General features: G+C 71.6%; 98 protein-coding genes, 1 tRNA gene and 1 riboswitch. Of the genes, 55 read left to right on the top strand and 44 right to left on the bottom strand.

Translation table 11 applies throughout. From position 1 onward, the window contains the following. The first annotated feature begins 117 nt into the window (after positions 1–117). Positions 118–627, top strand: coding sequence for an SSI family serine proteinase inhibitor (locus tag IG64_RS15825; protein ID WP_078884030.1), 510 nt, complete (start codon positions 118–120; stop codon positions 625–627). A 440-nt stretch (positions 628–1,067) separates the two neighbouring features. Beyond that, complete coding sequence (locus tag IG64_RS15820) at positions 1,068–5,702, top strand: hybrid sensor histidine kinase/response regulator (RefSeq protein WP_107474264.1); 4,635 nt, start codon at positions 1,068–1,070, stop codon at positions 5,700–5,702. A 312-nt stretch (positions 5,703–6,014) separates the two neighbouring features. Here the strand turns inward: IG64_RS15820 and IG64_RS15815 are convergent, their stop codons facing one another. Continuing rightward, complete coding sequence (locus tag IG64_RS15815; protein WP_037856381.1) at positions 6,015–6,599, bottom strand: TetR family transcriptional regulator; 585 nt, start codon at positions 6,597–6,599, stop codon at positions 6,015–6,017. Between the two features lie 127 nt (positions 6,600–6,726). Between IG64_RS15815 and IG64_RS15810 the strand changes: the two genes are divergently transcribed. After that, entirely contained in the window at positions 6,727–7,998 is a 1,272-nt protein-coding gene (locus IG64_RS15810; RefSeq protein ID WP_037856379.1) for an MFS transporter, read from the top strand. Positions 7,999–8,153: 155 nt separating this feature from the next. On the opposite strand, the gene IG64_RS15805 is transcribed toward IG64_RS15810, so the two are convergent. The 3 genes from IG64_RS15805 to IG64_RS15795 form a co-directional block, all read right to left on the bottom strand. After that, complete coding sequence (locus IG64_RS15805) at positions 8,154–9,809, bottom strand: long-chain fatty acid--CoA ligase (RefSeq protein WP_037856376.1); 1,656 nt, start codon at positions 9,807–9,809, stop codon at positions 8,154–8,156. A 230-nt stretch (positions 9,810–10,039) separates the two neighbouring features. Next, on the bottom strand, positions 10,040–10,597 hold the full coding sequence (locus IG64_RS15800; RefSeq protein WP_037856374.1) for a SigE family RNA polymerase sigma factor: 558 nt from the start codon (positions 10,595–10,597) through the stop codon (positions 10,040–10,042). Between the two features lie 312 nt (positions 10,598–10,909). Continuing rightward, positions 10,910–11,221, bottom strand: coding sequence for a hypothetical protein (locus IG64_RS15795; protein WP_037856369.1), 312 nt, complete (start codon positions 11,219–11,221; stop codon positions 10,910–10,912). A gap of 398 nt (positions 11,222–11,619) precedes the next feature. On the opposite strand from IG64_RS15795, the gene IG64_RS15790 reads away from it, so the two are divergent. Together IG64_RS15790 and IG64_RS15785 are read left to right on the top strand one after the other, a co-directional pair. After that, positions 11,620–12,495 carry a bifunctional DNA primase/polymerase gene (locus IG64_RS15790; RefSeq protein ID WP_037856366.1) on the top strand — a complete coding sequence of 292 codons (876 nt, stop codon included), beginning with the start codon at positions 11,620–11,622 and terminating at the stop codon, positions 12,493–12,495. Positions 12,496–12,710: 215 nt separating this feature from the next. After that, positions 12,711–13,289: a hypothetical protein gene (locus IG64_RS15785; protein ID WP_037856363.1), complete on the top strand. Its 579-nt coding sequence runs from the start codon at positions 12,711–12,713 to the stop codon at positions 13,287–13,289. A gap of 75 nt (positions 13,290–13,364) precedes the next feature. Here the strand turns inward: IG64_RS15785 and IG64_RS15780 are convergent. Together IG64_RS15780 and IG64_RS15775 are read right to left on the bottom strand one after the other, a co-directional pair. Continuing rightward, positions 13,365–13,451 (bottom strand) — tRNA-Ser (locus tag IG64_RS15780). An 86-nt stretch (positions 13,452–13,537) separates the two neighbouring features. Then, positions 13,538–15,175 carry a S1C family serine protease gene (locus tag IG64_RS15775; protein WP_037856360.1) on the bottom strand — a complete coding sequence of 546 codons (1,638 nt, stop codon included), beginning with the start codon at positions 15,173–15,175 and terminating at the stop codon, positions 13,538–13,540. A gap of 256 nt (positions 15,176–15,431) precedes the next feature. On the opposite strand from IG64_RS15775, the gene IG64_RS15770 reads away from it, so the two are divergent. From IG64_RS15770 to IG64_RS15760, 3 genes are all read left to right on the top strand, one after another. After that, a complete protein-coding gene (locus tag IG64_RS15770) occupies positions 15,432–16,259 on the top strand; it encodes a glycerophosphodiester phosphodiesterase (RefSeq protein ID WP_037856357.1) in 828 nt (275 codons plus the stop codon). A gap of 286 nt (positions 16,260–16,545) precedes the next feature. After that, a complete protein-coding gene (locus IG64_RS15765) occupies positions 16,546–17,097 on the top strand; it encodes an ATP-binding protein (RefSeq protein WP_037856354.1) in 552 nt (183 codons plus the stop codon). Between the two features lie 580 nt (positions 17,098–17,677). Then, on the top strand, positions 17,678–18,643 hold the full coding sequence (locus IG64_RS15760) for a DUF5926 family protein (protein WP_037856352.1): 966 nt from the start codon (positions 17,678–17,680) through the stop codon (positions 18,641–18,643). A 264-nt stretch (positions 18,644–18,907) separates the two neighbouring features. Here the strand turns inward: IG64_RS15760 and IG64_RS15755 are convergent, their stop codons facing one another. After that, the gene (locus IG64_RS15755) at positions 18,908–19,459 is read right to left on the bottom strand and encodes a hypothetical protein (protein ID WP_078884029.1); all 552 of its coding nucleotides are present in this window, start codon (positions 19,457–19,459) and stop codon (positions 18,908–18,910) included. 272 nt (positions 19,460–19,731) lie between these two features. Then, a complete protein-coding gene (locus tag IG64_RS15745) occupies positions 19,732–20,397 on the bottom strand; it encodes a bifunctional DNA primase/polymerase (protein ID WP_037856346.1) in 666 nt (221 codons plus the stop codon). 501 nt (positions 20,398–20,898) lie between these two features. On the opposite strand from IG64_RS15745, the gene IG64_RS15740 reads away from it, so the two are divergent. The 3 genes from IG64_RS15740 to IG64_RS15730 all read left to right on the top strand — a co-directional run bounded on the left by IG64_RS15740 (position 20,899) and on the right by IG64_RS15730 (position 25,488). Then, complete coding sequence (locus tag IG64_RS15740; RefSeq protein WP_199811600.1) at positions 20,899–22,446, top strand: PP2C family protein-serine/threonine phosphatase; 1,548 nt, start codon at positions 20,899–20,901, stop codon at positions 22,444–22,446. 113 nt (positions 22,447–22,559) lie between these two features. After that, positions 22,560–24,020, top strand: coding sequence for an aminopeptidase P family protein (locus tag IG64_RS15735; RefSeq protein ID WP_037856341.1), 1,461 nt, complete (start codon positions 22,560–22,562; stop codon positions 24,018–24,020). 67 nt (positions 24,021–24,087) lie between these two features. Continuing rightward, complete coding sequence (locus tag IG64_RS15730; RefSeq protein ID WP_234438523.1) at positions 24,088–25,488, top strand: PLP-dependent aminotransferase family protein; 1,401 nt, start codon at positions 24,088–24,090, stop codon at positions 25,486–25,488. A 52-nt stretch (positions 25,489–25,540) separates the two neighbouring features. Here IG64_RS15730 and IG64_RS15725 read toward each other — a convergent pair whose 3' ends face one another. After that, complete coding sequence (locus IG64_RS15725; protein WP_037856337.1) at positions 25,541–25,984, bottom strand: ATP-binding protein; 444 nt, start codon at positions 25,982–25,984, stop codon at positions 25,541–25,543. Between the two features lie 224 nt (positions 25,985–26,208). Between IG64_RS15725 and IG64_RS15720 the strand changes: the two genes are divergently transcribed. The 9 genes from IG64_RS15720 to IG64_RS15680 all read left to right on the top strand — a co-directional run bounded on the left by IG64_RS15720 (position 26,209) and on the right by IG64_RS15680 (position 36,236). Continuing rightward, positions 26,209–27,081 (top strand): hypothetical protein, encoded by an 873-nt coding sequence (locus tag IG64_RS15720; protein WP_037856336.1) that lies wholly within the window; start codon positions 26,209–26,211, stop codon positions 27,079–27,081. Between the two features lie 207 nt (positions 27,082–27,288). Further along, on the top strand, positions 27,289–28,029 hold the full coding sequence (locus IG64_RS15715; protein ID WP_037856409.1) for a YcnI family protein: 741 nt from the start codon (positions 27,289–27,291) through the stop codon (positions 28,027–28,029). A gap of 119 nt (positions 28,030–28,148) precedes the next feature. After that, the gene (locus tag IG64_RS15710) at positions 28,149–28,799 is read left to right on the top strand and encodes an SCO family protein (protein WP_037856335.1); all 651 of its coding nucleotides are present in this window, start codon (positions 28,149–28,151) and stop codon (positions 28,797–28,799) included. Further along, a complete protein-coding gene (locus tag IG64_RS15705) occupies positions 28,796–29,275 on the top strand; it encodes a copper chaperone PCu(A)C (RefSeq protein ID WP_037856334.1) in 480 nt (159 codons plus the stop codon). Before IG64_RS15710 ends, IG64_RS15705 begins: the two co-directional genes overlap by 4 nt. Before the next feature lie 13 nt (positions 29,276–29,288). Next, a complete protein-coding gene (locus IG64_RS15700; protein WP_037856333.1) occupies positions 29,289–31,241 on the top strand; it encodes a copper resistance CopC/CopD family protein in 1,953 nt (650 codons plus the stop codon). Between the two features lie 6 nt (positions 31,242–31,247). Next, a complete protein-coding gene (gene efeB / locus IG64_RS15695; RefSeq protein WP_037856332.1) occupies positions 31,248–32,546 on the top strand; it encodes an iron uptake transporter deferrochelatase/peroxidase subunit in 1,299 nt (432 codons plus the stop codon). A gap of 95 nt (positions 32,547–32,641) precedes the next feature. Further along, positions 32,642–33,574, top strand: a complete 933-nt coding sequence (gene pheA / locus IG64_RS15690) for a prephenate dehydratase (protein ID WP_037856331.1) — start codon at positions 32,642–32,644, stop codon at positions 33,572–33,574. A gap of 551 nt (positions 33,575–34,125) precedes the next feature. Next, positions 34,126–35,403, top strand: a complete 1,278-nt coding sequence (gene serS, locus IG64_RS15685) for a serine--tRNA ligase (protein ID WP_037856329.1) — start codon at positions 34,126–34,128, stop codon at positions 35,401–35,403. Further along, positions 35,400–36,236 carry an HAD family hydrolase gene (locus IG64_RS15680; RefSeq protein WP_051812953.1) on the top strand — a complete coding sequence of 279 codons (837 nt, stop codon included), beginning with the start codon at positions 35,400–35,402 and terminating at the stop codon, positions 36,234–36,236. The genes serS and IG64_RS15680 overlap by 4 nt, the downstream gene beginning before the upstream one ends. 393 nt (positions 36,237–36,629) lie before the next feature. On the opposite strand, the gene IG64_RS15675 is transcribed toward IG64_RS15680, so the two are convergent. From IG64_RS15675 to IG64_RS15655, 5 genes are all read right to left on the bottom strand, one after another. Further along, entirely contained in the window at positions 36,630–36,869 is a 240-nt protein-coding gene (locus IG64_RS15675; RefSeq protein ID WP_037856326.1) for a hypothetical protein, read from the bottom strand. A gap of 107 nt (positions 36,870–36,976) precedes the next feature. After that, positions 36,977–37,696: an ABC transporter permease gene (locus IG64_RS15670; RefSeq protein ID WP_037856324.1), complete on the bottom strand. Its 720-nt coding sequence runs from the start codon at positions 37,694–37,696 to the stop codon at positions 36,977–36,979. Between the two features lie 10 nt (positions 37,697–37,706). Next, positions 37,707–38,618, bottom strand: coding sequence for an ABC transporter ATP-binding protein (locus IG64_RS15665; RefSeq protein WP_037856321.1), 912 nt, complete (start codon positions 38,616–38,618; stop codon positions 37,707–37,709). Next, positions 38,615–39,532 carry an ABC transporter permease subunit gene (locus IG64_RS15660; RefSeq protein WP_037856319.1) on the bottom strand — a complete coding sequence of 306 codons (918 nt, stop codon included), beginning with the start codon at positions 39,530–39,532 and terminating at the stop codon, positions 38,615–38,617. Before IG64_RS15660 ends, IG64_RS15665 begins: the two co-directional genes overlap by 4 nt. Continuing rightward, positions 39,522–40,496, bottom strand: coding sequence for an ABC transporter ATP-binding protein (locus IG64_RS15655; RefSeq protein ID WP_037856407.1), 975 nt, complete (start codon positions 40,494–40,496; stop codon positions 39,522–39,524). The genes IG64_RS15660 and IG64_RS15655 overlap by 11 nt, the downstream gene beginning before the upstream one ends. 272 nt (positions 40,497–40,768) lie before the next feature. Between IG64_RS15655 and IG64_RS15650 the strand changes: the two genes are divergently transcribed. From IG64_RS15650 to IG64_RS15630, 5 genes are all read left to right on the top strand, one after another. After that, positions 40,769–42,532, top strand: a complete 1,764-nt coding sequence (locus IG64_RS15650) for an SDR family oxidoreductase (protein WP_037856405.1) — start codon at positions 40,769–40,771, stop codon at positions 42,530–42,532. 178 nt (positions 42,533–42,710) lie between these two features. Further along, positions 42,711–43,259: an RNA 2'-phosphotransferase gene (locus IG64_RS15645; protein WP_037856317.1), complete on the top strand. Its 549-nt coding sequence runs from the start codon at positions 42,711–42,713 to the stop codon at positions 43,257–43,259. Positions 43,260–43,269: 10 nt separating this feature from the next. Beyond that, entirely contained in the window at positions 43,270–43,731 is a 462-nt protein-coding gene (locus tag IG64_RS15640) for a hypothetical protein (protein ID WP_037856315.1), read from the top strand. Positions 43,732–43,773: 42 nt separating this feature from the next. Further along, complete coding sequence (locus IG64_RS15635; RefSeq protein WP_037856313.1) at positions 43,774–44,676, top strand: LLM class flavin-dependent oxidoreductase; 903 nt, start codon at positions 43,774–43,776, stop codon at positions 44,674–44,676. 49 nt (positions 44,677–44,725) lie between these two features. After that, the gene (locus tag IG64_RS15630; RefSeq protein WP_199811598.1) at positions 44,726–45,652 is read left to right on the top strand and encodes an HAD-IIB family hydrolase; all 927 of its coding nucleotides are present in this window, start codon (positions 44,726–44,728) and stop codon (positions 45,650–45,652) included. Positions 45,653–45,912: 260 nt separating this feature from the next. On the opposite strand, the gene cydD is transcribed toward IG64_RS15630, so the two are convergent. Genes cydD through IG64_RS15615 form a run of 3 tightly spaced genes read right to left on the bottom strand, consistent with a single transcriptional unit; the run spans position 45,913 to position 52,003 of the window. After that, positions 45,913–49,419, bottom strand: a complete 3,507-nt coding sequence (gene cydD, locus IG64_RS15625) for a thiol reductant ABC exporter subunit CydD (RefSeq protein WP_234438521.1) — start codon at positions 49,417–49,419, stop codon at positions 45,913–45,915. A 52-nt stretch (positions 49,420–49,471) separates the two neighbouring features. Continuing rightward, positions 49,472–50,476, bottom strand: a complete 1,005-nt coding sequence (gene cydB, locus IG64_RS15620) for a cytochrome d ubiquinol oxidase subunit II (protein WP_037856309.1) — start codon at positions 50,474–50,476, stop codon at positions 49,472–49,474. Positions 50,477–50,494: 18 nt separating this feature from the next. Then, complete coding sequence (locus tag IG64_RS15615; RefSeq protein ID WP_037856306.1) at positions 50,495–52,003, bottom strand: cytochrome ubiquinol oxidase subunit I; 1,509 nt, start codon at positions 52,001–52,003, stop codon at positions 50,495–50,497. 211 nt (positions 52,004–52,214) lie between these two features. Here IG64_RS15615 and IG64_RS15610 point away from each other — a divergent pair, with 211 nt between their 5' ends. After that, the gene (locus IG64_RS15610) at positions 52,215–52,589 is read left to right on the top strand and encodes a cyclophilin-like fold protein (protein ID WP_037856305.1); all 375 of its coding nucleotides are present in this window, start codon (positions 52,215–52,217) and stop codon (positions 52,587–52,589) included. A 192-nt stretch (positions 52,590–52,781) separates the two neighbouring features. Here the strand turns inward: IG64_RS15610 and hisC are convergent, their stop codons facing one another. Further along, positions 52,782–53,861 (bottom strand): histidinol-phosphate transaminase, encoded by a 1,080-nt coding sequence (gene hisC, locus IG64_RS15605; protein ID WP_037856303.1) that lies wholly within the window; start codon positions 53,859–53,861, stop codon positions 52,782–52,784. Between the two features lie 418 nt (positions 53,862–54,279). On the opposite strand from hisC, the gene IG64_RS15600 reads away from it, so the two are divergent. The 3 genes from IG64_RS15600 to IG64_RS15590 all read left to right on the top strand — a co-directional run bounded on the left by IG64_RS15600 (position 54,280) and on the right by IG64_RS15590 (position 57,734). Continuing rightward, positions 54,280–55,392, top strand: a complete 1,113-nt coding sequence (locus IG64_RS15600; protein ID WP_078884028.1) for a LacI family DNA-binding transcriptional regulator — start codon at positions 54,280–54,282, stop codon at positions 55,390–55,392. A 183-nt stretch (positions 55,393–55,575) separates the two neighbouring features. Next, positions 55,576–56,688: a metallophosphoesterase gene (locus tag IG64_RS15595; protein ID WP_267883407.1), complete on the top strand. Its 1,113-nt coding sequence runs from the start codon at positions 55,576–55,578 to the stop codon at positions 56,686–56,688. Positions 56,689–56,870: 182 nt separating this feature from the next. Beyond that, on the top strand, positions 56,871–57,734 hold the full coding sequence (locus IG64_RS15590; RefSeq protein ID WP_037856295.1) for a hypothetical protein: 864 nt from the start codon (positions 56,871–56,873) through the stop codon (positions 57,732–57,734). Between the two features lie 250 nt (positions 57,735–57,984). Here the strand turns inward: IG64_RS15590 and thiC are convergent, their stop codons facing one another. After that, a complete protein-coding gene (gene thiC, locus IG64_RS15585; RefSeq protein ID WP_037856290.1) occupies positions 57,985–59,790 on the bottom strand; it encodes a phosphomethylpyrimidine synthase ThiC in 1,806 nt (601 codons plus the stop codon). After that, positions 59,783–59,960: riboswitch (TPP riboswitch) on the bottom strand. It overlaps the preceding gene by 8 nt. 71 nt (positions 59,961–60,031) lie before the next feature. Here thiC and IG64_RS15580 point away from each other — a divergent pair. Then, positions 60,032–61,537, top strand: coding sequence for a YibE/F family protein (locus tag IG64_RS15580; RefSeq protein WP_037856287.1), 1,506 nt, complete (start codon positions 60,032–60,034; stop codon positions 61,535–61,537). Between the two features lie 82 nt (positions 61,538–61,619). Here IG64_RS15580 and IG64_RS15575 read toward each other — a convergent pair whose 3' ends face one another. The 4 genes from IG64_RS15575 to IG64_RS15560 all read right to left on the bottom strand — a co-directional run bounded on the left by IG64_RS15575 (position 61,620) and on the right by IG64_RS15560 (position 63,962). Further along, entirely contained in the window at positions 61,620–62,057 is a 438-nt protein-coding gene (locus tag IG64_RS15575) for an SsgA family sporulation/cell division regulator (protein ID WP_037856285.1), read from the bottom strand. 99 nt (positions 62,058–62,156) lie between these two features. Continuing rightward, positions 62,157–63,056 carry a helix-turn-helix domain-containing protein gene (locus tag IG64_RS15570; protein ID WP_078884027.1) on the bottom strand — a complete coding sequence of 300 codons (900 nt, stop codon included), beginning with the start codon at positions 63,054–63,056 and terminating at the stop codon, positions 62,157–62,159. A 197-nt stretch (positions 63,057–63,253) separates the two neighbouring features. Next, positions 63,254–63,466, bottom strand: coding sequence for a DUF5326 family protein (locus tag IG64_RS15565; protein ID WP_018566258.1), 213 nt, complete (start codon positions 63,464–63,466; stop codon positions 63,254–63,256). Positions 63,467–63,644: 178 nt separating this feature from the next. Further along, on the bottom strand, positions 63,645–63,962 hold the full coding sequence (locus IG64_RS15560) for a cupin domain-containing protein (RefSeq protein WP_037856281.1): 318 nt from the start codon (positions 63,960–63,962) through the stop codon (positions 63,645–63,647). Between the two features lie 47 nt (positions 63,963–64,009). On the opposite strand from IG64_RS15560, the gene IG64_RS15555 reads away from it, so the two are divergent. From IG64_RS15555 to IG64_RS15540, 4 genes are all read left to right on the top strand, one after another. Further along, positions 64,010–64,387: a phage holin family protein gene (locus tag IG64_RS15555; RefSeq protein ID WP_037856278.1), complete on the top strand. Its 378-nt coding sequence runs from the start codon at positions 64,010–64,012 to the stop codon at positions 64,385–64,387. A 120-nt stretch (positions 64,388–64,507) separates the two neighbouring features. Further along, complete coding sequence (locus IG64_RS15550) at positions 64,508–65,689, top strand: cystathionine gamma-lyase (protein WP_037856275.1); 1,182 nt, start codon at positions 64,508–64,510, stop codon at positions 65,687–65,689. Between the two features lie 597 nt (positions 65,690–66,286). Continuing rightward, positions 66,287–66,769: an NUDIX domain-containing protein gene (locus IG64_RS15545; protein WP_037856273.1), complete on the top strand. Its 483-nt coding sequence runs from the start codon at positions 66,287–66,289 to the stop codon at positions 66,767–66,769. A gap of 193 nt (positions 66,770–66,962) precedes the next feature. After that, complete coding sequence (locus IG64_RS15540; protein WP_037856272.1) at positions 66,963–67,829, top strand: GNAT family N-acetyltransferase; 867 nt, start codon at positions 66,963–66,965, stop codon at positions 67,827–67,829. 1 nt (position 67,830) lies between these two features. On the opposite strand, the gene IG64_RS15535 is transcribed toward IG64_RS15540, so the two are convergent. Then, positions 67,831–68,253: a GlcG/HbpS family heme-binding protein gene (locus IG64_RS15535; RefSeq protein WP_037856269.1), complete on the bottom strand. Its 423-nt coding sequence runs from the start codon at positions 68,251–68,253 to the stop codon at positions 67,831–67,833. A gap of 189 nt (positions 68,254–68,442) precedes the next feature. Further along, positions 68,443–69,651 (bottom strand): MFS transporter, encoded by a 1,209-nt coding sequence (locus IG64_RS15530; protein ID WP_037856266.1) that lies wholly within the window; start codon positions 69,649–69,651, stop codon positions 68,443–68,445. 137 nt (positions 69,652–69,788) lie between these two features. Here IG64_RS15530 and IG64_RS15525 point away from each other — a divergent pair, with 137 nt between their 5' ends. Next, complete coding sequence (locus IG64_RS15525) at positions 69,789–70,253, top strand: MarR family winged helix-turn-helix transcriptional regulator (protein ID WP_037856263.1); 465 nt, start codon at positions 69,789–69,791, stop codon at positions 70,251–70,253. 145 nt (positions 70,254–70,398) lie between these two features. Continuing rightward, positions 70,399–70,851 (top strand): GNAT family N-acetyltransferase, encoded by a 453-nt coding sequence (locus IG64_RS15520; protein ID WP_037856261.1) that lies wholly within the window; start codon positions 70,399–70,401, stop codon positions 70,849–70,851. 127 nt (positions 70,852–70,978) lie between these two features. Here IG64_RS15520 and IG64_RS15515 read toward each other — a convergent pair whose 3' ends face one another. Further along, positions 70,979–72,382 carry a serine hydrolase domain-containing protein gene (locus tag IG64_RS15515; protein WP_037856259.1) on the bottom strand — a complete coding sequence of 468 codons (1,404 nt, stop codon included), beginning with the start codon at positions 72,380–72,382 and terminating at the stop codon, positions 70,979–70,981. Positions 72,383–72,434: 52 nt separating this feature from the next. Beyond that, positions 72,435–73,013, bottom strand: coding sequence for a helix-turn-helix domain-containing protein (locus IG64_RS15510; RefSeq protein WP_234438520.1), 579 nt, complete (start codon positions 73,011–73,013; stop codon positions 72,435–72,437). 151 nt (positions 73,014–73,164) lie between these two features. Between IG64_RS15510 and def the strand changes: the two genes are divergently transcribed. Beyond that, a complete protein-coding gene (def, locus tag IG64_RS15505; protein ID WP_037856257.1) occupies positions 73,165–73,827 on the top strand; it encodes a peptide deformylase in 663 nt (220 codons plus the stop codon). Between the two features lie 108 nt (positions 73,828–73,935). Here def and dnaB read toward each other — a convergent pair whose 3' ends face one another. Beyond that, the gene (dnaB, locus tag IG64_RS15500) at positions 73,936–75,414 is read right to left on the bottom strand and encodes a replicative DNA helicase (protein ID WP_037856256.1); all 1,479 of its coding nucleotides are present in this window, start codon (positions 75,412–75,414) and stop codon (positions 73,936–73,938) included. A gap of 459 nt (positions 75,415–75,873) precedes the next feature. Here dnaB and IG64_RS15495 point away from each other — a divergent pair, with 459 nt between their 5' ends. Continuing rightward, entirely contained in the window at positions 75,874–77,211 is a 1,338-nt protein-coding gene (locus IG64_RS15495; protein WP_037856254.1) for an MATE family efflux transporter, read from the top strand. A 155-nt stretch (positions 77,212–77,366) separates the two neighbouring features. Here IG64_RS15495 and rplI read toward each other — a convergent pair whose 3' ends face one another. From rplI to rpsF, 4 genes are all read right to left on the bottom strand, one after another. After that, on the bottom strand, positions 77,367–77,813 hold the full coding sequence (rplI, locus tag IG64_RS15490) for a 50S ribosomal protein L9 (protein WP_037856252.1): 447 nt from the start codon (positions 77,811–77,813) through the stop codon (positions 77,367–77,369). An 18-nt stretch (positions 77,814–77,831) separates the two neighbouring features. Continuing rightward, a complete protein-coding gene (rpsR, locus tag IG64_RS15485) occupies positions 77,832–78,068 on the bottom strand; it encodes a 30S ribosomal protein S18 (protein ID WP_003949403.1) in 237 nt (78 codons plus the stop codon). Positions 78,069–78,148: 80 nt separating this feature from the next. Then, complete coding sequence (locus IG64_RS15480; protein ID WP_037856249.1) at positions 78,149–78,733, bottom strand: single-stranded DNA-binding protein; 585 nt, start codon at positions 78,731–78,733, stop codon at positions 78,149–78,151. A 77-nt stretch (positions 78,734–78,810) separates the two neighbouring features. Next, positions 78,811–79,101, bottom strand: coding sequence for a 30S ribosomal protein S6 (gene rpsF, locus IG64_RS15475; RefSeq protein WP_003991486.1), 291 nt, complete (start codon positions 79,099–79,101; stop codon positions 78,811–78,813). Positions 79,102–79,398: 297 nt separating this feature from the next. Between rpsF and IG64_RS15470 the strand changes: the two genes are divergently transcribed. The 3 genes from IG64_RS15470 to IG64_RS15460 all read left to right on the top strand — a co-directional run bounded on the left by IG64_RS15470 (position 79,399) and on the right by IG64_RS15460 (position 82,168). Then, complete coding sequence (locus IG64_RS15470) at positions 79,399–79,722, top strand: hypothetical protein (protein WP_037856245.1); 324 nt, start codon at positions 79,399–79,401, stop codon at positions 79,720–79,722. Between the two features lie 210 nt (positions 79,723–79,932). Next, positions 79,933–81,054, top strand: a complete 1,122-nt coding sequence (femX, locus tag IG64_RS15465) for a peptidoglycan bridge formation glycyltransferase FemX (protein ID WP_037856243.1) — start codon at positions 79,933–79,935, stop codon at positions 81,052–81,054. Between the two features lie 82 nt (positions 81,055–81,136). Beyond that, positions 81,137–82,168, top strand: coding sequence for an alanine racemase (locus IG64_RS15460; RefSeq protein ID WP_037856242.1), 1,032 nt, complete (start codon positions 81,137–81,139; stop codon positions 82,166–82,168). 91 nt (positions 82,169–82,259) lie between these two features. Here IG64_RS15460 and IG64_RS15455 read toward each other — a convergent pair whose 3' ends face one another. After that, a complete protein-coding gene (locus IG64_RS15455) occupies positions 82,260–83,768 on the bottom strand; it encodes a glycosyltransferase family 87 protein (protein WP_199811597.1) in 1,509 nt (502 codons plus the stop codon). Between the two features lie 150 nt (positions 83,769–83,918). Beyond that, a complete protein-coding gene (locus IG64_RS15450; protein WP_078884026.1) occupies positions 83,919–86,666 on the bottom strand; it encodes a transglycosylase domain-containing protein in 2,748 nt (915 codons plus the stop codon). A gap of 398 nt (positions 86,667–87,064) precedes the next feature. On the opposite strand from IG64_RS15450, the gene IG64_RS15445 reads away from it, so the two are divergent. The 4 genes from IG64_RS15445 (at position 87,065) to IG64_RS15430 (ending at position 90,888) form a co-directional block, all read left to right on the top strand. Next, entirely contained in the window at positions 87,065–87,748 is a 684-nt protein-coding gene (locus IG64_RS15445) for a PadR family transcriptional regulator (RefSeq protein ID WP_037856240.1), read from the top strand. 44 nt (positions 87,749–87,792) lie between these two features. Further along, positions 87,793–88,875 (top strand): inositol-3-phosphate synthase, encoded by a 1,083-nt coding sequence (locus tag IG64_RS15440; RefSeq protein WP_037856238.1) that lies wholly within the window; start codon positions 87,793–87,795, stop codon positions 88,873–88,875. An 87-nt stretch (positions 88,876–88,962) separates the two neighbouring features. Then, positions 88,963–90,228 carry an MFS transporter gene (locus IG64_RS15435; protein WP_037856237.1) on the top strand — a complete coding sequence of 422 codons (1,266 nt, stop codon included), beginning with the start codon at positions 88,963–88,965 and terminating at the stop codon, positions 90,226–90,228. Between the two features lie 126 nt (positions 90,229–90,354). Continuing rightward, positions 90,355–90,888: an LppU/SCO3897 family protein gene (locus tag IG64_RS15430; protein WP_037856234.1), complete on the top strand. Its 534-nt coding sequence runs from the start codon at positions 90,355–90,357 to the stop codon at positions 90,886–90,888. A gap of 160 nt (positions 90,889–91,048) precedes the next feature. On the opposite strand, the gene IG64_RS15425 is transcribed toward IG64_RS15430, so the two are convergent. Then, the gene (locus tag IG64_RS15425) at positions 91,049–92,491 is read right to left on the bottom strand and encodes a CCA tRNA nucleotidyltransferase (RefSeq protein WP_037856232.1); all 1,443 of its coding nucleotides are present in this window, start codon (positions 92,489–92,491) and stop codon (positions 91,049–91,051) included. A 304-nt stretch (positions 92,492–92,795) separates the two neighbouring features. Between IG64_RS15425 and IG64_RS15420 the strand changes: the two genes are divergently transcribed. From IG64_RS15420 to trxA, 7 genes are all read left to right on the top strand, one after another. Then, complete coding sequence (locus IG64_RS15420; protein WP_037856229.1) at positions 92,796–95,357, top strand: DUF6049 family protein; 2,562 nt, start codon at positions 92,796–92,798, stop codon at positions 95,355–95,357. 45 nt (positions 95,358–95,402) lie between these two features. Beyond that, complete coding sequence (murJ, locus tag IG64_RS15415; protein ID WP_037856225.1) at positions 95,403–97,874, top strand: murein biosynthesis integral membrane protein MurJ; 2,472 nt, start codon at positions 95,403–95,405, stop codon at positions 97,872–97,874. 119 nt (positions 97,875–97,993) lie between these two features. Next, positions 97,994–99,718, top strand: coding sequence for a protein kinase family protein (locus IG64_RS15410; protein ID WP_037856223.1), 1,725 nt, complete (start codon positions 97,994–97,996; stop codon positions 99,716–99,718). Between the two features lie 27 nt (positions 99,719–99,745). Beyond that, entirely contained in the window at positions 99,746–100,471 is a 726-nt protein-coding gene (sigM, locus tag IG64_RS15405; RefSeq protein WP_037856220.1) for an RNA polymerase sigma factor SigM, read from the top strand. Then, positions 100,468–101,421, top strand: a complete 954-nt coding sequence (locus tag IG64_RS15400; RefSeq protein ID WP_037856218.1) for a membrane protein — start codon at positions 100,468–100,470, stop codon at positions 101,419–101,421. The genes sigM and IG64_RS15400 overlap by 4 nt, the downstream gene beginning before the upstream one ends. 191 nt (positions 101,422–101,612) lie before the next feature. After that, a complete protein-coding gene (gene trxB, locus IG64_RS15395) occupies positions 101,613–102,584 on the top strand; it encodes a thioredoxin-disulfide reductase (RefSeq protein WP_037856217.1) in 972 nt (323 codons plus the stop codon). Positions 102,585–102,633: 49 nt separating this feature from the next. Beyond that, complete coding sequence (gene trxA, locus IG64_RS15390) at positions 102,634–102,966, top strand: thioredoxin (RefSeq protein ID WP_037856215.1); 333 nt, start codon at positions 102,634–102,636, stop codon at positions 102,964–102,966. Positions 102,967–103,078: 112 nt separating this feature from the next. Here trxA and IG64_RS15385 read toward each other — a convergent pair whose 3' ends face one another. From IG64_RS15385 to rpmH, 9 genes are all read right to left on the bottom strand, one after another. Then, positions 103,079–103,696, bottom strand: a complete 618-nt coding sequence (locus IG64_RS15385) for a GNAT family N-acetyltransferase (RefSeq protein ID WP_037856213.1) — start codon at positions 103,694–103,696, stop codon at positions 103,079–103,081. Between the two features lie 215 nt (positions 103,697–103,911). After that, positions 103,912–104,946, bottom strand: coding sequence for a ParB/RepB/Spo0J family partition protein (locus tag IG64_RS15380; protein WP_037856210.1), 1,035 nt, complete (start codon positions 104,944–104,946; stop codon positions 103,912–103,914). Beyond that, entirely contained in the window at positions 104,943–106,016 is a 1,074-nt protein-coding gene (locus IG64_RS15375) for a ParA family protein (protein ID WP_078884025.1), read from the bottom strand. The genes IG64_RS15380 and IG64_RS15375 overlap by 4 nt, the downstream gene beginning before the upstream one ends. 268 nt (positions 106,017–106,284) lie before the next feature. Then, complete coding sequence (rsmG, locus tag IG64_RS15370; RefSeq protein WP_037856203.1) at positions 106,285–107,001, bottom strand: 16S rRNA (guanine(527)-N(7))-methyltransferase RsmG; 717 nt, start codon at positions 106,999–107,001, stop codon at positions 106,285–106,287. 114 nt (positions 107,002–107,115) lie between these two features. Further along, the gene (locus IG64_RS15365) at positions 107,116–107,628 is read right to left on the bottom strand and encodes a protein jag (RefSeq protein WP_037856199.1); all 513 of its coding nucleotides are present in this window, start codon (positions 107,626–107,628) and stop codon (positions 107,116–107,118) included. 15 nt (positions 107,629–107,643) lie between these two features. Continuing rightward, positions 107,644–108,957 (bottom strand): membrane protein insertase YidC, encoded by a 1,314-nt coding sequence (gene yidC, locus IG64_RS15360; protein ID WP_037856196.1) that lies wholly within the window; start codon positions 108,955–108,957, stop codon positions 107,644–107,646. Positions 108,958–108,960: 3 nt separating this feature from the next. Beyond that, positions 108,961–109,314 (bottom strand): membrane protein insertion efficiency factor YidD, encoded by a 354-nt coding sequence (gene yidD, locus IG64_RS15355; RefSeq protein WP_037856193.1) that lies wholly within the window; start codon positions 109,312–109,314, stop codon positions 108,961–108,963. Beyond that, positions 109,311–109,682 (bottom strand): ribonuclease P protein component, encoded by a 372-nt coding sequence (rnpA, locus tag IG64_RS38830; protein ID WP_078884024.1) that lies wholly within the window; start codon positions 109,680–109,682, stop codon positions 109,311–109,313. Before rnpA ends, yidD begins: the two co-directional genes overlap by 4 nt. A gap of 21 nt (positions 109,683–109,703) precedes the next feature. Next, complete coding sequence (gene rpmH, locus IG64_RS38825; RefSeq protein WP_003956500.1) at positions 109,704–109,841, bottom strand: 50S ribosomal protein L34; 138 nt, start codon at positions 109,839–109,841, stop codon at positions 109,704–109,706. Positions 109,842–110,209: 368 nt separating this feature from the next. Here rpmH and dnaA point away from each other — a divergent pair, with 368 nt between their 5' ends. The 3 genes from dnaA to IG64_RS15340 form a co-directional block, all read left to right on the top strand. Further along, positions 110,210–112,309 (top strand): chromosomal replication initiator protein DnaA, encoded by a 2,100-nt coding sequence (gene dnaA, locus IG64_RS15350; protein ID WP_078884023.1) that lies wholly within the window; start codon positions 110,210–110,212, stop codon positions 112,307–112,309. A gap of 1,183 nt (positions 112,310–113,492) precedes the next feature. Beyond that, complete coding sequence (gene dnaN / locus IG64_RS15345; RefSeq protein ID WP_037856188.1) at positions 113,493–114,623, top strand: DNA polymerase III subunit beta; 1,131 nt, start codon at positions 113,493–113,495, stop codon at positions 114,621–114,623. A 165-nt stretch (positions 114,624–114,788) separates the two neighbouring features. Further along, positions 114,789–115,343: NADP-dependent phosphogluconate dehydrogenase (locus IG64_RS15340; RefSeq protein ID WP_037856187.1), on the top strand; the 555-nt coding region annotated here is incomplete at its 3' end.

Below are 115,343 nucleotides of genomic sequence, written 5' to 3'. Positions count from 1 at the left end.
TACGGTACTAGGCAGTCGGGGCCGAGGGCAAAGTGCTTGCCGGGGTGCCGCCACGGCCGGGGGGTGCGCGAGGCGGCCGGGGCGCAACGTCCCGGCGGGCGGCGCGTTAGTCCGGGCATGGTGCAGGTCAGCTCTTCTTCCCCGGGGCGCTCCCGACAGCGCTCACCGCGACGCTTCCTCCCCGGCGGCTCCGCCTCCGTCGTCACCGTCGCGGCCGCTCTCGCCTTCGCGGCCCTGTCCGCCGTGCCCGCCGGCGCCCTGCCCGGCGCGCCCCCGCCCGTCCGCGACGAGGACCGGGCCGGCGATCACCTCACCGTCACCGTGCGGCACGCGGGTGACGGCAGGGACGGGACGTACGAGCTGTACTGCCACCCCGGCGGCGGCAGCCACCCGCACGTGCGGAGCGCCTGCCGGGCGCTGGACCGGAACACGCGCTGGGGCCGGGACACCTTCGCGCCCGTGCCGGACGGCAGCACGTGCACCCTGCAGTACGGCGGCCCGGCCACCGCCCGCGTCACCGGGATCTGGGCGGGACGCCCGGTAGACACGACGTACGACCGCCGCGACGGCTGCGCGATCGAGCGGTGGAACCGGCTCGTGCCGGTGCTGCCCGACCTCGGTTCCTGACGTACGGCGGGTACGGCCCCCGCAGTACCGGGGACGGGTGTGCGGACGTCCGGCGTCGTAGGCGTCGGCCTCGCCGTGCCGTAGTCTCCGGCGTCCGGGGCCGGGGTCCCCGCCGCCTCGCGGCCTGCTCGCCGGAGATCCGGAGGGCGTGGTGCCCGGAGATCCGGAGGGCGTGGTGCCCGGAGATCCGGAGGGCGTGGTCCGGTGGCCTCCGGAGGTCGTAAAGGGGAGTTCGGGACTCCGTAAAGGTCGTGCGGAGGTCGTGCGAAGCGGAACCGTACGGTCACAGGTTCGACGTCACTTCCCCGTGCGACCTCCCTGGCATCCGGCGTCGCGAGCGCAACCTCAGCGCTTAGACTCGCTCGCGTGACACGCTGCGGGCCGGTTGGCAAGATGGCCCCCGCGGTGGGCAAGGTGCGGTGACAGGGAGGAAGCGTCTCGTGAGCAGCAGGCCATCCCGAGGCGCTGCTCGCCTCGCTGCCATACTCGACGCGCTGCCCGACGCGCTGCTGCTGGTCAACGCCAACGGCACCGTCGTGAACGCCAACACCATCGCGCTGGAGGCCTTCGAGACGCCGGGCACCGCCCTGGTGGGCCGTGGGCTGCTCGACCTGCTGCCGCAGTTCGACTCCAGGCTCATCCCCGGCTCCATGCGCCGCCCGGACCACATCGACCCGCGCGCGCGGACCAAGCCGACCCGGATGACCGCGCGGCGCACCGACGGGACCGAGTTCCCTGTCGAGGTCACGAGCGCGAACCTGCAGAACGGCCAGCAGGCCTACGACGGCTCCGGATACACCGCTGACGAACTGCTGATGCTGGTCGTCCGCGACCTGGCCGGCACGGTGGACACCGAGGCCGAACTCGCCCGTTCGCAGCGGCAGACCGAGATGATCCTGCGGGCCGCGTCCGAGGGTGTCGTCGGTACCGACACCGACGGGCGGATCGTGCTCGTCAACCCCGCCGCCGCCCAGATCCTCGGTTACCGCGCCGGTGAACTCGGCGGCCGGGAACTGCACACCCTCGTCCTGCACTCCCGCGCCGACGGCTCGCCGTTCCCGTACGAGGAGTCCCCGCTCGCCGACACGCTGCGCTCCGGGCGCAAGCACCGGGTGCGCGGCCAGGTGGTGTGGTCCAAGGCGGGTGACAAGCTGCCCGTCGACCTGACCACCGCGCCCGTCCGGGACGGCGACCAGTTGGTCGGCGCCGTGATGACCTTCACCGACCGCCGCCCCTACGACGCGCTCGCCGAGGAGATGGACGCCGCCGCGCAGCGGCACGCCGAGGAGCGGGAGCGGCTCGCCGAGGAGCACGCCGCCGCGCTCGAGGCGCTGCGCCGGCAGCACGCGGCCGAGATCGACGAGCTGACCGAGCGGCACGCGGAGGAACTGGCCGCCGGCGAGGACCGGTACGCGGCCCTGGGCGAGCGCGAGAAGGACCGCTACGAGGCGCTCGCCGCCCGCCACGAGCAACTGCTGACCCTGCTCGGCGGCTCCCTGCGCGGCCCCCTCGACGAACTGCGCCGCGAGCTGGCGGCCCTGGCCGCCGACGACGCCGGGCAGCTGTGGCCCGAGGCGAACCAGGTCCTGCACCACCTGTCCGCCGGCTACTCGCGCATCACCACCCTCATCGACAACGTCCTCGGCTACCAGCGCCTGGACATCGGCAGCGAGCAGATCACCCGGACGAAGGTGATGCTCGACGCCGTCGTCGCCGCCGGTGTCGACGGCGCCGTGGACCTCGTCGGACCCGGCCGGGTGCAGTTCGCCGTGCACGCGCCGCCCATCGAGGCCGAGGTCGACCCGCAGCGCCTCGCCACCGCGCTCGCACACCTCGTCGCGGACGTCGCGGGCGTGGACGCGACCGGCAACGCGCCCGTCTCGACGACCGGTTACATGGACAACACCGTCGTGGTCGCGGCGGCGCAGCGCGGCGCGGTCGTACGGATCGAGGTGCGCGGTCCGTACGCCGGGGGAGACCCGGTGCACGAGCCGATCGTGCGCGGGATCGTCCGGGCCCACGGGGGCGTGCTGCAGACGCACCAGGTGCCCGGGATGAGCGGCAGCGCGTACGTCCTGGAGGTGCCCATCGGGGGCGGTGCGGGAGCCATGGCCATGGGCCTTCCCGGCACCCTGGAACCGGCCGCCCCGCACACCGCCGCCCTGGGCCCGGCCGGCCCGGCGGCCGCCACGGGCGCACCGGGCACGGCGGACGCGCCGGGTGCGCCAGGAGCGCACGGCACCGGAGCGGGCACGGCGCAGACGGACCCGGCGGCGGACCCGGAAGCGGGCGCGGGCCCGCGGGGCGGGGACGGCACGGCCGTCGAGGTCACGCTGCCCGCGCAGGCGACGGGCGGCGGCGGGCGGCGCCGTGCCCGGCGGGCCTCCACGGACGCGTTCCTGGACGGTGACGGCGAGGGGGAGCCCTCCGCCGAGCCCGGCACCGGGTCGACGCCCACCGGACGGCGCCGCAGGCGCGCGGTCGAGGAACCGGCGCCGGAAGCGGTCCGGACCTCGCAGGGCCCGGACGGCTCCGGTGGCACGGGGCGCCGGCGCGGCCGGCCCGCCGACCCGGACGTGGCCGAGGGTGCCGTGGTGACGGCGGCCGAGCATGCTGCGGGTACGGCGGCGTCGGGGTCGGGCCTGGGCGGTACGGTGCCGCCGCAGGGCGTGCCGGTGCCCCTGCCCGGCGGGCCGCGGGATCGGTACGAGACCGGCGAGCCCCACGCCCTGCCCGCGGCGCCCGGGGCGCCGGGCGCCGCGCCGGACCGGCCGGCCGGCGCGGGCACGGATGCGGAGAGTCCTGCGGGACCCGGGGCGCCGGCTGCTCCTGCCTCCGCTGTTCCGGTTCCGGCCGGGCTTGCGCCCGGGGAATCCGGTGGCGCCGCGGCTCAGCCGACCGGTCGTCGCCGGCGCGCTCTCGCGGCGGCGACCGAGCGTGCCGCCGCTCAGGAAGCGGCGCCCCGTACGGTGTTCGCCCTGCCGCCGGCCGACGCGGACCGGCCCGCCGCCGGGGCCGAGGGCCCGCAGATGCCACAGACGCCGCATGTACCGCATGTGCCGCAGACGACTCAGCAGGCGCAGGAGCCCAAGCAGGCGCCGCGGCAGGCGCAGGTTCAGGCGCAACTCCCGCACCAGGGACCGGCTGTTCCCGTCCAGGACCCGGCTGCCGCCCCCGGCGCTGTCCCGGGTGCCGGTCCGGGCGCGGTCCCGGGCGTCGGCCCCGGTGCTGCCCCGGGCGTCGGCCCCGACGAGGGCCGGCACGACGCCGTGGGCCATGACCAGGCCGACGACCACACGCCTCCGCAGCCGCATCCCGCGAGCGTGCCGACCGGTCGGCGGCGGCGGGCGGTGGCCGAGCCGGCCGGGGCCGCCCCGGCGCCCTCCGCTCCCCCCGCTCCCCCCGCTCCCGCCGTGGACGGCTCCGGCACGGCCCCCGTCGCCCCGCCGCAGCCGTGGCCCGGTGGCGGCACGGACGACACGTCCGGCGCGGGCGTCCCCCTGCCGCCGGCCGGCGCCACGGGTCCCGTACCGTCCGTCCACCCCGGAGCACCGCTCGCCGTCCCGGGCACGCCCCTCGCGCCGGGCGCCCCGGCCGCCGCCCCCGGCGTCCCGCACCCCGCGCCCCGGCCCGGCGCCGGCACGCCCCCGCACGGCACCCCGTCGGCGCCCGGAACACCGGTCACCGCCACGCCGGCCACCGGAACCCCGTTGCCGCCCGAGCAGCCCGTCGGCCGGCCTGCGATGCCGGGCACCGGGCCCGCCGCCGGGGCCGCGCCGCGTGCGGCCCAGCCGCTGCCCGCCGAGTCCGCCGTGCCGGTCGACCCGAACTCGACACAGGGCCGGTCGATCAGCGTACGGACGCTGGGGCAGGGCGTGCCCTTCAGCCGTCAGGCCGCGCAGGTGCAGCAGCCGACGGCCACCCCACCGCCGCACGCGGCCGGTGGTTCCGGGCGCCGCCGCAAGCTCGGCACACCGCCGGACCCGGCCGCCGCGCGCCCGGAGCAGCAGCCGAGGCAGCAGCGCCCCGACCAGGCGGCGGCCCGGCCGCATCCGCCGGCGCCCGAGCGGCCCGCCCCGCAGCCCTCCCCGAACGGGTCCCCCGTGGCGCCCGCGGTTCCGGCGGCTCCTGCCGCCCCCGCGGCCCCGGCCCCCACGGCCCAGCAGTCCCAGCAGCCCCAGGCGCCCCTCACCGGGCAGCCGCGGCTCGCACAGGCGTCCGAGGGCGCCGGACGGTCGTACGCCATAGGGGCACCGGACGAGAACGCCGCCGAGGGCCCCGAACCGCTGGACGGACCGGGCGGTGCCGTCGAGGTCGCGGACCCGCCGCGCCCGCAGCCGATGGACGACGAACTGCCGCCGGAGCCGCTGGACAACCCGCGCCGGCTGCTCGTCTGGCCGGCCCCGGACGTCACCACGCAGCAGGCGCTCAGCGACCGCGGCTACCGTCCCGTGATCGTGCACTCGCGCGAAGAGGTCGACGCGCAGATCGCGGCCTTCCCGGCCGCCCTGTTCGTCGACCCGCTGACCGGGCCGATCACGCGCACCGCGCTGCAGTCGCTGCGTCAGGCGGCGGTCGCCGCGGAGGTGCCGGTGCTGGTCACGGCCGGGCTCGGGCAGGCGACCCGGGAGGCGGCGTACGGTGCCGACCCGGCGGTCCTGCTGAAGGCGCTCGCGCCGCGCGACAGCGAGCAGCACCCGCCGCGCGTCCTGCTGATCGAGGAGCACGCGGAGATCGCGCTGGCGCTGACCGCGACGCTGGAACGGCGCGGGATGCAGGTGGCGCGGGCCGCGAGCGACGCGGACGCGGTGGCGCTGGCGGGCCGGTTCCGGCCGAACCTGGTGGTGATGGACCTGATGCAGGTGCACCGCCGCCGGGCCGGGATCCTCGACTGGCTGCGGGCGAACGGGCAGCTCAACCGCACCCCGCTGGTCGTCTACACGGCCGCCGTCGACCAGGCGGACCTGCCGCGGCTGGCCTCCGGCGAGACGGTGCTGTTCCTGGCGGAGCGGTCCACGAGCACCGAGGTGCAGACACGGATCGTGGACCTGCTGGCCCGGATCGGAACCAACTGAGGCACGGCCGAGGCACCGGCCGCCCGCGGAACGCGGCGGCCCCTCTGCCCGGCCGGCCCGGCTGGTGCCGTGGCCGGGAAGGTCTGCCGGGAAGCCCGCGGTGTCCGGTGACGGGAGCACCTCCCGCGCCGTCCGGGCGGTGGGGGTGCATCGCGAGGCGGAGCATGACCGGCGTACCGGACGTACTCGGGTGCTGCGACGACGCGGGGTGATGCGACGACGCGGCGCGGTTCGGGAACGCGGCGAGGTTCGGGAACGCGGCGAGGTGCCGTGCCGGGTGTCGCGAGCCGGTGGACCTTCCCGGTCACGGCACTAGGTCCTGGGCGCCGCCAGGCGCCGGGCCGCCTCGCGGATCGACGACCGCAGGTGTTCGCCGTCGGAGTCCGCCGAGCCCACCAGGATCCGCCGCATCTGCGGAACGGCCGCGCCCCAGCCGGCCAGCGCGACCAGCAGGAACATCAGGTCCCGGGCCGGCATGGCGTCGGTGATGACGCCCCGCTCCTGGCCGTCCCGGAGCGCGGCGACCTTGCGGGCGTAGTGCGCCTGGCGCGCGGGTTCGTCGGGGAGTTCGTCGGTGCCGTACTCGACGCCCTCCCAGAAGAGCAGGCGCAGCAGTTCGGGATGGGCGGCGTGGTAGTCGAGGAGGCGGTCCATCCAGCCGTCGATGTCGTCCGGATCGATGGGCACGGCCGCGGCGAGGTCGACCATGCACCTGCCGAGGACGTGCGTGAACAGGTCGGACTTGTTGCCGTAGTAGGCGTAGATGAGCTGCTTGTTGGCCTTGGCCTGAGCGGCGATGCGGTCGATGCGGGCGCCCGCGATGCCGTGCCGGGCGAACTCGGCTACCGCCGCGTCGAAGATACGGGCCTTGGTGGCCTCGGGGTCCCTGACTGCCATGGGACCAGCGTACTCCGCTTAGCAACCAACTGTTTGGTTGACAGGGAATGGATCTCGGGCGCAGACTGTTCCACAGTCCAACCAACCAGTTGGTTGCGAATCCGTCCCGCCTCGGAGGCCCCGCACCATGTCGTCGTCCCCAGCCCCAGCGCCAGCCCCCGCCACCTCCCGGACCGCGCCCCGGGCCGACGCGCCGCACGCCACCGCGGGTGGTGCCCCCGAGGCCGCCCCCGTTCCCGCGGCCACCCGCCGCGGTCTCGGCCCCAACGCCTTCCTCGCCCTCATCGCCCTGTGCACCGCGATCACCGCGGGCAACATCTACCTCGCGGCGCCGCTGCTCCCCCTCATCGCCCGCGACTTCGGTACGGCGCCCTCGGGGGTGGCCTGGATCGCCTCCGTGGCCCAGTTCGGGTACGCGGCCGGGCTGCTCTTCTTCGCGCCGCTCGGCGACCGCGTCAACCGGCGCCCGCTGGTGGCCGTCCTGTCGGTGGCCACGACGGCCGCGCTGCTCGTCGCCGCGGCGGCCCCCGGCACCGGCGCGCTCGCCTCCGCCGTGTTCGTCGCGTCCGCCGCGACCGTCGTCCCGCAGCTCCTCGTCCCGCTGGTCGTCGAACGCGCCCCCGTCGACCGCCGCGCCCGGCACGTCGCCGCCGTCATAGCTGGCCTGTTCACCGGCATCGTCGCCGCACGGGTCATCGGCGCGCTGGCCGGCCAGGCGTTCGGCTGGCGGTGGGTGTTCGTCGGCGCGTCGGTGCTGACCCTGGCGCTCGGCCTGGCGACCGCCCTCGCCCTGCCGTCGGAGGGCCGCCGCGGCTCAGGACCGCTGCTGTCCGGCATCGCCGCCCTGCCCGGACTCGTCCGCCGCTCGCCCGACCTGTGGCGCGCGTGCCTGCGCCAGGCCGGCATGTTCGGCGCGTGGAGCGCCCTGTGGACCTCGCTCGCGCTGCTGCTCACCGGCCCGGCCTACGGCCTGTCGATCGCGACCGCCGGACTGTTCGGCCTCTTCGGACTGGCGGCGAGCGCGGTGGCGCCGCTCGCGGGCGGCCTCGTGGACCGGTTCGGCGCCGGCAAGGTCGTGCGCAACGCATACCTCCTGGCCGCCGTGTCCGTACCGCTGTTCTGGCTGGGCGGGCACACCATCGTCGCGCTGTTCGTCGCCGCGGTCGCGATCCACGCGGCCCTGGTCGCCTCCCACGTCGCCAACCAGACCCTGGCGCTGACCACCACCTCCGCCCCGGCGACCGCCAACACGGCCTACGTCGTCTCGGGCTTCGCGGGCGCCGCGCTGGCCTCCTCCGCGGCGGCCCCCGCCTTCGCCCACTGGGGCTGGACCGGCGTCTGCGCGGTGGCCGCGATCTGGCTGGTGATCGGCTGGGTCACGACGGCCGTACGCCGGTGAGGCACCGTGCCGCCACGGCGGGCGTCCCGGCACCGGGCCCCGTCACGACGCTCCCCGCCCAGGCCCCCCACCTCGACGCGCCCCACCCGCCGTGAGCCTCCCGGCGCCGGCCCCCGCGACGGCACGCCCCCGTCCACCGGGGGCTTCCGGCTCTCTCAGAGACTGGTCACGTCCAGTTCCCCGGCCGCGTACTGCCGGCGCAGCACCTTCTTGTCGAACTTGCCCACGCTGGTCTTCGGCACCGCGGTGACGACCGTCCAGCGCTCCGGGAGCTGCCACTTGGCGATCCGCCCCTCCCCGGCGAGGAAGGCGCGCAGCGTCTCGAAGTCGGCGGTGGCGCCCTCCTTGAGGACGACCGTGGCCAGCGGACGCTCACCCCACTTGTCGTCGGGGACGGCGACGACGGCGGCCTCGGTGACGTCCGGGTGGGACATCAGGGCGTTCTCCAGGTCGACCGAGGAGATCCACTCGCCGCCGGACTTGATGACGTCCTTGGCGCGGTCGGTGAGGGTGAGGTAGCCGTCGGGGCTGATGGTGCCGACGTCACCCGTCTTCAGCCAGCCGTCCTCGCTGAACTTGTCGGCGGGGCGCAGCGGTTCGGCGTCCGGGCCGTTGTAGTAGGCACCGGCGATCCACGGGCCGCGCACCTCCAGCTCGCCCGCCGACTCGCCGTCCCAGGGGAGGCGTTCGCCGCCGGGCCCGGTCAGCCGGGCCTCGACACCGGCCGGGAAGCGGCCCTGGGTGAGGCGGTAGGCGAACTCCTCGTCCGGGCCGGCCGCGTACGCCGGGGGACGGGCGACCGTGCCCAGCGGGGAGGTCTCCGTCATGCCCCAGGCGTGGCAGACCCGCATGCCGAGCCGGTCGAAGGCCTCCATGAGGGAGGGCGGGCAGGCCGAGCCGCCGATGGTGACCTGGGTGAGGGAGGAGACGTCGCGGGGGCGGGCGGTCAGCTCGCCGAGCAGGCCCTGCCAGATGGTGGGGACGGCGGCGGCGTGCGTCGGGCGCTCGCGCTCGATCATCTCGGCGAGCGGGGCGGGCTGCAGGAAGCGGTCCGGCATCAGCATGCCGACGCCGGTCATGAAGGTGGCGTGCGGCAGGCCCCAGGCGTTGACGTGGAACTGGGGGACCACGACCAGGGAGGTGTCCTGGTCGGTCAGGCCCATGGACTGGGCCATGTTGACCTGCATGGAGTGCAGGTAGATCGAGCGGTGGCTGTAGACCACGCCCTTGGGGTCGCCCGTGGTGCCGGAGGTGTAGCACAGGGCGGCGGCCCGGCGTTCGTCCAGCTCCGGCCAGTCGTAGGTGTCCGGCTTGCCGCTGATCAGTTCCTCGTAGTCGTGCACCCGAACGCGCGCGCCGTCCAGCGGGGTGCGGTCGCCGGGGCCCGCGACGACGACGTGCTCGACCGTCTTCAGGTGCGGCAGCAGGGGGGCGAGCAGCGGGACGAGGGACCCGTTGACGATGATCACGCGGTCGGCGGCGTGCTCGATGATCCAGGTCAGCTGCTCGGCGGGCAGCCGCAGGTTGAGCGTGTGCAGGACCGCGCCCATGGCGGGGACGGCGAGGTACGCCTCGACGTGCTCGCAGTTGTTCCACATGAGGGTGGCGATCCGGTCGTCCTCGCGGATGCCGAGGTCGTCCCGCAGGGCGTTCGCCAGCCGTACCGCGCGCGTGCCCGCCTCGGCGAAGCTGCGCCGCTGCGGTTCGCCCCGGCCGGTCCAGGTGGTGATCTGGGAGCGTCCGTGCACGAGCGTCCCGTGGAGCAGGATGCGGGTGACGGTCAGCGGTACGTCCTGCATGGTGCTCAGCACGGCGTCCTCCCGGGGCGCATGGCCTACGCGGTGGTAGGGGATGCGCTGATTCTGCGCACATACCGCGCGGTATGTCACTAGCCCGGGTGATCGATCACCGATCGTCCGGCCTGCGGGCGGACCGGCCGCGGAGCACTGGGGGGCGAATCGGCCGCGAAGCACAGTGGCGGGCGGACCGGCCGCGAAGCACTGCGGCGGGCGGACCGGCCGCGAAGCACTGCGGCGGGCGGTCAGCGCACGCGCACCAGTTCGGGGTCCTCGCGGAGCTTGCCGAGCGCGCGGGAGACCGCCGACTTCACGGTGCCCACGGACACGCCGAGCACCTCGGCCGTCTGCACCTCGGAGAGGTCCTCGTAATACCTGAGAACGACCATCGCCCGCTGCCGCGCGGGCAGCTTCGTGATCGCCCGCCACATGGCGTCGCGCAACGCCTGCTGCTCGGCGGGGTCGGCCGTGCCGGGCAGCGGCTCGGGTTCGGGCAGCTCGTCGCAGGCGAACTCGTCGACCTTGCGCTTGCGCCACTGCGAGGTGCGGGTGTTCAGCAGCGCACGGCGGACGTAGCCGTCGAGCGCCCGGTGGTCCTCGATCCGCTCCCAGGCGACGAACGTCTTGGTGAGCGCGGTCTGGAGCAGGTCCTCCGCGTCGCTCGGGTTCGCGGTCAGTGACCGGGCGGTGCGCAGCAGCACCGGCTGGCGGGCCCGCACGTACGAGGCGAACGACGGGTACGCCGGGCTCTGGGCGGCCGGTACGGCGGCGGTCGACGCGCTGGTGCAGACGGGTGTGGTCATGCCCTCCACGCTAGGAGCGCTCACCCCGGCGGCGGATCGCCCGCAGGTCCCGAAGCGGTGTCCGACTCAGGTTGTAGGGGTGGGGCCGGCCCCACCTCCTGAAGGTGGACGAGGAGGAGGAGCGGGGTACGGGTTCACCCCTGGGTGGTTGCGGTGTGACGACGGGGACGGATCCCCGGGGGAAGTACCGGGAACGCCTGCGCGGCGGCGCCGAGGCACCGCCGCGCAGTTGTGTGTTGCATCCCCACAAGCACACCCACAGGACCTCTCAGGGCCGGCGGCTCCCCAATGTGCGCGCCGGCCCGCGGGGGCTCACCAGAGGTGGGTGAAGTGGACGGCGACGTTCTCGTTGCCCTGCTGGATGGCCGTGAACGCGGAGCCGTTGACCTGCGCGGTGTTGCTCTGGTTCGAGGCCCCCGAGCCGACCGCCTGCTGGCCGGTGGTGGACGAGTTGCCGCTGTTGTTGTGGCCGACTCCGCTGCCGACGATACCGGCGACACCCGCGTTCGATCCGGTGCCCGCGAGGGCGCCGGTGTCCGCCGCCGCGATGCCGGCGAAGAGAGCCGCCGCGAGCGGGACGGCGGTGACGGCGGCGAGAACGCGGGCGGTACGGATGCTTGCCATATTGCTCCTCCAGTAAGAGGTACGCACCGGCTGCCTGCCGGAAGTACGTGAAGCTGCGTGAAGCTACCTGGACTACGGCTTTCACCAGGGAAGTCGGCCGACCACCCCGGCGGTTTCTCACGACGTCGCAAGATCAGAGTTGCCCATGGGCTCGCGGCGAACCACCCCGATAGACCCCATTCGCACGCAAGCGTGAGGACATGTCGATAAACCCCTTTCACCACCTTTGCCGCTGTCAACGCCCCGACCGGCGACGGTGCGCCCCCTGCCGGATCAAGCGCGCCAAGGGATGAAGCGTTTCGGCAAGCGCCCGGCGGAGACCGGCCGAATCGCGCGCCCCCAGCACGCCACACGACCGCCCCCTTCCTTTTGTCGAACCTCAGTACGAATATGAATGCATGGCCACCACCGACCGGCAGGCCACGGCACTGGCCCTCGCCCACGCCCTGTCAGCCGCCGAACGCGGCCTGGCCGTCCTCCCCCTGTCCCGGACGAAGCTCCCTGCCCTGCGCTCCCCGCACCGCGACGGCCCCGCCCCGGGCCGCCCGCCCTGCCACGGCGAGTGCGGCCGCTTCGGCCACGGCGTGTACGACGCCTCCACCGACCCCGCCCGCATCCGGGAACTGTTCGCCGCCGCACCCCGTGCCACCGGCTACGGCATCGCCTGCGGCCTGCCCCCGTACCACCTGATCGGTGTCGACCTCGACACCAAGGCCGGTACGAACGCCCCGGCGGCCCTGCGCGAGCTGGCCGTCCGCCACCGCTTCACCCTGCCCGCCACCGTCGTCGTCGTGACCCCCAGCGGGGGCCGCCACCTGTGGCTGAGCGGACCGCCGGACGCCGTCGTCCCCAACTCGGCCGGCCGGCTCGCCCCCGGCATCGACATCCGCGGCGCCGGCGGCTACCTGGTCGGCCCCGGCTCCCGCACCGCGCACGGCACCTACGCCACCGCGCCCGGCACCGCCCACCTGGCGCCCGCACCCTGCCCGCCGCCCCTGCTGCGCCTGCTCCTGCCACCGCCCCGCACGCCCCGCCGCGCCCTCCCCCAGGGCGCCGGACGGCACGGTCACGGCCTCGTCCAGTTCGTCCTCGGCGCACACGAGGGCCAGCGCAACACCCGCCTGTTCTGGGCAGCCTGCCGGGCCTACGAGAACGGCACCGGCCCGGCCCTGCACGGCCCCCTCCTCGACGCGGCCCTGACCACCGGCCTCCCCGAACACGAGGCCCGCGCCACCCTCACCTCAGCGGCCCGCCTGACGGGCCACCACCCCTGAACACCGGTCAAGGGCACGGCCCCTGACCGTCTGTCCCGGTCAGGGCCGTGCTCACCGCTCAACGCTGCGGAGGCGGTGGGACTCTGCTTCAGCTTCTCCGAAGCGTGTGCGAGCGTGCTGCCGTGACTGCGCCCACATCTGATCTGCTGCCCCGGCCTTTTCTGTCGTGCTGGCTTCATTGGATCGCGGTACCTACCGAAGATCAGCACGGAGTCATGGCCCTGATGGGGCTGACGGACGCTGTGCCCGTGTCCTTCAGTGGCGCTGAAGAGGCCGTGGACGAAGACAGCCATAACGGAGCCGGGGGGCTCGGTCGCGTGTACGTGAGTCCGGAACTCGACGGGTGGACCCTGGTCATCGGCCGTTGGTGTGATCCCTGCAGCCGCGAGCGCTCGGACGCTGTGCTGCGTATGTGCGAGGAACTGAGTGCCCACTACGGAAAGGCACAGGCTTATTACTACGGCGCACAGGGTGACGGGTCGGCCTGGTTGGTCGCAGAGCGAGGGGCAGTTGTGCGGCGCTACTGCGAGACCGGCGCGGGCGAGGACCACTATCTGACGCTGGGAGAGCCGCTGCCCTATGAGCGTTCCCGTCGAGAGGCCCTGGGCCTGGCCACGAACTGGGATGCGGCTACCGAGACGGAAGAGGACGAAGAGGCCTGGGCTCTGGAGACCATGGACATGGCACCCGAGATCGCCGCCGACCTCGGCACCAGCTCTCGCGACCTTACGGCCCGGACGCCGCTGTCCGGCACAGGAGTGCTGGCTCGCACGCCGCCCGGGGAGACGCGGTGACGGGCGGGCGACGGACAGCGCAACGGCCCCCGACCGTCCGTACCGGTCAGGGGCCGTTCCCACTGCTCAACGCTGCGGAGGCGGTGGGATTTGAACCCACGGTGACATCGCTGCCACGACGGTTTTCAAGACCGTTCCCTTCGGCCGCTCGGGCACGCCTCCCCGCCCCGCCGGTGACCCGGCGGCGCGGGGACAAGACTATCGGGTCACCGCGCGCGCGTGCGGGGCAGTCGGTGCGGGTGCGGGCGTCAGGCGGCGCTGTCGCCGACGCGGGAGCCGAGGACGAGGTCGACCGTGTGCTCCTTGCCGTCGCGCTTGTACGTGATCTTCACCTTGTCACCGGGCTTGTGCGTCCAGATCTCGCCGATGAGCGTGGGGCCGGAGTCGATCACGGTGTCGTCGAGCCGGGTGATGACGTCACCGGACTTCAGGCCGGCCTTGTCGGCCGGGCTGCCCGGTTCGACCGCGGCGCCGCCGCCCGCGCCCTGGTCGGTGATCTTCGCTCCGTCGGAGCCCTCCTCGACGGTGGCGACCGAGGCGCCGATCCTCGCGTAGACCGGCTTGCCGGTCTTGATCAGCTGCTGGGCGACGTACTTGGCCTGGTTGATCGGGATGGCGAAGCCCAGGCCGATCGAGCCGGACTGGCCGGAACCGCCCAGGCCTCCGCCGCTGCCGGAGGACTGGATCGCGGAGTTGATGCCGATCACCGCGCCGCGCGCGTCGAGCAGCGGACCACCGGAGTTGCCCGGGTTGATGGAGGCGTCCGTCTGCAGGGCGCTCATGTAGGAGGCCTTGCTGTCGCCGCTGCCGTCGCTGGAGGCGACCGGGCGGTTCTTGGCGCTGATGATGCCCGTCGTCACCGTGTTCGACAGGCCGAAGGGCGCGCCGATGGCGATCGTCTCGTCGCCCACGGCCACCTTGTCGGAGTCGCCGAGCGCGAGCGGCTTGAGGTCGGAGGGGGCGTTCTTCAGCTTGATGACCGCGACGTCGTACCCCTGGGCATGGCCGATGATCTCGGCGTCGTACTTCCTGCCGTCGGGGAAGGTGGCGGTGAGCTTGCCGCCGTCGACGGCGTCGGCCACCACGTGGTTGTTGGTGACGATGTGGCCCTGGGTGTCGAACACGAAACCGGTGCCGGTGCCGCCCTGGCCGTTGGTGCTCTCCGCCTCGATGGTGACGGTGCTCGGCAGCGCGTTGGCGGCCACCCCGGCGATCGAGTTCGGGTCCCGCTTGACCTGGGAGGCCCCGGAGTCGGAGGCGGCGACCGTGGTGGAACCGCCGTCGTCGTTCTTGGCCAGGGTGTAGCCGAGGCCGCCGCCCAGACCTCCCGCGACCAGTGCGGCCACCAGGACGGCGGCGATCAGACCACCGCGCCGGCCCCGGGGCTTCGGCGCGGGCTGCTGGTACGCCGCCCCCCACCCGGTCCCGGCACCCGCGCCGCCGTCCGCGTAGGCGGGCACGGCGGGGGGTGCGGGCGGCGGCCAGGAACCGTCGGCGGGCGCGCCGCCGGGGCCCTGCGGGGTCTGCTGCCCGTGCGGGAACCCCGACGGCGCGTGCCCGGCAGGGGCCTGCTCACCGAAGGCCTGTTCGGCCGGGGTGTACGGCTGTGCGGGCGCGGCGCCCGCCCCGTCCCCGGGGGCTGCCGGGTGTGCGCCCGCGGGGGCGGGCGCGGACTGCGGGCCGGCCGGTGCGCCCTCCTGCCGCGGGGCGCCGGGCGCCTGCGCGGGCGTACCGGGCACGTGCGGAGGCGTGCTGGGCGGCGGGGGCGTGGCGGCGCCGCCTCCCTGGGGAGCGGGGGGCTGCGGGGAAGCTGCGGGGGTCTCCACCGGCACGGGAGGTGCGGACGGGGCCGGGGGTACCTCGGTGCCCTCGTTCTCGGTGCTCACAGCTCTTCTCCTCGATCCACGGCTGTTGTTGTCGGTCGCACTCGGTCATGCTCGTCCTGGCCGCCGACGACCGGCGTGCTCCAGCTGTGCATGTGCATCTGTATGTCGTCAGCTTTTCCCACGAGCCGTCAGAGCACCATAAGCCGATGCTGTGGGTCGGACGCCATTCCTTATATAGGTCATCACGCCACAAACGGACACATTATCGACAGCCGTCCGCCACCACGCGGGCCCGCGGCGGTGGCACCATGACGCGGTGACCCACGCACGGCAGCATCACATCCAGGTCGTCGCACACCGCGGAGCCTCCGAGGCCGCGCCGGAACACACCCTGGCCGCCTACCGGACGGCGATCGAGGACGGCGCGGACGCCCTCGAGTGCGACGTACGCCTGACCGCGGACGGCCACCTCGTGTGCGTGCACGACCGCCGCGTCAACCGTACGTCCAACGGCCGCGGCGCGGTGTCCGCCCTGGAACTCGCCGACCTCGCCGCGCTGGACTTCGGCTCCTGGCGCTCCCGGGCCACCTGGCGGGGCCGCGACGAGGAACCCGACTGGGTCGTGCGGCCCGAGGACCCCGAGGACACCGCCGTCCTCACTCTGGAGCGGCTGCTGGAACTCGTCGCCGACGCGGGCCGGCGGGTGGAACTGGCCGTCGAGACGAAGCACCCCACCCGGTGGGCCGGGCAGGTCGAGGAGCGGCTGCTGACCCTGCTGAAGCGGTTCGGCCTGGACGCCCCCGCCTCCCCGGCCGAGTCGGCGGTGCGCGTGATGAGCTTCTCGGCGCGCTCCCTGCACCGGGTGCGGGCGGCCTCCCCGACGCTGCCGACGGTCTACCTGATGCAGTTCGTCTCCCCCCGGCTGCGCGACGGGCGGCTGCCGGCGGGCGTCCGGATCGCGGGCCCCTCGATCCGCATCGTGCGCAGTCATCCGGCGTACGTCCAGCGGCTGAAAAGCGCCGGTCACCAGGTGCACGTCTGGACGGTGAACGAGCCGGAGGACGTCGCCCTCTGCGTCGAGCTGGGCGTGGACGCCATCATCACCAACCGCCCGGGCGCGGTCCTGCACCAGCTCGGCCGCTGAGACCCGCAGGCCGGCCCTGCAGACCGGGCCGCGGCCGGGCCGGCCGCCGAGTCTTCGGCCGGACCGCGGACCGGGCCGCCTGGCGAGTCTTCGGCCGGCTGCCGGCCGACCCCGGACAGGTCCCGCCACACAGGCGAGATCCAGCCACGCAGTCACAGGGAGTGCTCCGGCGCGTTCGGTGCGTGTTCGATCATTGCGAATGCGTCGCCGGGCGGCGAATGGCCGGTTTCCGGTTCAGGCCAATGGGGCATCCACACCGTGGCGTGGGGCGAAGGAGGTCTCGGGGGTGGCGTTGGTGGTGGCACAGGAGGTGCCCACGTCGTCGAGCATGGCCGTACCCCATGGCCCTGCGGGCGTGGGAGAAGCAAGGCACCGGATGCGCGCACAGTTGCGCAGGGGTGGCGTGGCGGAATCGGTCATCGACGATGCCGTTCTGATCCTTTCCGAACTGTTGAGCAATGCCTGCAAACACGGCCGTCCGCTGGACGGCGCCCTGGCCGGCGACGGTGACGTCCGCGCCGCCTGGCGCGTCGACGCGAGGGGCCGGCTGCTGGTCGAGGTGACGGACGGCGGCGGCCCGACCCGCCCCGCCCCCGCCACCCCGTCGGTCACCGCGCACGGCGGCCGTGGGCTGAACATCATCACGGCGCTCTGCGACGACTGGGGAGTGCGGGACGACGTCCGCGGCGAGGTCACCGTGTGGGTGGTCGTCCACTCCGACGTCCACGACCCGGACGCCGGCCACCGCCGCGACGACTTCGCCACGCGCGTCGCCGCACCGGCGGTGGCGGCGCTGCCCGAACTGGACTTCGTGGACGCCTTCGACGATCTGGGCTGAAGCACAGGTGAACCGGGGGCGGGAGGGGCCCGCCCCTCACCCGTCCTCCCGCGCGCGGGGCGGCCGTACACGGGCAACGCGACACCTGCCTGTCCCTGCCCGCGCACCGGTACGTCCTCCCGCATGCTCAGCGTTCGTACGCGTCCGGTGCACGCACCCCTCGTACCCGCCCCCTCGTCACAGTCCGTTCGTCCGCGCCGCCCGTACGCGCGCCCTCGTACGGCCGTTCACCCGCACCGCCAGGACCCGCTCCTGCCGCGGCTCGCCCCGCTCGCCGGCACCGCTCGGTCCTGGCCCCGGTGCAGCCCGTTCGCACACCCGCTCCCACCACCCTCCGTACAACCCGTTCGCACACCCGCTCCCACCACCCTCCGTACAACCCGTCCGCACGCCCGCTCCCACCACCCTCCGTACGACCCGTCCGCGCGCCCCGTTCCGCGTGCGCCGCTCGTACACGCCGGCGAGCGCCCGGCCGCGAGTTGTCCACAACGCCCCTCTCGTCCACAGCTTCCCGCCGTCGAGGGTGTGAACGACTAGGCTCGCGCCCGTACAAGACGAGCCGTAACCGGGAGACACCCAGATGGCCAAGAAGCGACCCCAGACGAAGGCCAAGCGCCCGCAGCTCACGGACGGAGAGATCCCGGTGGTCGGCGCCCGCGAGCCGTGCCCGTGCGGCAGCGGCCGGCGCTACAAGGCCTGCCACGGCCGGGCCGCCGCGCACGCGGTGACCGAGTTGGTGCAGCGGCCGTTCGAGGGCCTGCCCGGTGAGTGCGACTGGGTCGCGCTGCGCGAGCTGGTCCCCGCGGCCACGGCCGAGCTGACGCTCAAGGAGGGCCTGCCCGAGGGCGTTCCCTCGGTGCGGCTCGCCACCGTGCTGCCGATGGCCTGGCCCGCGCTGCGCCGCGACGACGGCTCGGTGCTCATCGGCCTGCAGAACGACACGGCGTCCGGCGACATCAGCCGCGACCTCGCCGACACCCTGCTCCGCGCGCTGGAGGCCGAGCCCGGCAACCCGGTCCAGGGCCGCCGCGCCCCGGCGGACGGCCCCCGGCTGCAGGACCTGCTCGACCTGTCGGCCCCCTTCGAGCCGGTGGTGCACGAGGGCTTCGAGTTCTGGGTCCCGGACGCGCAGAACGCGACGGCGGAGGTCACGGCCTCCCTGGAGCGGGCCAACGCCGCGGCCATCCCGACCGTGCGCCTGCAGGGCGTGGAGGCGGCCTACTGGTGCCAGACCCCGGACAAGAACCACCTGCGGTGGGTCATGCCGCACCCCGAGGAGCAGCTTCTCGACGCTCTCGCGCGGCTGCACGCGGCGGGCGCCTCCAGCCTCGGCGAGGGCACCCGCCTGGTCGGCTCCTTCCGCGCCCACGGCCTCACGGTGCCCGTCTGGGACCTGCCCAGCGGCTTCGGCGCCCAGGACGCGGAGAAGCCGGCCGCCGAGTTCGCCGAGCGGCTGGCCGGCGCCCTGGCCGACGACACGCCGCTGACGGGTGACGAGCGGCGGGCCCGCGGCGGCCTGACCAACCGCCAGGTCACCCTCAGCTGAGCCGCCGGCCGACGGCCCGTGCTGACCGACCGGCCAGCCGGACGCCCCGCGCGGAACAGGCAGCTCCAGTTCCAACTCCCGGGCCGCGCGGGCGAGTCGGTGTGACCGGAAAGACGACCCACGAGGTGACTGGAAACCCGGGATCGAATTTGCGAACCGCCGATCTCTTGTTACCGTTCCAATAGCCCGGTTGCTGGTGCATCCCCCGTCGCCAGCAACCGGGTCTTTCCATGTGCGCCGCCGCTCACCGAGCGCAGCCGCCGGTCAACTCCCAGTTCCAGAAGGCGAGTTGCTTCCCGAGCGCAGCAGCAGCGGTCCGCTCCCGGTCCGCTCCGCACGCCCGGCGAACTCGGTGACGGCCGTGTAGGCGGCCGACGCGCCGCGGGTGCGTTCGCGAGGTGTCTCGCAGGTGTCCGGCTCGTCGTCGCCGTCCAGGGCGCACTGCGTGCGTACGGTGCGGTCGCCCGGCCCCATGAGGGTCAGGGCCGCGTCCAGGGGCCGGCCCGTGGCGTTGCGGTAGTAGGTGCGCGCCCAGGTGTCGGCGCCCTGGGTGAGCACGCACGTCTGGGCCTCGACCCCGTCGGGCGAGGAGACCTCCGGGCCGCAGCGGGCGGCGGTCGCCAGCCCGAGGCCGAGCAGGAAGGGTGTACGGGCGGGCGCGGCGGACGGCATCTTCTCGTCGCCCCGCGGCCGGGCGGGCGCGGTGGACGGCGCGCCGACGGCGCCGGTCCGGTCGCCCACCTGTCCCGCGGAGGCCACGGCCAGCGGCAGCGCGACGGCGCACGCCACGACCCCCATGAGGGCGAGCAGACGCATCCGCCGGGGATCGGCACCGCGCGACGGCCCGGGCCCGCTCCCCGGTCCGTCTCCGGACCCGTCGTGCCGGTGCGCGCGGCCGGTCTTGCGGCCGTCTTGGCCTCCGCGCGGATCTCCGTCCCGGTGCCCGTCCGGCCGTCCGCCCCGGTGTCCTTCTTCGTGGCCGCCTCGGCGTCCGCTCGGGTGTCCGCTTCCGTGTCCCTGGAGATCGCGCAGCATAAAGGGACGATAACGACCAGAACGGGCGTTTGACCCCGGCGCGCCCGACACCCTTACAACTCGGGCGCGCTCACACCCTTACGAGTGAGGGCGTCCACCACGGCGTCCACGACGGCCTCGACGTCGGGCACCCAGGGCGAGGCGGAACCGGGCAGCGGAGCACGCTCCCAGCGGATCGGCCCGGCCCCCGTCTCGGAGGGCGGCAGGGCGAGGTAGCCGCCCTCGCCGTGGAAGCGGAGCGAGCCGGGCACGAAGTCCTTGGCGTACAGGAGTTCGCCGAGCTGCTCCATGGAGTACGGCCTGACGAGGATCGACCAGCGCGCGGGCGAGGCGACGACCGGGCCGAGCCGCACCCCGGCGTGGTCGAGCGCGCGCAGGGCGCGGGCCGCGGCGAGGGCGGGCAGGCTCACCGCGCAGGGCGCCTTGCCGCCGGTGGCCAGGACGATCGGCGCGGTGGGCCGGTTGGTCCACCACCAGCGCACCATCCGGGCGTCGGTGGTGGCCGCGAGGAGGCCCGGGTCGAAGGGGTGCGCGCCGGGCACCGTGCATTCGGGGTCGGGACAGCCGCAGCGGGCGGGCCGCCCGGGGTCCCGTGCCACTCCGGGGAGCACGGGCCACTGCCACCGGGCGGCGAAGGTCAGGGCCGCGTCGATCGGCTCGGTCCTCCCGTCGCCGCGCCTGGACAGGAGCCTGCGTCGCCTTCCGGGGATCTCGCGCATGAGCGCTCGTTCCTTTCCGTTGCACCGCTGGCAACACCGTGGGCCACATCACACCATGTGTCGATCACTTCACTGGGCGTACCTGTTGGCGCATCACACCCCTGCCTTCGGCACGGGGAACCCCTTCGGGCCGGGCACCGGCTGCTTCCGCGACAGCCTGCCCATACGCGTCTCTCAAGAGCATGGGCGTGGCGCGGGGTGGCGGAGCATGGCGTTTTGCCGTCGCTCGTTCTGCTCTCCGCCGCCGTCACGCGAGGATGGGGCACGGCCGTCGGTGGATAGGACGCCCGGGTCCGTCACCAGGTTCCGGGCGGTTCCCAACCACCCCTGGTCTTCTCCGAGTACGTACCCATCACGACCGCTGTGACGCTCTGTGGAACGAAACCAGTCGACCGCAATAGGCCGTTACCCGAGGCAGTTTCAAGCCAACTTCGTTGATGCGCAAGAGTTCAGGAGCACAACCACGGCAGGCCCTCTGACACCAGGAATCCCAGCAGGACAATGCTGGACATCCCCTTACGAGTGCGTGTACATGTGGAGACACTGCCGGCGGCGCAGAATGACATGGGGGTTTGCGATGCTTTTGAGCAGTACGCACCGGTCGGAAAGCCGGACACCATGAACGCCCCTCACCCTCAGAAAGTGGCCGGAATCGATTCAACGGTTCCCGCACCCGCCCACACTGTCGCGCCCGCCTCCGCAGCCCCGGACGCCTCCCCGGACGCCGCCGCGCACAGCGCGCACTCCGCGCACACCGCCCACCCGGCGGGCGCCGTCCTCCAGGACCGGCTCGCGGGCTGGGTCTCGGACCTCACGACCCTGCACGAGCTGACCGAGCGGCTGGCCCGCACCGGCCGGCTCGACGCCGCCCTGGAGGAACTGCTGCACGCCGGAGCGGCCCTGGTGGGCGCCCGGCGCGGCCTCCTCGTCCTCGAACCGGACGACCGGCTGGGCCCGGACACCACCGTCGGTCTGGGCCTGGCCCGCGCCGACCTCGGCCACATCGAGACCGTCCCGCGCCACGCCATGCCCTACGGCGCCCTCCTCGACACCGCGGCCGGACTGCCCGGCGGCGACGGCGAGATCGTGCGCCCCGACCTGTTCGCGGAGGACAGCCTCGACCCCCGCCACCGCGAGGTGGCCGCCCGCCTCGGCTACGCCGCCGGGTACGCGCTGCCGCTGACCACCGAGGCCGCCGGCCGGCTCGGGGCCGCCCTGTGGCTCTACGACGAGCCTGCCGAACCGACCGACCGGCAGCGCCACCTCGCCGGCCTCTACGTCCGCTTCGCCACCGAACACCTCGCACGCCTGATCGAGTGCGAACGCACGCGCGCGTGCATGGCGGCGATGACCGAGGAACTGCTGCCGTCCCGGCTGCCGCGCACCCCCGGCGTCCGCCTCGCCGCCCGCCGCCGCACCGGCCCGCACGGCGGCGGCGACTGGTACGACGCGCTGCCCCTGCCCGACGCCGCCCTCGGTCTCGCGGTCGGCTCCGTCACGGGCACCGGCCCCGGCGCGGTCGCCGCGACGGGCCGGCTGCGCGCCTCCCTGCGGGCGTACGCGGTGATGGAGGGCGAGGACCCGGTCGCCGTCCTGTCCGACCTGGAACTGCTCCTGCGGCTGACCGAGCCCGCCCGCTGTGCGACCGCCCTGTTCGCCTACTGCGAGCCCGAGCTGCGCCGGATCACCGTCGCCGGCGCCGGACACTGCCCGCCGCTGCTGGTCGGCGACCGGCGCACCGAGTACGTCGAGACGACCGTGTCCGCGCCGCTGGGCATGCTCGCCTGCTGGGAGGCGCCCAGCGTGGAGTTCCAGGTCAGCGCAGGCGAAACGGTGCTGCTCTACACCGACGGGCTGCTGCACCGCACCGGCGACCCCGTCGACCGGGCCTTCGCGCGGCTGCACGCCGCCGCGGCCGGCGTCCCGCGCGCGGTGCGCCACGACCCGGACGCCGTCGTCGACCACGTGCTGCGCACCGTCCTGCCCGACGGCCTGGACGTGACCGGCGGCACGGAGGACGTGGTGCTGCTGGCGGCACGTTTCGAGTAGGCCCGCGGACACCGCAGGTGACGGCGCTCCCGTAACAGGCGCTCACCCCCCCGGGCCCCTTCCGTACGACCGTACGATGGGGGTGGTCCAGTGCCGTATCGAGGAGGAAGACCGTGGCGGACGAGCTCACCCCGGAGACCCCGGAGACCGAGAGCCAGGAGCCGATCGAGCAGCGCAAGAACGGCCTGTACCCGGGCGTGTCCGACGAGCTCGCCGAGAACATGAAGTCCGGCTGGGCCGACACCGAGCTGCGCGGCCTGGAGCCGGTCGGGCAGGCGGAGCACACCGCCCGCCGCCGCGCCGCGCTGTCCGCTCGCTTCCCCGGTGAGCGCCTGGTGATCCCGGCGGGCAACCTGAAGACCCGCTCCAACGACACCGAGTACGCCTTCCGCTCCTCGGTCGAGTACGCCTACCTCACCGGCAACCAGACCGAGGACGGCGTCCTGGTGCTGGAGCCCACCGCGGACGGCCACCGGGCGACCCTCTACCTCCTGCCCCGCTCCGACCGGGAGAACGGCGAGTTCTGGCTCGACGGGCAGGGCGAGCTGTGGGTCGGCCGCCGCCACTCCCTGACCGAGTCCGAGGCGCTGTACGGCATCCCGGCCGCCGACGTGCGCGAGCTGGCCGGGAAGCTGCGTGAGGCCACCGGTCCGGTCCGTGTCGTGCGCGGCCACGACGCCGGCGTCGAGGCGGCCCTGACCGACAAGGTCACCGCCGAGCGCGACGAGGAACTGCGCGTCTTCCTCTCCGAGGCCCGCCTGGTCAAGGACGACTTCGAGGTCGGCGAGCTGCAGAAGGCCGTGGACTCCACGGTGCGCGGCTTCGAGGACGTGGTGAAGGTCCTCGACAAGGCCGAGGCGACCAGCGAGCGCTACATCGAGGGCACGTTCTTCCTCCGCGCGCGCGTGGAGGGCAACGACGTCGGCTACGGCACCATCGCCGCCGCCGGCCCGCACGCCTGCACGCTGCACTGGGTGCGCAACGACGGCCCGGTCCGCTCCGGCGACCTGCTCCTGCTGGACGCGGGCGTGGAGACCCACACCCTGTACACCGCCGACGTCACCCGCACCCTGCCGGTCAGCGGCACGTACAGCGAGATCCAGAAGAAGATCTACGACGCCGTGTACGAGGCCCAGGAGGCGGGCATCGCGGCGGTGAAGCCGGGCGCCAAGTACCGCGACTTCCACGACGCCGCCCAGCGCGTGCTCGCCGAGAAGCTCGTCGCGTGGGGGCTGGTGGAGGGCCCCGTCGAGCGGGTCCTCGAGCTGGGCCTGCAGCGCCGCTGGACCCTGCACGGCACCGGGCACATGCTCGGCATGGACGTCCACGACTGCGCCGCCGCGCGCACGGAGACGTACGTGGACGGCACGCTGGAGCCGGGCATGGTCCTCACCGTCGAGCCCGGCCTGTACTTCCAGGCGGACGACCTGACGGTCCCCGAGGAGTACCGCGGCATCGGCGTCCGCATCGAGGACGACATCCTCGTCACCGAGGACGGCAACCGGAACCTGTCCGCCGCCCTGCCGCGCCGCTCGGACGAGGTCGAGACGTGGATGGCGGCCCTGAAGGGCTGACACCGGGGACAGCGGCCGGGCACCCGAGCGGTGCCCGGCCGTACACATGCCCAGGGGGAGGGTTTTCGTGGACATCGGGGACATCGGGGACTTCGGGGACGCGGACGGCTTCTGGTCCGCGGTCGGGGTGGACCTGCATCTGGAACCGGACGCGGCGGCGGGCCGCCGGGCGGGCCTGGAGAAGGCGCTCAGGGACGCCGTGCGGGACGGGCGGCTCACGCCCGGCTCGCGGCTGCCGGCGACCCGGCGGCTGGCAGCCGAGCTGGGCGTCTCCCGGGGCACCGCGAAGGCGGCCTACGACCAGTTGGTCGCCGAGGGGTACCTGACGGCGCGCCAGGGCTCCGGCACCCGCGTCGCCGCCCTGCCCGCCGTGGACCGGCAGGAGCCCGGAGCGGCGGCACGCGCGCGTGCACCCCGTTTCGACCTGCGGCCCGGCAGCCCCGACGTGGGCGCCTTCCCGGCGGCGGCCTGGCTGCGGGCGCTGCGCCGCGCCATAGCGACGGCGCCCTCCCTGGCGTACGACTACGGCGACCCGCGCGGCCGGATCGAGCTGCGCACCGCGCTGGCGGGCTACCTGGGGCGGGCCCGCGGGGTGATCGCGCCGCCGGAGCGGATCGTGATCACCGCCGGGTACGTGCAGGGGCTGGCCCTGCTGACACGCGTGCTGGACGGCGCCTCGGTCGCCATGGAGGACCCGGGACTGCCCTTCCACCGGGACGTGGTCCGGCACAACGGCGGCACCGTGGTGCCGGTACGCGTGGACGAGCGGGGGGTGCGGGCGCAGGACCTGGGCGAGCACGGCGCCGTCGTCGTCACCCCCGCGCACCAGTACCCGACCGGGGTGACCCTGCACCCCGAGCGGCGGCGGGCGCTGACCGACTGGGCACGCGCGCGTGGTGCCCTGATCGTCGAGGACGACTACGACGGTGAGTTCCGCTACGACCGCCAGCCCGTCGGCGCGCTCCAGGGCATGGCGCCCGGTCACGTCGCCTACCTCGGCACCGCCTCCAAGACCCTCGGCCCGGCGCTGCGGCTGGGCTGGATGGTCCTTCCGCCGCACCTGGTGGACGCGGTGGCCGACGCCAAGCTGCACAGCGACCACCACACCGAGACCATCGGGCAGCTGGCGCTCGCCGAACTGATCGACAGCCACGCCTACGACCGGCACGTGCGCGCGTGCCGGCTGCGTTACCGGCGCCGCCGGGACCAGCTCCTGGACCGGCTGGGCCCGCGCCGCCGGGTGCGCGGGATCGCCGCCGGGCTGCACGCCCTGGTCGACGTCGAGGACGAGGAGGCGGTGCTGGCCCGGGCGGAGGCGCAGTCACTGGCCCTCGGCCGCCTGGCCGACCACTGGCACACCCCCGGCGCGGGACGGCCGCAGGGCCTCGTCGTCGGCTACGGGACGCCGAGGGAGCGGATCTACCCCGAGGCGCTGGACGTCCTGGCGGAGATCCTGGACGAGGTCTGAGGCGCTGGGCGCCGGCCCGCGAGGACCGGGACCGTCCTGGGCCCGGTCCGTCCTAGACCGCCACCAGGGGTGCGTCCTCGCGCCACTTCAGGATCTTGTCGAAGCTCACCACCGCCCCGCCGAATCCCGGCTTGTTGCCGATGTGGACGTGGTCGGCGAGTTCCCGGATGAGGCACAGGCCGCGGCCGTGCTCGGCCTCCGCGTGCGGGGCGCGCAGCGGCACCCGGTGACCGCCGGCCGGGAAACCGGGGCCCGTGTCGGCCACCTCGATGCGGCACTTCTCCCCGTCGAGGTAGGCCGTCACGCGGTACGCGCCGCAGGCGGCGTCGCCGCCGTGCTCGACGGCGTTCGCGCAGGCCTCGCTCAACGCCACGGACAGGTCGTAGGAGATGTCGGGGTCGACGCCCGCCGTCTCCATGGTGCCGAGCAGGAGCCGGCGGGCGAGCGGCACGCTCGCGGCGTCACGCCGCAGGTGCAGTGACCACCAGATGCTCATGCTCCAGCCTCCCGGCCGCGGCTCGACATACCGTTACGTATTGCCCCGCGTGCCCGGCCGTAAGCACCGAGTTGACGCGGAAACGCCCGTCCGGCGGATGTGGTGCGGACGGAACCGGTGTATGCGTGGGACCATCCGCCGCAGAACGTGACCCACCCGGAGGTACCGCATCTTGTGGACCTGCCGTACGGCGCCCCGGCGCCCAGTGGGATGATGAGCGCGCCATGACTGCCCCCCACTCGCGCACGGCACCGGCCGGGCGCGGTCTCCGGCTGCTGCGGGCCGCGGTGTTCGCCGCGGTCTGCGTCGTGCTGGCCGCGGCCGGTCACACGCTGGGCTCGTGTGCGGCGGTCCCGCTGTGGACGCTGGGCGCGGGCTTCCTCGGGGCACTCGTGGTCGTCGTTCCGCTGGCCGGGCGCGCACGCTCGCTGCCCGGGATCGCGGCGCTGCTCGCACTCGGCCAGACCGTGCTGCACGCCCTCTTCGCCCTCGGCCAGCACGGCGCGACGGCCATGGGGCCGATGACGGCGACGGGCATGCCGGGACCGTCCGGTTCCGCGGCCCACGCGGGACACGTGCTGTCCGACGCCGCGCTGGTCGAGCGGGCCGCACGGTACATGTGCGGCACCACCACCGCCGGGATCACCCCGGCCCGCGCCTACCGGATCCTCGTCGACGCCCATCTCTACCCCGCGACGGCCCCGGACCCGGCCACCACGGCCCACCCGGCCGGCGCCCTGCCGACCGCGGGCCCCGTCGCCTCGCTGCTGGCGCTGCTGCCGTCCCTGCCCATGCTGCTCGGGCACGTGCTCGCCGCGCTGGCCGCGGGCTGGCTGCTGCGCCACGGCGACCTCGCCCTGCTCCGCCTCATGGCGCTGGAGGCGCACGGCGTCGCCGAGGGCGCGCTCGTACGGTCCCTGCGCGGGGCGCTCGCCCTGGCGTGCGCCCTGTGTGCCGGGCTGCCGACGGCACCGGGCACGGGACCGCGCTTCCCGCGCACCGCCGACTCCGTCCTGCCCCCTCCTTCCACCACCGCGCTCCAGCACACGGTGATCCGCCGCGGCCCGCCCGCCGCCCCCTTCGCCCTCGCTGCCTGACGCGACGCGACCAGCGCTCCACCGGACCCGGCCGACCGGGTCCCGCCGGAGGGAGTGGCCGCCGTCGTGCGGCACACGCGCGTGCCCTTCTCCCGGGTGGTCCGCACCGTCGGACACATCGGCGGACATCCGGCGCGCGCGCCTCTCCCGACCACCGGAACACCACCGGAACACACCGGACCCACTCGAAGTGGAGTGCTCTTCGTGATGAAGGCCATCAGCCGCAAGACCTCTCGTCTCGCCACCGTCGGCGCCCTCGCGGGCACGGCCGTCCTCGCCGTGTCCGTCCCCGCGTTCGCGCACGTCACCGTGCAGCCGGAAGGCGCCGCGGCCAAGGGCGGCTACGCCGTCGTCGACTTCAAGGTGCCCAACGAGCGCGACAACGCCTCCACCACCAAGCTGGAGGTCAGCTTCCCGGCCGACCACCCGCTGGCCTCCGTGATGCCGGAGCCGATCGACGGCTGGAAGATCGAGGTCACCAAGTCCAAGCTGGCCAAGCCGCTGGAGATGCACGGCGAGAAGATCTCCGAGGCCGTCTCCAAGGTCACCTGGACCGCCGACGGCAAGGGCGTCCAGCCGGGCTACTTCCAGAAGTTCCCCCTCTCCCTCGGCGCCCTGCCCCAGGACGCCGACCAGCTCGTCTTCAAGGCCCTGCAGACGTACTCCGACAAGGAGGTCGTCCGCTGGATCGAGGTGCCGCAGAAGGGCCAGGCCGAGCCCGACAACCCGGCGCCCACGCTCCAGCTGACCGCCGCGGACGACGCCCACGGCGGCGCGGCCCGGAACGCCTCGGCCGGATCCGAGCCCGCCGCAGGTACCACCACCGCCGCCGCGAACGGCAGCGGCAGCGACACCACCGCCCGCGTCCTCGGCATCGTCGGCATCGTCGTCGGCGCGGCCGGCGTCGCCTACGGCGTGTTCGCCGGCCGCCGCCGGACCGCCGCCTGACCCTGCACGCCCGCGCCGCGCACCGGGGCCGCACGCCGTCCGCCGTACGGCCCCCGTACCACCGCACAGGCCCACGGCCCCGGTGCGCGCCGGAGTACTCACATCTGGGACATTTTTCTATGCGCAAGAAGACGTTCGCCGCGGCCGCCCTGCTCGCCGCCGCGACGATGACCCTGTCCGCCTGCGGCAACGGCGACGACAGTGCCGCCCCCGCCACCGTCGTCGCCGAGGAGACGTCGAAGAAGCCCTCGACGGTCCTCGACCAGCCGTTCGAGAAGCCCGACCTGGTGCTCACCGACACGCACGGCAAGAAGTACGACCTCCGCAAGGAGACCGCCGGCCGGCCCACCCTCCTCTACTTCGGCTACACCCACTGCCCCGACGTGTGCCCGCTGACGATGAACAACCTCGCGGTCGCCAAGAAGGCCCTGCCCAAGGCGGAGCAGGACAAGCTGCGGGTGGTGTTCGTCACCACCGACCCCGGCCGTGACACCCCCGCCGAACTCGGCAAGTGGCTCAACGGCATCGATCCCCAGTTCGTCGGCCTGACCGGCGACTTCGCCACCATCCAGGCCGGTGCGCGCAGCGTCGGCATCACCATCGAGCCGACCAGGAAGGACAAGAACGGCAAGCTCGTCTCCGTGCACGGCGCCCAGGTGGTCGCCTTCTCGCCGAAGAACGACAGCGGTTACGTGGTCTACGACGAGGACGCCGGCGTCGCCGACTACACCAAGGACCTGCCCAAGCTCGTCGAGGGACAGAACCCGTGAGGCGCCGGACCGCGGTGACCGCGCTGACGGCGGCGGCCCTGGCCGGCACGGTGCTGCTGACCGGCTGCGGCGGCTCGGCCTCCGGCGCGGAGTCCGGCGGCAAGGCCGAACTGTCCGTCAGCGCCGCCTACATGCCCCAGCCGGTCTCCGACTCGATGGCGGCCGGCTTCCTGACGATCGTCAACAAGGGCGACGCCAAGGACGAGCTGACCTCCGTCACCAGCGACGCCGCCGGCTCCGTCACCGCGCACCGGACGGTCGGCGGGACCATGCAGGAGGCCGGCGCGCTCGCCGTCCCCGCCCACGGGCGGCTCGTCTTCAAGAGCGGCGGCAACCACCTGATGTTCGACATGCTCAAGCACAAGCCCCGCCAGGGCCAGACGGTCACCGTCGAACTGCACTTCGCCCACTCCGGCGACCTGCGGGTCGAGATGCCGGTGAAGGCGGCCACGTACAGCCCCGAGACCGGACACTGAGGGAGGGACCACCTTGACGCAGACCATCGCCCCCCGCGTCCGGAACCTGGTGCTGCTGTTCCTGGCCGTCACCGGCGCGCTCCTGGCCGGCGCCGCACCGGCCTCCGCGCACGCCGCGCTGACCGGCAGCGACCCCGGGCAGGGGGCGGTGGTCGCCGAGGCACCCGCCCGGGTCTCCCTGACCTTCTCCGAGAAGGTCGCCATGAACGACGACTCCCTGCGCGTCCTCGACCCGGCCGGCAGCCGGGTCGACACCGGCAGACCGTCCAACACCACCGGCACCACGTACACCCTGGGACTGCGCGGCGGACTGGCCAAGGGCACGTACACCGTCACCTACCAGGTGATCTCCGCCGACAGCCACCCGGTCGCCGGCGCCTACACCTTCTCCATCGGAGCACCCTCCAAGACCTCCGTCGTGGCCGGCGGCCAGGACGTCGGCGGCGGACCCGTCGGCTGGCTGTACGGCATCGGGCGCTACGTCTCCTACGCCGGATTCATCGTCCTGGCCGGCGGTGCCGCCTTCGTCCTCGCCTGCTGGCAGCGCGGGGCCGGGGTGCGGGCCGTGCAGCGGCTCGTCGTGTCCGGCTGGGTCGCGCTGACCGCGGCGACCCTGGCACTGCTGCTCCTGCGCGGCTCCTACACCACCTCCGGGAAACCCGGCGACGTCTTCGACCTGAACCTGCTCGGCGAGGTGCTCCAGACCAAGACGGGCGCCGCCCTCGTCTCACGGCTGCTGCTGCTCGCGGCGGCGGCACTCTTCGTCGCGGTCCTCTTCGGGGCCTACGAGAAACGCGAGGACGAGGAGAAACGGGACCTGACGTTCGGGCTCGCGATCGGCGGCGTCGTCGTCGCCGCCGGACTGGCGGCGAGCTGGGCCCTGGCCGAACACGCCTCGGTCGGCCTCCAGCCCGGCATCGCGATGCCGGCCGACGTCGTCCACCTGCTCGCCGTGGCCGCCTGGCTCGGCGGACTCGCCGCACTCCTGGTCGCGCTCTACCGCGCACCGGCGGACACCCCCGTCGACGCCCCGGCCGTACGCCGCTTCTCCCGGGTCGCCTCCGGCTCCGTGACGGCCCTCGTCGCCACCGGCGTCTACCAGTCCTGGCGCCAGGTCGGCTCGTGGCATGCGCTGACCGGCACCCGCTACGGACAGTTGCTGCTCGTCAAGGCCGGCCTCGTCGTCCTCATGGTCGGCGTCGCCTGGACCTCCCGGCGTTGGACGGCCCGCCTGGCCGGCACGGTCACCGGCCAGGCCGCGGCCGCCACCGCCGGCCCTGGGAAGCAACGCGGCCCGCAGCGGACCCAGGACCCGGCGCGGAAGGAACCCGTCGGCGCACGGAAGGGCACCGCCCAGTCACCGGGCCCGGCCGACGGCGACTCCCGGCGCGCCGCCCAGCTGGCCCGGCAGCGGGCCGCCGTGGACGCGGCACGGCAGAAACGGGAGCGTGCCGCCGACCCGAACCGGTTCGGGCTGCGCCGTTCCGTCATGGCGGAGGCCACGGTCGCCGTCATCCTGCTCGCCGTCACCACGGTGCTGACCCAGACCGAACCCGGCCGCACGGAGGAGGAGGCCAAGGCCGCCGCGTCGTCCTCGGCCTCCTCCTCCGCCTCGTCCTCGGCGGGGGCCGCCACCCTCGACATGCCGTTCGACACCGGCGGCCAGGACGGCAAGGGCGTGGTCCGGCTCGACATCGACCCGGCGCGCGTGGGCGGCAACGAGATGCACGTCTACGTGCAGCGGCCGGACGGGAAGGCGTTCGACGTCCCCGAGATCAAGACCGCCTTCACCCTGACCGCCCGGAAGATCGGGCCGCTGACCGTCACCCCCGACCACATCACCACCGGCCACTGGGCGGCCGACGGAGTACAGATCCCCATGGCCGGCTCCTGGAAGGTCGCCGTGACCGTACGGACCTCCGACATCGACCAGGTGACCGTCTCCAAGAACATGCAGATCGGCTGACCCACCATGACCGACCAGTCCACCCCGAAGGCCGCCGCACCGGCCTCCTCGCCTGCCCGGCCCGAGGCCGGGCAGGCCGGAGCGTCCGGCGGAACCGGTGTCTCACGCCGGCGGCTGCTCGGCACGGCCGGTGCCACCGGCCTCGTCCTCGGCGCGGCCGGCGCGGCCGTCGGCTACACCTCCGCACCCGCCGGTGCCACCCCCCTGACCGCCCTGGGCGCGGGCCGGGCGGCGTTTCACGTGAAACATCAGCCCGGCATCACCGACCCCCTCCAGGCCCGCGGCCACCTCATCGCCTTCGACCTGGCACCCGGCGCGGGCCGCAAGGAAGCCGCCGCACTGCTGCGCCGGTGGTCGGACACCGCCGAACGGCTGATGGCGGGCGAGCCCGCGGCACACGGCGACACGGACGTCGCCCGGGACGCGGGCCCCTCCTCCCTCACGGTCACCTTCGGCTTCGGCCGGACGTTCTTCGACCGCACCGGCCTGCAGAAGCAGCGACCGGCAGCCCTCGACCCCCTGCCCGACTTCTCCTCCGACCGGCTCGACAAGGCCCGCAGCAACGGCGACCTGTGGGTGCAGATCGGCGCCGACGACGCCCTGGTCGCCTTCCACGCCCTGCGCGCCGTCCAGAAGGACGCGGGCGCCGCGGCCCGCGTGCGCTGGCAGATGAACGGCTTCAACCGTTCCCCGGGCGCCACCGAGCACCCGATGACGGCCCGCAACCTGATGGGCCAGGTCGACGGCACCAACAACCCGAAACCGCACGACGCCGACTTCGACCAGCGCGTCTTCGTCCCCGCCGACAGCCGGCCGGCCTGGATGGCGAACGGCTCCTACGCCGTCGTACGCCGTATCCGCATGCTCCTGGACGACTGGGAGAAACTGCCCCTCACCCAGCAGGAGAACGTCATCGGACGCCGCAAGTCCGACGGCGCACCGCTCAGCGGAGGGACCGAGACGACCGCCATGGACCTGGAGAAGACCGGCAAGGACGGTTCCTACGTCGTCCCGGTGAACGCCCACGCCCGCATCACGCGCCCCGACCAGAACGGGGGCGCGGCCATGCTCCGCCGCCCCTTCTCCTACCACGACGGCTTCGCCGCGGACGGCACACCGGACGCGGGCCTGCTGTTCATCTGCTGGCAGGCGGACCCGCTGCGGGGCTTCGTGCCGGTGCAGCGCAAGCTGGACCGCGGCGACGCGCTGTCGCAGTTCATCCGGCACGAGGCGAGCGGCCTGTTCGCCGTGCCGGGCGGCGCGGGCAAGGGCGAGTACGTCGGGCAGCGACTGCTGGAGGGATGAGTCCCGGGTGCGGCGCCGCACCCGGGTGACGCCGCACCCGGACCCGGGCCCGCGCGCCCGGCCCGCCCCGGACCGGAGGGCCTAGGGTTGAGGACATGTCAGCGAGCTACGCCTATCTCGGCCCCGAGGGCACCTTCACCGAAGTGGCGCTGCGCACCCTCCCCGAGGCGGCCACCAGGGAACTGGTCCCCTACGTGTCCGTACAGTCCGCGCTGGACGCGGTCCGCGACGGCGAGGCCGAGGCCGCTTTCGTACCGATCGAGAACTCCGTCGAGGGCGGCATCACCACCACGCTCGACGAACTGGTCGCGGGCCGGCCTCTGGTGATCTACCGCGAGGTGCTCCTGCCGATCACCTTCGCGCTGCTGGCCAGGCCCGGCACCCCGCTCGCCGCCGTCAAGACGGTGACCGCCCATCCGGCCGCCCAGCCCCAGGTGCGCAACTGGCTGAAGACGCATCTGCCGCACGTCCGGTGGGAATCGGCCGCCTCGAACGCCGACGGGGCCCGACTGGTCCAGGAGGGCCGCTACGACGCGGCCTTCGCCGGTGAGTTCGCGGCGGCCCGGTACGGACTGGAGGTCCTGGAGAGCGGCATCCACGACGCGGAGAACGCGCAGACCCGGTTCGTCCTCGTCGGCCGGCCCGCACGGCCCGCCGCCCCGAGCGGCGCGGACAAGACGTCCGTGGTGCTGTGGCAGCGCGACGACCACCCCGGCGGGCTGCGCGACCTGCTGGGCGAGTTCGCCGGCCGGGGGATCAACCTCATGCTGCTCCAGTCCCGGCCGACGGGCGCGGGCATCGGCAACTACTGCTTCTGCGTCGACGCCGAGGGGCACATCACCGACCGCCGGATGGCCGAGGCCCTGATGGGCCTGAAGCGGATCTGTCTGCAGGTGCGCTTCCTCGGTTCGTACCCGCGCGCGGACGTCGGCGCGCAGGCCCTGCGGCCGCCGCTCGCCGGGACCTCGGACGAGGAGTTCGCGGCTGCGGCGGACTGGGTGGCGCGCTGCCAGGACGGTCGTTTCTAGTCACTCTCCGACCGTGTGTGACCGGTCCTACCTGCAGATCTTCATTGTCCACAGAAGTTATCCACAGGTGCCCTTCTCGACCTGGGGACAAGTCGACACCGAAGGGCGACTCGATCGACAAATCGCCCTACATCCCCCAACCCGACCCATCAGCCCGCAGGTCACCCTTCGTCCACTCGTTTCCTTTGGTTCATCTTTTGGGGCGACCCCTTTCCACCCGAAAGTGGGTGTCGGCCCGGTTCGAGCCGGGAATTCTTCCGGCGGCCGACACTTCCGGAGTGATCAATTCCGAAGTCCACAGAAGTTGCGCACAGCCTGTGGATAACTCACCGCGGGGTGGGGATTCCTGTGGACAACTCACCCCTCAAGTCCCCCTGCGCACAAGGAAATCCAGTCAACAGGGCCGCCGCCGCCCGCACCCTTCCAGGGAGCCGGGACACCCCGATTGACACAACACGCAATTCCTCCATGACGGTGGGTACGGCCATGCAGTGGTGCGGACCGGAATACTGGGTCGTGAGCCCGAACGCCGCACCGGTAGCCTTGAGCACGTGATTGACCTTCGTCTGCTCCGTGAGGACCCTGACCGTGCGCGCGCTTCGCAGCGTGCCCGTGGAGAGGACGTCGCGCTCGTCGACTCCCTCCTGTCTGCCGACGAGCGGCGCAGGTCGTCCGGCGTCCGCTTCGACGAGCTGCGCGCCGAGCAGAAGGCGCTGGGCAAGCTCATCCCCAAGGCCTCCGGGGACGAGAAGGCCGAGCTGCTGAAGAAGGCGAGCCAGCTCGCCGCCGACGTCAAGGCGGCCGACGCGGAACGCGACGCCGCCGACGCGGAGACCCAGGAACTGCTGCTCCGTCTCGGCAACCTCGTCCACCCCGACGTGCCCGTCGGCGGCGAGGAGGACTTCGTCACGCTGGAGACGCACGGCACGATCCGCGACTTCGCCGCCGAGGGCTTCGCCCCCAAGGACCACCTGGAGCTGGGCCAGCTTCTCGGCGCGATCGACGTGGAGCGCGGCGCGAAGGTCTCCGGCTCGCGCTTCTACTTCCTCACCGGTGTCGGCGCCCTGCTGGAACTGGCCCTGGTGAACGCGGCGATCAGCCAGGCCACCGCGGCCGGCTTCACCCCGATGCTCACCCCGGCGCTGGTGCGCCCGCAGTCCATGGCGGGCACCGGATTCCTCGGCCAGGCCGCCCAGGACGTCTACCACCTCGACAAGGACGACCTCTACCTGGTCGGCACGTCCGAGGTGCCGCTGGCGGCCTACCACATGGACGAGATCATCGACGCCGAGCGGCTGCCGCTGCGCTACGCGGGCTTCTCGCCGTGCTTCCGCCGCGAGGCCGGTTCGCACGGCAAGGACACCCGCGGCATCTTCCGCGTGCACCAGTTCGACAAGGTCGAGATGTTCTCCTACGTCGCCCCGGAGGACTCGCAGGCCGAGCACCAGCGGCTGCTGGAGTGGGAGAAGCAGTGGCTGACGTCGCTGGAGCTGCCGTTCCGCGTGATCGACGTCGCCTCGGCCGACCTGGGCGCCTCCGCCGCACGCAAGTTCGACTGTGAGGCGTGGATCCCGACCCAGGGCAAGTACCGCGAGCTGACCTCGACCTCGGACTGCACCGAGTTCCAGTCGCGGCGTCTGTCGATCCGCGTCCGCGACGGCAAGCAGGTGAAGCCGCTCGCCACCCTCAACGGCACCCTGTGCGCCGTGCCGCGCACCATCGTCGCCATCCTGGAGAACCACCAGCAGGCCGACGGTTCCGTGCGCGTGCCGGAGGTGCTGCGTCCCTACCTCGGCGGCCGGGAGGTCCTGGAGCCGTCGGCCAAGTGACCGCCACCGTCTCCCAGGGCGTCGGCGAGACCTCCGGCGGCCTGCCCTACCGGCTGATCGCGACCGACCTGGACGGGACGCTGCTGCGCTCGGACGACTCGGTCTCGCCGCGCACCCGTGAGGCACTGGCGGCGGCCGCGGCGGCCGGTGCCGCGCACATCGTCGTCACCGGCCGCGCGGTCCCCTGGACGCGGCACATCCTCGAGGACCTCGGTTACAGCGGTCTCGCGGTCTGCGGTCAGGGTGCCCAGGTCTACGACGCCGGGGAGCGGCGCCTGCTGACCTCGGTGACCCTGGACCGGCAGCTGGCCAAAGTGGCCCTGGCCAAGATCGAGGCCGAGATCGGGCCGCTGTACCTGGCGGCGAGCCGGGACGGCCTGGACGGCGAGGTGCTGGTGGGGTCCGGTTACGCCCTGACGGGCGCCCTGCCCGGCACGCCGCTCACGGACGCCTCGGACCTGTGGAACGCCCCGCTCAACAAGATCTACATCCAGCACCCGGCCCTGTCCGACGACGAACTGGCCGAGGCGGCCCTGCGGATCGCGGGCGGTTTCGTCTCGGTCACCATGGCCGGCGAGGGCATAGTGGAGCTCCTCCCGCTCGGCCTGTCCAAGGCGACGGGGCTGTCCCTGGCCGCGCGGCGGCTTGGTCTGAAGGCCGCCGACACGCTCGCCTTCGGCGACATGCCCAACGACATCCCGATGTTCGCCTGGGCCGCCCACGGCGTGGCCATGGCCAATGCCCATGCCGACCTGAAGGCGGTCGCGGACGAGGTCACCGCGTCCCACGACGAGGACGGCATCGCGGTCGTGGTGGAGCGGATGCTGGGCTGAGACCCGGCCTCACGGCCCGGGCCGTGAGCGGGTGTCCGCGGAGGATGCACGGATCGAACGTGCGCGGGGCTGACCCCGACCACGGCTGAGAGCTGCGAACAAGAGCGGTGCCGGCGCGACGACCAGGACGCCACCGAATTGACCCGGCCCGGGCCACGCCCCACCGCTCCGGCCACGTCGGCCGCTCCGGCCTGCACCGAACGGTGGCACCGGAACCGGCCGATGCAGGCGGTACAGACCTGCTCAGGCCGTGCCGCCGGTGCGGTCCGTGGGCGGTGCAGGCCGACGCGGTCCGTGCAGGCCGTGCACGCCGGTGCAAGCCGGGCAGCGGCCGGTGCGGCCGTGCGGGCCGGTGCGGCCGTGCGGGCCGGTGCCGCAGGCTGACCCGGCCCGTCAGCGGCGTCGCCACCTGCGGCGGCGCACCTTGCTGAAGAACCACCCCGCCGGCGGCTCGTCGGAGCGCCACGGCTGCGGTTCGGGAGCCTGGCCGCGCCAGCGGGCGGCGAGCATCCGGGCCCGGGCCGAGGGCTCGGTGGCCTCGGCGGCCCGTACGAAGTCGGTGTCGAGGACGACGTCGTCCCACCCGTCCCCGCTCGTGCGCCGGTCCTCGCCCCGCGGAGTCTCGCCGCTCATCTCCGTCCTCCTGGTCTTCCGTCCGCTGCGCCCAGTGTGTGCGTACGGCGGTGAAGCCTCCGTCAAGGGCGGGCGGGCCCCGCCGGACCGCGGCGCCCGCCCGCGCCTCACTCCTCGCCGGCGAGGGTCAGGGACCGCAGTTTCTGCCCGGCGTACCAGGTGGCCAGCACGGTCACCAGGACCAGCAGGACCGTCGCCGTGGTCAGGCCCACCTCGGAGGTCACCAGGTCCCCGCCGGCGACCTTGTGCGCGACCGCCAGGGCCCACTGCTGGATGCTCAGCGTGCGCGCACCGGGCACCAGGGAGCCGAACAGCGCCTCCCAGACCAGCGCGTACACCAGGCCGAAGACCACCGCGTGCCGGGAGACCGTGCCCAGCAGGAGGAACAGGGCGGCGTAGGCGATGGAGGCGACCAGGGCGGCCACCGTGTAGGCCACCGCGATCTGCTGGCCGTTGCCGTTGAGGATCAGTCCGGCGATCAGCGTGGGCACCGCGGAGAACACCATGGTCACGGCGATCGCCACGATCAGCTTGGTGAAGATGATGACCGGGCGCTTCAGCGGCTTGGACAGCAGGTACACCACCGAGCCGTCGTCGATCTCCGGCCCGATCGCGCCGGTACCGGCGATGACGCCGATGATCGGCACCATGGTGGCGAGCGCGAAGCCGCCGAGGACGTTGACCGCGGTCTGGTCGTCGGCGCCGGTGAGGGCGCGCACGACGACCGCGATGACGATCAGCAGCAGGGGCAGCGCGCCGAGGATGAGGGCCCGGCGGCGGCCGAGCAGGGCTCGGTAGGTGAGCCGGGCGACTGTGGGGTCGTACATCTTCGGCCTCCTACGCCGCGACAAGATACGAGAAGACGGACTCGAGGGACTCGTCGGACGGCGAGACCGTGTGCAGCCGGATGCCGTGGTCCCGGGCCACCCGCGGCAGCAGGGTGGTGAACCGGCCGAAGTCGACGGCCTGGATGCGCAGCGCTCCTTCGGCGAGGTCCACCTCGATGCCGGAGGTCGACGGGTCCGCGATCAGTGCCGCCGCGAGGGCGCGGTCGTCACTGGAGCGCACCAGGTAGCGGTGCGGGCGGTCGGTCATCAGGCGGCGGATCTTGCGGAAGTCACCGCTGGCCGCGTGCCGGCCGGCGACGATGACCTCGATGTGCCAGGCGAGCTGCTCGACCTCCTCCAGGATGTGGGAGGAGAACAGCACCGTGCGGCCCTCGTCGCCCATGCGTCGCAGCAGGTCCATCAGCTGCATGCGCTGGCGCGGGTCCATGCCGTTGAACGGCTCGTCCAGCAGGAGCAGCGAGGGGTCGTGCACCAGGGCGCTGGCCATTTTCACGCGCTGGCGCATGCCCTTGGAGTAGGTGGAGATCTTGCGGTCCTGCGCGTACTCCATCTCGACCGTGGCCAGCGCCTTCTGTGCCGCCTTGGCGCCCAGGCCGTGCAGTTCGGCGTTGGCGACGACGAAGTCGCGGCCGGTGAGGAAGTCGTACATCGCCTCGCGCTCGGGGACGACGCCGACGTGCCGGTAGATCTCCTCGTTGCGCCACACGGGCCGGCCGTCCAGGGTGACGGTGCCGGTGGAGGGGGCGAGGAATCCGCCCATCATGTTGATGAGCGTGGACTTGCCGGCGCCGTTGGGGCCGAGCAGGCCGGTGACGCCGGGGCCGATCGTCATGGTGATGTCGTTGACGGCGACCACGTTGCCGAACCAGCGGGAGACGTGGTCGATGCTGAGCGTGGTCACAGTCCCACCTTCTTGTAGCGGCGCAGCAGGAGGCCGTAGGCGCCGGCGATGAGGCCGAGGACGACCAGGACGTAGACGACGCCCTGACCGCTGCCGGGGCCGACGGCGCCGGGGGCGGCGGAGGTCGCGCCGAGGAAGGCCGTCTGGATGCCGTCGATGAGGGTGACCGGTGAGAACAGGCCGATCCAGGGGATGGCGCTCGTGCTGTTCTGGGCGTCGGCGATGGCCTCCAGCGTGGAGACCGCGCCGTAGGAGATGACCAGGACGGCGATCACGGCGGCGATGCCGAAGCCCCGGCGCGGGGTGATGGCGGCGATGACCAGGCCGATGCCTGCGAAGAGCAGTGAGAGCAGGGCCACGGAGACGAGTCCTTCGGCGAATCCCTTGGTCTGGTCGGCGAAGTCGAGCTTGGCCAGCAGCGCGCCCACGTAGAGGACGAGCAGCGGTGCGGCGGTCAGGATGAACAGCGCCGAGGCCAGTGCCGCGTACTTGGCGCGGACGTAGTCGGCGGTCTCGATGGGCCGCGAGAAGTACAGCGGCACGGTCTTGAAGCGCAGGTCGCGGGAGACGGACTGCGGTGCCTGTGAGGCGACGTACAGGCTGATGACGCCCTGCATGATGATGGCGTAGCGCGTGTAGTCGACGGGGAGGTCCTTGGCCTTGGTGGCGACCGCGACGGCGACCATGATGGCCGCGGGCACGCACATCACCACGAACAGCAGCATCGGCAGCACCTTGGACTTCACCGAGCGTCCGAGGCCGTAGGAGCCGCGCAGGGACTGCGAGTACAGCGAGCGTCGGGCGTAGGCGCGGCCGAGGCGGGGGCCGTCGTAGTTGCGGTAGCCGATGTTGTGGATGCGGGTCTGGTCGCCCGCGGGCGGTGCCGGATTCCGCAGGGGCTGCTCAAGCGACATGGTCGGCCGCCTCCTTCCGCTGTCCCTCGCGCTGTTCGTCGTCGTCCCGGAAGACCTCCGAGATGTGGTGCCGGCGCTGCTCCATGCGGACCAGGCCGAGGCCGAGGTCGGCGATCACGTCCCGCACCAGGTCGTAGGTCTCCTCGCTCTGGGCGGTGAGCAGCAGGACGTGTCCCGCGCCCGGCAGCCCGGTGCCGTCCTCGGTCCGCACCCCGCGCGCGTGGAGCGCCTCACGGACCGCGCGGGTGCCGTCCGGGTGTTCGTCGCTGTCGGTGACCTCGACGGCGAGGGTGGTCGTGGTCTGGGTGAAGTCGGTGGTGGAGCTGGAGCGCAGGAGCTTGCCGCCGTCGATCACGACGACGTGGTCGCAGGTGCGCTCCAGCTCGCCCAGCAGGTGGGAGGTGACCAGGACCGAGATGCCGAAGTCGGTGTGGATGCGGCGGATGAGGCCGAGCATCTCGTCGCGGCCGACCGGGTCGAGGCCGTTGGTCGGCTCGTCGAGGAAGACCAGCTGCGGGTCGTGCACCAGGGCCTGGGCGAGCTTGACCCGCTGCTTCATGCCGGTCGAGTAGCCGCCGATGGGGCGGTAGCGCTCCTCGTAGAGGCCGACGTGGCGCAGGGTGTCGGCGGTGCGCTCGCGGGCGGCGGTGGGCGGCAGGCCGGACATGCGGGCCATGTGGACGACGAACTCGGTGGCCGAGACGTCCGGTGGCAGGCAGTCGTGTTCCGGCATGTAGCCGACGCGCTCGCGGATCGCGGCGCCCTCGTTGGCGACGTCGAGGCCGAGCACCTTGGCACGGCCCTCCGTGGCGGGGGACAGACCCAGCAGGATCTTGATCAGTGTGGACTTGCCGGCTCCGTTGGCGCCGACGAGTCCGGTCACACCGGGTCCGACGTCCACGGAGAGCCGGTCAAGCGCGGTCACCCGGGGGAACCGCTTGCTCAGGCTTTCGGTCGCGATCACAGTCACGTCTTCGACGATAGTGACGGCCGCCACGCGAGTCGTCAGACCCCAGAGCCGTCTTGCAGTCCCTCTTGAGTATTACGGGGCCCTAGGGGGCGCACCCCTGGGGTGGCCCATGTTCCGGGACAACCCGGCCCTACCAGGCCGCACCCCGCCCTATTGACGTTCCGTCTAACAACTGCCACAGTCGCCGGAGTCACGTGACGGGCACCCGGTCCCCGGCGAAGGCGGGCACGGGGAGTGTGCCGCCGGGCGGAGGGAAGGTGATGCGTGTGTCGCCGCTGAAGGGCGCGCGGGAGCGCCGGGTACGGACCGGCGAGGTCGAGCTGTGCGTGGCCGAGCTGGGGGATCAGCGCAGGCCGACGGTGATCCTGGTGCACGGTTACCCGGACAGCAAGGAGGTCTGGTCGGAGGTGGCCGAACGCCTCGCCGGGCACTTCGGCCTCCACGTCGTGCTGTACGACGTCCGCGGCCACGGCCGCTCCACCGCGCCCCGGCCCTTGCGCGGCGGATTCACCCTGGAGAAACTCACCGACGACTTCCTGGCGGTCGCCGACGCGGTCAGCCCGGACGCACCGGTGCACCTGGTGGGGCACGACTGGGGCTCGGTGCAGGCCTGGGAGTTCGTCACCGTCCGGCGCACCGAGGGCCGGATCGCCTCCTTCACCTCCCTGTCCGGTCCCTCCCTCGACCACTTCGGCCACTGGATCAGCTCCCGTCTGGCCCACCCCACTCCGCGCCGGGTGGGGCAGCTCCTCGGCCAGGGCGCCAGGTCCTGGTACGTCTACCTGCTGCACACGCCCGTCCTGCCCGAACTCGCCTGGCGCGGCCCCCTCGGCAGGCGCTGGCCGAAGATCCTCCAGCGCGTGGAGAAGGTTCCCGCCGACGGCTACCCGACCCCCTCGCTGCCGCAGGACGCCACGCACGGAGCATGGCTGTACCGCGACAACGTGCGGGCGCGCCTGCGCAGGCCGCGGCCGGACGCCCGGGCCCACGTCCCCGTGCAGCTCATCACCCCTGTGAACGACGCCTTCCTCTCCGAACGGCTGTACGACGATCTGGAGCAGTGGGTCCCGCGTCTGGTGCGCCGCACCCTTCCGGCACAGCACTGGGCCCCCCGCACCCGGCCCGACCGGCTGGCCGACTGGATCGCCGACTTCGTGACCTCCGCCGGGGCCGGGCGGCCCGCGCCCGCCGCCACCGGACCGTACGCCGACCGGTTCGCCGGCCAGCTCGTCCTGGTCACCGGCGCGGGCAGCGGCATCGGACGGGCCACCGCGCTCGCCTTCGCCGGGGCCGGGGCTCGCGTGGTGGCCGTGGACCGGGACGCCGGGGCCGCGGCGCGCACGGCCGAACTGGCCCGGCCGCTGGGTGCCCGGGAGGCCTGGGCGGAGGCCGCCGACGTCTGTGACGAGCGGGCGATGGAGAAGCTGGCCGAGCGGGTCGCCGCCGAGTACGGCGTGGTGGACGTGCTGGTGAACAACGCGGGCATCGGCCTGTCCGGCGCGTTCTTCGACCACACCACGGAGGACTGGCGCAAGGTTCTCGACGTCAACCTGTGGGGTGTGATCCACGGCTGCCGGCTCTTCGGGAAGCAGATGGCCGAGCGCGGCCAGGGCGGACACATCGTCAACACCGCGTCGGCGGCGGCCTACCAGCCCTCCCGGGCACTGCCCGCCTACAGCACCTCCAAGGCGGCGGTGCTGATGCTCAGCGAGTGCCTGCGGGCGGAGCTGGCCGGGCAGGGGATCGGGGTCACGGCGGTGTGTCCCGGATTCGTCGACACCGACATCACGTCCACGGCGCGCTTCGCGGGGGTCGACGCGGCCGAGGAGAAGCGCCGCCGGAAGCGCGCGGCCCGGCTGTACGGGCTGCGCGGCTATCCGCCGGAGAAGGTCGCCGACGCGATCCTGCGCGCGGTCGTCCGGAACGCCGCGGTGGTACCGGTGACTCCGGAGGCCCGGCTGCTCCACGCGATGTCCCGCTTCACCCCGCGGGCGCGGCGCGGCCTGGCCCGGGTGCGGCCACGCTTGTGAGAGCCGCCCGCCCCGGCCGTCCCCGGCGGAAGCGACGGCCGTCCCGTGCGGCAGCCGCCGCGGCCGGTTGTCCACAGATTCCTGCCCGATCCTGTGGATAACTTCACATCGCTGTGGATCAAACCTCCCCGGCGAAAAAGTTCTGCGTGAGGCTCGTCTCTCCCGGCAGGCTGGGGGCATGGACGAAAGACGCGCCGTGAAGGTGTCGAAGTACCTCTCCAGGCACCTGCGCCACCAGCCCGGAAGGATCGGACTCACGCTCGACGAGGCCGGCTGGACCGGGATCGACGCCCTGCTCGCGGCGGCGAACGCGCACCGCTTCCGGATCACCCGCGAGGAGCTCGACCACGTGGTCGCCACCAACGACAAGCGGCGCTTCGAGATCCGCGGCGACCTCATCCGGGCGAGCCAGGGCCACAGTGTCGACGTCGACCTCGGGCTGCCGCCGGCCACCCCGCCGCCGTACCTCTGGCACGGGACGGTGGCCCGCAGCCTCGGGGCGATCCGCGCCGAGGGCCTGCGGCCCATGAACCGGCACGACGTGCACCTCTCACCCGACCGCGAGACCGCGACCCGGGTGGGCGCCCGCCGCGGCCGGCCGGTCGTGCTCACGGTGGACACCGGCGCCATGCACCGCGACGGGCACGTGTTCCGGGTCAGCGCCAACGGCGTGTGGCTGACGCAGGCCGTACCGCCCCGGTACCTGCGCCTGGCTTCCGGCCACTGACCGGTCCGGCATGATCGGCGGCATGCGTCACCGTCTCGCCTCGACCGAAGCCGCAGTCGCCGCCTGCCGCGCCCTCGCCTCCGCCTACGCGCGTGAGATCGAGGTGAGCCATGACATCGGCGCCGACCAGACCTCGCGGCGCAGCGCAGCGGGCGTCGGTGTCACCACCGACCCGGACGGTTCGCTCCCGCACGAGGCCTTCGTCGAGTTCGGCGGCCTGCCCCGCACGACCGTACGGCTCTACCCGGAGGAGGACGCACTGATCACCGTGGAGGGCGTGGAGTTCCACGACCTGCCCCGCGACGACGTCCCCGCCTTCCTCCGTGCGCTCTGGGACGGAACGGCGTTCGTCAGGGCACGGCGCTTCCCACCCGGCTACCGCCTGGTCGTTCCCCTGCCCGGCGACCGTACGTACAAGGAGCCGGTCCCGGTGATCGGCCTCACCGCGTGGCTGAACAGCCGCATGCGGTGACCGTTTCACGTGAAACGGCCGGGCCCGCTTAGGCTCGGGCTCATGAGTCTGCGTCTGAGCACCGTCATCCTTCCGCACCGCCGCTGGCACGAGGGCGGCCGTTCGGCGTGGATCCGTGCCGAGCAGCTCGGCTTCCACACCGGTTACACCTACGACCACCTGTCCTGGCGCACTTTCCGGGACGGCCCGTGGTTCGGTGCTCTCCCCACGCTGACCGCCGCCGCGACCGTGACCGAGCGCATGCGTCTGGGCACCCTGGTGACCTCGCCGAACTTCCGGCACCCCGTCACTCTGGCCAAGGAACTGATCTCGCTCGACGACATCTCCGGCGGCCGTCTCACGCTCGGCGTCGGCGCCGGCGGCACCGGCTTCGACGCCACCGCGCTGGGTCAGGAGCCCTGGACGCCACGGCAGCGCGCCGACCGGCTGGCCGAGTTCGTACCGCTGCTGGACCGCCTGCTGACCGAGGACTCGGTGTCGTACGAGGGTGAGTTCTACTCGGCGCACGAGGCACGGAACATCCCCGGGTGTGTGCAAAGGCCCAGGCTGCCGTTCGCCGTGGCGGCCACCGGCCCGCGGGGCCTGCGGCTCGCGGCGCGTCACGGGCAGGCCTGGGTGACCACCGGCGCCCCCGAGCTGTTCGAGAACGGCACGCCGGAACAGTCCGTCCAGGCCCTGCGCGGCCAGGTCGACAAGCTCGGTGCCGCGTGTGAGGCGATCGGCCGTGACGTCCGTACGCTCGACAAGATCCTGCTCACCGGGTTCACCCCCGACCGCGGACAGCCCCTGGAGTCCGTCGGCGCCTTCGTCGACTTCGCGGGCCGTCACCGGGACCTGGGCTTCACCGAGATCGTGATCCACTGGCCGATCGCCGGCTCGGACTTCGCGGCGGACGAGAAGATGTTCGAACGGATCGCCATGGAAGCCCCCGCCCAGCTGGCGTGACGGAGGCGACGTCTCAGATGTGCGCAGTCCCGCACGGGCGTGCGGGCATATGCGGGACAATGAGCCGGTGACCTCAGCGACGAGACAGCCCGAGCCCCCGGCCTCTTCCCAGCTCACGACCTCGCGCGCCCGGGGAGGCGCACCCGCCGTCCCGCCGCGGCTGATCGCCACCGATCTTGACGGAACGTTGCTGCACGACGACAAGTCGGTCTCCGCACGCACGGTCGCCGCTCTCGCCGCCGCCGAGGAGGCAGGCATCGAGGTCTTCTTCGTCACCGGCCGGCCCGCCCGCTGGATGGACGTCGTCAGTGACCACGTGCACGGTCACGGCCTCGCGATCTGCGGCAACGGAGCGGCCGTGGTCGACCTGCACGGCGGCCCCGGCGCCCACCGGTTCGTGAAGGTGCGCGACCTCGCCCTGGAGAACGCTCTGGACACCGTACGGCTGCTGCGCGAGGCGGCGCCCGGGACGGCGTACGCCATCGAGCAGACGTACGGGTTCCACCAGGAGCCGGACTATCCGAAGCTGCTCATGGAGGCACCGGACACGCTGGCGCCCGTGGAGGACCTGCTGGCCCCGGGAGGCGCCGCCGCCGGCCAGCCGATCCTCAAGATCCTCGCCGCCCACCCCACGATGGAACCCGACGGCTTCCTCACCCTGGCCCGGCTCGCCGTCGCGGAACGCGCCACCATCACCCGCTCCAGTCCCAGCGCCCTGCTGGAGATCAGCGGCCCGGGCGTCTCCAAGGCCAGCACGCTCGCCCTGGCCTGCGCCGAACGCGGCATCTCGCGGGAGGAGGTCGTCGCCTTCGGCGACATGCCCAACGACATCGAGATGCTCACCTGGGCCGGCCGGTCGTACGCCATGGGCAACGCGCACCCGGACGCCGTCGCCGCGGCGACCGGCCGGACCGCGGCCAACAACGAGGACGGCGTGGCGCTGGTGATCGAACGGATCCTCGAACAGCGGCGGTGACAGCGGCGCACGCCTGACCCGCCGGGACAGCGGGGCCCCGCAGTGACGCCGTGCCGACGGGCACCGGGCCGTCCGCGGCGCGGACCGGAGCGGCCCGGAGCGGCCGGAACCCGACGTGGCCTCAGCGGCCTGGCGTGTCCCGAGGCGCCCGACGCGCCCCACGGGCCCTGACCGGCTGGGCCCCGGGTCCCCTCCTGCGGGAGCATGCCGGGCTCGCGAGCCCGGCACCCCCCGATCCGGCCTGATCCGGACGACAGCCCCTAGCGCGCCCCCACCAGCAGCTCCGCCGCCGTCTCCCGCTCGGCCATCCGCCGCAGCGGGCCCGGCAGCGCGGCCAGTTCCGCGTACGGGCCGCGCTGGACCACCCGGCCCCCGTCCAGCACGATCACCTCGTCCACCGCCTCCAGCCCGGCCAGACGGTGTGTGATGAGCAACGTCGTACGGCCCTCGGTGGCCCTCAGCAGATCGGCGGTGAGCGCGTCGGCGGTCGGCAGGTCGAGATGCTCGGCCGGCTCGTCGAGGACGAGGACGGGGAAGTCGGCGAGCAGCGCACGGGCCAGTGCCAGCCGCTGCCGCTGGCCCCCGGACAGCCGCGCACCGTGCTCCCCGACGAGGGTGTCGAGGCCGTCGGGCAGACTGCAGGCCCAGTCCAGCAGCCGGGCGCGCCCGAGCGCGTCCCGCAGCTCCGACTCGCTCGCGTCCTTCTTCGCGAGCAGGAGGTTCTCCCGCACCGAACTGTCGAAGAGGTGCGCGTCCTGGGCGCACAGCCCCACCCACCGCCGTACAGCGTCGCCGTCGAGGGCGCACGCGTCGGTCCCGCCGATGCTGTAGACCCCCGCCCGCGGGTCGAGGAACCGCAGCAGGACCTGCGCGAGCGTCGACTTGCCGGCCCCGGACGGTCCGACGACGGCGACCCTGCGCCCCTCCTCCAGGGTGAGGTCAAGCCCGGCGAGCGCGTCCCTGTCCTGCCCCGGGTGGCGGGCCGTGAGGTGCCGGACGGTGAGCGGGAAGGGGGTCTCGGGCGTGGGCCGCGGCGCCTCCGGCTCGCGCACCGGCTCGGGCGCGTCCAGGATCTCGTACACGCGCTCGGCGCTGCGCCGCACGCGCTGCCGGTACTGCGCGGCGAGCGGCATGCCGAGGACCGCCTCGAAGGCGGCCAGCGGGGTGAGGACGACGACGGCCATGGCCACCCCGCCCAGCCGTCCGCCGGCCACCGCTTGGGCGCCGACGAGCGCGGCGGCCGCCACGGTCAGCCCCGAGACGAGCGCGGTGAGCCCGTCGCCGAGCGCGGTCGCGGTCGCGGCACGCGAGGCGATCCGGGTCAGTACGGTGTCGGCGCGGCGGGTCTCGGCGCTGCGCGCCGGCAACGCACCGGCGACCGTCAGCTCGGCGGTCCCCGTGAGCAGATCGGTCACCCGTGTGGCCAGGGCACCGCGTGCGGGGGCGAGCCGCTGCTCGGCCCGGCGCGCCACGGAAGCGGTGACCAGCGGGACACCCGCCCCGGCCAGCAGCAGTCCCGCGGCGAGGACCGCCCCGGCCTCGGGCAGCAGCCAGGCCGTGAAGGCCACGGACGCGACGGAGACGGTCACGGCGGCACCGGCGGGCAGCAGCCAGCGCAGCCAGTAGTCCTGCAGGGCGTCCACGTCGGCGACCAGCCGTGTGAGCAGATCGCCCCGGCGTGTCCGGCGCAGCCCGGCGGGTGCGAGCCGCTCCAGCCTCCGGTAGACGGCGACGCGGGTGTCGGCGAGCATCCGCAGCACCGCGTCGTGCGACACCAGCCGCTCGGCGTAGCGGAAGACGGCCCGGCCGATGCCGAAGGCGCGGGTCGCGGTGACGGCCACCATCAGGTAGAGCACGGGCGGATGCTGGGAGGCGCGCGAGATGAGCCATCCCGAGGTGGCCATCAGACCGACGGCGCTGCCGAGCGCGAGGCTGCCCAGCAGCAGCGCGAGGGCGAGACGGGCGCGTCGGCGGCCCGCCGTCGCCCGGACCCGTGCGAGGACCGCGCCCGCTGCCGGCGCGGACGCGGGGGCGTCCAGGGGTGCCGGGGCTTCGGCCGGCCGCGGGCCCGTTTCTGCGGGCCGGCCGGGGCCGGTCGCCACCGCCGTGCTCGTCCGTTCCCGCGCCTCGGTGTCCTCCAGCCGCACCACCCGGTCCGCGACGTCGAGCAGTGCGGGGCGGTGCACCACGAGCAGCACGGTGCGTCCGGCGGACAGCCGGCGCACCGCCTCCACGATCTCGGCCTCGGTCGCCCCGTCCAGAGCCGCCGTCGGCTCGTCGAGCAGCAGGACGGGGCGGTCGGCGAGGAAGGCCCGGGCCAGCGCGAGCCGCTGCCGCTGTCCCGCCGACAGACCCGCGCCGTCCTCGCCGAGCACGGTCCGCGTCCCGTCGGGCAGAGCGTCGACGAAGCCGAGCGCTCCGGCGTCGGCCAGCGCCGCGCGGACCGCCGCGTCGTCCGCGCCGGGCCGGGCCAGACGGACGTTCTCGGCGATCGTCCCGGCGTACAGGTGGGGCCGCTGCGGCACCCAGGCGATGCGTGACCGCCACTGTTCCGGATCGATGTCGAGCAGGTCGGTTCCTCCGACACATACGTGGCCCGTGGTGGGGTGCAGGAAGCCGAGCAGGACGTTCAGCAGCGTCGACTTGCCGGCGCCGCTCGGACCGACGAGCGCCACGGTCTCCCCCGGCCGCACGGCGAAGGTCACGTCGGACACGGCGTCCGCCGACCGTCCCGGGTAGCGGACGCTCACGCCCTCGAAGGCGAGGGCCCCGGCGGGAACGGCCGCCGTACCGGACCGGGGAACCGGTGTCTGCAGCACATCGAAGATCTCCTCGGCCGCCGCCAGTCCCTCGGCAGCCGCGTGGTACTGCGCTCCCACCTGGCGCAGCGGCAGGTAGGCCTCGGGGGCGAGCACGAGGATGACGAGGCCGGTGTAGAGGTCCATGCCGCCGCTGACCAGCCGCATGCCGATCGTCACGGCCACCAGGGCCACCGAGAGCGTGGAGAGCAGCTCCAGCGCGAAGGAGGACAGGAACGCGATCCGCAGCGTGCGCAGGGTCGCCCGCCGGTACTCGTCCGTGATGCGCCTGATCGACTCCGCCTGCGCCTTGGCGCGGCCGAACACCTTCAGGGTCGGCAGGCCGGCCACGACGTCGAGGAAGTGGCCCGAGAGGCGGGACAGCAGCCGCCACTGGCGGTCCATGCGGGACTGGGTGGCCCACCCGATCAGCATCATGAAGACGGGGATGAGGGGCAGCGTCCCGACGATGACGGCCGCCGAGACCCAGTCCTCCGTGACGATCCTGGCCAGCACCGCCACCGGGACGACGACCGCGAGGCCGAGCTGCGGCAGACAGCGCGAGAAGTAGTCGTCCAGGGCGTCGATGCCGCGTGTGGCCAGCGCGACCAGCGAGCCGGTCCGCTGTTCGCCGAGCCAGCCGGGGCCCAGCGCCACCGCGCGGGCGAGCAGGCGCCCGCGCAGCTCGGACTTCACCGCGGCGCTCGCCCGGTGCGCCGCCAGTTCGGTGAGCCAGGAGACCAGCGCCCGGCCGCCGGCGACGGCCACCAGCAGCAGAAGCGGCGTGCGCAGTTCACTGACCGGCATCCGGTGCTGGAAGGCGCCGACCACCACCTCGGCGATGAGCATGGCCTGCGCGACGACGAGTCCGGCGCCCAGGGCCCCGAGGCCGATGACGGCCGCCAGGAAGAACCGGGTGGCCCGGGCGTAGCGAAGAAGACGCGGATCGATCGGTTTCACGTGAAACATGCCCTTCGGTCCCGAGGGGTGTGTTTCACGTGAAACACACCCCTCGCCGGACTCAGTGCGCGGCTTCGGCGAGGTGCTGGGTGCCGATCCGCTTGCGGAAGACCCAGTACGTCCATCCCTGGTAGAGCAGGACGATCGGTGTGGCGATCCCCGCACACCACGTCATGATCTTCAGGGTGTAGGGGCTGGAGGAGGCGTTGGTGACCGTCAGGCTCCAGTCCCCGTTCAGCGTGGACGGCATGACGTTCGGGAACAGCGACAGGAACAGCATCGCCACGGCGGCCACGACGGTGACGCCGGACAGGGCGAAGGACCATCCCTCACGACCGGCCTGGTTGGCCACCAGCGCGGCGACCAGCGCGACGACCGCGACGACCAGGGCCACCAGGCTCCGGGCGTTCCCGGTGTCGGCCTGCGTCCAGAGCAGGAAGGCGAGGGACGCGACGGCCGTCACCAGACCCACCCGCAGGGCCATCCTGCGTGCCCGCTCCCGGATCTCACCGACGGTCTTCAGCGCCGTGAACACCGCGCCGTGGAAGGTGAACAGCGTCAGGGTGACCAGTCCGCCGAGCAGCGCGTACGGGTTGAGCAGGTCACCCAGGCTGCCGGCGTACTCGAGGTTCCGGTCGATCTTGACGCCGTGCACGATGTTGCCGAAGGCCACGCCCCACAGGAAGGCGGGGATCAGCGAGCACCAGAAGATCGCGTGTTCCCAGTTGCGCTGCCAGTTCTCCTCCGGCCGCTTGGCCCGGTACTCGAAGGCGACACCGCGCACGATGAGGCAGACGAGGATCACGAGCAGGGGCAGGTAGAAGCCGGAGAACAGTGTGGCGTACCACTCGGGGAAGGCTGCGAACGTGGCGCCGCCCGCGGAGAGCAGCCAGACCTCGTTGCCGTCCCAGACGGGGCCGATCGTGTTGATCAGCACCCGCCGCTCGGGCCGGTCGCGGGCGAGCAGCTTGGTGAGGACACCGACCCCGAAGTCGAACCCCTCCAGGAAGAAGTAGCCGGTCCACAGGACGGCGATCAGGACGAACCAGACGTCGTGGAGTTCCATGACTGTGCCTTCCTCGGCCTAGTAGGAGAAGGCCATCGGCTTGTCGGCGTCACGGTGGTCGCCGCCGATCTTCGTGGGCGGATTGAGGTCGGCCTCCGTCAGCTCGGGCGGCCCCGCCTTGACGTACTTGGCGAGCAGCTTGACCTCGACGACGGCGAGGATGGCGTACAGCGTCGTGAAGACGGCCATGGAGGTGATGACCTCGCCCTGGGAGACACCGGGGGAGACCGCGTGCCGGGTCTGCAGCACGCCGTAGACGGCCCACGGCTGACGGCCCATCTCGGTGAAGATCCAGCCCCAGGAGTTGGCGATCAGGGGGAAGGCCAGGGTCCAGACGGCGATACGCCAGTACCACGTGGTCAGCTGCGGGCTGAGCGCCTTGTTCCGGGACAGCACCAGATGCGGTACCTCGTCGTCGCCGACCCGCAGATGCTGCGGCAGCATGAACTTCTTGCGGGTGAGCCAGAGTCCGGCCAGGCCGATGGCGAAGGAGGCCATGCCGAACCCGATCATCCACCGGAAGCCCCAGAAGGTGACCGGGATGTTGGGCCGGTAGTCGCCGGGCCCGAACTTCTGCTGCTCGGCCTTGTTGACGTCGTTGATGCCGGGGACGTAGGAGCTGAAGCTGTCGTCGGCGAGGAAGGACAGCAGGCCGGGTATCTCGATGGCGACCGAGTTGTGGCCCTTCTCGACGTTGCCGTAGGCGAAGATCGAGAAGGGGGCGGGCTTCTGGCCGTCCCACAGGGCCTCGGCGGCGGCCATCTTCATCGGCTGCTGCTTGAACATGACCTTGCCGAGGGTGTCGCCGCTGATCGCGGTGAGCAGGCCGGCGATGACCACGGTGATCAGCCCGAGCCGCAGGGACGTCTTCATCGCGCCCACGTGCTTCTTGCGGGCGAGGTGGTAGGCGGCGATGCCGACCATGAAGGCGCCTCCGGTGAGGAAGGCGGCGGAGAGCGTGTGGAAGGCCTGGGTGAGCGCGGTGTTCTGGGTCAGGACGGCCCAGAAGTCGGTGAGTTCGGCGCGCCCCTTGGCCTCGTTGATCCGGTAGCCGACGGGGTGCTGCATCCACGAGTTGGCCGCGAGGATGAAGTACGCCGACAGGATCGTGCCGAGCGAGACCATCCAGATGCAGGCCAGGTGGATCTTCTTGGGCAGCTTGTCCCAGCCGAAGATCCACAGGCCGATGAAGGTGGACTCGAAGAAGAACGCGATCAGCGCCTCGAAGGCGAGCGGGGCGCCGAAGATGTCACCGACGAAGCGGGAGTAGTCCGACCAGTTCATGCCGAACTGGAACTCCTGCACGATGCCGGTGACCACACCCATGGCGATGTTGATCAGGAAGAGCTTGCCCCAGAACTTGGTCGCTCTGAGGTACTTCTCCTTCTCCGTCCGCACCCAGGCCGTCTGCAGCCCGGCCGTCAGGGCGGCCAGGGAGATCGTCAGGGGAACGAACAGGAAGTGGTAGACGGTCGTGATGCCGAACTGCCAGCGCGCCAGTGTCTCCGGCGCCAAAGCCAGGTTCACGTCGTCACTCTCCTTACGTCGCCGGTCGCGCGGCGGCGGTTTGCCCTGTTATGTCCTACGCAACACAGCAGCAATCGGACGCGCTTGTGAACGCGTTCACATTCACAAGCAATTATGACGTACCGATTTTCCGTTCCGCACCGGGGGTCCCCCCTTCGCCTTCGCGTCGGCCCCTTGGCAACAACTTCAACAACTTGTTGAATTGCCGGTCATGCAGATACGGATCTCCTGGCCCGCAGGCCGGCTCACCGCCCGCCTCGACGACACCCCCACCGCCCAGGCCCTCGCCGAGGAACTGCCGCTCGTCTCCACCGCCCGCACCTGGGGCGAGGAGGTCTACTTCGACACCGGCGTCCGCGTTCCACGTGAAACCGACGCTGTGCAGGTCGTCGCACCCGGCACCGTCGCCTTCTGGACCGACGGGGACGCACTGGCCCTCCCCTACGGGCCCACGCCGATCTCGCACGGCGACGAATGCCGTCTCGCCGGCCCGTGCAACGTCCTCGGCCGGATCGACGGCGACCCCCGCCGCCTCTCGACGGTCCGCGACGGCGACCCCGTGCGCGTGGAGCCGGTGGACGACTGAGGGCCCGCCCGGCGGATCGGCCGCGGCAGACCCGCGCCACCGGACAGGCCCTGCAGGACCGGACGGAGCGCTCATCCCTCCATGGGTGTGCCGGTCACGACACCTCGTGACCGCGTGCTCGCGCCGTGGCCGGGCGCTCGCGCCGCCGCGGGAGGTTCACGCCGGGGCACGGGTCCACGCCGTGGCAGGTGCTCACCCCTCCTTGTGGAAGGCCTCCGCCGTCTTGAGGAAGATGTCGTTCGCCTCGCTCTCCGCGACGGTCACCCTCACTCCCTCACCCGGGAACGGCCGCACGACCACACCCGCCCGCTCACAGGCCTCGGCGAAGGCGACGGTGCGCTCCCCCAGCCGCAGCCACACGAAGTTGGCCTGCGTCTCGGGGACGGTCCAGCCCTGGGCGCGCAGCGCGTCGACCACGCGCGTGCGCTCGCACACCAGCGAGCCGACCCGGCCCAGCAGCTCGTCCTCGGCACGCAGGGAGGCGATCGCCGCCTCCTGTGCCAGCTGGCTCACGCCGAACGGCACCGCGGTCTTGCGCAGCGCCGCCGCGACCGGCTCGTGGGCGATGGCGAAACCCACCCGCAGCCCGGCGAGACCGTAGGCCTTGGAGAAGGTGCGCAGCACGCAGACGTTGGGCCGCTCGCGGTACAGGACCGCGCCGTCGGGCACCTCGGGGTCGCGGATGAACTCGCGGTAGGCCTCGTCCAGCACCACCAGCACATCGCTGGGCACCCGGTCCAGGAACCGCTCCAGTTCGGGCCTGCGCACCACCGTGCCGGTCGGGTTGTTCGGATTGCAGACGAAGATCAGGCGGGTGCGGTCGGTGATCGCGTCCGCCATCGCGTCCAGGTCGTGCACATCGCCCGGGGTGAGCGGCACCTTCACCGAGGTCGCCCCGCTGATCTGGGTGATGATCGGGTACGCCTCGAAGGACCGCCAGGCGTACATGACCTCGTCGCCGGGACCGCTGGTGGACTGGATCAGCTGCTGGGCGACCCCGACCGAGCCGGTGCCGGTGGCCACGTGCGAGGCCGGCACCCCGAAGCGCTCGGCCAGCTCGTTGACCAGGTCGGTGCAGGCCATGTCCGGGTACCGGTTGAAGGAGGAGGCGGCCGCCGTCACCGTCTCCATGACGCCCGGCAGGGGCGGGTACGGGTTCTCGTTCGAGGACAGCTTGTACGCCACCGGGCCTTCGGCCGCGGCGGGCTTGCCGGGCTTGTAGGTGGGGATGCCTTCCAGCTCGGCGCGCAGCTTCGGGTTCGTCTCGCTCACCGCTGTCCTCCTCGTGACCACCGCCGACTCAATACTCCATACCTTATGAGGATTGGGCGTCCCTGCGAATGGGTCGGAGACCATCACTCCCGGCCGGCTTCCCCGAGCGCCGCCCACCGCGCATCGAGGGCATCCATGTACGAATATGTACGAACGAGGGGCGCGTCTCACATATATCTACGCGCCGGTGGCTTGCGCCGTGGCGCGCATCGCTCGTGCAGGTGAGTTGAGACCTCTTCGAGACCTCGAAGGCTCGACAGGCTCACGGGTGCCGTCGCATCACGTCCTTGGACGGAATCGATTAACTAGCTTGTTTTCTTAGGCAGTTGACCCCACTTGGCCATGCAGAAACGTGCCTGCCAATACGTGCATATGCGTCCGCACTACCCCACCGCATGAGCCCTACTATCGGCTCGCCATGACAGCAGCAGGGAAGCATCAGGTGAGCCGCGCGGAAACCTCTCGTCGAGGCAGTCGGCCGGGCCGGGCGGGCATCAGAGACGTGGCCGCCGCCGCCGGAGTCTCCATCACAACCGTCTCCGACGCCCTCAACGGCAAGGGCCGGCTCCCGGACGCCACCCGCCGCCACGTCCGTGAGGTCGCCGACCGGCTGGGGTACCGCCCCTCGGCCGCAGCACGCACACTCCGTACCGGCAAATCGGGCCTCATCGGCCTGACCGTGACGACGTACGGGGATGAACCTTTCACCTTCACCGAGTTCGCGTACTTCGCCGAGATGGCGCGGGCCGCCACCTCGGCCGCGCTCGCCCGCGGCTACGCGCTCGTCATCCTCCCGGCGACCTCGCGCCACGACGTGTGGTCGAACGTCGCCCTGGACGGCACCGTCGTCATCGACCCCTCCGACCAGGACCCGGTCGTCAGCGAGCTGGTCCGGCAGGGGTTACCGGTGGTCAGCGACGGCCGCCCGGCCGGCAGCCTCCCGGTCACCGCCTGGGTCGACAACGACCACGAGGCCGCCGTCCTGGACATCCTCGACCACCTCGCCGAGGCCGGTGCCCGCCGCATCGGCCTGCTGACCGGCACCACGACCGACACGTACACCCACCTGTCGACCACCGCCTACCTGCGCTGGTGCGAGCGCGTCGGCCAGGACCCCGTCTACGAGGCCTACCCCGCCCACGACCCGTGCGCGGGCGCCGTCGCCGCCGACCGGCTGCTGGCGCGCCCCGACCGGCCCGACGCCGTCTACGGCCTGTTCGACCCGAACGGCACGGACCTGCTCGCCGCCGCCCGCCGCTACGGCCTGCGGGTCCCCGACGACCTGCTGCTGGTGTGCTGCAGCGAATCCACGGTCTACGCCAACACCGAGCCGCCGATCACCACGCTCTCCCTCAAACCGCGCCGCATCGGCACCGCCGTGGTCCAGCTCCTCATCGACGCCATCGAGGGGGTCGAGTCGGACCAGCCGGTCCAGCAGGTCATACCGACCGAACTGATCGTGCGCACCTCCTCGCAGCGGCGCCCGCCGCGCACGACCGTCAGCCCGCCCAGATCGCCGGAGGAGCGGTAAGGGCAGCCCGTCGCGGGATCGCCGAAGAGGGCCCAATCGGGGCGAAAGCCGCGGTGAACCTGAGTCCTGCTCCGATTCACCACCCCTGGGTCATCACACGGCGCGATCCGCATTCCTATGATGGGCGCACGACACCGCGGGCCGCTGCGACCAGGCAGTCCGATGCGGTGCAGATGCGGCGCGATGGTGGAGGGGTCGATGACTCAGGGGGCCGGTCAGGGACCCGAGGCGGAGCGGACGGCGACACTGCGCGACTTCCGGGTGCCCGCGTACATGAACGAGACCGGTCCGTACGCCCCCAGCGCGCCCCCCGCCGACACGGCGCCGCCCCTGGAAGAGGGCCCCTCGGCGCCCGAGGAGGGCTACCCGGACGCGTACACGCCCACCCAGCGCGACCTGCCCGTCATCCAGCGCGGGGACACGGCCCAGGCGGCGGTGGAACCCGCTCCGCTGCCGGCCGCGCAGCCACCGGCCGGTCCCGGCCCGCTGTACGTCGTCGGCGACGTGCACGGCTACCTCGACCAGCTGGTCGCCGCCCTCCAGGAGCAGGGCCTCGTCGACTCCGCGGGCCAGTGGTGCGCGGGCACCGCGCGGCTGTGGTTCCTCGGCGACTTCACCGACCGCGGCCCGGACGGCATCGGCGTCATCGACCTGGTGATGCGGCTGTCCGCCGAGGCGGCGGCGGCCGGCGGCTACTGCAAGGCCCTCATGGGCAACCACGAACTCCTCCTGCTCGGCGCCAAGCGGTTCGGCGACACCCCCGTCAACTCCGGTGCTGGCACCGCCACCTTCCAGGCGGCCTGGCTGCTCAACGGCGGCCAGAAGTCCGACATGGACCGCCTCCAGGACCACCACCTGCAGTGGATGGCCCGCCTCGACGCGGTCGAGGAGGTCGACGGGTACCTGCTCGTGCACTCCGACACCACCTCCTACCTCGACTACGGCGACTCGATCGAAGCGGTCAACGACACCGTCCGCGAGACCCTCACCCGCAACGACGCGGACGAGTGCTGGGACCTGTTCCGCAAGTTCACCAAGCGCTTCTCCTTCCGCGACGAGGGCGGCGCCGACGCCGTGCGCTCACTGCTCGACACGTACGGCGGCACCCGCATCGTCCACGGCCACAGCCCCATTCCCTACCTGCTGGGCGAAGTCGGCTCCGAGGACGGCGACGAGACCACGGGCCCGCTCGTGGAGGGACCACACGTCTACGCCGACGGGCTGGCCATCGCGATGGACGGCGGCGTCACCATGGCCGGAAAGCTGCTGGTCCAGCAACTGCCGCTCGACATCTGACCGTTCGGCGCCCCGGTCCCCGAGGCCGGGCCGGAACACAGCTCGGCGCGCAATTTGTGGAAACCCCCTGTCACCGCGCGCCGTGACGGCTCTACCATCGGCTTATCCGTAGCAGGCTCCCCTCCGTTTCTGCCCGACGGCTCGCCGTCATGCGAGCCCCAAGCCCTACGGAGCATCGGGGGATGCACATGAACAGCGTTCCGCAGCACCTGCTGAGCGAGGACCGCCAGGCGTACGAGCGGATCCTCGATGAGGCGCTGCGCTCCGCCCCGCACCGCCTGGAACCGACCGCCGTCGGACAGCGGCTCACCACCGGACAACTGCGCACCATGGCCCTCAACGCCACCGCCCTGATCACCGCGGCCGCGGCGACCGAGTACCAGCACTACGTGAAGGTCCGCGAGGAACTGCGCCGGCCGGCACCCTCCGTCGCGACGTCCGTCCGCGAGACCGGCACCGCGGAACCCGGCGGGGCAACCGCCGGACTCGCGGCCGCCGTCGGAGAGGCCGTCGAGACCAGCGGAGCCGGCGCCGCCGCCGTGGTCGCGGTCCTCGCCCCCGTCCTCGCGGGGATCGCCGCCGCCCTCTTCCTCCTCGTCGGATACGTCCTGAAGATGCTCGACCCGGTGCCGGCTTTCGCCCAGAGCCTGGTCACCGTGGGCTGGGTCTTCGGCGCCGTGACCGCGGCCGCCATCCTCGCGGCCGGGGTGGCACTGCTGCTCACCGCGCTGCGCAACCGCCCGTCACCGGGCACCGCGCCGTACGGGGAGGCCGACGAGGAACTCGCCCGCGCACGCGACGCCTGGCACGACGCCCTGCTCGAACGCGGCATCCTGCCCTTCCTCCGCGACGCCCTCGCGGCCTCCGGATCCGCCACCCCGCACCGGACGGACCCGTCGTCGCCGAGCGGCCGCATGCCGCAGCTCGGCTACGACCGCCCCGGCTTCAGCAGCCCGGGTGACGGGGTCACGGGCTCCCGCCCGAGCTTCTCCAGCCCCGACTTCAGCAGCCCGGACTTCGGAGGACCGGAACACCGGCCGGAGTGACCGCCCCGGCCGGTACGGGCCCACCTGCTCCCCGCCGGGCGCACACGGCGGCACGTCCGGCAGAGGCTGGCCGCCCGCACCGCGAGCGGCCAGCGGCCCCGCGCACATGCGCCCCGAGCGGCAAAGCCCCACACGCCCGGGCCACACCCCGCCGGCCTCCTCACGCACCACCCGGACACCGGGCCGCCGGGCGGGAGCCAGATGGCCGGAAACCACCCCGCGCCCCGCTCCCGCCCGGCAGCCGACGGTTCTACTCCGCGAGCGGCAGGTACACCCGGTTGCCCGCCGCGGCGAACTCCTTGGACTTCTGGGCCATGCCCTCCTCGATCTCGGTCCGGCTGGTGCCGTGCTCCCGGCGGATGTCCTGCGAGATCTTCATCGAGCAGAACTTCGGACCGCACATCGAGCAGAAGTGGGCCGTCTTCGCGGGCTCCGCCGGCAGGGTCTCGTCGTGGAACTCCCGTGCCGTGTCCGGGTCGAGGGCCAGGTTGAACTGGTCCTCCCACCGGAACTCGAAGCGGGCGTCGGAGAGGGCGTCGTCCCACTCCTGGGCACCCGGGTGCCCCTTGGCGAGGTCGGCCGCGTGCGCGGCGATCTTGTAGGTGATGACACCGGTCTTGACGTCGTCCCGGTTGGGCAGGCCCAGGTGCTCCTTGGGCGTGACGTAACAGAGCATCGCCGTGCCCCACCAGGCGATCATGGCGGCGCCGATCCCGGAGGTGATGTGGTCGTACGCCGGAGCGACGTCCGTCGTCAGCGGTCCGAGCGTATAGAACGGAGCTTCATCGCAGATCTCCTGCTGAAGGTCGATGTTCTCCTTGATCTTGTGCATCGGGACGTGCCCCGGGCCCTCGATCATGGTCTGTACGTCGAAACGCTTGGCGATCGTGTTGAGTTCCCCCAGCGTCCGCAACTCCGCGAACTGCGCCTCGTCGTTGGCGTCCGCGATCGAGCCCGGCCTGAGCCCGTCGCCGAGGGAGTAGGTGACGTCGTAGGCGGCGAGGATCTCGCAGAGTTCCTCGAAGTTCTCGTAGAGGAACGACTCCTTGTGGTGCGCGAGGCACCAGGCCGCCATGATCGAGCCGCCGCGCGAGACGATGCCGGTCTTGCGGTTCGCGGTCAGCGGCACGTACGCCAGGCGTACGCCGGCGTGGACCGTCATGTAGTCCACGCCCTGCTCTGCCTGCTCGACGACGGTGTCCTTGTAGATCTCCCAGGTCAGCTCCTCGGCCCTGCCGTCGACCTTCTCCAGGGCCTGGTAGAGCGGCACCGTTCCGATGGGGACGGGGGAGTTGCGCAGCACCCATTCACGGGTGGTGTGGATGTTGCGGCCGGTGGAGAGGTCCATGACGGTGTCGGCACCCCAGCGGGTCGCCCACGTCATCTTCTCGACCTCCTCCTCGATCGAGGAGGTCACCGCGGAGTTGCCGATGTTCGCGTTGACCTTCACCAGGAAGCGCTTGCCGATGATCATCGGCTCGGTCTCCGGGTGGTTGACGTTGGCCGGGAGCACCGCGCGGCCCGCCGCGATCTCCTCGCGGACGACCTCGGGAGAGACGTTCTCCCGGATCGCCACGTACTCCATCTCCGGTGTGATCTCCCCACGGCGCGCATAGGCGAGCTGCGTCACGGCCCGGCCGTCACGGCCCCGCCGCGGCTGGCGTGGCCGGCCCGGGAACACCGCGTCGAGGTTGCGCAGGCCCCCGCGCGGCGCGGTGTGCTTGATCCCGTCGTCCTCGGGGCGGACCGGACGGCCCGCGTACTCCTCGGTGTCGCCGCGGGCGACGATCCAGTTCTCCCGCAGCGGTGCAAGACCGCGGCGGACATCGGTGTCGACGAGCGGATCGGTGTACGGGCCCGAAGTGTCGTACAGCGTGACCGACTGCCCGTTGGTGAGGTGCACCTGACGGACCGGCACCCGCAGATCGGGGCGTGAGCCCTCGACATACGCCTTGTGCCAGCCGATGGACTTCCCGGCCTCCTCGCGGGAAGCGGTCTGCTCCCCGTCGCTGGACAACTGCTCGGAGGCAGGCGTGCGTACGTCCTTGTTGGTCATGAGACCTACTCCCTACGCCGGCATTACCCGGTAACAGGTTCGGCGGTCGACGCAGCGGCTTCCGTCCGGCGGCATTTCCCGCGGAACGTCGCTCGTTCCACGTGAAACATCGCGAAGACGGAGGTCAGCGCCCTCTCAGCCCGGTGCTCCGAGCTCCCGCGTGTGCAAAGGTGCCTCCACGCTAGCGTCATCCATGGCGCGGTGAACAGTGGGCCCCGGCCGTTCTTGCGATGATCTGGCGGTGACCACGACCCAGCAGTTCCCCCCTCCGCCCCCCGAGCCGCGGCGCGGATCCGGCACCCCGCACGGGCGAGAACACGGGCAGGAACACGAGCGTGGACAGGGGCACGAGCACGGCCACGAGGACGGGCAGGCCGAGGGAACCCTGCGCACGGACGGCCGCAGGACCGGCCGCCCCGGTGGTCCGGGAGGTGGCCACGGACACGGCCACGCCCACAGTCACAGCCATGGTCCTGCCGCCCCGGTCTCGCAGCACCTCCGCAAGGTCATCGCCGCGATCCTGATCCCCTTCGCCGCCGCGGTGGCGGTCGGGCTCGCCGTGCTCTGGCCGGGCGGGAGCCCCGCCCACGAGCGCACCGGTGTGGGCTTCGACCGGCAGACGCAGCAGGCCACGGTCACCTCGGTGGTGACGGTGAGCTGCAAGGCGGTGAACGCCTCCGGTGACACGCCGACCGGTGACACCTCCGCCGCCGAGGGTGCTTCGGCCCGGGCGCAGTCGTCCGGCACCTGCAAGAAGGCCACGATCCGCGTCGACACCGGCAAGGACAAGGGACGCACCTTCACCGAGATCGTGCAGCCGGACCAGTCACGGCAGTTGCATCAGGGGGAGAAGGTCGTCGCCGCCTACGAGCCCGCCGCCCCGAGGGATCTGCAGTACTCCGTCACGGACGTGAGCCGGGGTTTCCCCATGGCGCTGCTGGCCGGAATCTTCGCACTCGCCGTCGTGGTCGTCGGGCGGATGCGGGGCGTCATGGCTCTGGTCGCGCTGGCCATCAGCTTCCTGGTGCTGGACCTCTTCATCCTGCCCGCGATCCTGCAAGGGTCGAACCCGCTGGTGGTGGCGGTGGTCGGATCGAGCGCGATCATGCTGATCGCGCTCTACCTGTGCCACGGTCTGTCGGCCCGTACCTCGGTGGCCGTGCTCGGCACACTGATCTCCCTGGTGCTGATCGGCATCCTGGGTTCGCTGTTCATCGGCTGGGCCGCGCTCACCGGCAACACGGACGACAACACGGGCCTGATCCATGGCCTGTATCCGTCGATCGACATGAGCGGCCTGCTGCTCGCCGGTGTGATCATCGGCTCGCTCGGTGTCCTGGACGATGTGACGGTGACGCAGACGTCGGCGGTGTGGGAGCTGCACGAGGCCAACCCGGCGATGGGCTGGCGGGGGCTGTACCGCGCCGGCATCCGCATCGGACGCGACCACATCGCGTCCGTGGTCAACACCCTGGTGCTGGCCTACGCGGGCGCGGCCCTGCCGCTGCTGCTGCTCTTCTCCATCGCGCGAAGCAGCGTGGGGGCCGTGGCGACCAGCGAACTCGTCGCCGAGGAGATCGTCCGCACGCTCGTGGGGTCGATCGGCCTGGTCGCGTCCGTACCGGTCACCACCGCCCTGGCGGCTCTGGTCGTCTCGGCCGACCGCCCGGGTGCGGCGCCTCTCGAGGCCGCGGCCGCTCTGCCCGCACCGGCACGCGGCGGCAGAGGACGACGGCGCAAGCGGTGAGCTGCCCCCGAGAGCGGTGAGCTGGCTTCGATGCGTGCGGTGAAGCGTTACTCCACCGCACGCCGCCGGTTGAAGAAACGCTTCAGCCCGCGCTCTGTTCTTCCGCCAGGATGCGGTCCAGCGCCTCGTCGAGGTGCGTGTCGAAGTCCGCCAGAGCGCCCTCCTGGCCCAACGGCACCAGTTTGTCCGTGCGGTCGAGGAACGCCACGAGGGGTGCCGTGGAGGAGCGGAACAGCGCGCGGTCACCGCCGACCTGAAGCCGGATCAGCACCTCGGCCAGGGAGTCGGAGTCGGCGGGCGAGACACGCACATCGCCGTCCCCGCACGGCCGCCCCACACCGTCGACCAGCAGTTCACGTCCGAAGGCCCAGGTGACCGGGGCGTCTCCGGGCAGATGGAAGGTCAGCCGTACGGCATAGGGATCACAGGCCTCGTACCGCAGTTCCACCGGAATGCGGAAGGAGAGCTCCTCGGACACGAGAAAGCTCATCATGACCTCTGCCTGTACGGACTCGCGCATCACTACCCCGTCATCTGCCGTCGACTGGCCGGGAATGATCCCCATAAACACTGGTGGCATCTTGCTGAACGTATATGGCAGATCACAAGGAGTGAGTTTTCAGATACTGATAGCGAGTGCCAGGGAGCCGACACGCCGTCCCACCTCGCTCTGCAGCTGCCGAGCCGCGGGCAGCAGGCGGTCGGCCTGGTGCGCGGGGAGCGAGAGGGCCATCGTCGCGGCCACGGCGCCCACGGTGATCGGAATGGCCGCGCAGACCGTCCCCAGCGCGTACTCCTGCCGCTCCGTGACGGGCTGCATCCGGCCTGTCCGCTCCAGGCGTCGCAACAGGGTGTGGTCGTCACGGACCGTGTACGGGGTGAGGGACCGGACCGGATAGCGGGACAGGTGGTCGCGGCGCGCGCTCTCGTCCAGCTGCGACAGCAGGCACTGGCCGATGGCGTGGGCGTGGCCGGTCTCCCGGAAGTCGGCCCACTCCTGGACCGCCGGAGTGCCCGGGGTGTCGGAGACGCACACGACCTCGATCTCACCGTCCCGGTACATCGCGTAATAGACCGGGACACCGATCAGATCACGCCATTGTGCGAGCGAGTCGACGACCGTGCTGCGACGTTTCTGCGCCGCTCCGCGGCTGCTCAGGCGTTCGGCCGCCTCACCGAGGAAGAACAGTCCTCTGTCCCGGTACAGATAGCCCTCGTGCACCAGCGTCCGCAGCAGGTGGTAGGCGGTGGGGAGGGCGAGGCCCGTCTCGCGTGCTAGTTGCTTGGCGGGGGCGCCGTGCTCGTGTCCCGCGACGGTCTCCAGCAGACGCATCGCGCGCTGCACGGATCCGATGAGGGTCTGGGCCGCCGGTGCGGGCGGTTGCTCCGGGACGCCGACGCGCGGGCGCTGGAGCGCGGGCGCGGAACGCGGCTGCGCAGGGAGCCCTGTGGAACCGGACGGCGCCCGGGGAGCCGGGGGCGCGTGCGGTTCGGCGTGTGCGGTGTCAACCGTGGCCAAGGGTCACTCCCGTAGCGCGAGGGGGCAGCCCGTGCGGGGAGACACGGGTGGGGGAACGCTGCCCGCGGGGGCCGGCCCCCGCGTCGATTCCCGGACCCTATCGGCCTGTCACCGCTTCAGGACGGCCTGTCCGGAAAACTTCCCTCCCGCGAGGGAACCGGTGCGGCCCGTCAGGGTTCACCGGTGTCCCGGGAGACTCACCAGTCGCCGCGCGACGACGAACTCGACATGAACTTCCGCACGATGTAGATCAGACCGCCGATCAGCGCGACGAAGATCAGCAGCTTGAACAGCAGACCGATCACGAAGCCGACGACCGTCGCTATCAGGCTGCCGAAGACGACCAGGGCGATGACCGGCACCGCGATCCACTTCACCCACCACGGCAGACCCGTGAAGACCTCTCGCATTGCCCTCGTCCTTACCTCTTCGCCGGCCCTGCGCCGGATTCCCGAACGGCCCGCGAACCGCGGTGCCGGACCTGTCGTACGTCCTGCTCCGATGCTAGGGCCGGCGGGGGTCTGAGCGGGGCTTTCGCATCCCTTGTCCGTCCCTGACCCTTCCCCTAGGGAACCCTGAGACGGCGCCTCACGCTTCCGGCGGAGAGAACACCACGAGGACCCGCAGGTCCTCGCTGATGTGGTGGAACTTGTGGGCGACTCCGGCCGGCACGTAGACGACGCTACCGCGCGCCACTTCGGTCGTCTCCAGCCCGACCGTGATGGAGGCACGCCCGCTCACGACGAAGTAGACCTCGTCCTGGCGGTGCGGGCTCTGCGGGTCGTTCTCGCCCGCGTCCAGTGCGTACAGCCCCACCGACATGTTCCGTTCCCGCAGGAACTGCAGGTACGCACCGTCGTTGGCGGCACGCTCCGCCTCCAGTTCGTCCAGCCGGAATGCCTTCATCGCCTCGCCCGTGTTCGTCGTCGATCTCGTCTGCCACGATCAGACACATGAAGAATTTCGTAGTCAAGACGATCGCCAACGCGGGCGCCCTGGCGGTCGCCGTCTGGCTGCTCGACAAGATCACCCTGACCGGGGACAACAAGGCCAAGGAGGCCGGCACCCTCATCGGTGTCGCGCTGGTGTTCGGTCTGGTGAACTTCCTCGTCAAGCCGGTGGTGAAAGTACTGACCTTTCCCCTGTTCATCCTGACGCTGGGCCTGATCACCCTGGTCGTCAACGCCCTGATGCTGCTGCTGACCTCCTGGGTGGCCGGCAAGGTCCACCTGAGCTTCCACGTGGAGGGCTTCTGGACCGCCGTCGTCGGCGGACTGATCATCTCGGTCGTCTCCTGGGCCCTGCACATGGTCCTGCCGGACGAGGACTGAGGACCTCACCCGCCCGAGGGGTGCCCCACCGGTCCGGCCGCCGTGTCCTGAGAAGGTGGGGGAGACGGTGAGCCACGGCCTGCTCGCCACGGCACGAGAGCATGTGAAGGGACGGGCGGCATGAACGATTCCGCTGCGAACGGCGCAGAGGGCACGCGGAGGGGCACCCGCGCGCCCGCCGGTTCCGGTGACGGCACGCGCGCCGTACGGGCCGGGCTCCCCGAACCGGTCAGACACGAACCCACGCTCCCCGGGCCCGTGTTCGCCGCCCACTTCCACCTGCCCGGCGACCCGACGGGCCCGTACACCTACGGACGCGACGAGAACCCGACCTGGTCCCTGCTGGAGAACGCCATCGGCGAGCTGGAGGCGCCCGGCGAGAACGACGTCGAGACCCTCGTGTTCGCCTCCGGCATGGCGGCCATCTCCTCGGTGCTCTTCTCCCAGCTCCGCTCGGGAGACACGGTGGTCCTGCCCGACGACGGCTACCAGGCGCTGCCCCTGGTCCGCACCCAGCTGGAGGCGTACGGCATCGAGGTGCGGACCGCGCCGACCGGCGGAGACGCCCAGCTCGGCGTGCTGGACGGTGCACGGCTGCTGTGGATCGAGTCCCCGTCGAACCCCGGGCTCGACGTGTGCGACATCCGGCGGCTGGCCGAGGCGGCACACGCGCGGGGCGCCCTGGTCGCCGTCGACAACACCCTCGCCACGCCCCTGGGGCAGCGGCCGCTGGACCTGGGTGCGGACTTCTCCGTGGCCAGCGGTACCAAGCAGCTCACCGGGCACGGCGACGTCCTGCTGGGCTACGTGGCCGGCCGCGACGCGCAGGCCATGGCGGCCGTGCGGCGGTGGCGCAAGATCGTCGGGGCCATTCCCGGACCCATGGAGGCCTGGCTGGCCCACCGTTCGATCGCCACGCTGCAGTTGCGTGTCGCCCGGCAGAACACCTCCGCGCTCGCCGTCGCCGAGGCGCTGCGCGGACGCCCCGAGGTGACCGGACTGCGCTACCCCGGGCTGCCCGACGACCCCTCGTACGCGATCGCCTCGCGTCAGATGCGGCGCCACGGGTGTGTGGTGTCCTTCGTCCTGCCCACACGCGAGCGTGCCGAGCGCTTCCTCGACGCGCTGCGGCTCGTGGACGACGCGACGAGTTTCGGCGGTGTGCGATCCACCGCCGAGAGGCGCGGACGCTGGGGCGGCGACGCGGTCCCGGAAGGCTTCATCCGGCTGTCCGTCGGCGCCGAGGACCCGGCGGACCTGGTGGCGGACGTGCTGCGCGCCCTGGACGCGTCGGCGCACTGACCGATGCGTGACGGACGGTCCGAGCCTCCCCCGTGGCTCGGACCGTCCTCGGTTCCGCGGGCGAAGAACTCCGGGAACAAGGTCCGTCGGCTCTGAGTCAGTGTCCCGTCACCCTGGCCGCAGAGGCCTGTCGGCGTACTCACGGTCGGGCGCGGCCGGGGACTGCGCGGAGGACGGCGAGAGGGCAGGCGCGTCGTGGGCCTGGCGGTGCTGCGCACCTTCGCGGACCGCCCACCGCGCCGGCTCGTTCACCAGCGGGCGACCGTGGCGCGGGGCGGGGCTCCGCCCGGCGCGTCGCCTTCGGAACAGCCTAGGAGACCCTGGAGGGGCTGTCGGCGGGCCACCACGACCCGGTGATCAGTACGGCGCGTACCGGCACACCGGCGCTGCCGCACATCGCGCGGACCCACGAGCGGCTGACGGGCGCGGCGGGCCGACGGTGGTGGCTGAGCCGGCCCGGCACGGGAGCCGCGTTTCCGTGCACGCGGCACCTGCTCGGCGGCCGGTCGCCGCGTACCCGGGCCGCTGCCGGCGGATCCGCTCACGAGGAGGTTCCCGCGATGTTTCACGTGGAACCAGCCGGGCCACATTTCTCCCATGACCGTCCGACCCGTGGTCAAGCGCACCGCCCGCGCCGTCCTGCTCGACGGCGACGACCTGATCCTGATCAAGCGCACCAGACCAGGAGTCGATCCCTACTGGGTCACTCCGGGCGGCGGGGTCGAAGCGGGCGACACGACCGTCGTCGACGCCCTGCACCGAGAGGTTCATGAGGAGCTGGGCGCGAAGATCACCGACGTCGTCCCCTGCTTCGTGGACACCGTGGAGCACATCGGCGAGGACGGCGGCGCGACCGGCGTGAAGGTGCAGCACTTCTTCGTGTGCCGCCTGGAGTCGATGGACCCCGCCCTGCGTCACGGACCGGAGGTCGACGAGCCCGCCGGGGAGTACGAGATCGTGCGTGTGCCCTTCACCCGGGTGGGGATCGCCTCCGTCCACCTCGTACCGCTGTCTCTGAGGCACTATCTCGACGGGAACATCGAGGGCGTGCGGGCCCTGCACGCCCCGGACATCGGCTGACCCTCCACGGCTTGTGAAGCTGTCGTCCACGTTTCACGTGAAACAGCCGATACCGGGTGCGGAGCCGGGCCACGGCCGAGGCCCTGTCCTGGGCAGCCTCCGGCCGGCCGAGCGCCGGGGCATGGCCAAAAGCACGTACGTCTCTCTCGAAACGGGTGGACGCCGACACCCTCCGTCGTACAGCCTGACCTGCGTGTCGACTCCTTCCCCTGCCGCTCTGCCCATCCGCCCCCTGACGCGCCATGACCTCACCGCCTGCGCAGACCTGTCCGAGAACCGGGGCTGGCAGCGTGAGGAACACAAGTGGGGCCTGCTCCTCTCCGCCGGCAAGGGGTTCGGCATCGACGACCCCGACGGGGGGCTGATCGCCGCCTGCGTCGTCACTGAGTACGGGCCGCCCGCGCGGCCGGGCCTGCATGCCGTCGGCATGGTCCTAGTCGCCGAGCGCCACGCGCGCCAGGGCATCGGCCGCCGGTTGATGCGTCACATCGTCTCGGTGGCGGGCACCACCCCGCTGACCCTGTACGCCACCCCCAGCGGACGTCCGCTGTACGAGGAGCTGGGCTTCAAGGTCACCGGCATGTCGGAGATGGTCCTCGGCCGCTTCGTACCGGAGGAGAGGCCGGGCGGCCCGGTCACGCGTCCGGCCTCGGCCGACGACCTGGCCGGCATCCTCCGGCTGGACGAAGAGGTCTTCGGAGTGGACCGGACGCCTCTGATCACCCGGCTGCCCGCGTTCGCCGACCACCTCCGGGTCGCGGAGGACGACGGCCGGATCATCGGTTACGCGGCTGCCTGGCCCAACATGAACACGCACGTGGTCGGCCCGCTGATCGCACGGGACACGGAGACCGCGAAGGCCCTGATCGCCTCCCTCGCCGCCCGCACCGAGCGTCCGCTGCGGACCGACATCGACGTACGCCACGAAGAACTGCTGCACTGGGTGAAACAGCGTGGACTGGAGTCCGTGATGTCCAACGCCGTCATGACGCACGGGATCGCGGAGCTGCCCGGGGACTGGGCCCGGCGGTTCGCTCCGCTGACCGTGGCGGCAGGCTGAGTCAGCCGAGCTCTTCCACCGCGGTGACGGCGAAGGCGTGGTCCTGTTCCGGCGCGCCGCCGCCGACCCCGACCGCTCCGATCAGCCGGCCGTCGCGGCGCACGGGTACGCCGCCCGCGATGAACAGCAGCGGCCGGTCGAGCGCGGTGGGCAGAGTGTGGAAGAGACCGCCCGGCTGCACGGCGTCGACCAGGTCGGCCGTCGGGGCGTCCAGCTGGAGCGCCGTGTAGGCCTTGCGGGTGCTGGTCTCCCCGGCGATGAGGACGGCCCGGTCGTCCCGGCGGAAGGCGAGCAGATGCCCGCCCGCGTCCAGCACGGTGACGCTGACGGCGACCCCGGCCGCCTCGGCGGCACGGTGGGCCGCCGAGACGAGGACGTCGGCGTCCTGGACGGTCAGCGGGACTACGGCGTGCGTGGTGCTCATCAGAGATTGCTCCTGTGGTTGTGCGGGGGACGGGACGGTCCCCGCTGTCTTACCGGCAGGTGATGTCCCGGCCGGGTGGTGCCACGCCCGGGTGGGTCCCGGCCGTGGCAGGTGGGGAAGTGGGGGACCGGATGACGCGACGGCGGCACGGCGCCCGGTGGCGCCGGGGGCAGCCCCGGCAGGCTCCGGTCAGTGGGTTACGGGCGTGGGCCGCTCCGCCGGGACGTCCCCGGTGACGGCCGCCTGCGAGGTACCGCCCCGGCGTTCGAGGGCGGCGGAGACGACGGCGAGCACCAGGGCACCCACCGCGAGTACGGCGCCGACGCCGTTGGGCGCGGTGTAGCCGAAGCCGGCGTCGATGACCAGTCCACCGATCCACGCCGACAGCGCGTTGCCGAGGTTGAAGGCCCCGATGTTCACGGCCGAGGCCAGGGTCGGGGCGCCGTGTGCCTGGTCCAGGACGCGCTTCTGCAGGGGCGGCACGGTCGCGAAGCCGAACGCACCGATCAGGATGATGGTCACGGCGGACGCGATCTTGTCGTGCGCGGTGAGGGTGAAGAGCGCGAGCACCAGGGCGAGGGCGCTCAGGGAGATGTACAGCAGGGGCATCAGGGCACGGTCGGCGAACCTGCCGCCGACGAGGTTGCCCGCGACCATGCCGAGACCGAAGAGGACCAGCAGCCAGGTGACGGAGCCGTCGGCGAAGCCGGTGACGCGGGTCATCATCGGCGCGATGTAGGTGATCGCCGCGAACACCCCGCCGAAGCCGAGCACGGTCATCGCCATGGCGAGCAGGACCTGGGTGTTCTTGAAGGCGGCGAGTTCGTGACGCAGACGGACCCCTTCCGCGCGGGGCATCTCGGGGACGAGCCGGGCGATGCCGGCCAGGCCGACGACCCCGAGGGCGGCGACCGCCGCGAAGGTGACACGCCAGCCGGCGGACTGGCCGATCAACGTGCCGAGCGGTACGCCGACGACGTTGGCGAAGGTCAGCCCGGTGAACATCATCGCGATGGCACCGGCCCGCTTGCCGGGGGCCACCAGATCCGCCGCGACCACCGAGCCGATCCCGAAGAAGGCACCGTGTGCGAGCGAGGCGACCACGCGGCCGACCAGCATGACCGGGAAGGTGGGGGCCAGTGCCGAGAGCAGGTTCCCGGCGATGAACAGGCCCATCAGCAGCATCAGCATGCGCTTGCGGGAGATCTTGGTGCCCAGAACGGTCATCAGGGGAGCGCCGAGCATGACGCCCACCGCGTAACCGGTCACGAGCAGGCCCGCGGTCGGGATGGAGACCCCGAAGTCACCGGCGACCTGGGGCAGCAAGCCCATGATCACGAACTCGGTCGTGCCGATGCCGAAGGCCCCGATCGCGAGGGCCAGGAGCGCGAGAGGCATGGGGGTACCTTCCGGAATGATTGCAGGAGCGGTTTACGTTCATCGACAATAATTGCAGACGCGGGATAAATGCAACCGCCGACAATCGCGGCGCTGCCCTATCCTTGAGACACCCGCCCCGGGATGGAGGAACCGCCATGACAGCGACGGACCCCGCGCTCACCGCCCTCGCCCAGGGCTGGTGCGCCCTCTCCCTGCTGCACAGCAGGATCGAGACCCACATCGAGCGCGCTCTCCAGGCGGGCCACGGCCTGAGCGTGCGCGAGTACTCACTGCTCGACGTGCTCAGCCGGCAGCACGACGGCGACGGCGGTCATCTGCAGATGAAGCAGGTCGCCGACGCGGTCGTCCTCAGCCAGAGCGCCACCACCCGGCTCGTCACCCGGCTCGAGGACCGCGGCCTCCTCGAGCGGTACCTGTGCCCCACCGACCGCCGGGGCATCTACACCAACGTCACAGAGACCGGCCTCCGCCTCCTGGAGGAGGCCAGACCGACGAACGACACGGCCCTGCGGGAGGCACTCGACGAGGCCGCCGAGAATCCGGAGCTGACGCCCCTGGTCCGCGTCGTGGAGTCGTTGCACGCCCCCGCGGTGGCATAGCGCCCCGTCCCGGCAGCCCCGCCACGCGGGCGGCCACCCGGCGCCGCCGCCCGGACCGTGCCGACCCGGCAGTCAGGCCCAGGCCCCCGCCTCCCGTCCGCCCCGCGCCGGCAGGACCCGCACGAGAGACCCTTAAGCTCCGGGCATGGGAGATCTTGAAATACGTGCGGCCGTAGCCGAGGACGTCCCCGCGATCGTCGCGCTGCTCGCGGACGACCCGCTGGGCGCACTGCGCGAGTCACCCGACGACCTCGCGCCCTACCTGGCCGCGCTGGAACGGCTCCGCGCCGACCCGAACCAGCATCTGGTCGTGGCACTGCGGGACGGGCGCGTCGTGGGCACGCTCCAGCTCTCGGTCGTTCCGGGGCTGTCCCGGCGCGGTGCCACCCGCTCGATCATCGAAGGCGTCCGCGTCCACGCCGACGAACGGAGCAACGGCCTGGGCACCCGGCTCATCCAGTGGGCGATCGACACCTCACGACGCGAGGGCTGCCGACTGGTGCAGCTGACGTCGGACCGGACACGCACCGACGCCCACCGCTTCTACGAACGGCTGGGCTTCGAGGCCTCGCACGTGGGTTACAAGCTGTCCCTGTGAAAGGCCGCGCCCCGGCCCCCTCTCACCACGGGACGGGGGTGGGCGTTTCACCGGTGGGCGTTTCACGTGAAACGCCCACCGCCGCCGGTGCCTCTCAGAAGCCCGGTCTCCTGACCGCGGGCAAGAGCTAGCTGTCCTTCGGGGACGGGCCGATGCCCCGCCATCCCTCCGGGTCGACACCCCCGGGCACCGCGGCCCCGGCGTCGTACGGCTGCCGTGTGAACACGAACGATCCCAGGTCCAGGTGGTCCACGGACCCGTCCGGCCGCCGTACCGCCCGCAGCGACTCCCCCGCGTAGTAGCCCTCCAGGCCTGTCCAGGTGCCGTCGCCGTTCGGCCGGAACCGCGACCTGCGGCCGTTGCCCGCCAGCGGCTCGAGCGAGAGAAGCCCGTCGGCGGTCACCCGCAGGCCGAAGCCCTGGGTCCCCCAGTACCACTGGCCCGCCAGCTCCAGCACCTGCGGATCGATGTCCCGCAGCGGCCGCCAGGCGTCCGGGACACGCGGCTCGGCATCGGCGACGATGCGGACGAGATCGGCGCCCACGGAGGCCACCGCGGGGCCGGAGGTGCAGTTGGTCAGCACCACGGCGGCCACATCGTCCTCCACGGAGAGGGTCAGCGAGGCGAGGAAGCCGGGAAGCGATCCCGTATGCCCCACCAGCAGCCGCTCGCCCGAGCGTCGCAGTTCCATTCCCAGCCCGTACGCGTACCCCGCCGCCACGTCCGCGGTCCCGGACGGAGCCGCCGGGGTGCGCATCTCCCTGACCGATCCGGCACTCAGCACCCGCTCGTCACCCCGGGCGAGGAACGCGGCGAACCGGCCCAGGTCCCCCGTTGTCGACCAGAGTTGACCGGCCGGCGCCATCCGGCCGAGGTCCTCGACGGGCTCGGGAAGCATCACGTCGGCCCAGGGGTGCACCGCCCAGCCATCCGCGTGCGGCGCACGCGGGCGGGCGCTCGTACTGCTCAGCCCCAGGGGTTCGAGCACCTCCCGACGCAGCACGTCCTCCCAGGGAGCACCGCGCAGCTTCTCGACGAGCGCGCCCAGCACCGTGTAACCCGGGTTCGAGTAGTGGAATCGCCTGCCCACCGGGTGCCGTAGCGGATCCTCGCCCAGCACATCGGCGAGTTCGGGGCGCAGCGACCCCGGGGTCCGCTCCCACCAGGGTCCGGGCGACTCCGCGGCCAGCCCGCCCGTGTGGGCCAGCAGGTCGGCGATCGTCGCCTCGGAAGCGGCCGTACCCGGCAGGTGCTTCTCCACGGGGTCACCGAGGTCGAGCAGGCCTTCGTCCCGCAGCCGCAGGACGAGGACGGCGGTGAACGTCTTGGTGATGGAGCCGATGCGGTACTGCGTGTTCTCGTCCGGTGCGTGCCCGTCCACGGACGTCCGCGCACCGTGCCAGACCGCCTCGCCGCCCCGCACGACGGAGGCGACCAGGGACGGTGTCCGTCCTTCGGCCTGGGCGACGGCGATCCGGTGGGTCAGGGACCGGCGGGTGCTGGGCAGAAGTTCATCCCGAGGTGTCGTCATGCCCCCAGTCCATCCGGTACGGACGCGCACGTCGAGCGGATTCGTGCCTGGCTCACCTCCGACCCGTCTCGTCCGGTGTGTGGGGCAGCAGGGGGAAGAGACGCATGATGAGGGCCACCGGCCGAGCGCCGTCCGGGCGGGCCAAGGGCCGCTGCTCGCGGTCCTGGTAGGGCGCGAGCGCCCGGCGGACCACGTCCGCGACCCGGCTCATCTCCTCGGGCGTCAGATAGGCGACGGCGCTGAACGCCTCGTCGTGACGCCACGCGGGCGGGGCGTCGTCCCGCCGGGTCAGCCAGCGCTGCCAGCTCTCGTCCTCCAGCCCCCGGGCCAGCGCACCGAACTCGTCCCGCCCGGTGCCGTCGTCGGCCGGTCCACTCGCCACCAGACGCCAGGGCCGGGCGCGTCCCCCACTGTGCGGGGCCTCCTCGATGTGCCCGTGGCGGGCGAGCTGCCGCAGGTGGAACGAGCAGAGACCGGAGCTGTAGCCCAGCCGGGAAGCGGCCTCGGTCGCCGTGACGGTGCCGACTTCGGCGAGCAGTTCGAGGAGCGCCGTACGGACCCCGTGCTCGCGCAGGGGGGCGACCACGTCACGGGTCCGGTCCTCACGGACGTCGTTCAGCTCCTCAGTCACTTTGCAAAGTCTGCTACTTTGCAAAGCTCACCGCAAGAGCCCTGACGGGATCCGGGACCGGAATCCCTGGCAAGAGGACCCGGCAAAGGGACCTCCCGGAAGTCCTGGCACGAGCGCCCTTGTGCGAGCCCCGGCACGAAGGAGAGGCACCGTGACCGACCGACACGAGCGTCCCGGCCCCGAGGACCGGCGGGTCCGCGTACAAGGCCGCCCCGTCGACGCCTTTCCGGCGCGCCCCGCGGAGGCGGAGCGGGGATCGGTCCGCCGGATCACGGTGGTCGGCGAAGAGGTGCTGAGCCGGCCCTGCCGGGAGGTGAGCGAATTCGGGACCCCGGCGCTGTCCGCGTTGATCGACGACATGTTCCTGACCATGTACGTGGCCGACGGGGCCGGCCTGGCCGCCAGTCAGGTCGGCGTGGATCTGCGACTGTTCGTGTACGACTGCTCGGACGACCACGGGATCCGGCACGTCGGTCATGTCGTCAACCCGGTGCTGCACCTGCCCGATCCGGGCGGGCGGCACCTCCTCGAGGACTTCGAGGGCTGCCTTTCCGTCCCCGGTGCCGCCATGGCCGTCCCCCGCACCGACCGCGCGGTCGTCCGCGGGTCCGACAAGGACGGCGCTCCGGTCGTCATCGAGGCAACGGGGTACTTCGCCCGGTGTCTGCAGCACGAGTGCGACCACCTCGAAGGCCGCACCTACCTGGACCGGCTCTCCCGGCGGGACCGCAAGGACGCCCTGCGGCAGATGGCGGACCACCGGGACGACGTCTTCGCCCGGCGCGCGGCCGAGGCCGCCGCTCTGGGCCGGTGAGCGGGTCGTGGTGTCGCCCGCCCGGCCCGACCGCACACCCCCGCCCGAGCCGGCCCCAGGCGGGGGCCACGCGCCCCGGCCCTGGTGGGGCTGCCCGGCAGCGTCGGATCAGGACTGGGCCATGTCCACGAAGCGGGAGTAGTGCCCCTGGAAGGCGACCGTGATCGTCGCGGTCGGGCCGTTACGGTGCTTGGCGACGATCAGGTCGGCCTCGCCCGCCCGCGGAGACTCCTTCTCGTAGGCGTCCTCACGGTGCAGCAGGATGACCATGTCGGCATCCTGTTCGATGGAGCCGGACTCACGCAGGTCGGAGACCATCGGCTTCTTGTCGGTGCGCTGCTCGGGGCCACGGTTGAGCTGGGAGAGCGCGATGACCGGGATCTCCAGCTCCTTGGCGAGCAGCTTGAGGTTACGGGACATGTCCGAGACCTCCTGCTGGCGGCTCTCGGCCCGCTTGGAACCGCCGGACTGCATCAGCTGAAGGTAGTCGATGACGACCAGTTTGAGGTCGCTGCGCTGCTTCAGGCGCCGGCACTTGGCCCGGATCTCCATCATCGACAGGTTCGGGGAGTCGTCGATGTAGAGCGGGGCGGCGGACACGTCCGGCATCCTGCGGGCCAGCCGGGTCCAGTCCTCGTCGGTCATCGTGCCCGAGCGCATGTGGTGCAGGGCGACGCGGGCCTCCGCCGACAGCAGGCGCATCGCGATCTCGTTGCGCCCCATCTCGAGGGAGAAGATGACACTCGGCAGGTTGTGCTTGATCGAGGCGGCGCGTGCGAAGTCCAGCGCCAGCGTCGACTTGCCCATCGCGGGACGGGCGGCGATGACGATCATCTGGCCGGGGTGGAGCCCGTTGGTCAGCGAGTCGAAGTCGGTGAACCCGGTGGGCACGCCGGTCATCTCACCGCTGCGCGACCCGATCGCCTCGATCTCGTCGAGCGCGCCCTCCATGATGTCGCCCAGCGGCAGGTAGTCCTCGCTGGTGCGCTGCTCGGTGACCGCGTAGATCTCGGCCTGGGCGCGGTTGACGATCTCGTCGACGTCGTCGTCGGCCGCGTAACCCATCTGGGTGATCCGGGTGCCGGCCTCGACCAGACGGCGCAGCACCGCACGCTCGTGGACGATCTCCGCGTAGTAGGCGGCGTTGGCCGCGGTGGGCACCGTCTGCACGAGCGTGTGCAGATACGACGCGCCGCCCACCTTGTTGATCTCACCGCGCTTGGTCAGCTCGGCGGCGATGGTGATGGGGTCGGCGGGCTCGCCCTTGGCGTAGACGTCGAGGACGGCCTGGTAGATCGTCTCGTGGGCGGGCTTGTAGAAGTCGTGGCCCTTGAGGATCTCGACGACGTCCGCGATGGCGTCCTTGGACAGGAGCATTCCGCCGAGCACGGACTGCTCCGCGTCGAGGTCCTGCGGGGGGACTCGCTCGAAGGCCGAGCCCCCGCCCTCCCAGGCGCCGCTGTCCCGGCCCCGGTCGTGCTGTTCGCCGCGGCCGCCTCCGCCGTCGGGCCGCCGGCGGGAGGCAGGCAGACGGTCCCCTGGTCCGCTGTCGGCCCACGGGTCGTCCAAGGGCTCGGAAATGCTCACCGAGCGGCCTCCTCCCGTCCGCCGAGCGGACCTCGCCGTGCCCCTCATTTCTACGGCACGGCACTGACAAATCGAGAGGCCCGACTCCCCTTCCGGCGCGTCGTTTTGGGACGGTTCGAAAGCCGGAGAACGGAGCGGGCGCCGGACCACGGTAGGCCCCCGGGCACCGTCAGCCAATCTGGTTATCCACAGGCCATGTGGACGACCGGCCCTATGCTGTGGAGAACTCCGCGAAACCTGTGCATGACCCGGTGGACAGCGCTGTGAACAAGCCCTCGCCGGTTTCTGCTCACCCCATCTGACCTGCAACTTTGCCGTCCACTGGCTGTGCAGAAGAAAAACTTTCCCCATCGGGCCAAGATCGGTTCGGACGCGGCGCACAAGTGCACAGCTCGCGGGGCTACGTAAGGGCCTCAAAGGCGTTGCATCTCTTACCTGTGGACGGTTACATTGGTGCCCATGACACAGGCCCCCGCACGCCCCTCGGCCGACCGGCGCAGACACGACCGGGAGATCGTCGCGCTGGCCGTCCCGGCCTTCGGCGCGCTCGTCGCCGAGCCCCTCTTCGTGATGGCCGACAGCGCGATCGTCGGCCACCTCGGCACCGCACAGCTCGCCGGACTCGGCGTCGCCTCGGCCCTGCTGACGACCGCCGTGAGCATCTTCGTCTTCCTCGCCTACGCCACCACGGCCGCCGTCGCACGCCGCGTCGGCGCGGGCGACCTCAAGGCCGCGATCCGCCAGGGAATGGACGGGGTGTGGCTGGCCCTGCTGCTCGGGGCCGCCGTCATCGTGGCCGTCCTGCCCACCGCCCCCGGTGTGGTGGACCTCTTCGGCGCCTCCCCCACGGCCGCCCCGTACGCGACGACCTACCTGCGCATCTCCGCGCTGGGCATCCCGGCGATGCTCGTCGTCCTCGCCGCCACCGGTGTGCTGCGCGGACTGCAGGACACGCGAACACCCCTGTACGTCGCCGTCGCGGGCTTCGTCGGGAACGCCGCCCTCAACGCCGGCCTCGTCTACGGCGCCGGACTCGGCATCGCCGGCTCGGCGTGGGGCACCGTCATCGCCCAGTGGGGCATGGCCGCGGTCTACCTCACCGTGGTCGTCCGCGGAGCCCGCAGGCACGGCGCCTCCCTGCGTCCGGACGCCGCTGGTATCAAGGCGTGCGCGCAGGCCGGTGTGCCGCTACTGGTCCGCACGCTCTCCCTGCGGGCCATCCTGATGATCGCCACCGCGGTCGCGGCCCGGCTGGGCGACGCGGACATCGCCGCCCACCAGATCATCCTGTCCCTGTGGAGCCTGCTCGCCTTCGCTCTCGACGCCATCGCGATCGCGGGGCAGGCCATCATCGGCCGCTTTCTCGGCGCCGATGATGCCGAAGGCGCCCGAGGAGCGTGCCGCCGCATGGTGCAGTGGGGCGTCGCGGCCGGGGCCGTCCTCGGGCTTCTGGTCGTCGTGGCACGTCCGGTCTTCCTGCCCCTGTTCACCGGTGACTCCACCGTGAAGGACACCGCCCTTCCCGCGCTGCTGCTGGTGGCCCTCTCCCAGCCGGTCTGCGGCGTCGTCTATGTTCTCGACGGTGTCCTGATGGGCGCGGGGGACGGCTCGTACCTGGCCGGGGCGATGCTCGTGACCCTGGCCGTGTTCACGCCCGCCGCGCTTCTGGTGCCTGTGTTCGGCGGAGGGCTCACCGCCCTGTGGGGCGCGATGGCTCTCATGGTGGCGGTCCGCATGCTGACACTGTGGATACGGACCCGGTCGGGCCGCTGGCTGGTGACGGGCGCGACCCGCTGAAGCAGCGCCCCGGTGCGGCGGTGTTTCACGTGAAACGAACCCCGCGAGCAGCCCCCGGGTTCTCCTCGTTCGCTCGTCTTCACGACCACGCAGAGGGGGCCGTACCCCGCCGGGTACGGCCCCCTCTGTCGACTGCGGTCAGCCGAGCACGGCGATCAGGCCGCGACGACCTCGATGTTGACCTTGGCGGCAACCTCGGGGTGCAGACGCACGGACGTCTCGTGGGCGCCCAGGGTCTTGATCGGCGCACCCAGCTCGATGCGGCGCTTGTCGACCTCGGGACCACCGGCGGCCTTGATCGCCGAAGCGACGTCGGCCGGCGTGACGGAACCGAAGAGACGACCGGCGTCGCCGGAGCGGACGGCCAGACGGACCTTCACACCCTCGAGCTGGGCCTTGATCTGGTTGGCCTGCTCGATGGTCTGGATCTCGTGGATCTTGCGAGCACGACGGATCTGCTCGACGTCCTTCTCGCCACCCTTGGTCCAGCGGATCGCGAACTTCCGCGGGATCAGGTAGTTGCGAGCGTAACCGTCCTTGACGTCGACGACGTCGCCCGCGGCACCGAGGCCGGTGACCTCGTGGGTCAGGATGATCTTCATGAATAGGTCACCCTTCCCTTATCGCGCGGTGGAGGTGTAGGGCAGCAGCGCCATCTCACGGCTGTTCTTGACGGCCGTGGCGACGTCACGCTGGTGCTGCGTGCAGTTGCCGGTCACGCGGCGGGCACGGATCTTGCCGCGGTCGGAAATGAACTTCCGCAGCATGTTCGTGTCCTTGTAGTCCACGTACGTGACCTTGTCCTTGCAGAAAGCGCAGACCTTTTTCTTAGGCTTGCGCACAGGCGGCTTCGCCATGATGTTTCTCCTGTGTGATCAAGAAGTGTGGGTACGGCCCACCCCTCGACCCGACCCGGTCCGCGGACCGGGACGAAGGCCTAGAAGGGGGGCTCGTCCGAGTAGCCGCCGCCACTGCTGCCGCCGGAGCCACCGCCCCAGCCGCCGCCCTGGTTGCCACCGGCGGGAGCGCCGGTCGCCCACGGGTCGTCGGCGGGAGCGCCGCCACCGCCCTGCTGCTGGCCGCCGCCGGGGCCGCCGCCCCAGCCGCCGCCACCACCCTGGGCGCCACCGCCGCCGTACCCGCCCTGGCCACCGCGGCCGGTGGTCTTGGTGACCTTGGCCGTGGCGTTGCGCAGGCTGGCGCCGACTTCCTCGACGTCCAGCTCGTAGACCGTGCGCTTGACGCCCTCACGATCCTCGTAGGACCGCTGCTTCAGCCGGCCCTGCACGATGACGCGCATGCCTCGCTGGAGCGACTCGGCGACGTTCTCCGCCGCCTGGCGCCAGACCGAGCAGGTCAGGAACAGGCTCTCGCCGTCCTTCCACTCGTTCGTCTGGCGGTCGAAGGTGCGGGGGGTGGACGCGACGCGGAACTTCGCGACCGCCGCACCGGAGGGGGTGAAGCGCAGCTCGGGGTCGTCGACGAGATTGCCGACGACCGTGATGACGGTCTCGCCTGCCATGGGGGTACCTCTCGGCGGGTTTGCTGCTGGCTGCTGGTGCTGCTGCTCGGATCCCGAGGCCGGCTGAGCGGGAGGGCTCAGTGGGTCTCGGGGCGGAGGACCTTGGTCCGGAGGACCGACTCGTTCAGGTTCATCTGGCGGTCGAGCTCCTTGACGACCGCAGGCTCGGCCTGCAGGTCGATGACCGAGTAGATGCCCTCGGGCTTCTTCTTGATCTCGTACGCGAGACGACGACGGCCCCAGGTGTCGACCTTCTCGACCTTTCCGCCGCCGTCACGGACGACAGAGAGGAAGTTCTCGATCAGCGGGGAGACAGCGCGCTCCTCGACGTCGGGGTCGAGGATGACCATCACCTCGTAGTGACGCATGTGGAACCCACCTCCTTTGGACTCAGCGGCCACGGTCGTTCCGTGGCAGGAGGGTTGTGATGCGTACGCAATCGTGTCTGCCAGTAAAACAGCCGGCACTGACAACGGGGGTCGCCCGGGGAAATCCCCTGGCCGTCCCCAGATTGCCCTGTACTCGGGCCGGGCAGACACAAGTGCAGACGGACCAGACTACCCGCACCCCCGCTTCCGGTTGAAATCGGGGCGCAGAACCCGGCAATCTGGACACCTCGGGTGTACATGGCGCTACGATGCGCTGCCTTTCGCAGGAGGTGCCCCATGGCACAGACGATGCGACCGAACGCCGCCTCCAACAACGGCCTCTTCGCCACGGACGGCAAGACCCACCCGCTCCAGGACACGCTGCTCGCGGTGACCCTGGTGCTGGGCCTGCTCGCCTTCATCACCGGACTCCTCTCCCACAGCCTGCACCTGCTCAGCTCCTGGGCCGGTCTGGCGGGCATCCTCACCGGGGCGTACGGCCAGTGGATCTCGGTGACGACGCGCGAGCGCTTCGGCCTCATCCTCGGTCTGGGCGCCTCCGCCATCGGGTTCTTCCTCGGCATGGCCCACGGCGGGCTCTTCGGCGGCCTCATCAGCTGACGCCGGGCACCGGCCGCTGCGGTCACGGACGGCGCCCGCCGGGTCCGGCGGGCGCCGTCCGGCCACCGGATTCCGTACGCGCACCGGGCGACAGGCCGGTGCGAAGGTGGTGTGCGGCCAGTCTGCGCGCTCCCCTGGCGCAGTAGGCTTCGGCGCGAGAGCCGGAGCCCCTGAACCCATGGGGACAAGCCAGCCCGAGGAGCGCCCCGAATGAGCCTGACCCTGAGGACCATCAGTCGAGAGCAGCATCTGGCCTACATCCAGAGCCTGCCGGCGGCGAGTCACATGCAGGTCCCGGCCTGGGCAGACGTCAAGGCGGAATGGCGCTCGGAGAACCTCGGCTGGTTCGACGACCGCACCGGCCACATGGTCGGTGCCGGACTCGTCCTGTACCGCCAGCTGCCCAAGATCAAGCGCTACCTCGCCTATCTGCCCGAGGGCCCGGTCATCAACTGGTTCGCGCCCAATCTCGACGACTGGATCCAGCCGATGCTGGCCCATCTGAAGCGGCAGGGCGCCTTCTCGGTCAAGATGGGTCCGCCGGTGGTCATCCGGCGCTGGAACTCGGAGACCATCAAGAAGGGCATCCAGGACGCGGACGTCAAGCGGCTGCGTGATCTGGAGGCCGACTTCATCGAGCCCCGGGCCTTCGAGGTCTCCGACAAGCTGCGCCGCATGGGCTGGCAGCAGGGTGAGGACGGCGGCGCCGGCTTCGGGGACGTCCAGCCGCGCTACGTGTTCCAGGTGCCGCTGGCCAACCGGTCGCTGGAAGAGGTCCACAAGAACTTCAACCAGCTGTGGCGCCGCAACATCAAGAAGGCCGAGAAGGCCGGTGTCGAGGTCGTCCAGGGCGGCTACCACGACCTCGAGGAGTGGCAGCGGCTGTACGAGATCACCGCCGTGCGCGACCACTTCCGGCCCCGGCCGCTGTCGTACTTCCAGCGCATGTGGTCGGCCCTCAACACCGAGGACCCCAACCGCATGCGGCTGTACTTCGCGCGGCACAACGGTGTGAACCTGGCCGCGGCGACGATGCTGATCGTCGGCGGGCACGTCTGGTACTCCTACGGGGCCTCCGACAACATCGGGCGCGAGGTCCGGCCCTCGAACGCGATGCAGTGGCGGATGCTGCGCGACGCCTACGCCCTCGGCGCCACGGTCTACGACCTGCGCGGCATCTCGGACTCGCTGGACGAGACGGACCACCTCTTCGGACTGATCCAGTTCAAGGTGGGCACCGGCGGCCAGGCCGCCGAGTACCTCGGCGAGTGGGACTTCCCGCTGAACAAGCTGCTCCACAAGGCGCTCGACATCTACATGTCGCGGCGCTGACCCCGCGTTCCTCGCTTCGAGACGTCGGCAGTCTTCATCCCTCTGACACACCGCAGCCACGAGAAAGGTTCCAGGTCCGGCCATGGCGCTCACGCTCTACGTCGACACCGCGCGCTGGCGGGCGCATCACAAGCACGTGCAGGAGCAGTTCCCCGGTCTGGTGCCGGTCTGCAAGGGCAACGGGTACGGCTTCGGGCACGAGCGGCTCGCGGAGGAGGCCACGCGGCTGGGCTCCGACGTCCTCGCCGTCGGCACGACGTACGAGGCCGCGCGGATCAAGGACTGGTTCGGCGGTGACCTGCTGGTGCTGACGCCCTACCGGCGCGGCGAGGAGCCGGTGCCCCTGCCCGACCGGGTCATCCGCTCGGTGTCCTCCATCGACGGCGTGTACGGCCTCGTCGGGGCCCGCGTGGTCATCGAGGTGATGTCCTCGATGAAGCGGCACGGCGTCAGCGAGCAGGAGCTGCCGCAGCTGCACGCGGCCATCGAGAACGTCCGCCTGGAAGGCTTCGCCATCCACCTGCCGCTGGACCGCACCGACGGCTCGGACGCCGTCGAGGAGGTCATCGGCTGGATGGACCGGCTGCGGGCGGCCCGGCTCCCGCTCCACACCATGTTCGTCAGCCACCTCAAGGCCGAGGAACTCGCCCGGCTCCAGCAGCAGTTCCCGCAGACCCGTTTCCGTGCCCGCATCGGCACGCGGCTGTGGCTGGGTGACCACGAGGCCACCCAGTACCGCGGCGCGGTCCTGGACGTCACGCGCGTGGCGAAGGGCGACCGCTTCGGCTACCGGCAGCAGAAGACGGCCTCCGACGGCTTCCTGGTGGTCGTGGCGGGCGGTACGTCGCACGGGGTGGGCCTGGAGGCCCCCAAGGCGCTGCACGGCGTCATGCCGCGCGCCAAGGGCGTGGCACGCGCCGGCCTCGCCACCGTGAACCGGAACCTCTCGCCGTTCGTCTGGGGGGGCAAGCAGCGCTGGTTCGCCGAGCCGCCGCACATGCAGGTCTCGATCCTGTTCGTGCCCTCGGACGCGCCCGAGCCGAAGGTCGGCGACGAACTCGTGGCCCATCTGCGGCACACCACCACGCAGTTCGACCGGATCGTGGACCGCTGAACCACGCCCCGCCCGCGCGGGAGACGACGAGAGGCCGTACCCGGCAGCCACCGGGTACGGCCTCTCGTACGTCGCGGCCTGCCTCGTTCGCTCAGAGCGAACGGTCTTCGGGTGCGGGCTCCGGCCGGCCTCCCCACTCGACCTGGACGCCCTCGGGCGGCGCCGCGTACTGCACCGGCCGGGCGGCGGCGCCCAGGACGAAGACGTCCTCGGCGCCGTCGAGCACCCCGCCCGACGGGTCGTCGTCCCCGGCCCGGCGCACCACGTCACGGTCCGGCACGAGGATGTCGCGCACCACCACCGCGCACAGGTACACGGTTCCCGCCAGGTGGGCGGCGATCGCCCAGTGATAGCCGTCCGTCGGCAGGCCCTTGTGCGCGTCGCCGCTGGTCGTGTACGCGAGGTACAGCCAGATTCCGAGGAAGTACGCCACCTCGCAGGCCTGCCAGATCAGGAAGTCGCGCCACTTCGGGCGGGCCAGCACGGCCAGCGGGATCAGCCACAGGACGTACTGGGGTGAGTAGACCTTGTTGGTGAGGATGAACACGGCCACGATCAGGAAGGCGAGCTGGGCGAAGCGCGGCCGGCGGGGGGCCATGAGCGTCAGTGCCGCGATGCCGAGGAAGCACAGCACCACCAGGAGGGTGGCCACGGTGTTCACGAAGTCCGTGCTGGGCGGATCGGCCGAGTTCTGGGACCAGATCAGCCAGAAGGACCCGAAGTCGACGCCCCGGTCGTGGCTGAAGTTGTAGAACTGCCACCAGCCGTCCCGGGCGAAGGCCATCACGGGCAGGTTGACGACCAGCCAGGCGCCGATCGCTCCCCCCAGGGCCATGCGGTACTCACGCCATCGGCCGGCCCGCCAGCACAGGACGAACAGCGGGCCCAGCAGGAGCACCGGATAAAGCTTGGCGGCGGTCGCGAGCCCCAGCAGCACGCCGAAGGCCCGGGGACGCTCCCGCGACCACATCAGCATGGCGGCGGCCGTCAGGGCGACCGCCAGCAGGTCCCAGTTGATCGTGGCGGTCAGCGCCAGGGCCGGCGCCAGGGCGACCAGGAGTCCGTCCCACGGCCGCCGCGCGTGCGTGCGAACCACGCAGACGGCGAGGACGGCCGCGCACACCATCAGCATTCCGGCGTTGACCATCCAGTACCACCGTTCCTGGTGCTGGATGCTGCCGCTGTGCGGGGTGAGCCAGGAGGCGACCTCCATGAAGACGCCGGTCAGCACCGGGTACTCCAGGTACGGCATGTCGCCGGTGAGCTTGTCGAAGTAGGGCACGAGGCCGTCGGCGAATCCGCGCCCCTGGTACAGGTGCGGGATGTCCGAGTAGCAGGCCTTCGTGTACTGCGAGCTGGCACCGAAGAACCAGGCGCTGTGGTAGCAGGGGGCCTTCTGGACCAGGCCGAGCGCGAACATGCCGATCGCGACGAGTGCGATCACCCGCACCGGGGTCCACCAGGACGTGCCGAGCAGGGCGTGCCGTCCGACGGGACCGCCGATCAGCTCGCTGCTGGCCGCGGCGACCTTGTCCTCCCGAGTCGGCCGGACCGGACCGGGCTCGTGCGGGCTCGCTTGCGTCGATTCAGCACTGGGCATGCCGCACATCCTGCCGTACGCGACGGGGAAAACGCCGTGGGCCGCCGCACCCGAGCGGTGCGGCGGCCCATGTTTCACGTGAAACGGTCCGGCGAGGCGGTGGCCCGGCTCATGGCCGATGACGAGGCGCCTCGGCCTGTGTCACCGGGTCTACGGCCACCACGACGACTTCGTGGGTGACGGTGAGGAGCCGGTGCCCTGGTTCGATCCGCCCCCACCGCCGTCGGCTCCGTTGCCGCCATTGGCACCGTTGCCGCCGTTGGCACCGTTGCCGCCATTGGCCCCGTTGCCGCCGTCGGCTCCGTTGCCGCCGTTCTGCCCCCCGGCGTCCGTGCAGCCCCAGAAGCCGCAGTGCGACTGCGAGGGGGAGGGCGGTGCGGGCGGGGAGGGGCTGGTCTCCTCGGTCTGGGAGGGCGTGATCGACGGCGACGGGCTGGTCTCCTCGGTCTGGGTGGCCGAGGGAGTGGGCGTGGGGCTGGGCGCGGCGTTGAGGACCTCGCCGATGGGTTCGGGCGTCGGGAACTTCTCCGCGGGCTGGCCCTTCAGCGCCTCCATCATGTAGTCGTGCCAGATCTCGGACGGGAACGAGGCACCGTGGATCTGCTTCTGGCCACCGGTCCCGTACATCTCCAGGAACGTGCGCGACTTGTTCTTCTCGTTGTCGTCCAGCCGGAACATGCCGATCGCGGTGGACAGCTGCGGGGTGTAGCCCACGAACCAGGCGGACTTGTTGCCGTCGGTGGTACCGGTCTTGCCGGCCACCTCGCGTCCGGGCAGCTTGGCGTTGGTACCCGTGCCCTTGTCGACCACGGTCTTCAGCACGTCGGTGACGTTGTCCGCGACCTTGGCGTCGAAGGCCTGCTTGGTCGCGCTCTTGTGCTCGTAGACCGTCCCGTCCTGGTTCCTGACCTCGGTGACGGAGAACGGCTCGTTCTGCTTCCCGCTGGTGGCGAAGGTCGCGTACGCGCCCGCCATGCGGATGGCGCTCGGGTCGGAGATGCCGATGGAGAAGGACGGGAAGGTGGTACCGGCCAGGCTGTCCTTCTTCAGGCCCGCGTCCAGCGCCGCCTGTTCGACCTTGTCCAGGCCCACGTCCATGCCGAGCTGCACGAAGGCGGAGTTCACCGACTGCCGCATCGCCTCGCGCAGGTCGATCATGTAGTTGGGGGGAGTGCCGACGTTGTCGTTTCCGTCATTGGTCTGGAGCCACTCCTCACCCTGCTCGTTCTTCCAGACGGTCCCGTCGTACTTCTTGATCTTGAGTTTGTTCTTGCCGCTGTACCGGCTCTTGGGGGAGACCAGGGTGCGCTGGTCCGCCCCCTGCGTCGGCCCCCCGTTCGGGTCGCGGACGCCGTCGCGCATGGCCGCCGCCAGGACGAACGGCTTGAAGGTCGAGCCCACCTGGGCACCGGTGGCGTCCGCGTTGTCGGTGAAGTGCTTGGTCCAGTCGACACCGCCGTAGATCGCCTTGATGGCGCCCGTCTTGGTGTCCACCGAGGCGCCGCCGAACTGCACGTGCGTGTCGGTCTTGGGGCGCAGCTTGGGCTTGATGTTGGCCTTCTGGACCTTCTCCACCGCGGTCTTCAGCTTCTCGACCTTGTCCTTCTCGAAGGTCGTGTGGATCTGGTAGCCGCCCTGCTGCAGCTTGTCCGCGCTGATGTCCGTGTTGTGGACGACGTAGGACTTGGCCAGGTCGACGAGATAACCGATCTGGCCGCTCATCCGGGTGTTGGACCGCGGGCTCTGCCACTTGGGGAGCGACCTGTACTTGTCCCGCTCGCCGGCGCTGAGGTGGCCGTACTCGACCATCTTGTCCAGCGTGTCCTGCATCTGGCGCGTGACCCGCTTGGTGTTGGCCTCGGGGGTGGCCGACGGGTCGATGGCCGTCGAGCCGGCCGGGTCGTAGTACGTGGCGCCCTTGAGCACCGCCGCCAGGAAGGCGCACTCGCCGGCGTTCAGGTCCTTGGCGTCCTTGTTGAAGTACGCCCGCGAAGCGGCCTGGAGACCGTAGGCACCGCGGCCGTAGTAGGAGGAGTTGAGGTACCCCGCCATGATGTCTTCCTTGGGCAGCTTCGCACCGACCTTGATCGAGACGAAGATCTCCTTGAACTTGCGGGAGACCGTCTGCGACTGGTCGTTCAGCATCGCGTTCTTCACGTACTGCTGGGTGATGGTGGACCCGCCCTGGGTCTGACCGCCCCTGGCCATGTTGAACACGGCGCGCGCGATGCCCTTGGGGTCGATGCCGCTGTCGGTCTCGAAGGTCTTGTTCTCCTGCGAGATGACCGCGTAGCGCATGTCCTTGGGGATGTCGGAGTAGTTCAGGATCTGGCGGTTGATCTCACCGCCGGTCCGCACCATCTCGCTGCCGTCGGCCCAGTAGTACACGTTGTTCTGGGCGGTCGCGGTCTCCTGGATGTTCGGGATGGCCACCATCGCGTACCCGATGCCGGCCACCGCCACCAGGCTGCCCACGAAGCCGACGAACAGGCCCGTCACGAGCTTCCAGGACGGCGTCCAGCGCCGCCAGCCGTACTTGCCCGCGCGCGGGTAGTCGATGAACCGCTTCTTGGCCGGGGGAGCCGTCCGTCCGCGGCCGCGTCCGGGCCCCGTGGAGCCCGGGCGGCCGCCGGAGTCGCCTCCTCTGCGCCGGCCACCGCCTCGCTGCGCCGCCCGGCGGGCCTCGGCGCGGCCCCCGTAGGGCCGGTCCTCCTGGCCCGCGTACGAACCCGACCCATGGGAAGTGGGCCCGGAGGCGGCCCCATAGGAGTCGGCGGCGGACCCGGTGGCGCCTCGCGGGGCCGCACGGCGACCGGAGGACGAACCGGACTGACCGCGTCGGGCCGCGGCACGTCCGCCTCCCTGCGGCTGCGGCGGTTTGCGACGGTGCTCGCTCATCGAACGATTACTCCTCGGGCAGGCGCACCCGTGCGCGCCTGGAAACAGCGGCTGGTTTCCGGTCCCCCCGAAGTACGGATGCGGTCGGTAGCGCATTCACCCGTACTGCACCGGGGACGAGGACGTCCCCAGGCGTCACTCGGTTCCCGGTGTTGTGCATGGCGGACAGACTACGCACCGCCAAAACCCGCCGGGTCCCGAAGTTCACCCCAAACCAGGCAACTTGACTCCACCGAGACAGGGATGTGATCCCGTTCACTCTGTCCCCTCTTGTCGCATGCGCGGGGCCGTTCTATCGTCTGGATGTATCGAGTCGATACATCAGCTTGAGATAAAGACCGTCACGGCACCCGGTACGGCATCCGCCGCCACCGGGTCGCGGCAGAGAGGAGGCGACGATGGGCCGGCGTTCCGGGATCCTCGAGTTCGCCGTACTCGGCCTGCTCCGCGAGTCCCCGATGCACGGCTATGAGCTGCGCAAACGGCTCAATACATCGCTGGGCGTCTTCCGTGCGTTCAGCTACGGGACGCTCTATCCGTGCCTCAAGACACTGGTCGCGAACGGCTGGTTGACCGAGGAACCGGGCAACACCACCGAGGACGCCCTCGCCGCCCCGCTCGCCGGACGCCGCGCCAAGATCGTCTACCGGCTGACGGCGGAAGGTAAGGAGCACTTCGAGGAGCTGCTCTCCCAGACGGGCCCCGACGCCTACGACGACGAGCACTTCGCCGCGCGCTTCGCCTTCTTCGGGCAGACCTCGCGCGACGTCCGCATGCGCGTGCTCGAGGGCCGCCGCAGCCGTCTGGAGGAGCGCCTGGAGAAGATGCGCGCCTCCCTCACGCGCACCCGGGAGCGCCTCGACGACTACACCCTCGAGCTGCAGCGCCACGGAATGGAGTCCGTGGAGCGCGAAGTGCGCTGGCTGAACGAGCTCATCGAGAGTGAGCGGGCCGGTCGGGACCTCAAGGGGTCCGCCGACGGGGGGCCCGCTCAGCAGGACACCACCAATGGAGCGACGGGCGGCCTGCCCCGGACCGGGGAGCGTTCCCGGCCGGATACGCCCGGCGACACCGCCACGTGAGGTCCCGTCGGGGCTTCACCGAGTACACACAGGGAGCAACCGGAATGGGTTCGGTTCGCGTAGCCATCGTCGGTGTGGGCAACTGCGCCGCATCGCTGGTGCAGGGCGTCGAGTACTACAAGGACGCCGACCCGGCGTCCAAGGTGCCCGGCCTCATGCACGTGCAGTTCGGCGACTACCACGTGCGTGACGTCGAGTTCGTCGCCGCCTTCGACGTCGACGCGAAGAAGGTCGGCCTGGACCTCGCGGACGCCATCGGCGCCTCCGAGAACAACACCATCAAGATCTGCGACGTCCCCTCCACCGGTGTCACGGTGCAGCGCGGCCACACCCTCGACGGCCTCGGCAAGTACTACCGCCAGACCATCGAGGAGTCCGCCGAGGAGCCGGTCGACGTCGTCCGGATCCTCAAGGACAAGCAGGTCGACGTCCTCGTCTGCTACCTGCCCGTCGGCTCCGAGGACGCGGCGAAGTTCTACGCCCAGTGCGCCATCGACGCCAAGGTCGCCTTCGTCAACGCCCTCCCGGTCTTCATCGCCGGCACCAAGGAGTGGGCGGACAAGTTCACCGAGGCGGGCGTCCCGATCGTCGGTGACGACATCAAGTCGCAGGTCGGCGCCACCATCACGCACCGCGTCATGGCGAAGCTGTTCGAGGACCGGGGCGTCGTCCTGGACCGCACGATGCAGCTGAACGTCGGCGGCAACATGGACTTCAAGAACATGCTCGAGCGCGAGCGCCTGGAGTCCAAGAAGATCTCCAAGACGCAGGCCGTCACCTCCCAGATCCCCGACCGGGACCTCGGCGAGAAGAACGTCCACATCGGCCCGTCCGACTACGTGGCGTGGCTCGACGACCGCAAGTGGGCCTACGTCCGCCTCGAGGGCCGCGCCTTCGGCGACGTCCCGCTGAACCTCGAGTACAAGCTCGAGGTCTGGGACTCCCCGAACTCCGCGGGCGTCATCATCGACGCGCTGCGCGCCGCGAAGATCGCCAAGGACCGCGGCATCGGCGGCCCGATCCTGTCGGCGTCCTCGTACTTCATGAAGTCCCCGCCGGTCCAGTACTTCGACGACGAGGCCCGGGAGAACGTCGAGAAGTTCATCCGCGGCGACGTCGAGCGCTGACACACCCCGCACAACGCTCCTGCCAGGGCTGAGAGGGTCCCCGAGGCGATCGCCCCGGGGACCTTCCCGTATGTGAGGCTGTGCCCCATGGCCGTCGTCCGTGACCTGCGCGTCCTCCTGCGCCTGCGGGGCTTCAGACGGCTGCTCGCCGTACGGCTGTTCTCCCAGGGCGCCGACGGCGTCTACCAGGTCGCGCTCGCCGCCTACGTCGTCTTCTCGCCGGAGCACCAGGCCTCGGCCGCCGCGGTCGCCTCCGCCATGGCCGTGCTGCTGCTGCCCTACTCCCTGATCGGCCCGTTCGCCGGCGTGCTGCTGGACCGCTGGCGGCGCCGTCAGGTCTTCCTCTACGGCAATCTGGTCCGCGCGGCGCTGGCCGCCGCCACCGCCGCCCTGATCGCGGCGGGCGCCGCCACCTGGCTGTTCTACGTCTCCGCGCTGTGCGTCACCGCCGTGAACCGTTTCGTCCTCTCCGGCCTGTCCGCCGCGCTGCCGCGGGTGGTCGACGCCGAACGGCTGGTGATGGCCAACGCGCTGTCGCCGACGGCGGGCTCCCTCGCCGCGTTCGGGGGCGGTGGGCTCGCCTTCGTGACACGTCTGGCCGGGGCGGACTCCGACACCGCCGTGATACTGCTGGGCGCCGCCCTCTACCTGTGCGCCGCCCTGGCGTCCCTGCTCATGGCACAGGACCTGCTCGGCCCCGACCACCGGGCACGCCGGCCCCGGCTGGGGGCCGCGCTGACCGGCACCGCGCGGGCGCTGCTGGCAGGGGTGCGGCACCTGGGCGCACCGTCGCGCCGGCCCGCCGCCCGGGCCCTGGCCGCGATGACGCTGATGCGGTTCTGCTACGGCGCCCTGACGGTCATGGTGCTGATGCTCTGCCGTTACGGCCTGGCCTCGGACCCGGACGACGGACTGCGTCTGCTCGGACTGGCGCTGGGCGCGTCCGGTGCCGGATTCTTCGCCGCGGCGGTCCTGACGCCGTGGGCGACCGGGGCCCTCGGCGGCCCCGCCCGCTGGATCGCCGTGTGCGCCGGCTCGGCCGCGGTGCTCGAACCCGCCCTCGGCCTGCCGTTCGCCACGGGCCCCCTGCTGCCGGCGGCCTTCGTGCTCGGCCTCACCACACAGGGCGCGAAGATCGCCACGGACACGGTCGTGCAGTCCCGCGTCGAGGACGGGTTCCGCGGCCGGATCTTTTCCGTTTACGACGTGCTGTTCAACGTCGCGTTCGTGGGGGCGGCGGCCGTCGCCGCCGTGATGCTCCCGCCGGACGGGCGATCGGTGACCCTGGTGATCACGATCGCCGTGATCTACGGAGCGGTTGCTGTGGCTATGACCCGGTTCGACCGCCGGTAAGTGTCACATCAACGCCACAGAGCCCCCGAGGAGTACGGGGATGTCAGTGGAGGCCTGTAGCTTACGTGCGTCTTATTTCGACGCCATGTTCGCGTCATCATGCCTATGTTCTAGGGGGACCCCCAAGTGACCACTCCACCGCCGCCCCAGGGCCAGAATCCGTACGCCCAGGCTCCCGTCCCTCCCCCGGGGCAGCAGACTGGTCAGCCGGGCGCCCCCCAGCAGCCGTACCCGCCCCAGCAGCCATATCCGCCGCAGCAGCCGTACGCTCCCTTCCCGCAGCAGGGCGCCCCGGTGCCGCCGCCCGCCCCGGCCAGGCGCGGCGGCAAGAAGGTGCTGCGCGTCGTCGGCGGCGTCGTCGTGGTGGTCCTCCTCGGTCTGCTGAAGTTCGGCGGCGCCCTGGGACTGGGCTGGTTCCTGGGCCGCGACGACGCGGAGACCACGTCAGTGGGCTCGTGCATGCACAACGACGGCACGATGAACAAGGCGGACCTCAAGGAGGTCGACTGCTCCTCCGACAAGGCACAGTACAAGGTGGTCGAGAAGTTCGACGGCTCCACCGACGAGGACAAGTGCAAGCCCGTCACGGACGCGACGATCTCCTACGTCCAGTACGGCGGCGGCCACGACGTGGTGCTCTGTCTGAAGGACGTCAAGTAGGTCGTCAACCAGCTCCCCACCGCTCCCGGCGAGGGGCCGTGCAGGGCGAAGGGCCGGTGTTTCACGTGAAACACCGGCCCTTCGCCGCCTTCGGGTCCCCGGGGTGGCGTCGGCGTGTTTCACGTGAAACACGTCCACGGCCTCCCGGCCTCCCGGCCGTTCAGTCCTGCTGGGCCCACCACTCCTTGAGAGCCGCGACAGCCGCGTCGTGCCCCATCGGGCCGTTCTCCAGGCGCAGCTCCAGCATGTGCTTGTAGGCGCGGCCGACGGCCGGACCGGGTGCGACGCCGAGAATCTCCATGATCTGGTTGCCGTCGAGATCCGGGCGGATCGCGTCCAGCTCCTCCTGCTCCTGGAGCTGTGCGATGCGCTCCTCCAGACCGTCGTACGCGCGCGACAGTGCCACCGCCTTGCGCTTGTTGCGCGTGGTGCAGTCGGACCGGGTCAGCTTGTGGAGCCGGTCGAGGAGCGGGCCCGCGTCGCGCACGTAGCGGCGGACCGCCGAGTCCGTCCACTCACCGGTGCCGTAGCCGTGGAAGCGCAGGTGCAGCTCGACCAGGCGCGAGACGTCCTTCACCAGCTCGTTGGAGTACTTCAGAGCGGTCATGCGCTTCTTGGTCATCTTGGCGCCGACCACTTCGTGATGATGGAAGGAGACCCGGCCGTCCTTCTCGAAACGGCGCGTGCGCGGTTTGCCGATGTCGTGCAGAAGCGCCGCCAGCCGCAGGACGAGGTCGGGGCCTCCCTCCTCCAAGGCGATGGCCTGCTCCAGGACGATCAGCGTGTGGTCGTAGACGTCCTTGTGCCGGTGGTGCTCGTCCCGCTCCAGACGCAGCGCGGGCAGCTCGGGCAGCACCCGCTCGGCGAGACCGGTGTCCACCAGGAGGGTCAGTCCCTTGCGCGGCTGCGCGGACAGGATCAGCTTGTTCAGCTCGTCACGCACCCGCTCGGCGGAGACGATCTCGATGCGGTCGGCCATCTCCGTCATCGCCGTGACGACCTCGGGAGCGACCTCGAAGTCGAGCTGGGCGGCGAAGCGCGCGGCCCGCATCATGCGCAGCGGGTCGTCGGAGAAGGACTCCTCCGGCGTGCCCGGAGTGCGCAGCACCCGTGCCGCGAGGTCCTCCAGCCCGCCGTGCGGGTCGACGAAGATCTTCTCGGGCAGCGCCACGGCCATCGCGTTCACGGTGAAGTCCCGCCGGACGAGGTCCTGCTCGATCGAGTCGCCGTACGACACCTCGGGCTTGCGCGAGGTGCGGTCGTACGCCTCCGACCGGTATGTCGTCACCTCGATCTGATAGCCGTCCTTCTGCGCACCCACCGTGCCGAAGGCGATCCCGACCTCCCACACGGCGTCCGCCCACGGCCGCACGATCTTCAGCACGTCCTCGGGACGGGCGTCCGTCGTGAAGTCCAGGTCGTTGCCGAGCCGGCCCAGCAGCGCGTCCCGGACGGAGCCGCCGACCAGGGCGAGGGAGAACCCGGCCTCCTGGAAGCGGCGCGCGAGGTCGTCGGCGACGGGGGCCACCCGCAGCAGCTCGCTCACCGCGCGCTGCTGCACCTGGCTCAGGGCAGGGGGAGTGTCATCGTTGGCGTTCGGCACAACAGAAGAGGGTACGTGTCCAAAGGGCCGCGCCGCGTCGCCGTCGCCCGGGACCGTCCGCCTCCCGCCGGGCGCGCCCCGGACCCGAGGCCGCGGAGTCCTCGGTCACCCGCGTCCTATCCGCGCAAGACCGCCCCATCGTGATGCAACGAACAGCATCCCCGGATACGCGCATATCAAGGGGCGCGCCCCTGTCTCCCGCCGATCTTGTGGCCGCCTCCGCGGCACTTCCGCTCCGCGCGTCTCGTTACCATGCGTGGACGCACATTCCGACGACCACTGACGACGAGGGACGGGCGAGCGCGTGGCCGAGGCGGCAGACTTCCTGGGGACCAGTCCCTCACCTGCCCGCCGCTGGCTGCGGCGAGCAGGGGCACTGCTCGCCGGAGCACCCCTGCTGGCCGGGCTGCTCCAGTTCTCCGCCGCTCCGGCCGCGCAGGCCTCCGGCCGTCAGGCACCGGCGGCGGTCTCCGGGTCGCGCACGGTGGCGGTGTCCCTCGACGCCCTCAGTCCCAGCGTCCCCTCCGCAGGGGACACGCTGACCGTGTCGGGCACCGTGACGAACAAGAGCAGGCAGGCGGTCACCGACGCGCGCGTCGGGCTGCGGGTCGGGCCGCACCTGGACACCCGGTCCGAGATCGACGCCGTCGCCCGGCGCACCGACTTCGAACCCGGTGCCGACGGCTCCGAACTCGGCGGCAAGTACACGCAGAAGTTCGCCGCGCTGCAGCCCGGCGTCGCCCAGCACTTCAGCATCTCCGTGCCCGCCTCGAAGCTGGACCTCGGCGCCGACGGCGTCTACGGGTTCTCCGTCTCGCTGTCCGGGCAGACGCCTGCCCAGCCGTGGGAACAGGTGCTGGGCATCCAGCACACGTTCCTGCCGTGGCAGCCGTCCGAGGCGGACACGAAGACGAAGACGACCTTCCTGTGGCCCCTGGTCTCCACCGTCCACATGACGGCGGAGACAGGACCCGGCGAACTGCAGACCCCCGTCTTCCTCGACGACGACCTGGCCAAGGACCTCGCCCCCGGCGGCCGGCTGGAGCGGATGCTCGCCCTCGGCAAGGATCTCGACGTCACCTGGGTGATCGACCCGGACCTGCTGGCGTCCGTCGACGCCATGACGCGCACCTACCTCGTCCGGACGGACGCCTCCGCCACCCCCGTCGCCGGAACCCACCAGGCGGTGGCCAAGCAGTGGCTCGCCGAGCTGCAGCAGGCGGTGGCGGGCAAGGAGGTGGTGGCGCTGCCCTTCGCCGACCCCGACCTGGCCGCGCTCGCCCACCGGGGCACCAGCGTCTCCGGCTCCCTGAGCCAGCTCAAGGACGCCACGGACGTCGCCGCCAGCACGGTGGAAACGGTGCTCCACGTCAAACCGGCCACGGACTTCGCCTGGCCGGTGGACGGAGCCGTGGACCCGGCGATCGTCCGCGTCGCCACCTCCGCCGGGGCCGACAAGGTCATCGCGCGCAGCGACAGCCTCGAAGAACCCGATGGCCTGACCTACACGCCCTCCGCGGCCCGGCCGATCGGCCAGGGCACCACGGCGGTCGTCGCGGACGCCCGGCTGTCGACCGCGTTCGAGGACGACCTGTCACAGGCAGGGGCCAGCACGCTCGCCGTGCAGCGCTTCCTCGCCCAGAGCCTCGAACTCGACGGCCAGACCGGCAAGCAGCGCAGCATCGTCGTCGCCCCGCAGCGCATGCCCAGCACCAGCCAGGCCCAGGCCATGGCTCAGGCACTGCTCGCCCTCCAGCAGGGCACCTGGTCCCAGCCCCAGGACCTGGCCGCCGCCGCCAGGGCCAAGCCGGACCCCGGCGCCACGACGAAGGTCCCGCCGACCTCGGACTACCCCTCCTCGCTGCGCCGGCGGGAGCTGCGGCGTCCGGCGTTCTCGGAGATCGCCACGACGCAGGACAAGGTCGACAACTTCAAGGTGGTCCTCACCTACGCGTCCCGGGTCGTCACGCCCTTCGGGCGCGCCCTGAACCGGGAGATGTCCACGTCCTGGCGCGGCCACAGCAAGGCGGCGGAGAGTTTCCGGGACAGTGTGCGGGCCTACCTCGACGACCTCTCGGGCGAGGTCAAACTGATCGACAAGTCGGAGACCAAGCTCTCCGGCCACAGCGCGACGATCCCCGTGACCGTGCAGAACAACCTGGTGCAGGACGTCGACCACCTGGTGCTGCGGCTCACCTCCACCAACCCCACCCGTCTGAAGATCGGCGGGAAGGCATACGCGGAGCAGCCGATCGCCGTCTCCGGCGGGCACAGCCAGTCCGTGAAGTTCACCACGTCGGCCAATGCCAACGGGCCGGTCACGGTGGTCGCCCAGCTCTACACGCGGGACGGCCAGGAGTACGGCGCACCGGTCACCTTCGACGTGAAGGTCACCGAGGTCACCGCCACCGTCATGCTGGTCATCGGCGGCGGCGTCCTGCTGCTCGTCCTCGCCGGATTCCGCATGTACACCCAGCGCAAGCGCGCCGCGGCCCGGGAAGCGCAGGACCCCGTGGACGCGCAGGACCCCGAGGACCCCGTGGACGCGCAGGACGCCGGGACGACGCAGGACACCCGGGGCGGCGCGGAGAACGCCGGGGACGCGGCGGACACCGCGCAGACCCCCGACGGCGCCGCCGCCTCCGCCCCCTCCGACGGGCCGGACGGCCCCGGGGCACCGGGCCGGACAGCGGGCCGCCCCGGGGAAGACGGCCCGGAGAACCCCGCGGGCCCCGCGCGACGTCTCACGCAGGAGCCGGGCGGCCGGCCCCCGGGAGAAGACCGGGAGCAGCCGAGTGACCCGACACCGGACACCGCATCCGAAAGCGCCGACCCGTCCGGCACGGGTGAGAAAGTGGACCGTTGAGGATGTCGTGGCCCGGAGGGCCCGGGACGATGAGGTGGGGTAACCATGAACGCGCCGTACGACGGTGACCGCGGCCGGGCCGCGGGCAGCTCGGGCCACCCCGGCACCCCGCCGCCCGAGCACGGCCAGGTGCCGCAGCAGCCTCCCGCCGACATGTACCTCCAGGACGCCTACGCCGAGGACCCCTACCGGGCGCAGGACCTCACGGCCCAGGACCCGGTCGGCGAGGCGCTGTACGACCGTGCCGCGCACCCGCCGCCGCCCCCGGGCTCGTACGAACCGCAGCAGCCGCTGTACGGCAGCCCGCCGCCCTCCCCCTACGCGCCCGACCCCCGGGTCTGGGCGCAGACCCCGCCGCCCGAGCCGTCGGGCACCACCCAGTACCTCCCCTACGGCGAGGACCCCCGCACCACCCAGTTCGTGGGTGTGGACGACCTGGTCACCCACTCCGCCGAGGAGCAGCACGAGCCGGACGCCTTCGCCCACCTCTTCCGCGACCAGCAGCAGGGCGGGTACTCCCAGGACCCCCGGCAGGCCGCCTACCAGAACCCGCAGGACCCGGGGCCGTACGGCTACGACCCCGGCCCGAGCGGCTACCAGGCGCCGTCCGGGCAGCCCGCCTACCAGGACCAGCAGGCGGGATACCCGGCCACGGACCGGAACGGCTACCAGCCGTCCGGCCGGCAGGGCTACCAGGCTCCGCAGGACCCGCAGGGCATGGGCGGCTACCCGCCCGCCGAGCCGCCCTCCGTGCCCGGCCCCGCCCCCGCCCCGGCCGCCGGGCAGGGCCCGATGGGGCCGTACGCCCCGGCCCCGGCGGCCGGCGCCCAGGCAGTGGCCGAGGCGCCCGCCGCCGCACCGCCGCCCGCCCAGGCGGCGAAGAAGGGCGGCAAGGCATCGGGGCTGCTGAAGTCGAGCGCCGTGATGGCGGCCGGCACGCTGGTCTCCCGGCTCACGGGCTTCATCCGGTCCGCGATGATCGTCTCGGCACTGGGCCTCGGCCTGCTCGGCGACACCTTCCAGATCGCCTACCAGCTGCCGACCATGATCTACGTCCTGACCGTCGGCGGCGGTCTCAACTCCGTCTTCGTACCGCAGCTCGTCCGGGCCATGAAGGAGGACGACGACAACGGCGAGGCCTACGCCAACCGGCTGCTGACGCTCGTCATGGTGGCGCTGGGCGCCCTCACCGTCGTCGCGGTCCTCGCCGCACCCCTCCTGATCCGCCTGCTGTCCCCCTCGGTTGCGGGCGACCCGGCGGCCAACGAGGTCGGCGTCACCTTCACCCGCTACTTCGTGCCCTCGATCTTCTTCATGGGCATCCACGTGGTGATGGGCCAGGTCCTCAACGCGCGCGGCAAGTTCGGCGCGATGATGTGGACCCCGGTCCTGAACAACATCGTCATCATCGTGACGCTCGGCGCGTTCATCTGGGTGTACGGCACCGCCGCCCACTCCGGCATGGGCGTGGCGAACATCCCGCCGGAGGGCCAGCGGCTCCTCGGAGCAGGCGTCCTGCTGGGTCTGGTCGTCCAGGCCCTGGCCATGATCCCGTACCTGCGCGAGACCGGCTTCCGGCTGCGGCTGCGCTTCGACTGGCGGGGCCACGGGCTCGGCAAGGCCGCGGCCCTGGCCAAGTGGACCCTGCTGTTCGTGCTCGCCAACCAGGCCGGCAACGTCGTCGTGACCCGGCTGTCCACCGCGGCGGGCAAGAGCTCGCCGGTGGACGGCGTCGGCTACGCGGCCTACGCCAGCGCCCAGCTGATCTGGGGCCTGCCGCAGGCCATCATCACCGTCTCCCTGATGGCCGCCCTGCTGCCGCGGATCTCCCGCTCGGCCCACGAGAACGACGCCGGCGCCGTCCGCGACGACATCTCCCAGGGCCTGCGCACCACAGCCGTCGCGATCGTGCCGATCGCCTTCGGCTTCGTCTCGCTCGGCATCCCGATGTGCACCCTGATCTTCGGCTCCTCGGGCACCGGGGAAGCCACCAACATGGGCTACATGCTGATGGCCTTCGCCCTCGGCCTCATCCCGTACTCCGTCCAGTACGTCGTCCTGCGCGCCTTCTACGCCTACGAGGACACCCGGACGCCCTTCTACAACACGGTCATCGTGGCCGCGGTCAACGCGGGCGCCTCGGCACTGTGTTACTTCCTGCTCCCGGCCCGCTGGGCCGTGATCGGCATGTCCGCCGCGTACGGTCTGGCCTACGCCATCGGCGTGGGCGTCGCCTGGGGCCGGCTGCGCAAGCGGCTCGGCGGCGACCTCGACGGCTCCCGCGTCCTGCGGACCTACGCCCGGCTCTGCATCGCCGCGGTACCGGCGGCACTCGTCAGCGGCGCGGCCTGCTACGAGATCGGCCACACCCTGGGCCAGGGCGTCGTCGGCTCGTTCGCCGCGCTGCTGGCCGGCGGGGCCCTGCTGCTCGGCATCTTCTTCGTCGCGGCCCGCCGCATGCGGATCGAGGAACTGAACTCGCTCGTCGGCATGGTCCGCGGACGGCTGGGACGTTGAGGCGGGGGTAGGCGCACAACCATCGTCCGCCGCCGTGTGTCGTGCATAGCGCCGGACTGTGGGCACAATTGGTTTCGGCGTCGGACAGCGCGCAATGGGATGGGGAGGCAGGAGCGACGGTGGCGGAACGGAGCACGGCTGCCGTCGACGTGGCAGACAACAGCGGTGACGAGCCGCTGACCGCGGAGGCGGACCAGTCCACGGCCGACGGGGTGGCCCAGAACCGGGAGCGGGACACGGACATCGACGAGGCGCACGGCAACGGCGGGACCGAACGTCCCGGGAACAAGACCGCACCGCCCGAACTGCACAGCGGCCACAAACTCGCCAGACGCTACCGCCTCGAGGAATGCGTCACCCGACTGGACGGATTCAGCAGCTGGCGCGCGGTGGACGAGAAGCTCCGCCGCGCCGTCGGCGTGCACATCCTGCCCGCCGATCACTCCCGCGCCCGCTCGGTCCTCGCCGCGGCACGCTCCTCGGCCCTGCTCGGCGACCCCCGCTTCGTCCAGGTCCTCGACGCCGTCGAGGAGAACGACCTCGTCTACGTCGTCCACGAGTGGCTCCCCGACGCAACCGAGCTGACCACCCTGCTGGCCACCGGGCCGCTGGAGCCGCACGACGCCTACCAGTTGGTCAGCCAGGTCTCCTCCGCGATGGCCGTCGCGCACCGCGAGGGCCTGGCCCACCTGCGCCTGAACCCGAACGCCGTACTGCGCGCCTCCACCGGCCAGTGGCGCATCCGCGGCCTCGCCGTGAACGCCGCGCTGCGCGGCATCAGCTCCGAGACCCCGCAGCGCTCCGACACCGAGGCGATCGGCGCACTGCTGTACGCGGCACTCACCCAGCGCTGGCCGTACGAGAACGACGCCTACGGTCTGTCCGGCCTGCCCAAGGACGTCGGACTCATCCCGCCGGACCAGGTGCGCGCCGGAGTCCACCGCGGTCTGTCCGAACTGGCCATGCGCGCGCTCGCCAACGACGGCGCCACCGCCTCCCGTCACGAGTCCCCGTGCACCACGCCGGAGGAACTGGTGAAGGCGATCGGCGAGATGCCGCGGATCCGCCCGCCGGAGCCCGCGTTCACCGCGCCGCCGGAGTACCAGGGCACGTCGTACCAGCAGGGCACGTACGGCCGCCCGGCACCGCACCCCGGCATCACGCAGCCGGTGCACGCCCCGCCGCCCCCGTTGCAGAGCCGGACCGGCAAGGCCCTGAAATGGGCTGTCTCGGCACTCCTCATCGCCGCGCTGGGCCTGGGCAGTTGGCAGCTGGCGGACGCCCTGATGGACCGGGGCGGCAAGTCCACCAAGGACAGCCAGACGCAGACGCAGGACGGCAACGACAAGAAGGACCAGCAGCCGAAGCCGCTGCGGCCGATCCCGATCCAGGGGGCCCAGGAGTTCGTCGCCAAGGGGGACGCACAGCACCCCGGTGATGTCGGCAGGACGTACGACGGCAACCCGTCGACGTACTGGAAGACGAGCACCTTCGTGGAGGGACCGCCCCTGGCACCCTTCAAACCGGGCGTGGGCATCGTCTACGACCTCGGCTCGGCACACGACCTCGGCAAGGCGTCCGTGAGCCTCCTGTACAGCGGCGACCACACCACGGTCCAGTTGTACGCCGCCGACTCCCTGGCCCCGGCGTCCCTGGACTCGATGCGGAAGATCGGTGAGGCCACCACCAGCGGTGCCACCGCCACCGTGAAGCCCGCCAAACCGGTGAAGTCCCGGTACGTCCTCGTCTGGCTCACCGCCGTGCCGTACTCGGGCGCCGACGCGAGTACGTACAGCAACGCCGGCTACAAGCAGGCCGTCACCGAAGTGAAGTTCACGGGCTGACGTCTCACCGAGGGGGGAGGGGGTCCGATGGCGGACGACAGCGCCTACCGCGACGCGAGCGACCAGGACCTCCTGTCCCGCCACGTGGACGGCGACCGGAACGCCTTCGGAGAACTCGTACGGCGTCACCGTGACCGCCTCTGGGCGGTCGCCCTGCGAACGCTGGGCGACCGCGAGGAGGCCGCCGACGCCGTGCAGGACGCCTTCGTCTCCGCCTACCGCGCCGCCCACACCTTCCGCGGGCAGTCGGCCGTCACCACCTGGCTGCACCGGATCACGGTGAACGCCTGCCTGGACCGGGTCCGCAAGGCGGCCTCGCGCAAGACCTCACCGGTGGACGACACCGAGCGCCTGGAACACCTGCTGGAGCCGCACGAGTCGGCGTCCGCGCCCGCCGAGAGGAACGACGTGCAACGGCAGCTCGTCGAGGCGCTCGGCACGCTCCCCGCCGACCAGCGGGCCGCCCTGGTGCTCGTGGACATGCAGGGCTACCCGGTCGCCGAGGCCGCCCGGATCCTCGACGTCCCGGTGGGGACGGTGAAGAGCCGTTGCGCCCGGGGCCGAGCCAGACTCCTGCCCCTGCTCACCCATCTCCGGCCGGGCGGCTCCGGCGACGACGCGGAACCGGAGGCCGGACGGAACCGGACGCAGCGGGCATCCGTCCCACCGGCAGCGGGTCCCCCGGGCGGGGACGCGCGGCACACGGGACCAGGCGATTCAGCTGCTGTGAAGGGCGGAGGTGGGCGAGCGTGACATCCACGACGGACACGGCCGGGCACCCGGACGTCTCGGAGATCTCCGACCTCACCGAAGGACTGCTCGCTCCTTCCCGGGCGGAGGAACTGCGCCGGCATCTGGTCGCGTGCGGATCATGCGCCGAGGTCCGGACCTCGCTGGAGGAGATCCGGGATCTGCTCGGCACGTTCCCTGCCCCGCAGAGCATGCCGGGCGACATCGCGGACCGTATCGACGCAGCTCTCGCCGCGGAGCCCTCCCCTGCCGTCCTCGCGGCCGCGGCCGGCGAGGCCAGCGAGGCCGGCGAGGACCCACGCGACGAAGGGGGCGACGACCGAAGTCATGTTTCACGTGAAACACCGACGGCGGGCCGTCCCACAGGAAACGTCCCCAGCGCGCGCACGGGACCGGGCCGCAAGCCCCGCCCACGCCGTGTGCGTCGCGGGATCGCCGCCCTGGGCGCCGCCTGCACCGTGGCCGCGCTGGGTGTCGCCACCGTGGTCCTGGCGTCCCAGCACGACGACACGGGCTCCGACGCCGCCGCACAGGCCCGGCCGAGCGCGTCCACGCAGACCTTCTCGGCGGAAAGCCTCGAGAGCCAGGTGAGCCACCTCCTCGGCAAGGCGCCGCAGACGCAGAGTACGACCCGTGCCCCGCACAGTTTCGGCGCGAACGCGGAGACAGGCGCGGACACCGGTGCCGACACCGGCCCCGGGCAGCCGAACACGCTGAAGAGCGACCCGACCGTCCCGGTCCCCTCCTGCGTCCGGCAGGGCATCCACAGCACCGGCACCCCGCTCGCCGCCCAGCCCGGCACCTACGGGGGCAAGGACGCCTACCTCGTGGTGCTGTCCGACCCTGCCGGACCCGGTTCCCAGGTCACCGCCTATGTCGTGGACGCCTCCTGTGTCCACGACCCTTCCAGCGCGGCCAGGGTGTTGCTGTCCCATCCCTACACGCGTTCCTGAGCCCCGCTTCCCGGGCCCGGCCCGGGGGCGGTCACCGGGTTCTCCTGCGGTGCGGCTCCCTGTGCCACGGCGCCCCCGTGTGCCCGGGGACACCGGGAATGCACGCCCCGTAGGATCCGTTGGGTGGGGTGAGAGCACCGAGAGAGGCTCCACCGGCCGTAGGACACAGTCCAGAGACGAGGAATCTAGCCGTGAGCGACGTCCGCAACGTGATCATCATCGGCTCCGGGCCCGCAGGCTACACAGCGGCCCTCTACACCGCGCGCGCGTCGCTGAAGCCGCTGGTGTTCGAGGGTGCCGTCACCGCGGGTGGTGCGCTGATGAACACCACCGAGGTGGAGAACTTCCCGGGCTTCCGCGACGGCATCATGGGCCCCGACCTCATGGACAACATGCGGGCCCAGGCCGAGCGTTTCGGCGCCGAGCTGGTGCCGGACGACATCGTCTCCGTCGACCTCACCGGTGAGATCAAGACCGTCACGGACACCTCGGGCACGGTGCACCGGGCGAAGGCCGTCATCGTCACCACCGGCTCCCAGCACCGCAAGCTCGGTCTGCCGAACGAGGACGCCCTCTCGGGCCGCGGCGTCTCGTGGTGTGCCACCTGCGACGGCTTCTTCTTCAAGGACCAGGACATCGCCGTGATCGGTGGCGGTGACACCGCGATGGAGGAGGCCACCTTCCTCTCGCGGTTCGCCAAGTCCGTGACGATCGTCCACCGCCGGGACACCCTGCGCGCCTCCAAGGCGATGCAGGAGCGCGCCTTCGCCGACCCGAAGATCAAGTTCGTCTGGGACAGCGAGGTGGCCGAGGTCCAGGGCGAGCAGAAGCTCTCCGGCCTGAAGCTGCGCAACGTGAAGACCGGTGAGCTGTCGGATCTGCCGGTGACGGGTCTGTTCATCGCGATCGGCCACGACCCGCGGACCGAGCTGTTCAAGGGACAGCTCGACCTGGACGAGGAGGGCTACCTGAAGGTCGACTCGCCCTCCACGCGCACCAACCTGACCGGTGTGTTCGGGGCCGGTGACGTCGTCGACCACACCTACCGCCAGGCCATCACCGCCGCCGGCACCGGCTGCTCCGCCGCCCTCGACGCCGAGCGGTTCCTCGCCGCCCTCGCGGACAACGAGCAGAAGGCCGAGCCCGAGAAGACCACTGTCTGAACCCCCGCCCGCCCCACAGCACGTACACGAAGAAACTAAGGAGCCCGCCGTGGCCGGCACCCTGAAGCAAGTGACCGACGCCTCCTTCGAGCAGGACGTCCTCAAGAGCGACAAGCCCGTCCTGGTGGACTTCTGGGCCGCCTGGTGCGGTCCCTGCCGCCAGATCGCCCCGTCCCTCGAGGCCATCGCCGCCGAGTACGGCGACAAGATCGAGATCGTCAAGCTCAACATCGACGAGAACCCGGGTACGGCGGCCAAGTACGGGGTCATGTCGATCCCGACGCTGAACGTCTACCAGAACGGCGAGGTCGCCAAGACCATCGTCGGCGCGAAGCCGAAGGCCGCGATCGTGCGCGACCTGGAGGACTTCATCGCCGAGTGAGGCGTGCCGTCGTGAGCCGACGGCGCGATGTTTCACGTGAAACACGAATGGGCCGACCCTGACGGGTCGGCCCATTCGGCGTACGGAACGCTTGCCGACGGCTGCTGAGGGATCACAGCGGGCGGAGCGCGGGTTCCTTCTGTACCGCTCCGAGCAGCCGGTCGAGCGCCATCTCCACGTCTTCCTTCCAGGAGAGGGTCGATCTCAGCTCCAGGCGGAGCCGGGGATGAGCGGGATGGTGCCGGACCGTCTTGAATCCCACCGCCAGCAGATGGTCCGCCGGCAGCACACAGGCGGGTTCCTTCCAGCGGGCGTCGCCGAAGGCCTCGATGGCCTTGAAGCCGCGCCGCAGGAGATCTTTGGCGACCGTCTGGACCAGCACACGTCCCAGCCCCTGCCCCTGATAGCCGGGCATGACGAAGCCTGTCATCAGCTGGACCGCGTCCGGTGACACCGGGCTCGTGGGAAAGGCCGTGGAGCGGGGCACATAAGCGGGGGGAGCGTAGAGCACAAAGCCGACCGGAACGTCGTCGACGTAGACGACACGTCCGCACGAGCCCCAGTCCAGCAGTACGGCGGAGATCCACGCCTCCTTCTCCACGGCAGACGTGCCCGCCCTCACGGCGTCCTCGCCGCTGACCGGGTCCAGTTCCCAGAAGACGCACGCACGGCAGCGCTGAGGAAGGTCATGGAGGTTGTCCAGCGTGAGCGGCAGGAGCCTACGGCCCATGAAGGCTGATCCTCGCTTCCTACGCCCGCAGCGTCACGAGCGGCCGTCCGTCACGGACGTGCCGTCGGGTGGATGCGTCATACCCGCAAGCATCGTATCCACGATGTGATCCCGCGGACACCGAGGACAAGCAAAGGCGGGCCGTGAACCGGTGATCCTCCGGTTCACGGCCCGCCGCTGCTGAGCCTCTGGCCCGTCCGCACCCCGTGGAAGGGTCAGGCGTCGCCCTCGGCCTGCGCCGGGTCGCTCTCCAGCAGGCCCTTCTGCAGCACCCGGCCCTCACCGGGAGCCAGCGTGCCGAGAATGCGTTCCAGATCCTCCATGGAAGCGAACTCCACGGTGATCTTGCCCTTCTTCTGGCCCAGGTCGACCTTCACCCGGGTCTCGAAGCGGTCGGACAGCCGGGTCGCGAGGTCGGAGAGGGCGGGAGAGACCCTGGTTCCGGCACGGGGACCCTTGGATCGCGGCGAAGCCTGCGGCCGCGACCCCATGAGCGTCACGATCTCCTCGACGGCACGCACGGAGAGCCCCTCGGCCACGATCCGGTGGGCGAGCCGGTCCTGCTCCTCGGAGTCCTCCACCGACAGCAGTGCCCGCGCGTGTCCGGCGGACAGCACTCCGGCGGCGACCCGGCGCTGCACCGCCGGCGACAGCTTCAGCAGCCGCAGGGTGTTGGAGACCTGGGGCCGGGAGCGTCCGATCCTGTCGGCCAGCTGGTCGTGGGTGCAGTTGAAGTCCTTCAGCAGCTGGTCGTAGGCGGCTGCCTCTTCCAGCGGGTTGAGCTGGGCCCGGTGGAGGTTCTCCAGCAGGGCGTCCAGCAGGAGCTTCTCGTCGTCCGTGGCCCGCACGATCGCGGGAATGGCGTCCAGGCCGGCCTTGCGGCAGGCCCGCCAGCGCCGCTCGCCCATGATCAGCTCGTAGCGCTCGGCGCCGACCTGCCGGACGACCACCGGCTGGAGGAGCCCGACCTCCTTGATGGAGGTGACCAGCTCGGCCAGCGCCTCGTCGTCGAAGACCTCACGGGGCTGGCGGGGGTTGGGGGTGATGAAGTCCAGCGGGACTTCCGCGAAATGGGCGCCCATCGGCGGCGGGGGCAGCATGGCCACCTTCGCCGCAGCCACTCCGCGGTCGGACGTCAGGACCTGGCCGGGACCACCCGCCGGGCCCGGCACAGGGGTCCTCTCCGTCGGAGCGGCCGGGATCAGGGCTCCGAGACCTCGCCCCAGCCCAGGCCTCCGTCGCTCACTCACTGGATCCCCTCCACCATGCTCGGGTCGCTCTGTGCACCGATGTGGGCATGCGTGGCGTCATAACTGACACCGACACCCTTCAGTGCGATTTCTCGTGCCGCCTCAAGGTAGGAGAGGGCACCGCTCGATCCTGGATCGTAGGTCAGCACCGTCTGCCCGTAGCTGGGGGCCTCGGAGATACGGACGGAGCGGGGGATGCTCGTCCGCAGCACCTCGTCGCCGAAGTGGCTGCGCACCTCTTCCGCGACCTGGGAGGCGAGACGCGTGCGGCCGTCGTACATCGTGAGCAGGATGGTCGACACGTGCAGCGTGGGGTTCAGATGGCCGCGCACCAGGTCGACGTTGCGCAGCAGCTGTCCCAGCCCCTCCAGCGCGTAGTACTCGCACTGGATCGGGATGAGCACCTCCTGGCCGGCGACCAGGGCGTTGACCGTCAGCAGGCCGAGCGAGGGAGGGCAGTCGATGAGGATGTAGTCCAGCGGCTGTTCGTAGGCCTGGATCGCTCGTTCCAGTCGGCTCTCCCGGGCCACCAGGGACACCAGCTCGATCTCCGCACCGGCGAGATCGATCGTGGCGGGGGCGCAGAAGAGACCCTCGACATCAGGAACGGGCTGGACCACCTCTGCCAGCGGCTTGCTCTCCACCAGCACGTCATAGATGGACGGCACTTCGGCGTGATGGTCGATACCCAGCGCGGTGGAGGCGTTTCCCTGCGGGTCGAGGTCGATCACCAGAACACGGCCGCCATGCAGAGCCAGCGAAGCGGCGAGATTGACGGTCGTCGTCGTCTTGCCGACGCCGCCCTTCTGGTTGGCGACCACGATGACGCGGGTCCGCTCCGGGCGCGGCAGACCCTCGCCGGCGCGGCCTAGAGCCTCGACCGCCAGTTGGGCAGCACGACCGATGGGAGTGTCGTCCATCGGGGGCGGTGTTTCACGTGAAACATTCTCCCCCGTCGACTCGGTACGGGGACCGGGGACCGGATCGGTCATCGGTCCCGCGATGTTGGCGTCGGACCGCAAGGATTCACTCTCCTCGACTTCAGGCTCGGGATAAGCAGAGCCTCCCATGCCATCGGGGTGGCGAACCAGTGAGGCCTGGCGTTCTGTGGAGAAATCCGCCTCTGTGGACAACTCTGTGCCCTCTCCGAGTGAACCGAGAGGCTTGCGGTCACGCGGTTGGGCCGCGACGCGGCCACGGTTGATGATCCCGTGCAGCAGTGAGCGACGTTTCACGTGAAACACGATGACAACAATTCGCCCTTTTTGTGAGCGACACTCCGCCGCGCGCCTGTCGGCTGGGTCCCCCCGGCGCAGTCGACCCGGCGGAGTGAACGGCTCAGCGCCTCCGGCGGACCCGCCCCGTCCGGGCAGCCTTGGCCCGCTTGGCCGCGAAGCGCACGCCGCCCGGGCTCTCACCGACCTCCACCCTGACCACGGTGGACAGCGGGTCCACGACCCCCTCGCCTACGTGAAGGATGGAGGTCTCCACCGCACCGAGCTTGCTCAGCGCGGTGCCCGCGCTCTTCAGCTCTTCCTCCGCCGTGTCCCCCTTGAGGGCGAGCATCTCGCCGTACGGGCGCAGCAGCGGAATGCCCCAGGTGGCCAGACGGTCGAGCGGGGCCACCGCGCGGGCGGTGACCACATGGACCGGCGGCAGCTTGCCCATCACTTCCTCAGCACGTCCCCGGACGACGGTGACATGGTCGAGCCCCAAAAGCTCGACGACCTCGGTGAGGAAGTTGGTGCGGCGCAGCAGCGGCTCCAGCAGTGTGATCTTGATGTCCTCCCGGACCAGTGCCAGGGGGATGCCCGGCAGACCGGCACCGGAGCCGACGTCGCACACGGTCACCCCGTCGGGGACGACCTCGGAGAGCACCGCGCAGTTCAGCAGGTGGCGCTCCCACAGACGGGGCACCTCCCGCGGGCCGATGAGCCCTCGCTGCACTCCTGCCTCGGCCAGCAGCTCGGCGTACCGGACCGCATCCGCGAAGCGATCACCGAATACGTCACGTGCCTGCTCGGGCGCAGGGGGGAGCTCCGCTGCCTCCGTCACGGGGACCGTCCTTCCGTACCGCATCAGCGCGATCAGCGCCGACCACCAGAACTACCAGGCTGACAAGTACGGCCCCGCCTGCGGGCAGACGGGGCCGGTGGAACGTGGGACCGCTCAGGCGGGGAGTACGACGACGAAGCGCTGCGGCTCCTCGCCCTCGGACTCGCTGCGCAGTCCGGCTGCCTTGACCGCGTCGTGCACGACCTTGCGCTCGAACGGGCTCATCGGCTTCATCTTCACGGGTTCACCGCTGCTCTTGGCCTCCGCCGCGGCCTTCGCACCCAGCTCGGACAGCTCGGTGCGCTTCTTGGCGCGGTAGCCCGCGATGTCCAGCATCAGACGGCTGCGGTCACCGGTCTCCCGGTGCACGGCCAGACGCGTCAGCTCCTGCAGCGCCTCCAGCACCTCGCCGTCCCGTCCGACCAGCTTCTGCAGCTCCCGGCTGCCCGCGTCGCTGATGATCGAGACAGAGGCGCGGTCGGCCTCGACGTCCATGTCGATGTCACCGTCGAGGTCGGCGATGTCCAGCAGACCCTCGAGGTAGTCCGCCGCGATCTCGCCCTCCTGCTCCAGGCGGGTCAGGGCGTCCGCGCCCTCGGCAGCGGCGGAGGTGGTGCCTTCCGTCACGGGATGGGCTCCTTCTTACTTCTTGGACGGGGACTTGGGCCGCTGCGGGCCCTTGCGCTGGCCGGACTGGGCCTTGCTGCGGGAGCCGTTGCCCGGCTTGGGGCCGGGCTTCTTGGCGGCAGCGGGCGAGGTGTCCTGCGGCGCGTCGGTCTTCGTCTCGGCCTGGGTCTCGGGCTCGGACTTGGTCAGCGACAGGGGCTGCTCGGTGTCACCGGCGCCGGCCACCTTGGCACCACCCTGGCGCTGGGACTTGGTCTGCCGCTTGGGCTGCTGGCGCCGGGGAGCGGCGGCGGCCGTGGTGGTGGTCGTACCGTCCTCGGCCTGCACGACGACGGCGCCCTCGCCCTTGACCACGGTGCCGTCGGACTGGGCCGCCAGGCCCGCCTTGGTCAGACCGTTGATGAACTTGCGCTCGAACTCGTTGCGGTCGCGGCCCTTGGAGACGATCGCCTTGACGATGGCCTTCTCACGCCTGTTGCGGGTCTTGCCGTGGTGCGTGACGTGCTTGTACAGACGCTCCAGGTAGGCGGCCTGAGCCTTGGAACCCGGGGTCGGGTTGTTGTGGATGACGTACATCTGCTGGCCCATGGTCCACACGTTGGTGGTCAGCCAGTAGACGAGGACACCGACCGGGAAGTTGATGCCGAAGACGGCGAACATGACCGGGAAGACGTACATCAGCATCTTCTGCTGCTGCATGAACGGCGTCTTCACCGTGGTGTCGACGTTCTTCGTCATCAGCTGGCGCTGCGTGTAGAACTGCGACGCGGACATCAGGACGATCATGACCGCGGTGACGACGCGGACGTCCGTCAGCGTGGCACCGAGCTGGGCGACCTTGTCGGCGCTGTCCGTGAACTTCGCGGCCAGCGGGGCACCGACGATGTGGGCATGACGGGCGCTGGCCAGCAGCGGCTCGTTGATGACACCGATCGTCTTGCCGGTCGCGATGGCGCTCAGCACGTGGTAGAGGGCGAAGAAGAACGGGGACTGCGCCAGGATGGGAAGGCACGAGGAGAGCGGGTTGGTACCCGACTCCTTGTACAGCTTCATCATCTCTTCGGACTGACGCTGCTTGTCGTTCTTGTAGCGCTCCTGGATCTTCTTCATCTCCGGCTGGAGCGTCTGCATCGCGCGCGTCGCCTTGATCTGCTTCACGAAGAGCGGGATCAGGCAGATGCGGATCAGAACCACCAGGGACACGATGGACAGGCCCCAGGCCCACCCGGTGTCAGCCCCGAAGATCGCCCCGTACACCTTGTGGAACTGGACGATGACCCAGGAGACGGGCCAGGTGATGAAACTGAAGAAGCTGGCAATCGTGTCCACTAATCATGCTCCTTGGGCATGGGACGAGGTCTTCGCGGCCGGGCCCGGCGGAAGGTTTCCGTCGGTGACCGGCTCAGCGGCGGAGGGCCCGCCCTTGCGCGCACGCCAGGCGGCACGCAGCATTTCGTGCCACCGCGGACGCTTGCGCGGAGGAACGTGGTCCACCCCGCCCAGCGACCACGGGTTGCACCGCAGAATCCGCCAGGCGGTGAGCGCCGTTCCCTTGACCGCGCCGTGCCGGTCGATGGCCGTGTAGCCGTAGTGGGAACACGACGGGTAGTACTTGCACACCGGCCCGAGCAACGGGCTGATGGTCCACTGGTACAGCTTGATGAGAGCCAGCAGTGGGTACTTCATCGCGCGCCCCCTCCCAGCAGTCGTTGAAGGGCGGCATCCAGGTCTCGGGCCAGCTGTGCGTGATCGGCTTCGCCCGCTCCGGGTAGCGCTCGTACGACTACCAGGCTACCGGGGGGCAGCAGTGCGACCCGGTCGCGCATCAGATGGCGAAGTCTGCGCTTCACCGTGTTGCGCACGACCGCGCCACCCACTGCCTTGCTCACGACGAAACCCGCACGCGTCGGGGGAGCGCTCTCCCCAGGCGCGTGCGGGTCCGTGGCACCGCTACGAAGGTGGACGACGAGCAGCGGGCGTCCGGCTCGACGCCCTCGTCGTACAGCGGTCGCGAAGTCCTCGCGCCGCCTCAGCCGGTTCTCGGTGGGCAGCACGACGTCATGACCTGATCGGGATCAGGCGGACAGGCGGGCGCGACCCTTGCTACGGCGGGACGCGAGAATCGCGCGGCCGGCACGGGTGCGCATACGCAGCCGGAAGCCGTGGGTCTTCGCGCGACGACGGTTGTTCGGCTGGAAGGTGCGCTTGCTCACTCGGGGGCTCCAGAAAGAATCGGTAGTGGCGGGGTGCCGTCTTGGCTGTCACCGTGCGCCCACGAGTAGCTCGCAGTTACGCCCGTGTGCACCGCTTGACCGATCACCTTGACGCGATCTGTGCCCTTCGGAGGCAGGCGGCAGCAGCCATCGACAACTCGACCTGGTTACGGTACGCGCGGCTGGGCCATCCGGTCAAACCGCGCAGTGACGGTCCAGACTTGTCCACAGCCTGGGGACAACAACTTGAACGGTACCCGCCGCGCTGACTACCGTGGGCGGACTCCCATTCGTTCCCTTGTCCCCCGTTTAGATCCCGACCCGTCCCGAACCACACGTTCGTGGGACCCCGTGAGAGAGCGTGCCCTGTGGCTGACGTACCTGCCGATCTTGCCGCAGTGTGGCCACGCGTACTGGACCAGCTCCTCGGGGAAGGCCGCGGGCAAGGCGTCGAGGCCAAGGACGAGCAGTGGATCCTGCGCTGCCAGCCGCTCGCCCTGGTCGCGGACACGGCCCTGCTCGCGGTACCGAACGAGTTCGCCAAGAGCGTGCTCGAGGGACGCCTCGCCCCGGTCGTGAGCGAAACGCTGAGCCGCGAGTGCGGACGCCCCATCCGCATCGCGATCACCGTCGACAGCTCCGTCGGCGAGACCCCGCACCCCGCGCCCCCGACGCCGGCCCCGCGCTACGAGGAACAGGAACTGCCCACCGGCCAGGGCGGCTACGAGACCTACGGACGCCACCGGGGCGACGCCCACCGCTCCGAGCGGCCCGACCGCACCGACCCCCACCGCCCGGACCGCACCGACCGCACCGACCGGTCCGGCCGCGCCGACCAGCACGGCGGCGGTTCCGGCGACCAGATGCCGCCCCCGCGCCCCGGCCCCCAGCAGACGGACGGCCCGGACCAGCTGCCCGTCGCCCGCCCCGCGTACCCCTCGGAGTACGGCGATCACCAGCGCCCCGAGCCCGGCGCCTGGCCGCGCCCCGCCCAGGACGACTACGGCTGGCAGCAGCAGCGGCTCGGCTTCCCGGAGCGCGACCCCTACGCCTCGCCCGCCCAGGAGCCGTACGGCACCCGCGACCAGTACCGCTCGCAGGACGCCTACGGCACCCAGGACGGATACGGATCGACGAACGACTCGTACACCGGTCCGCACGAGCCCTACCCCCCGGCCCAGGAGTACCGTCCCCGGCCGATGGGACGCCCCCCTTACGAACCGTCACGCCCCGACTACGACTCCGGACGCTCCGACTACGACCAGCGGGACTACGACCAGCGCGACCCCGGCCGCCGGGAACTGCCCGAGCCGCCGGCCGGCGCCGGGCCCCCGCACCGCGGCGGACCAGCGGGTTCCGCTCCGTCCGGAGCCGGCGTCGGCGGCACCGGTTCCGCCTCCGGCCAGTCGGCGCAGGGCCACGGGCCGGGCGAGCCGACCGCGCGGCTGAACCCGAAGTACCTCTTCGACACGTTCGTCATCGGCGCGTCCAACCGCTTCGCGCACGCCGCTGCGGTCGCCGTCGCCGAGGCACCGGCCAAGGCCTACAACCCGCTGTTCATCTACGGCGAGTCGGGGCTCGGCAAGACGCACCTGCTGCACGCGATCGGGCACTACGCGCGCAGCCTCTACCCGGGCACCCGCGTGCGGTACGTCAGCTCGGAGGAGTTCACCAACGAGTTCATCAACTCCATCCGCGACGGCAAGGGCGACAGCTTCCGCAAGCGCTACCGCGAGATGGACATCCTGCTCGTCGACGACATCCAGTTCCTCGCGGACAAGGAGTCGACGCAGGAGGAGTTCTTCCACACCTTCAACACCCTCCACAACGCCAACAAGCAGATCGTGCTCTCCTCCGACCGGCCGCCCCGGCAGCTGGTCACGCTGGAGGACCGGCTCCGCAACCGCTTCGAGTGGGGCCTGACCACCGACGTCCAGCCGCCCGAGCTGGAGACGCGTATCGCGATCCTGCGCAAGAAGGCGGTGCAGGAGCAGCTGAACGCCCCGCCGGAGGTGCTGGAGTTCATCGCCTCCCGGATCTCGCGCAACATCCGCGAGCTGGAGGGCGCGCTGATCCGGGTCACGGCGTTCGCCTCGCTCAACCGGCAGCCGGTGGACCTGGGCCTGACCGAGATCGTCCTCAAGGACCTCATCCCCGGCGGCGAGGACAGCGCGCCGGAGATCACGGCGACGGCCATCATGGCGGCCACGGCCGACTACTTCGGGCTCACGGTCGAGGACCTGTGCGGCACCTCCCGCGGCCGCGCCCTGGTCACGGCGCGCCAGATCGCCATGTACCTGTGCCGTGAGCTGACCGACCTGTCGCTGCCGAAGATCGGCGCGCAGTTCGGCGGCCGCGACCACACGACCGTCATGCACGCCGACCGCAAGATCCGCGCGCTGATGGCCGAGCGGCGTTCCATCTACAACCAGGTCACCGAGCTGACCAACCGCATCAAGAACGGCTGAGCACAGCCCGTACGGGCAGCTGTGGGGCGCCCTCCGGACCGACGGCTCCGGGGAGCGCCCCGCAGCCGTGCACGGAACCCACCACGCCCCACGGCCGGACACAGGGCTCAGAGTCGTACGGGCTCCACGGCGCGTGCAGGGCTCCACCACCACGCCGGGCACGGACCCGGGACGCCGCCGCCCGGGCCAAGGCCGGGGGGGCTCCGGACGCCGCCGACCACCCCCGGCCAGGCCCCGGGGACTCCGGACGCCGCCGTCCGGGCCGAGCAGGGGCTCCGGAGGGGGCCGACCACCCCCGGCCGGGCCCCGGTCACCACCGGATCACCCGCCCCGGCGAAGGCCCCCGACGCCGTCGCGCGGCCGCCTGACCGGCGCCCTGCTCCCGTGCGGCGACGTGTGTCGACGTGCCCCGCCCTGTGCCGCTGTTCGATTAACTGCCTGGTTACGGCCTCTCTCCACAGATTCGGTGACTTTCTTCCGTCCACATCCTGGGGACCGCGAAGTTGTCCCGAACTGCGTCCACAGGCACCCGCCCGAGAACCCGTCCCCGCAGCTCAGCGGGCTGTGGAATCGTGGACGAAGGATCTCCACAGGCTGTGGACGAAGCAGTGATCCACAGGCTGTGCATGAAGTTGTCCACGGGCAACCCACAGGAAGCGGTCAGTTGTCCCCAATGATCGGTGGCTTCTCCACATGGTTGTCCACTGTTCGGCAACGCGGCGCACCCGGTCACCGCGTCGAGTGAAAGCCGTCACACCAAGCTGCCGGATTGGGGTGTGGGCAACTTGGGTAAACCTGGGGACGCAGCTGGGGAGAACTCCACTCAGGCTGTGGGCGAGGTGTGCAGAACTTTCTGTTCTCCACAGAGACGTCGAGTTGTCCACTGGTGTCACCCACAGGGTCCGTGGACAAAATTCCTGCTCTGAGCTGGGCAAACGGGGTTATCCACCGTATCCACAGGCCCTACTACTACTCCCAACCAGTAAGAGAGCGGAATCCGTTTCGAAGCGGGGCCTGTGCACAACTCGCCCTCTCGGGCCCGGCCGCCCCTCCGGGCGACTTGACCCCGACGGGCACCTGCTGTCAGTAGCGTGCGTCAGACTGGTCCCCGGTGCTCCTCCCGTCACAGCGGGCGGTGACACCGAGTCGGAGGACTCAGCAGCAACACAGGAGGCGGCTTACGGTGAAGATCCGGGTGGAACGCGACGTACTCGCGGAGGCAGTGGCCTGGGCGGCACGCAGCCTCCCGGCCCGTCCGCCGGCGCCTGTTCTCGCCGGCCTGCTGCTCAAGGCGGAGGACGGCCAGCTGAGCCTGTCCAGCTTCGACTACGAGGTCTCCGCCCGGGTGTCGGTGGACGCCGAGGTCGAGGAGGAGGGCACCGTCCTGGTCTCCGGCCGGCTGCTCGCCGACATCTCCCGCGCGCTGCCCAACCGGCCGGTGGAGATCTCCACAGACGGTGTACGGGCGACGGTGGTCTGCGGTTCCTCGCGCTTCACCCTCCACACCCTGCCGGTGGAGGAGTACCCGGCGCTCCCGCAGATGCCGAACGCCACCGGCACGGTTCCCGGCGAGGTGTTCGCCTCCGCCGTGCAGCAGGTCGCCATCGCCGCCGGCCGTGACGACACCCTGCCGGTGCTCACCGGTGTGCGCATCGAGATCGAGGGCGACACGGTGACGCTGGCGTCCACCGACCGCTACCGCTTCGCGGTCCGCGAGTTCCTGTGGAAGCCGGAGAACCCGGACGTCTCCGCGGTCGCTCTGGTCCCCGCCAAGACGCTCCAGGACACCGCCAAGGCGCTGACCAGCGGTGACAGCGTCATCCTGGCGCTCTCGGGCTCCGGCGCGGGCGAGGGTCTGATCGGTTTCGAGGGCGCGGGCCGCCGCACCACCACCCGTCTGCTCGAAGGCGACCTGCCGAAGTACCGCACGCTGTTCCCGACCGAGTTCAACAGCGTCGCGGTCATCGAGACCGCCCCGTTCGTCGAGGCCGTCAAGCGCGTGGCCCTGGTCGCCGAGCGCAACACCCCGGTGCGGCTCAGCTTCGAGCAGGGCGTGCTCATCCTGGAGGCCGGCTCCAGTGACGACGCACAGGCTGTGGAGAGGGTGGACGCCCAGCTCGAGGGTGACGACATCTCCATCGCCTTCAACCCGACGTTCCTGCTGGACGGCCTGAGCGCCATCGACTCCCCGGTGGCCCAGCTGTCGTTCACCACGTCGACCAAGCCCGCCCTGCTCAGCGGCAAGCCGGCCGTGGACGCCGAGGCGGACGACGCGTACAAGTACCTGATCATGCCGGTCCGCCTGAGCGGCTGACCGGGCGCTGCCGCCCCCTGTCCGCCGGCGGCTCACGTCGGTGAACAGCGGTCGTACGTATGAGCGGGTATGCCCACGGATGTGCGGGAGCGTCCGGGTCTAGGCTCGGACGCGGGCACGGAAGTGCCCCCACATCCCGTCGGACACCTCATAAGGACACAACTGATGGAGCTCGGTCTCGTCGGCCTCGGCAAGATGGGCGGCAACATGCGCGAGCGGATACGCCGCGCGGGTCACACCGTCATCGGATACGACCGCAACCCGGACCTCGCGGACGTCCACAGCCTCTCTGAGCTTGTGGACAAGCTGACGGGTCCCCGCGTGGTCTGGGTGATGGTCCCGGCCGGTGCCCCGACCCAGTCGACCATCGACGAGCTCGCCGAGCTGCTGCAGCCCGGTGACGTGGTCGTGGACGGCGGCAACTCCCGTTGGACGGACGACGAGAAGCACGCCCGTGAGCTGGCTGCCAAGGGCATCGGCTTCGTCGACTGCGGTGTCTCCGGCGGCGTGTGGGGCCTGGAGAACGGTTACGCGCTGATGTACGGCGGCGACGCGGAGAACGTCGCCAAGGTGCAGCCGGTCTTCGACGCGCTGAAGCCGGAGGGCGACTTCGGCGCGGTGCACGCGGGCAGGGTCGGCGCGGGCCACTTCGCGAAGATGGTCCACAACGGCATCGAGTACGCGATGATGCAGGCCTACGCCGAGGGCTGGGAGCTGCTC

This window comes from Streptomyces sp. NRRL S-340, assembly GCF_000720185.1.
Taxonomy (GTDB): Bacteria; Actinomycetota; Actinomycetes; order Streptomycetales; family Streptomycetaceae; genus Streptomyces.
The sequence above is the reverse complement of the archived record's forward strand: the minus strand, read 5'-3'. Positions and strand labels throughout refer to the sequence as shown.

What these genes read in the sequence shown, in the direction of transcription:
- IG64_RS15825 (WP_078884030.1), top strand. Translation starts at nt 118, where the DNA reads ATGGTGCAGGTCAGCTCTTCTTCCCCGGGGCGCTCCCGACAGCGCTCA.
- IG64_RS15815 (WP_037856381.1), bottom strand. Translation starts at nt 6,599, where the DNA reads ATGGCAGTCAGGGACCCCGAGGCCACCAAGGCCCGTATCTTCGACGCG.
- IG64_RS15810 (WP_037856379.1), top strand. Translation starts at nt 6,727, where the DNA reads ATGTCGTCGTCCCCAGCCCCAGCGCCAGCCCCCGCCACCTCCCGGACC.
- IG64_RS15800 (WP_037856374.1), bottom strand. Translation starts at nt 10,597, where the DNA reads ATGACCACACCCGTCTGCACCAGCGCGTCGACCGCCGCCGTACCGGCC.
- IG64_RS15795 (WP_037856369.1), bottom strand. Translation starts at nt 11,221, where the DNA reads ATGGCAAGCATCCGTACCGCCCGCGTTCTCGCCGCCGTCACCGCCGTC.
- IG64_RS15790 (WP_037856366.1), top strand. Translation starts at nt 11,620, where the DNA reads ATGGCCACCACCGACCGGCAGGCCACGGCACTGGCCCTCGCCCACGCC.
- IG64_RS15785 (WP_037856363.1), top strand. Translation starts at nt 12,711, where the DNA reads ATGGCCCTGATGGGGCTGACGGACGCTGTGCCCGTGTCCTTCAGTGGC.
- IG64_RS15760 (WP_037856352.1), top strand. Translation starts at nt 17,678, where the DNA reads ATGGCCAAGAAGCGACCCCAGACGAAGGCCAAGCGCCCGCAGCTCACG.
- IG64_RS15755 (WP_078884029.1), bottom strand. Translation starts at nt 19,459, where the DNA reads ATGCGTCTGCTCGCCCTCATGGGGGTCGTGGCGTGCGCCGTCGCGCTG.
- IG64_RS15745 (WP_037856346.1), bottom strand. Translation starts at nt 20,397, where the DNA reads ATGCGCGAGATCCCCGGAAGGCGACGCAGGCTCCTGTCCAGGCGCGGC.
- IG64_RS15740 (WP_199811600.1), top strand. Translation starts at nt 20,899, where the DNA reads ATGCTGGACATCCCCTTACGAGTGCGTGTACATGTGGAGACACTGCCG.
- IG64_RS15725 (WP_037856337.1), bottom strand. Translation starts at nt 25,984, where the DNA reads ATGAGCATCTGGTGGTCACTGCACCTGCGGCGTGACGCCGCGAGCGTG.
- IG64_RS15720 (WP_037856336.1), top strand. Translation starts at nt 26,209, where the DNA reads ATGACTGCCCCCCACTCGCGCACGGCACCGGCCGGGCGCGGTCTCCGG.
- IG64_RS15715 (WP_037856409.1), top strand. Translation starts at nt 27,289, where the DNA reads ATGAAGGCCATCAGCCGCAAGACCTCTCGTCTCGCCACCGTCGGCGCC.
- IG64_RS15710 (WP_037856335.1), top strand. Translation starts at nt 28,149, where the DNA reads ATGCGCAAGAAGACGTTCGCCGCGGCCGCCCTGCTCGCCGCCGCGACG.
- efeB (WP_037856332.1), top strand. Translation starts at nt 31,248, where the DNA reads ATGACCGACCAGTCCACCCCGAAGGCCGCCGCACCGGCCTCCTCGCCT.
- pheA (WP_037856331.1), top strand. Translation starts at nt 32,642, where the DNA reads ATGTCAGCGAGCTACGCCTATCTCGGCCCCGAGGGCACCTTCACCGAA.
- IG64_RS15675 (WP_037856326.1), bottom strand. Translation starts at nt 36,869, where the DNA reads ATGAGCGGCGAGACTCCGCGGGGCGAGGACCGGCGCACGAGCGGGGAC.
- IG64_RS15670 (WP_037856324.1), bottom strand. Translation starts at nt 37,696, where the DNA reads ATGTACGACCCCACAGTCGCCCGGCTCACCTACCGAGCCCTGCTCGGC.
- IG64_RS15660 (WP_037856319.1), bottom strand. Translation starts at nt 39,532, where the DNA reads ATGTCGCTTGAGCAGCCCCTGCGGAATCCGGCACCGCCCGCGGGCGAC.
- IG64_RS15645 (WP_037856317.1), top strand. Translation starts at nt 42,711, where the DNA reads ATGGACGAAAGACGCGCCGTGAAGGTGTCGAAGTACCTCTCCAGGCAC.
- IG64_RS15640 (WP_037856315.1), top strand. Translation starts at nt 43,270, where the DNA reads ATGATCGGCGGCATGCGTCACCGTCTCGCCTCGACCGAAGCCGCAGTC.
- IG64_RS15635 (WP_037856313.1), top strand. Translation starts at nt 43,774, where the DNA reads ATGAGTCTGCGTCTGAGCACCGTCATCCTTCCGCACCGCCGCTGGCAC.
- IG64_RS15630 (WP_199811598.1), top strand. Translation starts at nt 44,726, where the DNA reads ATGCGGGACAATGAGCCGGTGACCTCAGCGACGAGACAGCCCGAGCCC.
- cydD (WP_234438521.1), bottom strand. Translation starts at nt 49,419, where the DNA reads ATGTTTCACGTGAAACCGATCGATCCGCGTCTTCTTCGCTACGCCCGG.
- cydB (WP_037856309.1), bottom strand. Translation starts at nt 50,476, where the DNA reads ATGGAACTCCACGACGTCTGGTTCGTCCTGATCGCCGTCCTGTGGACC.
- IG64_RS15610 (WP_037856305.1), top strand. Translation starts at nt 52,215, where the DNA reads ATGCAGATACGGATCTCCTGGCCCGCAGGCCGGCTCACCGCCCGCCTC.
- IG64_RS15600 (WP_078884028.1), top strand. Translation starts at nt 54,280, where the DNA reads ATGACAGCAGCAGGGAAGCATCAGGTGAGCCGCGCGGAAACCTCTCGT.
- IG64_RS15595 (WP_267883407.1), top strand. Translation starts at nt 55,576, where the DNA reads ATGGTGGAGGGGTCGATGACTCAGGGGGCCGGTCAGGGACCCGAGGCG.
- IG64_RS15590 (WP_037856295.1), top strand. Translation starts at nt 56,871, where the DNA reads ATGCACATGAACAGCGTTCCGCAGCACCTGCTGAGCGAGGACCGCCAG.
- thiC (WP_037856290.1), bottom strand. Translation starts at nt 59,790, where the DNA reads ATGACCAACAAGGACGTACGCACGCCTGCCTCCGAGCAGTTGTCCAGC.
- IG64_RS15575 (WP_037856285.1), bottom strand. Translation starts at nt 62,057, where the DNA reads ATGCGCGAGTCCGTACAGGCAGAGGTCATGATGAGCTTTCTCGTGTCC.
- IG64_RS15565 (WP_018566258.1), bottom strand. Translation starts at nt 63,466, where the DNA reads ATGCGAGAGGTCTTCACGGGTCTGCCGTGGTGGGTGAAGTGGATCGCG.
- IG64_RS15560 (WP_037856281.1), bottom strand. Translation starts at nt 63,962, where the DNA reads ATGAAGGCATTCCGGCTGGACGAACTGGAGGCGGAGCGTGCCGCCAAC.
- IG64_RS15555 (WP_037856278.1), top strand. Translation starts at nt 64,010, where the DNA reads ATGAAGAATTTCGTAGTCAAGACGATCGCCAACGCGGGCGCCCTGGCG.
- IG64_RS15550 (WP_037856275.1), top strand. Translation starts at nt 64,508, where the DNA reads ATGAACGATTCCGCTGCGAACGGCGCAGAGGGCACGCGGAGGGGCACC.
- IG64_RS15545 (WP_037856273.1), top strand. Translation starts at nt 66,287, where the DNA reads ATGACCGTCCGACCCGTGGTCAAGCGCACCGCCCGCGCCGTCCTGCTC.
- IG64_RS15535 (WP_037856269.1), bottom strand. Translation starts at nt 68,253, where the DNA reads ATGAGCACCACGCACGCCGTAGTCCCGCTGACCGTCCAGGACGCCGAC.
- IG64_RS15530 (WP_037856266.1), bottom strand. Translation starts at nt 69,651, where the DNA reads ATGCCTCTCGCGCTCCTGGCCCTCGCGATCGGGGCCTTCGGCATCGGC.
- IG64_RS15525 (WP_037856263.1), top strand. Translation starts at nt 69,789, where the DNA reads ATGACAGCGACGGACCCCGCGCTCACCGCCCTCGCCCAGGGCTGGTGC.
- IG64_RS15520 (WP_037856261.1), top strand. Translation starts at nt 70,399, where the DNA reads ATGGGAGATCTTGAAATACGTGCGGCCGTAGCCGAGGACGTCCCCGCG.
- IG64_RS15515 (WP_037856259.1), bottom strand. Translation starts at nt 72,382, where the DNA reads ATGACGACACCTCGGGATGAACTTCTGCCCAGCACCCGCCGGTCCCTG.
- IG64_RS15495 (WP_037856254.1), top strand. Translation starts at nt 75,874, where the DNA reads ATGACACAGGCCCCCGCACGCCCCTCGGCCGACCGGCGCAGACACGAC.
- rplI (WP_037856252.1), bottom strand. Translation starts at nt 77,813, where the DNA reads ATGAAGATCATCCTGACCCACGAGGTCACCGGCCTCGGTGCCGCGGGC.
- rpsR (WP_003949403.1), bottom strand. Translation starts at nt 78,068, where the DNA reads ATGGCGAAGCCGCCTGTGCGCAAGCCTAAGAAAAAGGTCTGCGCTTTC.
- IG64_RS15480 (WP_037856249.1), bottom strand. Translation starts at nt 78,733, where the DNA reads ATGGCAGGCGAGACCGTCATCACGGTCGTCGGCAATCTCGTCGACGAC.
- rpsF (WP_003991486.1), bottom strand. Translation starts at nt 79,101, where the DNA reads ATGCGTCACTACGAGGTGATGGTCATCCTCGACCCCGACGTCGAGGAG.
- IG64_RS15470 (WP_037856245.1), top strand. Translation starts at nt 79,399, where the DNA reads ATGGCACAGACGATGCGACCGAACGCCGCCTCCAACAACGGCCTCTTC.
- femX (WP_037856243.1), top strand. Translation starts at nt 79,933, where the DNA reads ATGAGCCTGACCCTGAGGACCATCAGTCGAGAGCAGCATCTGGCCTAC.
- IG64_RS15460 (WP_037856242.1), top strand. Translation starts at nt 81,137, where the DNA reads ATGGCGCTCACGCTCTACGTCGACACCGCGCGCTGGCGGGCGCATCAC.
- IG64_RS15455 (WP_199811597.1), bottom strand. Translation starts at nt 83,768, where the DNA reads ATGCCCAGTGCTGAATCGACGCAAGCGAGCCCGCACGAGCCCGGTCCG.
- IG64_RS15450 (WP_078884026.1), bottom strand. Translation starts at nt 86,666, where the DNA reads ATGAGCGAGCACCGTCGCAAACCGCCGCAGCCGCAGGGAGGCGGACGT.
- IG64_RS15445 (WP_037856240.1), top strand. Translation starts at nt 87,065, where the DNA reads ATGGGCCGGCGTTCCGGGATCCTCGAGTTCGCCGTACTCGGCCTGCTC.
- IG64_RS15440 (WP_037856238.1), top strand. Translation starts at nt 87,793, where the DNA reads ATGGGTTCGGTTCGCGTAGCCATCGTCGGTGTGGGCAACTGCGCCGCA.
- IG64_RS15435 (WP_037856237.1), top strand. Translation starts at nt 88,963, where the DNA reads ATGGCCGTCGTCCGTGACCTGCGCGTCCTCCTGCGCCTGCGGGGCTTC.
- murJ (WP_037856225.1), top strand. Translation starts at nt 95,403, where the DNA reads ATGAACGCGCCGTACGACGGTGACCGCGGCCGGGCCGCGGGCAGCTCG.
- sigM (WP_037856220.1), top strand. Translation starts at nt 99,746, where the DNA reads ATGGCGGACGACAGCGCCTACCGCGACGCGAGCGACCAGGACCTCCTG.
- IG64_RS15385 (WP_037856213.1), bottom strand. Translation starts at nt 103,696, where the DNA reads ATGGGCCGTAGGCTCCTGCCGCTCACGCTGGACAACCTCCATGACCTT.
- IG64_RS15375 (WP_078884025.1), bottom strand. Translation starts at nt 106,016, where the DNA reads ATGGGAGGCTCTGCTTATCCCGAGCCTGAAGTCGAGGAGAGTGAATCC.
- yidD (WP_037856193.1), bottom strand. Translation starts at nt 109,314, where the DNA reads ATGAAGTACCCACTGCTGGCTCTCATCAAGCTGTACCAGTGGACCATC.